Below are 98621 nucleotides of genomic sequence, written 5' to 3'. Positions count from 1 at the left end.
CGCCTCCTAGTCCTTCTGTCAGAACAAAATCACCGAAAAAGTCAAACCCGGACTTTTCCGGTGATTTCTTATCTGACTGCCAGGCCTGAACAGTCGGCTCCGCTTTTCGTGGTGTCCAGCTCCATCAGCCAACTCCTCTGCCAGAACAAAATCGCCCAAAAAGGCAAGCCCGGCCTTTGTGGTCGATTTCTTATCTGTCTATCGGAGCTAAACGGCTGATTCCGCTTTTCTGGCAGTCAAGAAAAAAACTTGACATCCCCCTTTTGAAAATGTAAACTAATGACTTGTAAAGGCAATTCCCTTAACAAAGGAGAGAAGCTTAGTGATGCTTGAAAAGACAACGAGAGTGAATTACTTGTTTGATTTTTATCAATCGTTGTTAACACCAAAGCAAAAGAGCTATATGTCGCTTTATTATCTGGATGATTACTCCTTGGGTGAAATTGCTGAAGAGTATGACATCAGCCGCCAGGCCGTCTATGATAACATTAAACGGACTGAGGCGATGCTCGAACAATATGAAGAAAAATTATTGCTTTTTGAAAAATTTCAAAAGCGGCAGCAGCTGATTGAACAGCTGAAAACAGCAGTGGTGAACATGGACGGAAACGAACACGTTTTATCGCTTGTTGAATCGCTTGAGAAATTAGATTAGGAGGCGGCATGTATGGCATTTGAAGGATTAGCCGACCGACTGCAGAATACAATCGCAAAAATCCGCGGCAAAGGCAAAGTGTCGGAGTCTGATGTTAAAGAAATGATGCGCGAAGTGCGTCTTGCATTGCTTGAAGCGGACGTTAACTTCAAAGTCGTAAAAGATTTTGTTAAAAAAGTAAGCGAACGGTCTGTCGGGCAGGAAGTCATGACAAGCCTTACGCCCGGCCAGCAGGTCATTAAAGTTGTTAAAGAAGAACTGACTGCATTAATGGGCGGTGAGCAGAGCAAAATTGCTGTTGCCAACCGGCCGCCGACTGTCATTATGATGGTAGGTCTGCAGGGGGCAGGTAAAACGACGACAACCGGAAAGCTTGCCAACCTTCTGCGCAAAAAGCATAACCGCAAGCCATTGCTTGTTGCAGCCGATATTTACCGTCCTGCAGCAATCAAGCAGCTTGAAACGCTTGGAAAACAGCTGAATATGCCTGTTTTCTCACTTGGGGATCAGGTAAGTCCTGTTGAGATTGCCAAACAGGCAATTGAACACGCCAAAAAAGAGCATCATGATTATGTTCTGATTGATACGGCGGGACGCCTGCACATTGACGAAACCTTAATGGACGAGCTTAAGCAGGTAAAAGAATTATCAAAACCTGATGAGATTTTCCTTGTGGTAGATGCCATGACAGGTCAGGATGCTGTCAATGTTGCCCAAAGCTTCAACGAGCAGCTTGGACTTACGGGTGTTGTTCTAACGAAGCTTGACGGCGATACGCGGGGCGGAGCGGCGCTTTCCATCCGTTCTGTCACTCAGACGCCAATCAAGTTTGTCGGTCTTGGAGAGAAGCTCGATGCCATTGAGGCATTTCATCCGGAGCGCATGGCTTCCCGGATTCTCGGAATGGGCGATGTGCTGACTCTTATCGAAAAGGCTCAGGCAAACGTAGATGAAACGAAAGCGAAAGAACTCGAGCAGAAAATGAGAACCGCTTCGTTTACATTTGACGATTTTCTTGAACAGCTTGGTCAGGTCCGCAGCATGGGACCGCTTGATGAGCTCCTCGGCATGCTTCCGGGAGCAAATAAAATCAAAGGCCTGAAAAATGCCCAAGTCGATGAAAAGCAGATCGGCTCTGTTGAGGCAATCATCCGTTCGATGACGAAGGAAGAAAAACAGCATCCTGAAATCATCAACTCAGGCAGACGCAAGCGTATTGCCAAAGGAAGCGGGACAACCGTGCCTGAAGTGAACCGCCTGCTTAAGCAGTTTGAGGACATGAAAAAGATGATGAAGCAGATGACAACCATGTCAAAAGGCAAGAAAAAAGGCGGAATGAAGTTTCCGTTCATGTAACAATTTTTAGGTGTTAAGAAAAAACACTTTACAAAGTGGTTTTTCACTGATATCATACTATCTTGTTGAAATATTTTCGGAGGTGCTATTTAAAATGGCAGTAAAAATTCGTTTAAAACGCATGGGAGCTAATAAATCTCCTTTCTATCGTATCGTAGTTGCAGACTCTCGTTCTCCTCGTGACGGACGTTTCATCGAAACAGTTGGAACGTACAACCCGGTTGCAAACCCTGCAATCGTTGAGATCAATGAAGAGCTTGCTCTTAAGTGGATGCAAAATGGTGCAAAACCATCTGACACAGTCCGCAACTTGTTCTCAAACCAAGGCATTATGGAAAAATTCCATAACGCTAAGCACAGCAAATAAGGGCTGCTTCAATGATAGAGTTAATCGAGTCGATCGTTAAGCCGCTTGTTGACCATCCTGAAGATGTGTCTGTTGTAGAAAATGAATGTGAACATCAAATTGTCTACGAATTAACCTTACATCAAGATGATATCGGCAAGGTAATCGGAAAGCACGGACGGATAGCGAAAGCGATTCGGACTGTTGTTTATGCAGCAGGATCCAGCTCTAAAAAGAGAGTTCAGCTTGAAATTAATGATTAAGAAAAAAAGGGAGGATCAGCCTTCCTTTTTTTTGTACAATAAAAGAGAAGAATGGCTGAACAAAAGCTGACGGAGGAATGAAGATGGAGATCTTCCAGACGGTAACGGTCAAACAGATCCTGACAGCAGCAAGCAAAGAGCAGCTTATGAAAACATTTAAACAAACGAAACAGCAGCTTGAAAGGGAAATTGATCAGCTTTCCTTTCAATTGAAGAAAAAAGAAAAAACCATTCAGACGGAAGAGATGAGAAAACAGTATCAGCGCGAGATCTCAAGAAGGATGGACAAAATAAAAATAGCTGACTTTCAGCTGCAGCAGCTTGAAACTCTCCCTCTCGGAAGCGAAATGAAAGAAAAAGAAATGAATGCACTTGTCGATATTAACATCGGCGACCGCTGGGATGAGCTTGTGAAAGAAAGAACCATCGTGATAAAAGACGGCATCGTCGTCGAAATACGCTAGAGGTGAACATATGGCAGAGAAATGGTTTAATGTAGGAAAAATCGTTAATACTCATGGAGTAAAGGGAGAGGTCAGAGTACTATCGACAACTGATTTCCCGGAAGAACGCTATAAGGCGGGAAACGTTCTCTACTTATTTAAAGAGGGACAAGCAACACCTGATGAGGTAACAGTCAAATCTCACCGGTTCCATAAAACGTTCAATTTGCTTACGTTTGTAGACCATCCTTCTATTAATGATGTCGAGAAATATAAAAACTCCGTGATCAAAGTGCCGGAAAGCCAGCTTGCAGATCTTGAAGAAGGCGAATATTATTTCCACGAGATTATCGGCTGCACCGTTGTAACGGATGAAGGCGCAGAAATCGGCACCGTCAAAGAAATTCTCGAAACGGGTGCAAATGATGTCTGGATCATCAAGCGGAAAGGGAAAAAGGATGCGCTGATCCCTTTTATTGATGATGTGGTAAAAGAAATCGATCCTGAAGAAAAGCGCATTGTGATTTCACTGATGGAAGGACTTATTGAAGAATGAGAATAGACTTTTTAACGCTTTTTCCTGAAATGTTCCACGGAGTCATCGGAAACTCCATTTTAAAAAAAGCGGAAGAAAAAGGCGCCGTCCAGTTTAATGTGACAAATTTCAGAGAGTTTTCAGATCACAAGCATGCAACCGTTGATGATTATCCGTATGGCGGAGGTGCGGGCATGGTTTTAAAGCCGCAGCCGATTTTTGATGCGGTTGAAGCGATTAAACAGGAAAGCTCTGCTCCTAAAGTAATCCTTGTGTGTCCGCAGGGAGAAACCTACACCCAGAAAAAAGCGGAAGAGCTTGCAAAGGAAGATCATCTTGTGTTCATTTGCGGACATTATGAAGGCTATGACGAGCGGATAAGAGAACACCTTGTGACAGATGAGATTTCAATTGGAGATTTTATTCTGACGGGCGGAGAACTTGCTTCCATGGTGATTGCTGACAGTGTCGTAAGGCTTCTTCCCGACGTGCTTGGGAATGAAGACTCTCCTGTCCTTGATTCGTTCAGCACAGGCCTGCTTGAGCATCCTCACTACACGAGGCCTTCTGACTTCAGGGGATTGAAGGTGCCTGATGTACTGATATCTGGCAATCATGCAAAAATTGAAGAATGGCGGGAAAAAGAATCCCTCCGAAGAACGTTTGAGAGAAGACCGGATCTTCTTGAATCATACACTTTGTCAGATAAGCAGAAAAAGTGGATTGATGAATTTAAAAAACAATAATTGAAGTATTGCATGCGTGCGGGCAATATGATATGATGTTTCTTGTGATTTGGTTGCCTATAAAGGTTTTTTCCTTGATAGGTGCCGCGCACTAAAACGGTGTTCCGCTGCATGAAATGTTTTGTAATGAACATCTGTTGGAAGGAGTTGAAAACGATGCAAAAACTAATTGAAGATATCACTAAAGAACAATTAAGATCTGATCTTCCTGCGTTCCGTCCTGGAGACACTGTCCGTGTACACGTGAAAGTTGTTGAGGGAACTCGCGAGCGTATTCAGATTTTTGAAGGTGTTGTCATTAAGCGTCGTGGTGGCGGAATCAGCGAAACGTTCACGGTTCGCAAGATTTCTTACGGAGTAGGCGTTGAGCGTACATTCCCTGTTCACACACCGAAAATCGCACAGTTAGAAGTAATCCGTCGCGGTAAAGTACGCCGTGCGAAACTTTACTACTTGCGCGAACTACGCGGTAAAGCGGCTCGTATTAAAGAAATTCGATAATTGCACCAGAAAGGGCTTGTTTACTATGAACAAGCCCTTTTTTCATCATTTAAAAAATAACATGACTGCAAATATAGCTGTCATCCTATACTATAAACAAACAAGCAGCCTACAATAAAGTGTATGAGAAGGTGAATTCAAAGCATGACTCGAAAAAAGAGCGAGTTGTTTGAATGGATTAAAGCACTTGCTGTCGCCGTAATACTCGCAGCCGTTATCCGTTATTTCCTTTTTGCCCCGATTGTCGTTGACGGACTTTCAATGATGCCGACCCTGCATGATCAGGACCGGATGATTGTCAACAAAATCGGCTACAAAATTGGTGATCCAGAGCGGTTTGACATCGTTGTCTTTCACGCAACGGAAGAGAAGGATTATATCAAGAGAGTCATAGGACTTCCCGGTGACCGGATTGAATACAAAGATGATACACTTTATATTAATGGAAAGGCCTACGCGGAGCCTTACCTTGAAGAATACAAGAACACACTGATAGACGGACCGCTTACAGAGCCATTTACAGTGGAAAAGGTCCCTGAAGGACAGCTATTTGTTATGGGCGATAACCGCCGCTACAGCAAAGACAGCCGCCATATCGGACCGGTTTCAAAAGACGAGGTAATGGGTCAGACAAGCCTGATTTACTGGCCTCTGAACGATATCCGTTTTGTCAAGTAAGGAATAAGAGCAGGTGGTAAGAATGACCATACAATGGTTTCCCGGCCATATGGCCAAAGCAAGAAGACAGGTTACCGAAAAATTAAAATTAATCGATATTGTGTTTGAACTTGTCGATGCTAGAATTCCGGTTTCATCAAGAAATCCGATGATTGATGAAATCATCTCGGCCAAACCGCGGATCGTTCTGTTGAATAAAGCAGATATGGCAGATCCGAAAGCAACACAGGAATGGCTTGCCTATTTTAAAGAGCAGGGCATTCACGCCCTCCCGATTGACGCCAAAACAGGGACAGGCATCAAGCAGATTGTCACGATGTCAAAAGAAGTGCTGAAAGAGAAGTTTGATAAACTCGCGGCAAAAGGCGTCAGACCAAGAGCCATAAGAGCACTGATCATCGGCATTCCGAATGTCGGAAAATCGACCCTGATCAACCGTCTGGCAAAAAAGAATATGGCGAAAACCGGAGACAGACCCGGTGTTACAACTGCACAGCAATGGGTGAAAGTCGGAAAAGAACTGGAACTTCTTGATACTCCGGGAATTCTCTGGCCAAAGTTTGAAGATCAGCTGGTGGGTTTAAAGCTTGCAACTACAGGTGCGATTAAAGATGCCATTCTAAACTTGCAGGAAGTAGCTTTGTTTGCCCTCGAGTTTTTAAGCAAGCATTATCCAAACCGCCTGAAGGAAAGATTCTCCCTTGACGAGGTACCCGAAGACCGGATCGAGCTGTTTGATGCCGTTGCAAAGAAACGCGGCTGCATGATGGCCGGGGGCTTTGTGGATTACGATAAAGCTGCAGAACTCATCGTCAGAGAAATACGTCATGAAAAGCTTGGCAGGCTGAGCTTTGAAACAACTGAAGACATGCACCAGGAAGACACGCTGCAATAGCGCGTCTTTATTTTTGTTTGTCTGTTTAATACTGCTTCAGAATACATGATGATAAGACACCAGTGGACTGAAGCGGAAGGCACTTGACTCCTGCGGGATGAAGAGAGCACGGGAGACCCCGCAAGCGAAGCGAGGAGGCTCCCGGGGATCCCCGCGGAAAGCAAGTGACTGGAGCGCAAGGGAACGGGTACGAGTCCAAAACTATGCAATAACAATCATTCAAATTAAGATTACATAGAGAAATGGCAGTGAAAATATGAAAAAGCTGACGACTGAAGAAATCCGTTTAAAGCTTGAAACAATCAGCAGCCCTGATGATCCGTTTTTGCTTCAATGCAAAAACGATGAGCGGAAAAGCGTGATAAAGCTTGCTGACAAGTGGACGAGAGACTATGAACAGCAGCTTGAAAAAAAGCAGCAGTTTGAAGATATGATGATTTTTGAGAAGAAAGCAAGGGGAGAGGGCTATCACCTTCTTTGCGGAATCGATGAAGTAGGCAGAGGACCTCTGGCAGGCCCGGTTGTCGCAGCTGCCGTGATCCTCCCGGAATCCTTTTACCTTCCCGGCCTGACAGATTCAAAAAAACTGACGGCTGCCAAAAGAGAATCCTTTTACGAATTCATCGTGAAGGAAGCGATTGCTTTCGGAGTCGGAATTGTATCACCGGCTGAAATCGACAGGCTGAATATCTATCAGGCAACAAAGGCGGCAATGGTGCAGGCCGTGAAAGAGCTCTCAGTGTCCCCTGAGTACCTTCTCATTGATGCGATGGAGCTTTCCCTTCCCATTCCCCAGGAATCTCTTATAAAGGGAGACGCACGCAGTGTGAGCATTGCAGCGGCATCTGTCCTTGCGAAAGTAACCAGGGACAGAATGATGATGCAGCTTGCTGCCGAGTATCCGCAATACGGATTTGAGCAGAATATGGGGTATGGAACAAAGCAGCACCTTGAAGCTCTGAATTTGTTCGGCGTGACAGAATGCCACAGAAGAAGTTTTTCTCCTGTGAAAGAGATGGCTGCAGAAGAAACGGTCAGCTGAAAGGACAAAGTCCGGCCTGCCCGCAGGGAATGAGGGGACGGACTTTGTCGATTGATCACAAAATTTTATATTACTAGAAAAATAATTTTAGAGAAAAAATCAGAAAAAAATGAAGGATTCGACGAATTTCTGCAGAATAGTAGACAAGGAATCAACTATTTTATAAAATGAAAGCGCAGTCTATTTTTTTCGTACATAAGTTAGGAGGATGGGAAATGAATATCCATGAGTATCAAGGAAAAGAAATCCTTAGAAAATATGGAGTAGCAGTACCAAACGGCAAAGTGGCCTTTACAGTTGAAGAAGCTGTGGAAGCAGCAAAAGAACTGGGTACAGACGTAACAGTAGTTAAAGCACAGATTCATGCAGGCGGCCGCGGAAAAGCAGGCGGGGTAAAAGTTGCAAAGAATATTGGCGAAGTAGAAACTTATGCGAAAGAAATTCTCGGTAAAACACTGGTGACACACCAGACAGGTCCTGAGGGCAAAGAAGTAAAACGCTTACTTATCGAAGAGGGCTGCGATATTAAGAAAGAATATTATATCGGCCTTGTTCTTGACCGCGCTACATCTCGCGTTGTCCTGATGGCATCTGAAGAAGGCGGCACAGAAATCGAGGAAGTGGCAGAAGCAACTCCTGAGAAAATTTTCAAAGAAGTGATTGATCCTGCTGTAGGACTGCAGGCATACCAGGCCCGCAGAATCGCTTTTAATATTAATATTCAAAAAGAATTAGTCGGACAGGCTGTTAAATTTATGATGAGCCTTTACAACGCATTTGTCGAAAAAGACTGCTCTATTGCTGAAATCAATCCGCTTGTTGTAACAGGGGACGGCAAAGTAATGGCGCTTGATGCAAAATTGAACTTTGACTCAAATGCTCTTTACCGCAGAAAAGATATCCTTGAATACCGCGATCTTGACGAAGAAGATGCAAAAGAAATCGAAGCATCCAAATATGACCTGAGCTATATTTCCCTTGATGGGAATATCGGCTGTATGGTAAACGGCGCCGGCCTTGCTATGGCAACAATGGATATTATTAAATATTACGGCGGCGAACCGGCGAACTTCCTGGATGTTGGGGGCGGCGCGACAGCTGAAAAAGTAACGGAAGCATTTAAAATCATCCTTTCTGATCAAAATGTAAAAGGAATTTTCGTCAACATTTTCGGCGGAATTATGAAATGCGACATTATTGCACAGGGTGTAGTTGAAGCGACGAAACAGGTCGGCCTGCAAATTCCACTAGTTGTCCGTTTGGAAGGAACAAATGTAGAGATCGGCAAGCAAATCTTGAACGAATCCGGTTTGAATATCACTTCTGCTGAATCTATGGCAGACGGCGCACAAAAAATCGTATCTTTAGTAGGGTAAGAAAGGCGGGGGACTGAAATGAGCGTATTTATTAACAAAGATACTAAGGTAATTGTACAGGGGATTACAGGATCTACGGCATTATTTCATACAAAGCAAATGCTTGAATACGGCACGAATATTGTAGGCGGGGTTACACCTGGAAAAGGCAATACGGAAGCTGAAGGAGTTCCTGTTTTTAACACAGTGGAAGATGCTGTAAAAGCAACAGGTGCAACAGCTTCTGTTATCTACGTGCCGGCACCGTTTGCTGCAGATGCCATCATGGAGGCGGTTGATGCTGAACTTGATCTTGCTATCTGCATCACTGAGCATATTCCGGTTCTTGACATGGTAAAAGTAAAACGTTACATGGAAGGAAAGAAAACCCGTCTTGTCGGCCCGAACTGCCCTGGCGTTATTACGCCTGATGAGTGTAAAATCGGTATTATGCCAGGCTACATTCATACGAAAGGCCACGTTGGTGTTGTATCCCGTTCAGGTACATTAACGTATGAAGCAGTACATCAGCTTACACAGGCAGGAATCGGCCAGTCTACAGCAGTAGGCATCGGCGGAGACCCGGTAAATGGCACAAACTTCATCGATGTTTTAAAGGCATTCAATGAAGATGAAGACACATATGCTGTGATTATGATCGGAGAAATCGGCGGAACAGCAGAAGAAGAAGCTGCCCTCTGGATCAAAGAAAACATGACAAAGCCTGTAGTGGGCTTTATCGGCGGACAAACTGCACCTCCCGGCAAACGCATGGGACATGCCGGAGCAATCATTTCAGGCGGAAAAGGTACAGCCGCTGAGAAAATCAAAACGATGAATGAGTGCGGCATCAAAGTTGCTGATACTCCATCCGTTATGGGTGAAACACTTATTGAAGCACTTAAAGAAAACAACCTGCTTGAAAAGTGCAAAACACATTAATAAATCTATCGGGAACGGCGTTCACGCTGTTCCCTTCTTTACCATGTACCCCCGTTGCTCCTCCCATTCCTCCATTCGTCAAATCATGACAAAAACACTCATAATTAAAACTATATATAATAGTAGAAAGGGAACTAAAATGCACATAAAAGAGAAAGAACTTCTCCATTTATCCCATTGCAGAGGCATCACCCATATGGCGCTGCTGAAGTGGCTGAAACTTGACCCTCCTATATCCGTCTACTCTCTAAACAGCAGCGAGCTGCAGCGGGCTTTCAGGCTGTCAGATGCCCTTATGCCCCACTTTCTCACTGACTTCTATTCTTTTGATGGGGATGCGGCCATCTCACGCTTAAAAGCGAGTGATATTAAAGTCATATCACTTTGCCATGAAAACTACCCGCACCTTCTGAAGGAAATCCACGATCCCCCTCCCGTTCTCTTCTGCAAAGGCAACACAGCCCTGCTTTCTTCCGGAAAAATGATCAGCATTGTCGGAACAAGAAACCCCACAAATTACGGCACCCATTCTTTAAATCGAGTGACAGATCCCCTTATATCTGCAGGCTGGACTGTTGTTAGCGGCCTGGCAAAAGGGATAGATGCTCTGGCCCACCAGAGAGCAATCGAAAGACAGGCTCCAACGATAGGTGTAATCGGAGGGGGACTTCATCATTTTTATCCGAAAGAAAATCTGCCTCTTTTCAACGAGATGACTGAACATCAATTAGTTCTCTCAGAACATCCTCCGGACACCAGACCGCAAAAATGGCACTTTCCGATGCGCAACCGCATTATCAGCGGGCTGAGTCTTGGAACCGTTGTGATTCAGGCGAAATCAAAAAGCGGATCACTCATTACAGCAAGCACCGCACTCGACCAGGGCAGGCAGGTGTTTGCTGTGCCGGGATCCATTTTTGATGCAGCATCTGCAGGCGCCAATCAGCTGATTAAGCAGGGAGCGTACCTGGCAGAAGACGGACTGGATGTCCTGAATGACCTCTCCGATCAGGTTGCATGCGCTGAAAATTAAGCCGGCAATCCAAATACTGTTTGACAAACCGCATCACTATATTTAATAATAGTGGAGATTTAACCTGTTTAAGCAAGATTTTGATTATTGCCGGTATAAGCGCAGGCTCTTTTGGGCAGAATCGTCCCTTGAACATATAAAATGACACTAGTGGAAAAGAACTTGATGATGAAACATGAAAATAAAGAGAGAGAATACCTCTTTTAGGAGGATGATGTATGTCGGATTTTTTAGTGATTGTTGAATCGCCTGCAAAAGCGAAGACAATCGAACGATATCTAGGGAAAAAATATAAGGTGAAGGCTTCAATGGGGCATGTCCGCGATCTGCCGAGAAGTCAGATTGGCGTTGACACTGAAGGGAATTTCGAACCGAAGTACATTACGATAAGGGGTAAAGGCCCGGTTTTAAAAGAACTTAAAACCGCAGCGAAAAAAGCAAAAAAAGTCTATCTCGCAGCTGACCCCGACCGTGAAGGGGAAGCCATTGCATGGCACCTCGCACACAGTCTGGATGTAGATGTTCTTTCAGACTGCAGGGTTGTCTTTAATGAAATTACAAAAGATGCCATCAAGGAATCTTTTAAGCATCCCCGTCCAATTAACATGGATCTCGTGGATGCACAGCAGGCAAGAAGGATACTTGACCGCCTTGTCGGCTATAAAATCAGCCCTATTCTTTGGAAGAAAGTGAAAAAAGGACTGAGCGCAGGAAGAGTTCAATCTGTTGCAGTCCGCCTGATCATAGACCGCGAAAAAGAAATCAAAGCATTTATTCCGGAAGAGTACTGGACAATCGGCAGCCATTTCCTCAAAGGGAAAGACGAGTTCGAGGGAGCTTTTTATGGAATTAACGGCAAAAAGACAGAGCTGAATACAGAAGATGATGTGAAAGAAATTCAGAAAAAATTAAACGGCAACGAATTCTCCGTCACAAATGTGACCAAGAAGGAAAGAAAGCGCAATCCTGCGGTACCATTCACAACTTCCACTCTTCAGCAGGAAGCAGCCCGCAAACTGAATTTCAGAGCAAAGAAGACGATGATGATCGCCCAGCAGCTTTATGAAGGAATGGACCTTGGAAAAGAAGGGACAGTCGGTCTGATTACATATATGCGTACAGATTCAGCCCGCATATCTGAAACAGCCCAGCAGGAAGCCATGTCGTATATTGAGCAGAAGTACGGTCCTGAGTACAACAATCCTGCCAAAAAAGCCGCTAAGAAAAAGGCAAACACACAGGATGCACATGAAGCGATTCGTCCGACTTCAACGCTTAAAGATCCTGCTTCACTTAAAGAATATTTAAGCCGCGATCAGCTCCGGTTATACAAACTCATTTGGGAGCGCTTTGTTTCAAGCCAGATGGCACCGGCTGTTCTTGATACGATGAGCGTGGACCTTACAAATAATGACGTCACGTTCAGAGCAAACGGAAGCAAAGTGAAGTTTCCCGGATTCATGAAGGTGTATGTTGAAGGAAATGATGACGGAGTCGAGGAGAAAGACCGCATGCTTCCTGATCTTCAGACAGGAGATACGGTTTATTCAAAAGATATCGAACCGGCTCAGCATTACACTCAGCCGCCTCCAAGGTACACAGAAGCACGGCTGGTTAAAACGCTTGAAGAACTGGGAATCGGACGCCCGTCAACCTATGCGCCGACACTTGATACCATTCAAAAGCGCGGATATGTAGCGCTGGATAACAAACGGTTTATACCGACAGAGCTCGGTGAAATTGTGCTTGAACTGATTATGGAGTTCTTCCCTGAAATCATTAATGTCGAGTTTACCGCCAAGATGGAAAACAGCTTGGATGAAATAGAAGACGGCCAGGTGCAATGGGTCAACATTATCGACGATTTTTATAAAGACTTTGCCAAACGGATTGAAGTGGCAGAAAATGAAATGGAAGAAATTGAAATTAAGGATGAGCCTGCAGGAATTGACTGTGAGGAATGCGGCAGTCCAATGGTCTTCAAAATGGGCCGGTATGGAAAGTTCATGGCGTGTTCAAATTTCCCGGATTGCCGGAACACAAAGCCGATTGTTAAAGAGATTGGTGTCCCGTGTCCGAAATGCGACAAAGGAAACATTGTGGAAAGAAAGTCGAAGAAACGCCGCATTTTCTACGGCTGCGACCAGTTTCCTGAATGTGATTTCCTTTCATGGGATAAACCGATTGCAAGATCGTGTCCAAAGTGTGATAATATGCTAGTTGAGAAAAAACTCAAAAAAGGCATACAGGTACAATGTGTGCATTGTGATTATAAAGAAGAGCAGCAAAAGTAAAGGTGAGTGATCCTGCTCACCTTCTTTATTTGCTTAAAGCTGGAGGGTTGAAAATGAATGAAAAAACAGTAAATGTCATTGGAGCAGGCCTTGCCGGAAGTGAAGCGGCCTGGCAGCTTGCGAGCCGCGGAATTTCCGTCAATCTTTACGAAATGAGACCTGTGAAGCAGACGCCTGCCCATCATACAGATAAATTCGCCGAGCTTGTCTGCAGCAACTCACTGCGGGCAAACGGATTGACAAATGCAGTCGGTGTACTGAAAGAAGAAATGAGAATGTTTGATTCTGTGATTATTAAATCTGCGGACGACTGCGCAGTGCCGGCAGGGGGCGCTCTTGCTGTAGACAGACATGAATTTGCCGGTCTTGTGACAGAGAGGGTTAAAGGACACCCGAACGTTACAGTCATTACGGATGAAGTAACGGAAATCCCTGAAGGTCCTACAATCATTGCAACAGGGCCGCTGACATCAAAAGCACTTTCTGAGCAGCTGAAGCAGCTGACAGGAGAAGAATACCTTTATTTCTACGATGCAGCAGCTCCAATTCTTGAAAAAGACAGCATCGATATGGACAAAGTCTACCTGAAATCACGATATGACAAAGGAGAGGCAGCCTACCTTAACTGTCCGATGACAGAGGAAGAGTTTGACCGTTTTTATGATGCATTGATTGAAGCGGAAACAGTTCCGCTGAAAGAATTTGAGAAAGAAATTTTCTTTGAAGGCTGCATGCCGATTGAGGTCATGGCAAAGCGCGGCAAAAAAACGATGCTTTTTGGACCAATGAAGCCGGTCGGCCTTGAAGATCCGAAAACAGGCAAGCGTCCATATGCTGTAGTTCAGCTGAGACAGGATGATGCTGCAGGGACACTTTACAATATTGTTGGTTTTCAGACACATTTAAAATGGGGCCCTCAAAAAGAAGTGCTTAAGTTGATCCCTGGACTTGAAAATGCAGAGATTGTCAGATACGGTGTTATGCACCGCAACACATTCATCAACTCCCCAAAAATGCTGAAACCGACGTATCAGTATAAAGAGCGGGAGGATCTGTTTTTTGCAGGGCAGATGACAGGTGTAGAAGGATATGTAGAATCCGCCGCATCAGGACTTTTAGCAGGCATCAACGCTGCTAAATACGTACTTGGAGAAGAACTCCTCGTGCTTCCTCATGAAACAGCAATGGGTAGCATGGCGCGCTATATTACAACAGCAAATCCGGATAATTTCCAGCCTATGAATGCAAACTTCGGCATTTTTGCAGAGCTTCCGGAACGCATGCGCAACAAGAAAGAGCGCTATGAAAAGTATGCAAACAGAGCGCTAGAAACAATTCAAAAAATTTCGAAAAAATAAGAGAAATAATTTGCAAGGGCTGCTGAATGTGTGATACCATTTAGTAGCCCTTGTGAGGTGTTATGGATGGAAAATGTTAAGAATTCTTTAAAGTTGTTCGTAGAATATTTACAGATTGAGAAAAACTATTCACAATATACAATTGTGAATTATGTTTCCGATATAGAAGATTTTTTTGTCTTTATGCAGGAGCAGTCGCTAACTGATCTCCGTCTCATTACATATTCCGATACACGATTGTACTTAACTCAGCTTCATCAAAAAAATTTTGCCAGAAAAACGATTTCACGGAAGATTTCTTCTCTCAGAAGCTTTTACAGATTTCTGAACCGCGAAAAGCTCACTGATGAAAATCCGTTTTCAAGCGTTTCTCTGCCTAAAAAAGAGCACAGGCTGCCGCAATATCTGTTTGAAGAAGAGCTTAAGCTTCTCTTTGAACATTCAGATCTTTCAGCTCCTGCAGGCCAAAGAAATCAGGCGCTTCTCGAAATGCTCTACGGAACGGGCATACGGGTAAGCGAGCTCTGCATGATAAAATTGTCTGACCTTGATCTCCATATCGGCACCGTGCTCGTAAATGGAAAAGGCGGGAAGCAGAGGTATGTTCCATTCGGAAGCTTTGCACAGGATGCCGTAGAATTGTACATAGGTTCAGGCAGGAAAACACTGATGGAAAAAAGAAAACAGTCAGAGCACCATGAGCTTCTGTTTGTCAACCAGCGGGGCGGGCCGCTTACGGCCACTGGCGTGAGGCATATTTTGAACGAGCTGATTCATAAAACCTCTCTGACGATGAAGATCACTCCTCATATGTTCAGGCATACGTTTGCCACTCATCTGTTAAATCAGGGAGCCGATATGCGGAGTGTCCAGGAGCTTTTGGGTCATGCGCATCTGTCCTCAACACAGGTTTATACGCATGTGTCGAAAGATCATCTGCGCAAGATCTACATGAATCATCATCCGCGCGCTTAAAGCTTGATGCCGGAAAGTGCAGTACATAAAAATGATGTTGGAGGTGGCAGGATGTCTCAATTTCACGCAACAACGATCTTTGCTGTTCAGCATAACGGCAAGTGTGCAATGGCAGGCGACGGCCAGGTGACGTTTGGAAATGCGGTCGTTATGAAGCATACAGCCAAAAAAGTAAGAAAGCTTTTTAACGGCAAGGTAATTGCCGGCTTTGCGGGATCTGTAGCAGATGCTTTTACCTTGTTTGAAATGTTTGAGGGAAAGCTTGAGGAATACAATGGAAATCTTCAGCGTGCAGCTGTTGAGCTTGCAAAAGAATGGAGAAGCGATAAAGTCCTCAGAAAGCTTGAAGCTATGCTGATTGTCATGAATGAGGAAGATCTGCTTCTCATTTCCGGTACAGGTGAGGTTATTGAGCCTGATGACGGCATTCTTGCCATCGGTTCCGGAGGGAATTATGCCCTCTCAGCAGGAAGAGCGCTCAAACGCTACTCCGGGGAAACACTTTCAGCAAAAGAAATCGCCCAGGCTGCCCTTCAAATGGCAGGCGAAATCTGTGTTTATACAAACCTGAATATCATAGTCGAAGAACTATAAAGAGGGGAGTCCTGATCAATGAAAGAATTAACGCCAAGACAAACGGTTGAAAAACTGGATCAGTATATCGTTGGACAAAAGGACGCTAAGAAAGCTGTAGCAGTCGCATTGAGAAACCGCTACCGCAGAAGCAGACTGTCTGAAAATCTCCGCGATGAAGTTGTTCCGAAAAATATTCTGATGATTGGGCCGACGGGTGTCGGAAAAACCGAGATCGCAAGAAGAATTGCCAAACTTACAGGTGCTCCGTTCATTAAAGTGGAAGCGACGAAATTCACAGAAGTCGGATATGTAGGGCGTGATGTCGAATCGATGGTCCGTGACCTCGCTGAAACATCTGTGAGACTCGTAAAAGAAGAGAAAATGAATGAAGTAAAAGCACTTGCAGAAGAAAATGCCAACAAACGGCTTGTCGAGCTTCTTGTTCCGGGAAAAAAGAAGCAGACTTCGTATAAGAACCCTCTTGAAATGCTTTTCGGCGGCGCTCAGGGACAGACTCAGGAGCAGGATGACTATTCTTCTGAAGAGCAGTCAACAGAAGAGAAAAGACGTAAAATGGCTCACCAGCTTGCACTTGGAGAGCTTGAAGATCATCACGTGACGGTTGAAGTTGAAGAGCAGAATGCGTCCATGTTTGATATGCTTCAGGGTTCGGGTATGGAACAAATGGGTATGAACATGCAGGATGCATTAAGCAGCTTTATGCCTAAAAAGAAGAAAAAACGCAGGCTGACTGTCCGGGAAGCAAGAAAAGTGCTGACGGGCGAAGAAGCACAGAAACTGATTGACATGGATGACGTTACGCAGGAAGCTGTGATGCGTGCCGAGCAGATGGGCATTATTTTCATTGATGAAATCGACAAAATTGCTAAAAAGAATCAGGGCGGAGGATCGGCAGATGTATCACGTGAAGGTGTACAGCGGGACATCCTTCCGATCGTTGAGGGCTCTACTGTTGTGACGAAGTACGGCTCTGTGAAAACAGATCATGTCCTATTCATTGCAGCAGGTGCATTTCATATAGCAAAACCGTCTGACCTTATACCTGAGCTTCAGGGCAGATTTCCGATCCGCGTCGAGCTGACAAAGCTGACCGTTGAAGATTTCGTCCGTATTCTGACAGAACCGGATAATGCGCTTCTTAAACAATACACAGCATTATTGGAAACGGAAGGTATACAACTTGAATTTTCTGACGATGCTATTCGTAAGATTGCAGAAGTGGCATTTCAGGTTAACCAGGACACAGACAACATTGGTGCGAGAAGGCTTCACACGATTCTTGAGAGACTGCTTGAAGATCTTTCATTTGAAGCACCGGATATCACAATGGACAAAATAACAATTACCCCTCAATACGTTGAGGATAAACTGAGCAAAATTGCTAAAAACAAAGATTTAAGTCAATTCATCTTATAATTACATATTTCCAGGAGGAACAAACTAATGGCTTTATTGCAAAAAACAAGAAAAATTAACGCGATGCTTCAAAAGGCAGCCGGTAAACCGGTTAACTTTAAAGAAATGTCGGAAACACTCAGCGATGTGATTGAAGCGAATATTTTCGTCGTCAGCCGCCGCGGAAAACTTTTAGGATTTGCCATTAATCAGCAGATTGAAAATGAGCGGATGATCCAAATGCTTGAGGACCGTCAGTTCCCTGAAGAATACACTAAAAATCTCTTCAACATCAGCGAAACATCATCAAACCTTGATGTTTTCAGTGAATACACAGCTTTCCCTGTTGAAAACCGTGAATTATTCAAGAATGGCTTAACTACTATTGTTCCGATTATTGGCGGAGGAGAGCGTCTTGGCACGCTTATTCTTGCGAGACTTCAGGAACAGTTTGAAGATGATGACCTGATTCTTGCCGAGTACGGCGCAACTGTTGTCGGTATGGAAATTCTTCGCGAGAAAGCGGAGGAAATTGAGGATGAAGCAAGAAGCAAAGCAGTTGTACAAATGGCAATCAGCTCGTTGTCATACAGTGAGCTTGAAGCAATCGAACATATTTTTGAAGAACTTAACGGAAACGAAGGGCTGCTTGTTGCAAGTAAAATTGCTGACAGAGTCGGCATCACCAGATCAGTTATCGTAAATGCACTGCGCAAACTTGAAAGTGCAGGTGTTATTGAATCCCGTTCCCTCGGAATGAAAGGAACATACATTAAAGTTCTTAATGACAAGTTCCTCTTAGAACTTGAAAAATTAAAAACGAATTAATAAATTCTTTACAAAAAAGCACTTCTCAGCGAAGTGCTTTTTTGTTTTGGAAAAATTTATGATCTTGCATGTGAACAAAATCCTATTACGAAGAACCTCTGCTGTTAAATAGTGTTAATTAACTAGGTATAATTAACCTATTTTAAAATAGATACAAAATCCGACCTTTTTTTACATAACCTTCATAGACTTTAAGCCTATTATTTCTTACAATTGCAGTATGCATTTAACAGAATTCGACAATATACCATTCGAAAGGTATGAGTCTTTTGTGAGGGGACAAAATGAATTTTTTTTCTGGAACGATTCATTCTCTGGAACAGGCAGTCAATCGGACAGCTCTCCAGCAAAAAATGATCAGTCACAATATAGCCAATACCGATACTCCCGGTTATAAAGCGAAGGGAATCAGCTTTAAGGAGTCACTTGATTCAGAACGGACAAAGTTTGAGGCAATAAGAACAGATGCACGCCATCTTTCTTTTGGCAGGGGTCATGAAGCCTATAATGTGATACAAAAAACCGGATCTGCCTATCAGGCAAACGGAAACAATGTCGACATAGATAGAGAAATGTCAGAACTTGCTGAAAATCAAATCTACTATAATGCGGTTATTGAACGTCTTGGAAGCAAGTTCAATTCTCTTAAAACCGTCATTAAAGGAGGCAACGGATAATGAGTATATTCAGTCAGCTCAATACAACAGCATCTGCCTTGACGGCGCAGAGACTCAGAATGGATGTGATTTCATCCAATATGGCTAATATAGACACAGCCAGGGCAGAACTGGTCGACGGAAAATGGCAGCCGTACCGCAGAAAAACCGTTGCTTTGCAGCAGGATGGAAGTTCTTTTCTCGCTCACCTTAATCAGGCGCAAGGGAAACCTGATTCATTGAACGGAGTTAAAGTTTCCGGAATCAGAGAAGATCAAAGCCCGTTTAAACTGGTTTTTGATCCGGAACATCCAGATGCAAACGATCAGGGCTATGTACAGATGCCAAATGTGGACCCGCTGAAGGAAATGGTTGATCTGATCAGCAGCACCCGGTCATATGAAGCAAACGTCACAGTCTTTAATGCATCCAAAGAGATGCTGATGAAAACACTCCAGCTAGGAAAGTAGGATAACAAATGATACAGGCAATTACGTCACTTCAGCCGCTTCAAACAGCTTCACCTGCAGCTCAGCTGCAGCAGTCTCAGGAAACCGGCTTTTCTGAAATGCTTAAGCAGTCAATCAATCAGGTGAATGCGATGCAGGTTAAATCAGACGGAATGACAGCAGCGCTTGCAGAGGGTAAAAATGTGCAGCTGCAGGATGTCATGATAACAGCCGAAAAAGCAAGCGTGGCCATGCTGACAGCCATTGAAATCAGAAATAAAGCTGTTGAAGCCTATCAGGAAGCAATGAGAATGCAAATCTAATCATACATAACCAGCAATGTAGCCGGTCTGCTGCACGCAAGCTGTCTTTATCGGGGGATTTCAACGAATGAATCAAAAAGTAACAGAATTCAGAATGAAAACCAGACAATTTTGGAATGAAAGGTCAAAAGCGCAAAAAGGTTTTATGATTGGCGGTGCGGCAGCTTTGCTGCTTTTTGCTGTGATTGCAGGCTATATGGCAGCAAATCCGAAGCTGGTGCCGCTGTACAGGGACTTATCACCCAATGAGACAGGCCAGATCAAAGAAACGCTTGACTCGCAGGGTATACAATCAAAAATTACGGACAATGGCTCGACCATCATGGTGCCTGCCGAAATGACCGACACGCTGAAAGTGGAGCTTGCAGCAGAGGGCATACCAAACAGCGGGGTCATTGATTATTCCTTTTTCGGACAGAACATTGGATTTGGGATGACCGATAATGAATTTGATGTTTTAAAACTGAAGGCGACTCAGACAGAGCTTTCGAACCTGATGAAGGGGATCGAGGGGGTTGATGATGCAAAGGTCATGATCAATCTACCGAAAGAATCAGTTTTTGTCAGTGAGGACAACGGTACAGCCACTGCATCTATTGTGCTCAACACAAAACCTGGAGTTCAGCTCGATCAGGCCAACGTGAATGCTTTGTACCATTTAGTATCAAAGAGTGTTCCGGGATTATCCACTGATAATATCGTCATCATGGATCAGAATTTTGAGTATTTTGATTTGAAAAGTGATGAAAATATGCCGCTTGCCGAAAACATCAGTTCCCAGCACGATTTGAAGTCGAAGATTGAAAAAGACATACAGCGGCAAGTTCAGAAAATGCTCGGAACGATGATGGGCCAGGATAAAGTTGTGGTTTCGGTCACTGCAGATCTTGATTTCACTCAGGAAAAGCGGGAAGAAAATCTTGTCGAAGCAGCTGATGAAGAAAACAATGAAGGTTTGGCCGTGAGCGTTGAACGGATTACAGAAACCTACAGCGGAGAGGGTGCCGGTGCAGGCGGAGTAACCGGGACGGGAGAAGATGATGTTCCCGGATATGAAGCCGTTCAGGGCGAAGGTTCAGGAGATTATGAAAAAGTAGAAGAACGAATCAATAATGAAGTCAATCGTGTGAAAAAAGAAATTACAGAAAGTCCATACAGAATCAGGGATCTGGGCATACAGGTCATGGTTGAACCGCCTACTGCAGATGACCCAGCCTCTCTGCCTGCACAAAGCGTCGCAGACATCCAGCAGCTTCTTGGATCAATTGTCCGGACTTCCATCGACAAAGATCCTCAGACTGAGCCATTAACTGCTGAACAAATAGAGGAAAAGATTTCTGTATCTGTTCAGCCGTTTGCCGGAAAACAGACAATGGATCCTGAAACGGCCCGTTCAATCCCGTTATGGCTATATATCGCAGGAGGCGTAATGCTCCTTGTCATTGCGATTCTTCTGGTTTTACTGTTTAAAAGAAATAGAAAAGAACCAGCTGAACCGGAAGAAGAGGAAATATTTTATCAGGAGAAAATGATTCTTCCTGATGTAAATGATGCACCTGAAAGCGAAGGGGATGTCAGGAGAAAGCAGCTTGAAAAAATGGCGCGGGATAAACCGGAGGACTTTGCCAAACTGCTCAGATCATGGCTGACGGAAGAATAGGAGGTTACTCATAAATGGTTAAACGAGCAAGCAAATTGACAGGCAAGCAAAAAGCCGCCCTCCTTCTGATTTCTCTAGGTCCTGACGCAGCCGCATCGGTTTACAAGCATCTTTCTGAAGAAGAAATTGAAAAGCTTACATTAGAGATCTCAAGTGTAAGAAATGTAGATTCTCAGAATAAAGAAGGAATTATTGAAGAGTTTCATCAAATCGCGATGGCTCAGGAATTCATTTCCCAGGGCGGCATTTCATATGCGAAACAAATTCTTGAAAAAGCGCTTGGAGAAGAGCGGGCTTCAAGCATTATCCACCGGCTTACATCTTCCTTGCAGGTAAAGCCGTTTGATTTTGCGAGAAAAGCTGACCCGGCCCAAATCTTTAATTTTATTCAGGGAGAGCACCCGCAAACGATTGCGCTCATTCTCTCCTACCTTGATCCGGTACAGTCAGGACAGATCCTGTCCGGTCTGCCGCATCAGCAGCAGGCGGATATTGCAATAAGGATTGCTAAAATGGACAGGACCTCACCGGAAATTATCAATGAAGTGGAACAGGTCCTTGAGAGAAAGCTCTCTTCTGCTGTCACACAGGATTATACGCAGACAGGCGGAGTGGAAGCGGTTGTTGAGGTGCTGAACGGTGTTGACCGCAGTACAGAAAAGACCATCCTTGATTCTCTTGAAATTCAGGATCCTGAGCTTGCAGAAGAAATCAAAAAACGGATGTTTGTTTTTGAGGATATTGTCACACTCGACAGCAGGGCCATTCAGCGCGTCATCAGGGATGTAGAAAACGAAGATCTGATGCTGTCGCTTAAAGTCGCAAGCGAAGAAGTGAAGGAAATTGTGTTCAAGAACATGTCCAAGAGAATGGCAGACACGTTTAAAGAAGAAATGGAGTTTATGGGTCCAGTCAGACTTCGGGATGTAGAAGAAGCACAATCACGCATTGTCTCTGTTATCCGCAGACTTGAGGATGCAGGAGAAATCGTCATTGCCCGCGGCGGGGGGGATGATGTCATTGTCTAATTTAATTAAATCAGACCGAGCCGCAGCAGAACAGGGCAAAAAAGCCATAATTCTAAGAACGGTCTTGTCCGCACCAGCTGAGAAAATAAATCCCGAGATGGTCATGCATCAGGCAAAAGCAGACGCTGATCAGCTGCTGGAACATGCCAGAGTTCAGGCAGACAGAATTCTAAAGCAGGCACAAGACGAGCAGGAAAAATGGATCAGTGAAAAAAAACAGCAAGAACTAGAGGCAAGAGAGGAAGGGTTTCAAGCCGGTTTTGAGGCGGGCAGACAGGAATCCCTGCAGCAATACAGCTCCTTTCTCTCAGAGGCAAAAACCATTGTGGATCAGGCAAAAGAGGATTACATAGAAAAAGTGTCCCAATCAGAAGATACCATTATTAATCTGGCTGTGAAGCTTTCTGAAAAAATCATGTTCATCAAGCTTGAAGAGCATCCTGCCTGCTTTGCCGAACTAGTTAAAAAAGCTTTGCATGAAGTCAGAGAACATCCGGAAATAAAAGTGTTCGTTAACCCGCTTTATTACAGCAGGCTTCTCAAGCAAAAAAGCGAGCTGGAAGATGTGTTGCTTTCCAGGGCCGATCTGTTCATTTATCCTGACGAAAGTCTTCAGGAAGGAAGCTGCGTGATTGAATCTCCTGCCGGCACAATGGATGCCGGCGTTGATGCCCAGCTGAATCAGCTGAAAAAAAGCATGCTTCAGCTGATTGGGGAGGATTGACGGTTTGAAAGCAGCAGACTTGCTTCTAAAGATAGATTCAATGGATTCATTTAAAATATATGGAAAAGTAAGCAAGGTAATCGGGCTGATGATTGAATCCAAAGGTCCGGAAAGCTCAATTGGCGACCTTTGCTACATTCATACGGGTACTTCTAAGGAAATGAAAATAGCTGCAGAAGTAGTAGGTTTCAGAGATGAATATGTTCTGTTGATGCCGTTTGAGCATGTGAATCAGATCTCACCCGGAAGTCTTGTTGAAGCAACAAACGAGCCTCTGAAGATCAAAGCGGGAATGGGGCTGATCGGCCAGACAGTTGATGCATTCGGTCTTCCCTTTAATCAATCACCGCTGCCAAAAGGCCTGACGCCAATATCAGCTGAACAAAATCCGCCAAACCCTATGAACCGTCCGCCAATCAATGAGACGATGGAAGTTGGGGTCAGAGTTATTGACAGTCTTTTGACAGTTGGAAAAGGACAGCGTGTCGGCATTTTTGCAGGAAGCGGTGTTGGAAAAAGCACGCTTCTCGGAATGATTGCAAGAAACACAAAAGCAGACCTGAATGTCATTGCCCTCATAGGTGAACGCGGGCGGGAAGTTCGTGAATTTATTGAAAAAGACCTTGGTGAAGAAGGACTCAAAAGGTCCATTATTGTGGCTGCTACATCTGATCAGCCTGCCCTGATGAGACTGAAGGCTTCTTATACAGCTACTGCAATCGCAGAATATTTCAGAGATAAAGGGTTAAATGTGATGCTGATGATGGATTCTGTCACCCGTGTTGCCATGGCGCAAAGGGAAATTGGCCTTGCAGCAGGAGAGCCTCCGACCACAAAAGGGTACACGCCTAGTGTCTTTGCCGTCCTCCCGAAGCTTCTTGAACGGACCGGAACAAATGAACATGGCTCCATTACCGCTTTTTATACAGTATTGGTTGACGGGGATGATCTGAATGAGCCGATTTCAGACACGGTAAGAGGAATTCTTGACGGCCACATCGTTCTTGACAGAAATCTTGCAAATAAAGGGCAATTTCCTGCAGTCAATGTGCTGAAAAGCATCAGCCGTGTGATGAGCCAGATTGTCCCTGCTGAACAAAAGAAAAACGCTTCAAAGCTAAGGGATCTGCTTGCTGTCTATTTAAACTCTGAGGACTTAATTAACATAGGCGCATACAAGCGCGGAACCAGCAGAGAAATTGACGAAGCGATCAGGTATTATCCGAAGATCCTTTCTTTTCTGAAGCAGGATGTGCACGAAAAAATCTCATTTGAACAAAGTGCGGAATACCTGCAATCACTGATTGAAATAGGAGATAACACGTGAAATACGCTTACAGGTTTCAAAAAATTCTTGAACTTAAAGAAATGGAAAAAGATCAGTCTCTTGAAGCTTATCAGTTATCGGTAGCAGACTTTGAGAAGGCTGCTGAAAAGCTGTATACATGCCTGAAGAAAAAAGAAGTGCTTGAAGAAAAAACGCTCTTTCAGCTGAATTCGGGCATGCCGGTTCAGGAAATCCGGCACTTTCAGCAGTTTGTATCAAATCTTGAAAAAACAATTTCACACTATCAGAATCTCACAGCAGCAGCAAGGGAGAGAATGAATGAAAAGCAGCAAGTTCTCACAGAAAAAAATATAGAAGTAAAAAAGTACGAAAAAATGAAAGAAAAACACCGCGAAGTCTATGTGCGCTGGGTGAAAGACACTGAAATCAAGAGTATGGACGATCTTTCTGTCCAGTCTTATGCCGTGCGGGGGAATTAGGTGAAAAGTGAAAGTGAAAAACGATGAAAAAGAAACTGGAAAATTCCAATGGCTGCTCTTTGTTGTCATCATCCCTTTCTTTTTTACGGTAACCTTCATTGCGGTCATTTTAACTGTTGCGGGAATTGACGTAACCGGAAAACTAAAAGAAACTGCCGCACTTCTGCCGGGAATCCCCGCAGAACAGAAAACATCCGGTCATGCAGAGTCTTCTGCAGAAAAGGAACTCAAGGAAGAAAATGAGCTTCAAAAATCGGAAATAAAACGACAGCAGCAGGATATAGCTGCCCTTGAAAATGACAGGGACTTAAAAGAGGAAGAGATTCAGCGGCTGAGCCAGGAAATTAGATCCATGGAAGAACAGCTGAAAGCGGCAGCAGCCGAAGAGGAAAACGGACGGGACATCGCCAAACTTTACAATAAAATGACAAGTAAAAAAGCCGCGGCGATCATTCCGCTGCTTTCTGATGAAGAAGCATTAAAGATTCTGAAAGCTATTGGTGATGAACAAGTTATTTCTGTTTTGGAAAAAATGAGTCCGGAAGACGCCGCTAAATATACAAATATGCTTTCAGATTCCTAGTTTGCAAGAGACAAGGGGGATGCAGGTTGAAAATTACGTTTTCGGCAGGCCCGGTTTCGGTCATGAACAATGACGGCAAGACGGGTTCAGGGGTACAGGTTTCCTTTTTATCTTTACTGCTCGGTTCTGCCGGGGCGGCAGGAAGTACTGAGACAGGCGGACAAGTTGACTCGTTTAATGAGAAAAATGAATACGCGGATCCCGAATTGGCAGATGCATTCAAAGAGCTTATCAAGCAACTGGCAGTAAATGAAGCCGTCATGCCTGAAGGAACTGTAAATGGCCTCCAGCCGCTTATGCCGGCTGCGGAACACACGATTTCTGAACAGACTAAAACCGGGTTAGGCAGGTTTTTGATAAAAGAAACAGAAACTGCGGCTGAGCAGGCTGATTATCCTGAAAAAACAGTAGTAAAGGTTCAAAACGGAGCTGGTGAATTCATTGGACCTGAAAGCAAGGAAGGTTTTGCAGGAGGGGATGCTCCAAAACATAAAGCTGAAGCAGGCGGAATTTCACATAATATGACCAATGCGCATGCCGCTCCCGAAGCACATTTTCAGCGGAAGAAAAAAACGGCAAATGAAGACTCCGGGATTACTGAAACGATGAGGATGAGTCAGCATTCAGCAGATATTGCTGCTTCTCCACATCCGGTTCGGGTCGGAGAACAAAGAGCAATAACTGGACAGAACATGCAACAGGCGGAAAACACCGACGAAGCAAACCTGCTTACTACAGCAGAAAAATACGCAGCGGCAGAAGTCAAGGCAGATCTTTTCACAGGCAAAACTAACACTCCTCCAGCTTTCGGATATGTCAGACAAACGGCAGGACAGGAATCATCTATAGTCCAGGAAAAGTCAGCTGAAAAGGCACAATTTTCTGCACAAGTTATGGGTGAAAATAGTGAGCCTCACGTTGCTATGTTGCAAAATCCTCAGCATGCAAATAGCATTAACCGCCATGGTGATTTAATGAACGCGTCAAGGGGACATGCACCACAAACATTTTCTGGCGGGGCAAGCACATTGTTCAGTAAATCTTCTGAGGCGGAAACCTTAGAAGGAAATATACTCGCTGCCATTAAGCAAGCAATAAAAGATGTATTGAAAGTAGGGCCTTCAGACAAAAACAGTAAGAACAATGAGGCCATGGACTTTGAAAATCAGCAGGACATAACGATTATTAATAAGAATGCGATTGATAAACTTACGTCCATTTTAAAGCCTCTGCATCGTATTTTTTCTGCAGGCGGAGAACAGGGTCTTGCCCGACTTATTGAAGAGATAAGTGCTGCAGTAAGGACAGACTCGGATAGAACGATATCTTCACTGAAAAATCTGCAGTCTCAACTCGAAGGGAATCAGCTCCTTCAAGTCCTTCATAAAGCCAGTTATACAGAACAGCCTGCCATTGGCCGTCTTCTGCTGAAAAAAGAAATAGATGCAGGCGGGGGAAAACAGGAGGCTGTCCATCAGCTTCTGAGTAAAGGCTATTTCAGACCGGCTGCAGTTGAATCCAGCAATGGGACCAGGCCGCAGACTCCTGATTCCATGGGTAATTTTCAGGCAGACCTCAAACAGTTGGAGGTAAATGTGACGGAGAATCACATGCGCAGTCCAGGCTTACCGGAAATGAAGAATGAATGGCAGCAATTGTTTAACAAGGACGGGAACAGTACTGTGCATCAGCCTTCACCGGGACTTACTGAGGTAAAGCTGAATGCTTCCCCTGAACTAAAAGAGCATCAGGGCGAGCCGGTTAAACGGGAATTTTCAGCCCAGATCACCGAGGTGTTCAAAAGAGCAAAACCTGCATTTGCAATAAACGGATTTTCCCAAATGACAATCAGACTTGCACCTGAGCATCTTGGCCTTCTGACAGTAAAGCTTCAAAGACTGAACGGGGAAACGACGGCAAAAATTATTACCTCAACCTCTTCTGCAAAAGAGCTTGTGGAACATAGCATTCAGCATCTCAAAGCCGCCCTTCCGGCGTTTCAAATTGCTGTAGACAGATTTGATGTATACGGGGAGCAGCCAGACTTGTTCCGCGAACGTGATCAAGACGAAGGGCAGCCGGAAAAAGAAAAGGGTGAGGAAAAAGACCGCGCTGAAGAGACTGATTCATTTAAAGATCATCTGAACATGCTGACATAAAAGGAGATAAACAATGGCTCAAAATACGATTGACTCGGGACTTTTCCTTTCTTCAACTGCAGCTGTCAGAACTGGAGGAAAATCAAGTCTCGGAAAAGATGATTTCCTGAAAATACTTATTGCACAGCTGCAAAACCAGGATCCTCTAAATCCAATGGAAGACAAAGAATTTATATCTCAAATGGCAAGCTTTTCATCACTGGAGCAGATGACCAACTTGAATACACAAATGAGCAGCTTCATACAGGTTCAGGTGAATGACGGCATCTTGAAATACTCTGAGATGATCGGAAAGCAGATTGACTGGAAAACAGAAGACGGTGAAGCAAAAACAGGAATTGTTAAATCCATTAAACAATCGGGACCGGATATTATTCTTGAGATGCAAAACGGAGACGAAGTGCCAAGTGCTTTCGTCACAAAAGTAACGGAAGCATCCGCTTCCTAAAGCGTGCAAATAGGTCAAAAAAGATAAAAAACCAGGGAGAGATTATATATGTTGCGTTCATTGTACTCAGGAGTAAGCGGAATGAAAAACTTTCAAACAAAGCTTGATGTTATCGGAAATAACATCGCAAACGTCAATACGTACGGATTCAAAAAAGGCCGTGTGACATACAAAGATCTTATGAGCCAGCAAATGGCAGGTGCAAGTGCTGCTACTGCCAACACAAGCGGCATGAACGCCAAGCAGGTTGGTCTTGGATCGGCACTTAGTTCAATTGATACGATCCACACCGGGGGAGCTAACCAATCAACAGGACGGACTCTTGACCTTGCGCTTGCGGGAGACGGATTTTTTGCGGTTGGGACAATTAAGGGAAGTGTTGATTTTACTACAAATAGGATTACCGGACCTATTGAAGATGCTGTTGATTTAAGTTACACAAGAGCAGGTAACTTTTACCTTGATGATCAGGGATACCTTGTTACTGCAGACGGCTACTACTTAATAGGTGAAGCTGGTCAAAAAACAAATACTGGCTTTGGAACAGGTACAAGTAATTCTGCAGGACTTATTCAAATTCCTCTGGATGCAAAGAGCTTCAATATTGGACCTGACGGAACGGTTTCTTTTGTTGATTCAGGTGGTCAATTACGAGTCAGCGGCCAAATACGCGTAGCGAATTTTGCGAACGATGGAGGGCTTGAAAAAGTTGGAGGAAATCTTTATAAAGAGTCAAGCAACTCAGGAACTATCGATAAAAACAACAATAATACATGGGAATTAGCTGAATTTGATATCCCTGGCCAAAACGGTTCAGCAACAATCATGACTGGATTTTTGGAAATGTCCAACGTAGATCTCGCAGAGGAATTCACAGACATGATCGTTGCACAGCGCGGTTTCCAGTCCAATACAAAAGTGATTACCACTTCAGATGAAATACTTCAGGAACTGATGAACTTAAAACGATAGGTTAGGGGGCAGGGGGCTGTACCCCGAATAAATTGATTTTACTGACTAGATTGAACGGCAAACCGTTTAGACTGAATGCCATTTATATGGAACAGATAGAATCCTTTCCCGATACAACCATCACACTGACAAATGGAAAGAAATTTGTAGTGAAGGAATCTGAAGCAGAGGTTGCAGAGAGAATCAAGAAGTTTTACCGGGAGATTCATATCATGCATGCAGCTGCTTCTGCGGAGGTGAAGGAAGATGAATAAAAAACTAATGACGATCATGCTTGTCATTATTACGTCGATCACGCTTGTAGGGGTGACAGCACTTGTTATCGTAACAAATTTCATGGGTACTGCTGAAGCAAAAGAAAAAGGACCATCCATTGATGATGTCATTGCTCAATCATATGATCTTCCCGAAATCACGACCAATCTCTCAAGCGATAATATTGTCCGGCTTTCCTTTAAGCTTGAAACGGACAGCAAAAAAGCGAAGGAAGAGCTTGAAAAAAGAGAATTTCAAGTAAGAGATATCATTATTTCTGAGCTTTCAAGCATAACAGCTGAAGAACTAGATGGAAAAGAAGGCATGAACGCATTTAAAAAGACGGTACAAAAACAAGTGAATGAATTACTGCAAAAGGGCGAAATCAAGAAGGTATACACAACCTCCTATATTATCCAGTAATCTTGCAAACATTCTGTGCAGAGGAGGTGTGAATGATGTCAAGCGAGATACTGTCCCAGAGTGAAATAGATGCCCTGCTGTCTGCAATCTCTTCTGGAGAGATGGATGCAGATGAACTGAAAAAGGAAGAAACGGAAAAGAAAGTAAAAGTTTACGATTTTAAAAGAGCGCTGCGCTTTTCAAAAGACCAAATCAGAAGCTTAACTAGAATTCATGAAAATTTTGCAAGGCTTTTGACAACGTATTTTTCAGCTCAGCTCCGCACGTACGTTCAAATTACCGCCGGAGCCGTTGACCAGCTGCCTTATGAAGAATTTATCCGTTCAATCCCAAAGATGACCGTTTTAAACGTATTTGAAGCAAGGCCTCTGAATGGCAGAGTCCTAATGGAAGTAAACCGGAACATCGCCTATGCCATGATGGACAGGCTGATGGGCGGCCATGGTACTGGAATAAGCCACTCGACTTCATTGACTGAAATTGAGACGAAAATTATGACAAACCTGTTTGAAAAATCTCTCGATAATTACAGAGAGGCCTGGGGCTCTGTGTATGATATTGAACCAGCGGATATGAAGCTTGAGGTGAATCCGCAGTTTCTCCAATTGGTATCCCCAAATGAAACTGTCGTTGTTATCTCATTAAACACGCAGATTGGCGATACCAGCGGGATGATAAATATTTGCATACCTCATGTCGTTCTTGAGCCGATCATGCCGAGGCTAAGCGTTCATTTTTGGATGCAATCCGAGCGGAAAGAGCCAAAAGCAGCTGAAGTGAACGCTCTTGAGAAGAAAATTCATGGTGCTGAACTTGAGGTAACAGCGGAGCTCGGACACTCAGAGATAACCGTACAGGAGTTTTTGGATATTTCGGCAGGAGATGTCATTCAGCTTGAAACGTCAATAGATCAGCCTTTAATCATTAAAATTGGAGACCAGCCAAAATTCATCGGACAGCCCGGAAAATTAAAGCGCAAATCGGCTGTGCAAGTATTGGGACAATACCAAGGGGGGCAAAAAGAAAGTGAGTAACGGGATGTTATCTCAGGATGAAATCGATGCCCTGCTGAATGGCAGCGGGAGCAGCGACTACGATTCTGACAATTTAATAGAAGATTACCTTACATTAATGGAGCAGGACACAATTGGCGAAATCGGAAATATTTCGTTTGGAAGTTCTGCAACAGCGCTGTCGACTCTTCTTCAGCAAAAAGTGGATATCACAACACCGACAGTGTCAGTCATTCAAAGACAAAAGCTTGCGGATGAATTTCCGCATCCATATGTCGCGATCGAAGTGAATTACACAGAAGGTTTTACAGGAAGCAACTTGCTTGTGATTAAACAGAGTGATGCCGCCATCATCGCGGATTTAATGATCGGCGGAAATGGTGAAATTACGGATACTGAGCTAAATGACATCATGATCAGCGCTGTGCAGGAAGCTATGAATCAAATGATGGGTTCTGCAGCTACATCTATGTCGACGATCTTCAATAAAAAAGTCGATATTTCTCCTCCATCTATTGAATTGCTGGATTTAAAAGGCGGAGAAGGGACTGAGGCGCTTCCACAGGATGATCCTTTTTTGAAGGTTGCATTCAGAATCAAAGTGGGAACTCTGATCGATTCCGAAATCATGCAGCTGCTTCCCCTCCATTTTGCTAAGGGGCTTGTAGATGAACTGATGAATCCCCCAGAACCGGCAGCAGCAATTGAGACGATGCCTAATACGGCATATCAGCAGCAGGCTCCGCCTCAAAAGCCTGTTCAGGAGGAACAAATCCAGTACAAACCTAGTCCGGTGGAAGTAAAACCGGCAGAATTTTCTTCATTTGACGGGGCGGCTGCTCCTAAAAACGACATGAAAAATCTTGATATGCTGCTTGATATTCCGCTTAAAGTAACGGTTGAACTTGGCAGAACGAAGCGTTCAGTGAAAGAGATTCTTGAACTGTCCGCAGGGTCCATTATTGAACTTGATAAACTTGCAGGAGAGCCTGTAGATATACTGATCAACAATAAAATTGTTGCACAGGGAGAAGTTGTAGTAATCGAGGAAAACTTCGGAGTGCGGGTGACAGATATCCTTAGCCAGTCCGAACGCTTGCACAGATTAAAGTAATTTTTAGGGAGAGACGAATATGGCACATAAAATTATGATTGTGGATGACGCAGCTTTTATGAGAATGATGATCAAAGATATTTTGACAAAGAACGGGTTTGATGTTGTTGCAGAGGCTTCTGACGGGGCGCAGGCAGTAGAAAAGTACAAAGAACACCATCCTGATCTTGTCACAATGGACATCACAATGCCCGAGATGGACGGAATAACGGCATTAAAAGAAATTAAAAAAATGAATCCTCATGCGCGGGTTATCATGTGTTCGGCCATGGGCCAGCAGGCGATGGTTATTGATGCGATTCAGGCGGGCGCGAAGGATTTTATCGTGAAGCCGTTCCAGGCAGACCGGGTGCTTGAAGCAATCAATAAAACATTAAGCTAAAGGGAGAATACCAGCACGTGAATACAAAATGGCTATGGTTTTTGCTGTTCTTCTGTCTCTGTCTGCTTGTTAATGAGCCCGTTCAAGTTTTCGCCGGACAGGAATCAGGAACCGTTTCTGACTGGGTGAAAAACGACCGGCCTTCAGGTCCTGAAGCCCAGAAGGAAGACACGGCTGCTCCCGGTGTATCAGCATGGGATTTTATAAAAATGATTCTTGCTACTGGTTTTGTTCTTTTCTTAATTTATATGCTTATAAAGTTTACAGCAGGAAAAAACAGGATTAACGCTTCATCCAAATACATAGAGAATCTCGGCGGAACAAATGTGGGGCAGAACCGGAGTGTACAGCTGGTGAAAGTCGGCGGCAGTATTCTTGTCGTCGGTGTTTCAGACAGTGTTCAGCTGCTGAAGGAAATAGATGATGAAGAAGAATGCAAAGAAATTGTCCGGCTCCATGAAGAGAAGTTTATGCAGCACAGGGTTCAGCCTGAGTGGGTTAAAAACCTGTCCGGATTGGCAGGGGCATCCAGCTCCCGGGAAGAAAAACCTTTGGCTTCATTTAAAGATCAGCTTCTTCAACTGAGAAAAGACCGGCAATCTGCACTGGAAGACATAAAGAGAAAGGACAGCAAAGAATGAACGAATTTATAGAAATATTCAGCTCAAGCGATGCTGCGAATGTAAGCACATCTGTCAAGCTGCTGCTTTTGCTGACTGTCCTTTCTCTCGCTCCAAGCATTCTGATTTTGATGACATGTTTCACAAGAATCATCATCGTGCTTTCATTTGTCAGAACGTCGCTTGCCACACAGCAGATGCCTCCTAATCAGATCCTGATTGGAATTGCTTTGTTTTTAACTTTTTTTATCATGGCCCCGGTTTTTTCTGATATTAATCAGCAGGCGCTGACACCTTTATTCAATGAAGAAATCGGTCTTGAAGAGGCATACGATAAAGCTTCACTTCCGCTTAAGGAATTTATGAGCAAACATACAAGGCAGAAAGACCTTGCGCTGTTTCTTCAATATGCCAATCTTGAAAAGCCCAAGTCAGTTGAAGATATCCCTTTGACTGCACTTGTTCCTGCATTTGCAATAAGTGAAATTAAGACAGCCTTTCAAATTGGATTTATGATTTTCATTCCTTTTTTGGTCATTGATATGGTTGTAGCTAGTATTTTGATGTCTATGGGGATGATGATGCTTCCTCCCGTGATGATTTCTCTGCCATTTAAAATCCTTCTTTTCGTTCTTGTGGATGGGTGGTACCTGGTTGTGAAATCATTGCTTCAAAGCTTTTGAACAGGAGATATAAGATGAGTTCTGAATTTGTTATTTCTATAGCAGAAAAAGCGATTTATACAACGCTGATTATTTGCGGGCCGCTGCTTGCCATTGCACTGATTATTGGACTTGCAGTAAGTATCTTTCAGGCCACAACTCAAATACAGGAACAAACGCTTGCGTTTGTTCCGAAAATTGTCGGGGTTCTTGTCGGGCTGATTTTTTTCGGTCCATGGATGCTGTCTACAATCATTTCGTACGCACAGGACATTTTCGGCAACCTTGACCGGTTTGTAGGATAAGAGAATGGATGTAATAGAGTATTTTCCGGCATTTTTGCTTATTTTTGCAAGAATGAGCGCTTTTTTTGTCACAATGCCGCTGTTTTCCTACAGAACGATTCCGCAGCAGCACAAAATTGGTTTTTCATTCTTTTTATCAGTCATTGTTTTTTCATCTGTTCAGCCGGAACCTGTAGAAATAGGCGGAGAATTTGTTCTGCTGGTGCTGAAAGAAGTGCTTATTGGCCTCTTGATCGGGTTTTCTGCTTACTTGATGCTCGCGGCTGTCCAAATCGCCGGAAGTTTAATTGATTTTCAGACGGGCTTTGCTATTGCAAACATTATTGATCCGCAAACAGGGTCTCAAAGTCCGCTGATCGGGCAGTTTCTGAATGTCATGGCGCTATTCTTCATGCTGAGCATAAATGCACATCATTTGCTTTTGGACGGCGTGTTTTACAGCTATCAATTTATTCCTCTTAGAGGAGAATTGTTTCCTCTCGGTGATGGAAGTGCTGCACTATTAATTACGAAAGCATTCAGCGCAATGTTTCTGATCGCATTCCAAATGTCCTTTCCGGTCGCTGCTTCTCTTTTTTTGGTGGACCTTGCCCTTGGGATTACTGCTCGGACTGTTCCGCAGCTGAATATTTTCGTCGTTGGCCTGCCTCTTAAAATCGGAGTCAGCTTTGTAATGCTTATTCTCGTTATGGGATCTATTTTTATGCTCATTCAGCATGTGATGGAAATGATGATTGAAACGATGAGAAATTTGATGCAACTTTTTGCCGGAGGCTGACATGGATTTTATAAAACTGGACCTGCAATTCTTTTCAGGAGAAAAAACAGAAAAAGCCACCCCGAGAAAACGCGAAGACGTCAGAAAAAAGGGGCAGGTTGCAAAGAGCGCAGATGTAAATACAGCCATCGGTCTCCTCGCTGTATTCCTTGCCTTTCTGTTTATTGGACCATATATGATGAAGCAGCTGCTCGCACTGATGAAATCTTCGCTGCAGGAGACCTTGCTGCTTCAATTGTCCGAGAAAAATGTACATGAATTAATGATCCAGATTGCTGTTCAGTCCGCGTATATGGCAGGACCGATTATGGCGGTTGCCCTGGTTGCGGGAGTTGCAGCGAATTACATGCAGGTCGGGTTTTTGTTTTCAACTGAAGCGGTGCAGATGAAACTGGAAAAAATCAATCCAATTCAAGGGTTTAAGCGGATCTACTCGCTCAGAGCTGTCGTTGAACTGCTGAAATCCATTTTGAAAATATCATTTGTCGGGGCTGTCACTTTTTCCGTCATTTGGTTTCAGATGGACGAGATTCTGTCCCTTTCAAAGCTGTCGGTTGAAAAAGCGTTTCTCTTTGTTTCGAAGCTTGCCTTTCAGATGGGGCTGTTCGCATCCATTGCTCTCCTTTTTCTCTCGCTTCTCGATTATTTTTATCAAAAATATGATTTCGAGAAAAATATCCGGATGTCAAAACAGGACTTAAAGGACGAGTTTAAAAAATCCGAGGGAGATCCGCTGATTAAGTCGAGAATTAAGCAAAAGCAAAGGGAAATGGCAACACGCAGAATGATGCAGGATGTACCTGGGGCAGATGTCGTGATTACAAATCCGACTCATTACGCAATTGCCCTTAAATATGACGAAGATAAAATGGATGCACCGTTCGTTGTTGCTAAAGGAGTCGATTTTGTCGCTCAGAAAATCAAAGAAACGGCGAAAACAAATAATGTGACGATGATTGAAAATCGTCCTTTAGCCAGAGCGTTATACGATCAGGTTGATATCGGCAGGGCTGTGCCGGAAGAATTTTTTAAAGCGATAGCTGAAATTCTGGCTTACGTGTATCAGCTGAAAAATAAGGGGTAAGAACCTGCAATGCCTGCGTTTTCATAGAAAGAGAGGTACCTGATGCAAGCAAAAGATCTGACTGTATTGCTTAGTGTTATTTTAATTGTTGCGATGCTCATTATTCCGTTCCCTACATGGCTGTTAAGCTTGCTGATCATGCTTAATATTACACTTGCTCTTCTTGTGCTGCTGACCTCCATGAACATGAGGGAGCCGCTGGATTTTGCCATTTTTCCATCCCTGCTGCTTCTCTTGACATTGTTCAGGCTCGGACTGAATGTATCGACAACCCGCGCGATTCTCTCTCATGGTGAAGCCGGGGGAGTTGTTGAAACATTCGGAACCTTCGTTGTAGGCGGAAATGTCATTGTTGGATTTGTTGTGTTTCTTATTCTTATTATCATTCAATTTGTCGTCATTACAAAGGGTTCTGAGCGTGTCTCAGAGGTTGCTGCCCGCTTTACGCTTGATGCGATGCCGGGAAAGCAGATGAGTATTGATGCAGATCTCAACGCCGGTGTCATTTCCGAACAGCAGGCAAGATCACGCCGCGAAAAAGTATCCAGAGAAGCAGATTTCTACGGAGCAATGGATGGTGCGAGCAAGTTCGTAAAGGGAGATGCGATTGCCGGCATTATCATTGTCATCATTAACATGATTTTCGGAATCATTATCGGCATGATGCAGCTTGGCATGGGTTTTGGCGACGCTGCATCCCACTTTACAATGCTCACAGTCGGAGACGGGATTGTCAGCCAGATTCCTGCGCTGCTTATCTCGACTGCAACCGGTATTGTCGTAACAAGAGCAGCTTCAGATGGAAATCTGGGATCGGATATTACAAGTCAGCTTTTCGCCTATCCGAAAATGATGTATGTAGCTGCAGGAACGATTTTGCTTCTTGGACTGTTTACGCCAATCGGATTATTTGTGACAGTCCCGATCGCTGCCGCTTTTGGCGCAGGCGGATACATTATTTCAAAATCAAAAGAGAAACTCCCTGAAACAGAAGAAGCTGCTGAGGAAGAGATCGAACTGGATGAAATGAAATCACCGGAAAGTGTCGTGCAGCTGCTGAATGTGGATCCAATTGAGTTTGAATTTGGCTATGGCCTTATTCCGCTTGCAGATGCAAATCAGGGCGGAGACCTGCTTGACCGGATTGTCATGATCAGAAGGCAGCTTGCCATTGAACTCGGGCTTGTTATTCCTGTTGTCCGCATCCGTGACAACATTCAGCTTCAGCCGAACGAATACAGACTTAAGCTGAAAGGGACCGAGGTCGCGAAGGGTGAAATTCTTCTCGATCATTTCCTCGCGATGGCCCCAGGTATTGAAGATGATTCAATTGAAGGGATCGATACGATTGAACCTTCATTCGGCCTGCCTGCAAAATGGATCACTGAAGAAAACAAAGATGCGGCGGAAATGTTCGGTTATACAGTTGTTGATCCTCCGTCCGTTGTATCGACTCATATGACAGAAACAATTAAAAGACATGCGCACGAGCTGCTTGGAAGACAGGAAACGAAACAGCTGCTGGATCATCTGCGGGAAACGTATCCTATCCTTGCTGAAGAGGTTACGCCTTCCCCGCTTTCCATTGGCGACATTCAGAAGGTGCTCTCCAAGCTTTTAAAAGAAAAAGTATCCATCCGCAATCTGCCGGTCATCTTTGAAGCACTTGCGGACTACGGGAAATTGACATCAGATCCTGATTTGCTCTGCGAGTATACGAGACAGGCACTTGCAAAGCAAATTACTGGTCAGTATACAGCCGGAGATACTTTAAAAGTAGTCACTCTGTCAGGAAAAGTGGAAAAAGCAGTCGCTGACGGTGTTCAGCAGACCGAGCACGGAAATTATCTGGCAATGGATCCGGATCTTTCCCAGGCCATTATTGAATCCATTGCTAAAGAGGTAGAGCAGCTTTCCCTGCAGGAGCAAACACCGATTCTGCTCTGTTCTCCTGCCGTAAGGATGTATGTAAGGCAGCTGATTGACCGTTACTTTCCTCAGCTTCCTGTGCTTTCCTACAATGAGCTTGAAGCAAATGTTGAAGTTCAGAGCGTTGGGTTGGTGAATATTGCATGAAGGTGAAAAAATTTCTTGCTGCAAATATGCAGGAAGCGATGCAGCAAATTAAAAACGATCTTGGCAAGGATGCTGTTATTTTAAGCTCCAAGCATGTTTATAAAGGAGGAATACTCGGTTTCTTTGCCAAAAAAAAGGTTGAAGTCATCGCAGGGCATGATCCGGATCCTGTCTTCAGGACAATGCCGGCACCAAAGAAGGAGCCGCCTCAGGAAGTCTTTTCAGAAACCTCTCTGCTGAGCGAAATGAGAGAAGTTAAGAGTCTTGTAAAATCGCTCCGTGAACAAGAAGAAGCGGTCAATCTGCCTCAAGAGCTGAAAGAGCTTGAACGGCTTCTGGCAGAAAAGGAAGTGCAGGGGAGAGCAGACATTCTCTCTGAACTCAGAGAAATGGAAGGGGAACGGTCCTTGCAGGACTGGGTGCAAAAAGCATCAGAAATCATGGCTGAGAAACTGGCCGCCTTCCCTTTTAATGGGATTTCTCATGAGAAAAAATATATTTTAGCCGCCGGTCCTACTGGTGTGGGGAAAACTACAACGCTCGCAAAGCTTGCAGCTGAAAGCATGTTAAAAGAAAAGAAAAAAATTGCCTTTATCACAACTGATACATACAGAATTGCAGCGATTGACCAGATCAGGACCTATGCAGGTATTTTAAATGCTCCGCTCAAAGTCTGCTATACCCCTGAAGATGTAAAGGAAGCAAAAGAAGCTTTTGCTGAAATGGATGCCGTATTTATTGATACAGCCGGAAGAAACTACAGGAACAAATTGTTCGTTCATGAATTAAAGGATCTGCTTGGAGCAAATGATGACACAGAAACCTATCTTGTGCTCTCCGCTGCTTCCAAGTACAGCGACATGCAGGAGATCTACATGAATTTCAGTGCAATGAATCCGGAAAAGCTGATCTTTACAAAGATTGATGAAACAGCTGCTAAAGGTTCACTTTATGATTTCGTTCAGTTTGCCGGGCTTGGCGTTTCATACTTTTCTAATGGCCAGAACGTTCCTGATGACATCATGCCGGCTTCCGCAAAAATGATGGCAGAGGAGATTATGAGGTAGAAAATGGATCAGGCAGAGCAGTTAAGAAGACAGATATTTAAGACAGAAAACAAAACCGCCAAAGCAATTGCCGTGCTGAGTGGAAAAGGAGGAGTCGGAAAATCGGGCTTCACCGTAAATCTTGCAGCACAGCTTTGCGGACGGGGAAAGCGGGCGCTCATTTTAGATCTTGATATCGGTTACGGGAACATCGATCTCTTGATTGGGGAATCCAGCAGACATTCCATGATTGATTTTTTTCAGGGAGAAAAGAAGCTGAGTGAGATCATCTGCAAAAGCAGTGCGGGTTTTGACTACATTTCAGGAGGTACAGGACTTTCGCATGTGGTTTCCCTTAATGACATGCAGCTTTCGGCCTTTTCACAAGAGCTTGACCAGGCATTTTGCACGTACGATTATCTGCTACTTGATCTTGGTGCAGGAATGACATCTGACAGTTTAAAGTTTGCCATGAGTGCTGATGAGCTGGCGGTTGTGACGACACCTGAGCCGACTGCGATAACAGATGCTTACTCAGCGATCAAGGTCATAAGTTTCCATGAAAAATCCATACCTGTTTCCATTGTTGTCAATAAAGCCGATGACGAAAAAACAGCCCAATTAACATTTGCCAGAATGCAGTCGGCTGTCACCCGTTTTCTTGACAGGGAGGTATCTTTTGCCGGCTGGATGCCCCAGGATGCACTCGTATCAGAAGCCGTAAAAAGGCAGGTGCCATTCAGCATCCTGTTTCCTAAATGCCCGGCTTCGCGCGGTATTTGCCGGATTGCTGACAGCATGGTCTCTGCACCCGCTTCAGAGGCACCGCCTCAAAAAACATCATTTTTTTCCAGAGTGTCACAGCTCTTCAGGGGAGGCGGAGATTAAATGAATAAAACGTCTGTTCTAGTTGTGGATGATTCTGCATTTATGCGGAAACTGATTGCCGGTTTCCTGAATGAAAGCGGTACGTGCTATGCTGCCGGCACAGCAAGAAACGGAGAGGATGCCCTCGAAAAAGTGAAGGCGCTGAATCCGGACGTGGTGACGCTGGATATAGAGATGCCCGGTATGGACGGGCTTCAGACACTGAAGCGAATCATGGAGGGCACGCCAAAGCCGGTTATCATGTTTTCAGGCATGACGCAGCGGGGAGCGGATCTCACGATTCAATCTCTTCAAATGGGAGCGGTTGATTTTATACCGAAGCCTTCCGGGGCAATCTCACTTGATCTGCATAAAGTAAAGGACGACCTGATCCGAAAGGTTGAGATGGCTGGCCAGCTGAAAATGGAAACCATCACTGTTGGCGGAAGGAACAGACCTTTTAACGAAAGGAAAACGTCCAGGCTGAACAGCAGCAGGAAAGTCATCTGCATTGGCACATCAACAGGAGGACCAAGAGCGCTGCAGCAGGTTCTGCCGAAGCTTCCGGGGGATTTGAACGCACCTGTTTTTGTTGTGCAGCATATGCCGGAGGGTTTTACCGCTTCGCTTGCAGCGCGGCTTGATACGTTATCGCATCTTACTGTCAAAGAGGCAGAAGACGGGGAACTTGTCAAAAAGGCCACAGCCTACCTCGCACCGGGAGGAACTCACATGAAAGTGGAAGAATCAATGTCCGGGCTTGTGATCAGGCTTACCAAGGAAAGCCTTAATACGGCTCACAGACCTTCTGTTGATGTATTGTTTGAATCGCTCAGCCGGATCAAAAATGTCCACAAAATAGCTGTGATCATGACAGGCATGGGTTCAGACGGATCCGAAGGACTGAAAAAATTAAAACAATCCGGATCCCTTCATGCCATATCAGAATCCGAAAAAACATCCGTTGTATTCGGAATGCCCAAAATGGCAGTTGAGACGAATGCAGTTGATGCAGTTGAACATCTGGAAGATATTGCTGATGCGATTCTTAAATCAGTTCAATCATAAGCCGGAAATATTTGCAGTCTAAGGGGAGTAAGTCAAAATGGATATGAATCAATATTTAGATGTCTTTATTGAAGAAAGCAAAGAGCATCTGCAGTCCTGCAGTCAAAAGCTCCTGGAACTTGAGAAAAACCCTGAAGATTCAGCGATTGTAAGTGAAATTTTCAGGTCAGCACACACGTTAAAAGGCATGAGTGCAACAATGGGTTATACGGACCTTGCAAACCTGACTCACCATATGGAAAATGTGCTTGATGCGATCCGTCACGGAAAACTGTCTGTTCAGCCTGCTGTTCTTGATGCCGCATTTGAAGCTGTTGACCTACTGGAAGAAATGGTTCTTTCCATTGCAGGCGGAGGAAACGGAAAAAAAGACGTGCTCCAAATGATTGAAACGTTTAAAAAGCTCGAAGGCGCTGAAGACCAGGCTGTGGTTCCTGTTCCGTCCGAAACGATGATCCTTGATGATTTTGAACGCACCGTTATCCAACAGGGGGCAGAGCAGGGGTATCAGCCTTACGAAATTACTGTTTTTCTTAGAGAGGACTGTCTTTTAAAAGCAGCAAGGGTTTTCATGATTTTTGAGCTTGGTGAAAAACTTGGCGAGATCATTAAATCTGTTCCGGCAGCGGACATGCTTGAGGAGGAAAAGTTCGATTCAACATTCCGTTTGATTTTCGTTTCAAAAGAGCAGCCGGAAGACATTCAGTCGCAGATGATGAAAGTTTCAGAGGTTGAGAGAGTCGAAATCAGCCCGCTTGCACTTGATCAGTCCGTCTTCATTGAAAAGGACGCCGAGATTGTAACGGAGTCCGAGGCAGAAGCTGAGACGGCTGCTGCAAAGGTTTCAGGAAGTTCAAAGACGATCCGTGTGAACATTGAGAGACTGGACAGCCTGATGAACCTGTTTGAAGAGCTTGTCATAGACAGGGGCCGCCTTGAACAGATTTCAAAAGAATTGAAAAACAGCGAACTCAATGAAACTGTGGAACATATGAGCCGCATTTCCGGAGATTTGCAGACCATTATTTTGAATATGAGAATGGTGCCAGTTGAAACAGTTTTTAATCGATTTCCGAGAATGGTTCGCCAGCTGGCGAAGGACCTGAACAAAAAAATTCATTTGTCCGTTACCGGCGCTGAAACAGAACTTGACAGAACAGTCATTGATGAAATCGGCGATCCACTCGTCCATTTATTAAGAAATGCGCTTGATCACGGGATTGAAACACCTGAACAGCGGAGGATGAACGGTAAACCTGAAGAAGGAAACGTCGCCTTAAAAGCCTATCACAGCGGTAATTATGTCTTTATTGATATAGAAGATGACGGGGCCGGCATAAGCAGGCAGAGGATCTTGAAAAAGGCAATAGAGCGCGGGCTTGTCACTGAAAGAGAGGGCGGAGACTTGTCTGATGAACAGGTTTATGACTTCATGTTTGCATCAGGATTTTCTACGGCCAGCACCATTTCAGATGTTTCAGGCAGAGGCGTGGGTCTTGATGTTGTCAAAAATACGATTGAATCACTTGGAGGCAGCATAACCATTCAGTCAAGGGAAGGCTTTGGCTCACTGTTTTCCATCCAGCTTCCGCTGACTTTATCCATTATCTCCGTGCTGCTTGTGAAGCTTGCAAACGAAACATTTGCGATTCCGATTTCCTCTATTATTGAAACAGCGGTAATCAGAAGAGATGAAATCTTGAACGCGCACAATCAGAAAGTCATCGATTACAGGGGGAAAATTGTTCCGCTTGTTTCACTGAAGGAAATCTTAGAGGTCCCATGCGACCCATTTGATGACTCGCACCTGGCGATTGTCATTGTCAAAAAAGGCGACCGGCTGGCGGCTCTGATGGTAGATTCTTTTATTGGCCAGCAGGAGATTGTGCTCAAACCCCTCGGAAACTACTTGAATTCTGTTTTTGCTGTATCAGGAGCTACGATTTTAGGAGACGGACAAGTAGCCCTTATTATCGACTGCAACGCCCTGATTAAATAGCCGGAAGGGAGAGAAGAAACGTGAATGATACGCTTGAGAAAATGATTGTTTTTCAGCTTAATAACAAAGAATACGGCATTGCTGTCGGAAAAGTGAGATCAATAGAAAAAATGCAGACGATCACGCGTGTGCCCGGAACAGATTCTTTTGTAAAAGGGGTCATGAACTTGAGGGGGATCGTCACTCCTGTGATCGATCTGAGAACGCGATTTGGGCTTGTGCAGGAAGAATTGTCTGAAAGCAGCCGGATTATTGTCGCGGCTCTTGATTCATATGAAGTAGGTTTTATCGTCGATTCAGCAAATGATGTCATTGATCTGTCTCCTGAAGAGCGTGAGCCTGCACCTGAAGTTGCAGGAGCAGAAGAGGCGGAATACATTGTCGGCGTTGCAAAATCCGGCAAACGCCTGATCATTCTTCTGGATCTGAATAAGGTTTTAGCAGACACATCACATTCCCCTGCCATTAACAAACGGAATGTTCAGCTTGCATAATCCGCGATGGAAGCCTTTGGAATGGACAAACAGGAGCGAATGATCAAGGTTGGAATTGCTGAAAAAAACATCGTTTCACAGCCATATTTGATAAGAACATCCGGACTTGGCTCATGTGTAGGGCTTGTGCTGTTCGACGAGGAACAAAAAACAGCCGGCCTCGTGCACATCATGCTGCCTGATTCCTCTTTGTCCCGCACAGGAGATTACAATCCTTCCAAATATGCGGATACAGCTGTAAAGGACCTGGCTGATAAACTGGCAGAAAGAGGGTGCAGAAAGGGTGCTTTGAAAGCAAAGCTTGCAGGCGGAGCGCAAATGTTCCCTTTTCAGCCTTCGAGGATGCTCAACATCGGAGCAAGGAATGTGGCCGCTGTTTTAAAGCAGCTGGATACAATGAAAATTCCTGTCATCAGCATGGATACTGGGGGAAGCAGCGGGAGAACGATCGAGTTTAATCCCGCAACAGGAAAGCTTTCTATTTCCACAGTCAATCAATCTGCAAAAACAATCTGACAGACACCGGAAATATCACAGCAGAAGGGGAGAAAAATGGAACAAGCTGCAAAACTCGAAGAACAAGAATATTGGAATAAATGGATTCATTACCGTGACCATGAAGCTTGCAATGCGCTGATTCACCGCTATTTGCCCCTTGTCAGCTATCATGTACAGCGCATTTCAGTCAGCCTGCCCAAATCAGTTAATAAAGAAGATTTAAAAAGCATAGGCATGGTCGGTCTCTACGATGCTCTTGAAAAATTTGACTACACACGCGACCTGAAATTTGAAACGTATGCTTCTTTCAGAATAAGAGGAGCGATCCTTGACGGACTGAGAAAAGAAGACTGGCTGCCCCGCAGCTCAAGAGAAAAAGCAAAAAAAGTGGATGCCGCCATTGAACGGCTTGAACAAAAATATTTGCGGAATGTTCAACCAAAAGAAGTGGCCGCAGATCTTGAAATGTCGGAAAACGAAGTCATTTCGATCATGAATGAAGGCTTCTTTGCCAATGTTCTCTCTATTGATGATCAAAATCATGAACATGACGAACAGGACCATCAGAAATTCGTCATCCGGGACGAAAAAGCAGAAATGCCTGAAGAGAAAATGGTAAAGGACGAACTGATCGGACAGCTTGCAGAAGTCATTGTCAATCTGACAGAAAAAGAGCAGCAGGTCATCAGCTTATTTTATAAAGAGGAACTGACGCTGACTGAAATCGGGCAGGTCTTAAGTCTATCTACATCACGTATTTCGCAGATTCATTCAAAAGCTCTGTTTAAGCTGAAGCATCTTCTTGAAAAAATTAATCCTTGACGGGCCGCTTTTGTAAACAGGCGATATAAAAAAAGGTCAGGTGAAACGGTATATGACAGCAGCACTCCTGGCATTAAGCCTTATTCTGCACGCTGCATCACTTTATTTGATTGCACTTTTATTTTTACGTTATAAAAATGTGCTGCAGGCTGAAGAGAGGCAGGCCTCCATGCTTGAAGAAACAGAACAGGCGCTTGCCGCCTGCATGCTTGAGATGAGAGAAGAGAATGAAAAGCTTCTGGCTGCGCTTGACCGTTCTTTTATAACGGGCGAAAGTTCCGCAGATTCTCATGACGGCGGAGGGGTTCAGCAGAAAGAGCTTTCTCATGAGGAAGCTCCTGAAACTCTTCATGAAAAAGACCAGTCGGATCAATTCCGTCTGTATGTATTAAATCTTTATCAAAATGGCTATACAATAGAAGAAATAGCAAAAAAGCTTGATAAAGGAAAAACAGAAATCTCCCTTATGCTGAAATTCCGCCAATTCTAGTCGAATTTTGCTTGCGAATGATTTTTCATTATGATATATTAATTTTTGGTGTTAATACACACGCCATAGATTCAGGCATTGGTGCTGTTTAGACAGTTTTGCCTGAAGATGATATGTGCGGAGGAGAAAAAACCATTAGGAGGAAATACCATGTCAGTCATTTCAATGAAACAACTACTTGAAGCAGGTGTTCATTTCGGCCATCAAACACGCCGCTGGAACCCTAAGATGAAGCGTTACATCTTCACTGAGCGTAACGGCATCTACATCATCGACCTTCAAAAAACAGTTAAGAAGGTTGAAGAAGCTTACCAGTTCACGAAAGAACTAGCTGCAAACGGCGGCACAATTCTTTTCGTAGGAACTAAAAAACAAGCTCAGGATTCAGTTAAAGAAGAAGCTGAGCGTTCAGGAATGTACTTCGTTAACCAACGTTGGTTGGGCGGAACGCTTACAAACTTTGAAACGATTCAAAAGCGCATCAAACGTCTGAAAGACATCGAAAAAATGCGTGAAGACGGCACTTTCGAAGTTCTTCCAAAGAAAGAAGTTGTTCAGCTTAACAAAGAGCTTGAGCGTCTTGAGAAATTCTTGGGCGGAATCAAAGACATGAAAGGTCTTCCTGATGCACTATTCATCATTGACCCTCGCAAAGAGCGCATTGCCGTTGCTGAAGCACGCAAATTGAACATTCCAATCGTTGGTATCGTTGATACAAACTGCGATCCGGATGAAATTGATTACGTAATTCCTGCAAATGATGATGCAATCCGTGCAGTTAAGCTTTTAACTTCTAAAATTGCTGATGCAATTCTTGAAACAAAACAAGGTGAAGAAACAACTGCTTAATCAAGTAAAGGTGATAAGAGGGGAATGCCTTTTATCACCTTTTTTAAAGAGGCTTTTTCCTGACGGGAAAAGCCCCCTTTAACAAAACGAAAAACATTCTAGTTCAGAATGAAACCAATACATAATGGCGGAACGGCCGAAAATTAAGGAGGAAAACTCTCATGGCAATTACAGCTCAAATGGTAAAAGAATTACGCGAAAAAACTGGTGCAGGTATGATGGACTGCAAAAAAGCACTTACAGCAACAGAAGGCGATATGGAAAAAGCGATTGATTTCCTTCGTGAAAAAGGAATCGCTTCTGCTTCTAAAAAAGCGGACCGCGTAGCTGCTGAAGGACTTGCTCTTGTTAAAGCTGAAGGAAACGAAGCCGTTATCCTTGAAGTGAACTCTGAAACTGATTTCGTAGCTAAAAACGAAGGATTCAAGGAGCTTCTTGATACACTTGCTTCACACCTTCTTGCTAAAAAGCCTGCTGACCTTGAAGCTGCTCTTGCATCTGAAATGGACAATGGCACAACTGTAAATGACTACATCAACTCTGCAATCGCTAAAATCGGTGAGAAAATCACTCTTCGCCGCTTTGATATCGTATCAAAAACAGACAGCGATGCATTCGGTTCTTACCTTCACATGGGCGGCCGCATTGCCGTTCTTGCTGTTCTTGAAGGAACAACTGACGAAGATACAGCTAAAGACGTTGCGATGCACGTAGCTGCTGTTAACCCTAAATACATCGGCCGTGACGCTGTAAGCGAAGAAGAAGTAACTCGCGAGCGCGAAGTTCTTTCTCAGCAGGCTCTAAACGAAGGCAAGCCTGCTAACATCGTTGAAAAAATGGTTGAAGGCCGTCTTGGCAAATTCTTCGAAGAGATCTGCCTTCTTGAGCAGAACTTCGTTAAAAACCCTGATCTTAAAGTAAAACAATTTGTTGAGTCTAAAGGCGCAACAGTAAAAAGCTTTACTCGCTTTGAAGTAGGCGAAGGCATTGAAAAACGCCAGGATAACTTTGCTGAAGAAGTTATGAACCAAGTCAAAAAATAATTCAGTCCGACATAAGAGAAAACAGCTGTTTTCCTTAATGAAGACGAGTAAATGAAAGACAGGGAACACACTTCTGTGTTCCCTCTTTTTGAAAAAGCCTGTTTCCCCGCGGGGTGAATACAGCTTGAATCATTTACATGCAACGATTTACCCGAAAAGACTTGGAGGTCATTATGAGCAAACCTAAATATAATCGTATCGTACTTAAATTGAGCGGAGAAGCGTTAGCAGGAACGGACAGCTTCGGCATTAAGCCTGCTGTCATTCAGTCCATTGCCAAGCAAGTGAAAGAAATTGCAGAGCTTGGTGTTGAAGTGGCTGTAGTTGTAGGCGGCGGCAACATCTGGCGCGGCAAAATCGGCAGTGAAATGGGCATGGACCGTGCAACTGCCGACTATATGGGAATGCTTGCTACGGTGATGAATTCACTTGCTCTGCAGGACAGCCTTGAAACGTTCGGCATCCAGACCCGCGTTCAGACTTCCATTGAAATGAGACAAGTTGCAGAGCCGTACATCAGAAGAAAAGCAATCAGACACCTTGAGAAAAAACGAGTTGTCATTTTTGCTGCAGGTACGGGAAATCCTTACTTCTCCACTGATACAACAGCGGCGCTCCGGGCAGCGGAAATTGAAGCAGATGTCATTCTGATGGCAAAAAACAACGTTGACGGCGTCTATACAGCAGATCCAAAGAAAGACGCAGCCGCTGTAAAATACGAAACACTGTCTTACCTTGACGTATTGAAAGAAGGTCTGGAAGTGATGGATTCTACTGCTTCATCACTTTGCATGGACAATGATATCCCGCTGATTGTCTTCTCTGTTATGGAAGAAGGCAACATTAAACGTGCAGTACTCGGCGAAAATATCGGAACAATTGTAAGGGGGAAATAATGATGGCTAAACAAGTTCTTGCACAAGCAAAAGATAAAATGGAAAAAGCGGTATCTGCCTATAACAGAGAGCTTTCAACCGTTCGCGCAGGCCGTGCAAATGCATCTCTTCTTGATAAAATTGTCGTAGATTACTACGGTGCGCCTACACCGGTCAACCAGCTTGCTTCTATTAACACACCTGAAGCAAGACTGCTTGTGATTCAGCCTTATGACAAAACGGTACTCGGCGAAATCGAAAAAGCGATCCTTAAATCAGATCTTGGATTAAATCCTACAAACGACGGATCTTTAATCCGGCTTGCTATTCCGGCCCTTACTGAAGAGCGCCGCAAAGAGCTTGCTAAACTTGTAAAGAAATATGCTGAAGAAGCAAAAGTTGCAGTCCGCAATGTGCGCCGTGACGCAAACGACGATTTGAAAAAGCTTGAGAAAAATGGCGAAATTACAGAAGATGAGCTTCGCACAAACAATGATCAAGTTCAAAAAACGACGGATGAGTTCATCAGCAAAATTGACGCTATTGCAAAAGATAAAGAAAAAGAAATCATGGAAGTTTAAGTTAAAAATCTGTACAATGGAATTGTGCTCAAAAGACCCTCTTATGTTTACAGGGGGTTTTTTTGTTAATACTGTTAACACCGCTGCAGTATATGAGACCGCAGAATGTTACGGGTGATGGAGGAATCACATGCTGGGCAAACTGAAAAATTGGAGAAATCCTAACCGGGAACTGTCTGTTACCTCAAAAGATGACTTGATCAAACGGGGAATACCTGAACATATTGCCATTATTATGGACGGAAATGGGAGATGGGCCAAAAAACGCGCACTTCCAAGGATTGCCGGACACCATGAAGGCATGAAGACAGTAAGAAAAATCACAAAGCTTTCCAATGAGCTCGGTGTAAAGGCTCTTACTCTATATGCTTTTTCAACTGAAAACTGGAAACGCCCAAAGTCTGAAGTCGATTACCTGATGAAGCTGCCTGAAGAGTTTCTAGGAACTTTTCTGCCTGAGCTGATCGAGGAAAATGTACAGGTCAGAATTATTGGCGACGAATCCAAAATACCGGCGCATACGCTTCGCGCTGTGCAAAAAGCAAAAGAGGAAACAGGATCCAATAACGGACTTATTTTAAATTTTGCCTTGAATTACGGAAGCCGGGCGGAGATGATTCATGCTGTCCGCGGCATTGTTGAAGATGCAGAAAACGGCGAATTAAAGATTGAAGACATAAGCGAAGAGCTGTTTTCAAGTTATTTAATGACAAGCGGAATGAAAGATCCTGATTTGCTGATCCGGACAAGCGGGGAAATCAGGCTGAGCAACTTCATGCTATGGCAGCTTGCCTACTCGGAATTCGTCTTTACGGATGTTCTCTGGCCGGATTTCAGCGAAGATCACCTTCTTTCAGCCATTGATGAATATCAGCACAGAGGAAGAAGGTTTGGAGGATTGTAAAGGCAATCTCCCTGGTTTATCATCCAGGGATTATACATAACTTGAGAGGTGCAGAGATTCGCACGTTATTTGCACAATCCAGATATACAGAGATCTGCAGCAGACGAATGGGGAGTGACATGGTGAAGAGAATCAGTTTATTGGGTGCAACAGGTTCAATCGGACAGCAGACACTTGATGTCATTAAGGCTCATCCGGAACAATTCCAGCTAGTTTCCATGTCATTTGGAAGCAACCTTACTTTAGGCAGAAAAGCAATTATTGAGTTTTCGCCCCGTTTAGTGGCAGTAAATGACTTTGATGCCTATTCACAGCTGAAAAGTGAATTTCCGGACGTGTCTTTTGCTTTTGGCGAAGAAGGCTTGATTGAAGCTGCCGTTTTGCCTGAAGCAGACATCCTGGTTAATGCTGTTATGGGGAGCGTCGGTCTTCTGCCGACATTAAAAGCAATTGAATGCAAAAAAACGATAGCCATTGCCAATAAAGAAACACTTGTAACGGCAGGACATCTTGTAACGGCTCATGCGAAAACATACAATGTGGAGCTCCTGCCTGTAGACAGCGAGCATTCAGCTATTTTTCAATGTCTTCAGGGTGAGAATCCCAAATCTTTGGAGCGGCTTATTATTACTGCTTCCGGAGGGAGCTTCCGTGACAGAAAGCGGGAGGACCTTGAAAATGTCACGGTGGAAGAAGCCCTTAACCATCCGAACTGGTCGATGGGAGCTAAAATCACGATTGACTCTGCAACAATGATGAACAAAGGTCTTGAAGTCATTGAAGCGCACTGGCTGTTTGACTTGCCGTATGAAAAGATCGATGTGCTGCTGCACAAAGAAAGCATTATCCATTCTATGGCTGAATTTCATGACCGCAGCGTCATTGCCCAGCTTGGAACACCTGATATGAGAGTGCCGATTCAATATGCCCTGTCTTATCCTGAACGGTTGCCGATGCCGGATACAAAACAGCTGAATTTATGGGAGGCGGGCAAGCTCCACTTTGAAAAAGCTGATTTTGAACGGTACCGCTGCTTACAATTTGCTTATGACTCAGGTAAAATTGGAGGAACGATGCCGACTGTCCTGAACGCTGCAAATGAAGAAGCTGTGGCCGCTTTTCTGAAAGGGAAAATTAAGTTTCTTCAAATCGAAAACCTGATTGAGAGGGCACTTTCAAAACATTGTGTGATAACAGACCCGAATCTGCATATCATTCAAGAAGTGGACAAAGAGACAAGAGAATTTGTTCAATCATTCTATTCATAAAGGTGGTCATGAAACGTGAATACCGTTTTGGCGTTTGTTGTTATTTTTGGGGCGCTCGTTTTCTTTCATGAGCTTGGACATCTCGTTTTAGCTAAACGTGCGGGTATTCTTTGCCGTGAGTTTGCGATTGGATTCGGCCCGAAAATCTTTTCTTTTACAAAAAATGAGACGGTCTATACGATCAGACTTCTTCCTTTGGGCGGATTTGTCCGGATGGCCGGCGAAGACCCTGAAATGATAGAGGTTAAGCCCGGATATAATGTCGGACTGCTCTTTAACAAACAGGATCAAGTTGAAAAAATTATTCTGAATAATAAAGAAAAATACCCCCGTGCAAGAGTCATAGAAGTCGAACAGGCAGACCTTGAGCACAAAATGTTCATCTCAGGGTATGAACAGGGCGAAGAAGATGAAGTGCTTAAGCATTTTGATGTCAGCGAGCGTTCATTCTTTATCGTAGATGGATCAGAAGTGCAAATTGCGCCTTTTAACCGCCAGTTCGGTTCAAAAACACTCGGCCAGAGAACGGCTGCGATTATTGCAGGCCCGCTGATGAACTTTATCCTTGCGTTTGTCCTGCTTTTCTCTCTTGGTTTTATTCAGGGAGCTCCAATAGACGAGCCTGTCCTTGGAAAATTGACAGAAGACGGCTCTGCCGCTGAATCAGGCTTAAAAGAGGGAGATGAGATCACGGCCATTGAGGGCAAAGTGATGTCTTCCTGGAAGCAGGTGGTATCTGTTATTCAGTCAAACCCTGAACAGGAGCTTACCTTCAGCGTGAATCGCGGCGGGCAGGATCTTGAAATCGAGGTCATCCCTGAAGCGAGCAAAGTCGGTGAGGAAACCATCGGCAGAATCGGAGCCTATAATCCGGTAGAGAAATCGTTTATCGGTTCATTAACTTACGGTGTCACAGAAACATTTAACTGGACAAAAGAAATTGTCCTCGGACTTGGCAAGCTGATCACAGGCCAGTTTTCCATTGATATGCTTTCAGGCCCTGTCGGCATTTATGATATGACAGATCAAGTAGCAAAAACGGGCGTCATTAATTTGATGAGCTGGGCTGCGATCCTGAGCATTAATCTCGGTATCGTCAACCTTCTTCCAATTCCGGCTCTTGACGGCGGAAGACTGCTCTTTTTCCTTGTTGAAGCGCTTAGAGGGAAACCGATTGACCGCCAGAAAGAGGGCGTTGTCCATTTTATCGGGTTTGCGCTGCTGATGCTCCTGATGCTTGTCGTAACGTGGAATGACATTCAGCGGTTCTTTTTATAAAATGCCTGCCGACAGCTGAAAATGCGAATTTTGAATACTTAAATAGAGGTGCTTTAGATGAAACAGAGTATGACGTTTATTCCTACTTTAAGAGAAGTGCCTGCAGATGCGGATATTAAAAGCCACCAGCTTTTGCTCCGGGCAGGCTACATGCGGCAAAATGCGAGCGGAATCTACAGTTATTTGCCGCTTGCCTCTATTGTTCTTAAAAAAATTGAGCAGATTGTACGAGAAGAGATGAACCGTGCAGGCTCAGCCGAACTGCTTATGCCTGCACTCCAGCAGTCAGAACTTTGGCAGGAATCCGGCAGATGGTACACATACGGCCCTGAGCTTATGAGAATGAAAGACAGGCACAGCCGTGAATTTGCACTTGGCGCCACACATGAAGAGGTTATTACATCTCTTGTGCGCGACGAAGTTAAGTCCTATAAGAGACTTCCTTTGAATCTGTATCAGATTCAGTCGAAATTCAGGGATGAAAAGCGTCCCCGATTTGGACTTCTGCGCGGCCGCGAGTTCATTATGAAAGATGCCTATTCTTTCCATGCTTCGTTTGAAAGTCTTGATGAAGTGTATGAAAAGATGTTTCAGGCATACAGCAATGTGTTTTCACGCTGCGGCCTGAACTACCGGGCAGTTATTGCTGATTCTGGTGCCATGGGCGGAAAAGACACCCATGAGTTCATGGTTTTGTCTGACGTCGGCGAAGATACAATTGCCTATTCAGACACATCGTCCTATGCTGCCAATGTAGAGATGGCTCCTGTTATTACTCAATATGAGAAAAGCAGTGAAGAACAGCAGGACCTTGTAAAAACAGAAACACCAAATCAAAGAACGATTGAAGAAGTAGCGGATTACCTGAACGTCGAAAAAGAGAAGCTGATTAAATCTCTTGTTTTTAAAGTGGACGAAAAATTTGTGATGGTGCTTGCACGCGGCGATCACGAAATCAACGATATAAAAATCAAAAACCTTTACGGGGCATCAGTTGTCGAACTTGCGACACCTGAAGAAACGAAGCAGGCGGCAGGAGTTCTGCCAGGTTTTGTCGGCCCTGTGGGAGCAGATTCTGCAATTGAGATTATTGCCGATCATGCGGTTCAGTCCGTTGTAAACGGCGTTTGCGGCGCAGGTGAAGAAAATTATCATTATACAGGCGTTAATCTAGATCGTGACGCAGCTGTCAGCCAGTATGCTGACCTTCGTTTCATTGAAGAGGGAGACGCTTCACCGGACGGAGAAGGAACGATTCAGTTTGCCAAAGGAATTGAAGTGGGACATGTATTCAAACTTGGAACACGCTACAGTGAAGCAATGAATGCGACGTTCCTTGATGAAAACGGCAGAGCGCAGCCGATGATTATGGGCTGTTACGGCATTGGCGTTTCAAGAACATTAGCTGCTATTGTTGAGCAGTATAATGACGATAAGGGTATTGTCTGGCCGGCTGCTGTTGCGCCGTTCCAAGTCCACCTGATCACAGCAAATGCAAAACAGGATGCGCAGTCTTCTCTTGGCGAAAAACTGTATACTGAGCTTTTAGAAGCTGGATTTGAAGTTCTTTATGATGACAGAATCGAACGCGCAGGGGTTAAATTTGCCGACTCTGATCTGATAGGCATTCCTGTCAGAATCGTAGTTGGAAAACAGGCCGAAGACGGCATCGTGGAAGTAAAAGAGCGGAAAACAGGAGAGAGTATGGACGTATCTCTCTCAGATCTGCATGAAACGATTTCAAGGCTGCTTCAGAAGTAAAAACCAGTGATGCCAAAAGTTCATCTATGGTATGATAGAGTAAGTGAATAACAAATTGACAAGGTACCCCGCTCAGTGCGAGGTACCTTCAATTATGATGGACAAAATTTCAAGGAGGGAAAAATCAGACATGCAAGAAGAGCGTCTCAAGGCTCAAAAAGAACGATTTCACCTTCTGCTTCAGCAAATCGGGCTGACAGAAGATACGGTTTATCCGTTTTTCTCTGAAGGTGCCATTACAAAACTGACTGTTTTAAAACAGCAGAAAAAATGGGAGTTTCAGTTTTCCTTTCAAAAAATCCTCCCATTTGATGCATACCGCCTTTTTCAGGCAAAGCTGACAAAAGCATTTTCTCATATTGCAGATGTAACCTTTCAGCTGACGGTCCAAGATCAGTCGTTCAATGATAAACTCGTTGCAGACTACTGGTCGGTTTGTGTTCAGGAGCTGGAGGGCATCTCTCCTCCCATGCTGTCCCTTTTAAATGAACAGACTCCTGAAGTGCAGGGGGTCAAACTGATCATTAAAACGAAAAATGAAACAGAAGCAATGGCCATTAAGAAAAAATATACGCCGCTGCTTCAGGACAGCTTTTCGCAGTACGGGTTTCCGTCCCTCCAATTCGATACAGTGACGACTATTTCGAAAGAAGAAATCGCACAGTTCCAGGAGAAGAAAAAACTCGAGGATCAGGAAAAAGTCATGCTCGCCATCACGGAAATGGAGAAGAAAGACAAAGAGCAGGATGAAGCTCCTCAAGGTCCGCTGATGATCGGATATGCCATAAAAAATGACGAAGAAATCAAGCAGATTGATACAATCGAAGATGAAGAGCGCCGCATCACCGTTCAAGGCTATGTGTTTGATGCAGAAACAAGAGAACTAAGAAGCGGCAGAACGCTCAGCACCTTTAAAATAACAGACTACACAAACTCCATTCTCGTGAAAATGTTTGCCCGTGATAAAGAGGATGCGGCACTGCTTCAAACATTGAAAAAGGGCATGTGGGTGAAAGTGCGCGGAAGCATCCAAAACGATACGTTTGTAAGAGATCTTGTCATGATTGCAAATGATATCAATGAGATCAAACCGGAAGTCAGACAGGATACTTCGGAAGAAAAGCGGATCGAACTTCATCTTCACAGTCCGATGAGCCAGATGGATGCCGTGTCATCAGTCGGCTCCCTTGTTGGACAGGCTAAAAAGTGGGGCCACCCGGCAATTGCAATTACAGATCATGCAGTGGCGCAGTCTTTTCCTGAAGCCTATTCGGCAGGAAAGAAAAACGGCATCAAGATTCTTTACGGTGTGGAAATCAATCTGGTGGATGACGGAGTTCCGATTGCCTACAACCCGCAGGACCGCTTTTTGCCTGAAGCGACCTATGTTGTATTTGACGTTGAGACGACAGGTCTTTCCGCTGTTTATGACACGATTATTGAACTGGCTGCCGTGAAAATCAGAGACGGTGAAATCATTGACCGGTTTGAGTCATTCGCCAATCCCCATCACCGGCTGTCGGCTACAACGATTGATTTGACGGGAATCACCGATGATATGGTGGCAAACGCCCCGGATGTGGATGAAGTGCTTCGCCGGTTTAAAGAGTGGACCGGGGACGACATACTCGTTGCGCACAATGCAAGCTTTGATATGGGCTTTTTGAATGTAGGCTACAAAAAGCTGCTTGGCAGCGGGAAGGCTGCAAACCCAGTCATAGATACGCTTGAACTTGGACGCTTCCTTTATCCCGAGATGAAAAGCCACAGGCTGAATACACTTGCCAAGAGATTCGACATTGAGCTTACCCAGCATCACCGCGCGATTTATGATGCTGAAGCAACCGGATATCTTCTTTTGCGCATGCTCAAGGATGCAGCTGAAAAGGGAATTGAAAATCACCTGCAGCTGAATGACAATATGGGCCAGGGCAATGCTTACCAGCGGGCTCGTCCGTATCATGCCATTCTTCTTGCCCAGAATGAAACGGGACTGAAAAACTTGTTTAAACTCGTTTCCATGTCCCATATAGATTATTTTTACAGAGTTGCGCGCATCCCGAGATCACAGCTTGTCAAACACCGGGAAGGGATCATTGTCGGATCGGCATGCGACCGCGGTGAAGTATTCGAAGGCATGATGCAAAAATCCCCTGAAGAAGTGGAAGACATTGCAGCATTTTATGACTACATCGAAGTTCAGCCGCCTGAGGTATACCGTCATTTAATCCAGATGGAATATATAAGGGATGAAATGGCGCTGAAAGAAATTATCTCAAATCTTGTCAGTCTTGGCGAAAAGCTTGAAAAGCCTGTTGTTGCAACCGGAAACGTGCATTATCTCCAGCCGGAGGACAAGATTTACCGGAAAATCCTCGTAAGTTCGCAGGGCGGGGCAAATCCGCTTAACCGCCATGAGCTTCCGAATGTGCATTTCCGTTCAACGAACGAGATGCTTGACTGCTTTGATTTTCTCGGAAAAGAAAAAGCCCGTGAAATTGTCATTGACAACACTCATAAAGTTTCGGCTATGATCGATGACATTAAACCGATCAAGGACGACCTGTATACGCCAAAAATCGAAGGTGCTGACCAGGAAATCCGCGATATGAGCTACGGGATGGCGAGAAGCATATACGGGGACAATCTCCCGGAAATTGTGGAAGCAAGACTTGAAAAAGAACTAAAGAGCATCATCGGCCATGGATTTGCGGTTATTTACCTCATTTCCCATAAGCTTGTTAAAAAGTCGCTTGATGACGGCTATCTAGTAGGATCCCGGGGTTCCGTCGGATCGTCGCTCGTTGCAACGATGACAGAGATTACCGAAGTGAATCCTCTGCCGCCGCATTATGTATGCCCCGACTGCAAGCACTCGGAATTTTTCAACGACGGATCTGTCGGATCGGGTTTTGACCTTCCGAACAAGGATTGCCCGGAATGCGGGGCAAAATACCATAAAGACGGCCATGACATCCCGTTTGAAACGTTCCTTGGATTTAAAGGAGATAAGGTTCCTGATATCGATTTGAACTTTTCGGGAGAATACCAGCCAAGAGCCCACAACTACACAAAAGAATTGTTCGGCGAAGATAATGTATACCGTGCAGGAACAATCGGCACCGTGGCAGAGAAAACGGCTTACGGCTATGTCAAGGGATATGCGGGAGATAACAACCTCATGCTCAGAAATGCAGAAGTTGACCGTCTCGTGCAGGGCTGCACAGGTGTAAAACGAAGCACGGGGCAGCATCCGGGCGGTATTATCGTCGTTCCTGACTATATGGACATTTATGATTTTTCGCCGATTCAGTTTCCGGCAGATGCCACCGGTGCGGAATGGAAAACAACTCACTTCGACTTCCATTCCATTCACGATAATCTTCTGAAGCTCGATATCCTCGGACACGATGATCCGACGGTCATCAGGATGCTTCAGGACCTGAGCGGAATAGATCCCAAAACGATTCCGACAGACGACAAAGAAGTTATGAAGATCTTCAGCGGGACAGAATCACTCGGCGTAACAGAAGAGCAGATCATGTGCAAAACCGGCACCCTCGGCATTCCCGAATTCGGAACGAGATTTGTCCGACAGATGCTTGAAGATACGAAACCGACAACCTTCTCAGAGCTTGTCCAGATATCCGGCCTTTCTCATGGAACAGATGTATGGCTCGGCAATGCGCAGGAGCTGATCCATGACAATACATGCACTCTGAGTGAGGTAATCGGATGCCGTGATGATATTATGGTTTATTTGATTTATCAGGGGCTTGAGCCATCATTCGCCTTTAAAATTATGGAATCTGTCCGTAAAGGAAAAGGCCTGACGCCTGATATGGTTGAAGAGATGAAAAAAAATAATGTGCCTGACTGGTACATTGGGTCCTGCCTGAAAATCAAATATATGTTCCCGAAGGCCCACGCAGCTGCCTATGTATTAATGGCAGTCCGCATCGCCTACTTTAAAGTCCATCATGCGCTTCTTTATTATTCTGCGTATTTTACCGTCCGCGCAGATGATTTTGACGTAGAAAGCATGGCAAAGGGTTCTGCTGCAATCAGGGCGCGAATTGAGGAGATTAACCAGAAAGGGCTTGAAGCATCTCCTAAGGAAAAAAGTTTGCTGACTGTCCTTGAACTGGCACTTGAAATGTGCGAGCGGGGGTACTCCTTCCAGAAGGTCGACCTTTACCGCTCAAGTGCAACAGATTTCCTGATCGACGGCAATTCGCTCATCCCGCCTTTTAATTCAATTCCGGGACTTGGGACAAATGCGGCCATCAACATTGTAAAAGCAAGAGAAGAAGGGGAGTTTCTTTCAAAAGAAGACCTTCAGCAGCGGGGAAAAGTATCCAAGACGATTATTGAATACCTGACGAACCAGGGATGTCTGGAGTCGCTCCCTGACCAGAATCAGCTTTCGCTGTTTTAATGACCGGCCTGAAACAGGAGAAAATTACCGGTGCCGTACCGGCGGTTTTTTCTTGCAATTTGGCTCAGAACCTTGAACAGTCTATGATTTTAATTTGCAATAAATGGCCGGTTATGTTATATTCTTTATGGAAATGCTAACGATAGTTAGAGGCAGAGAGTGGGGAAACCCACTCTTTCGTATTGAGTAGAGATATTTTGTGTCTCTTCATTCGGATCGCGTGTTTAGTACATACATTCCCTGCTCAATATGAAGCAGGGTTTTTCAGCAGCTAAAAGCTATATTTGCTTCTATTTCACAAGGAGGAACGGGATGAGCAAAAAAGTTACTGAAATCGTTGCCGAACTAGTGACGCCGATTTTAGATGAATTAACATTGGAATTAGTGGATATTGAATTTGTTAAAGAAGGAAAAGAATGGTTTCTTCGCGTATTCATAGACTCAAGCGATGGAATTGATATTGAGCATTGTGCGATTGTCAGCGAAAAGCTCAGCGAAAAGCTGGATGAAACAGATCCGATCGAACAAAATTATTTCCTCGAAGTTTCATCTCCCGGTGCTGAACGCCCGCTTAAAAAAGAAGCTGACTTCGAAAAATCGATTGGTAAAAATGTGTACATCAAAACATATGAACCTTTCGAAGGCTCAAAAGTTTTTGAAGGCGAGCTGACTGGATTTGACGGAGAACACGTCGTTGTAACAGTCACAATTAAGACCCGGAAAAAACAAATTCAGATTCCATACGAAAAAGTTGCCAGCGCAAGACTTGCTGTCACCTTCAATTAACTTGTTTTTATGAAATGAAAAGCAGGATGCAAGTATTTCTGCTATATGGATAAGGGGGAAACCGTTAAAATGAGTAATGAATTACTGGATGCCTTAACCATCCTTGAAAAAGAAAAGGGCATCAGCAAAGAAGTGATCATTGAAGCAATTGAAGCTGCTTTGATCTCGGCTTATAAACGAAATTTCAATCAGGCGCAGAATGTGCGCGTGGATCTTAACCGCGACACAGGATCAATGAGAGTCTTTGCAAGAAAAGATGTCGTGGATGAAGTATATGATCCAAGACTTGAAGTTTCTGTTGAAGAAGCCCAAAGCGTCAATCCGAGCTATCAGGTAAATGATGTGATGGAAATGGAAGTAACACCAAAGGATTTCGGCCGCATAGCAGCCCAAACGGCGAAGCAGGTTGTCACTCAGCGCGTGCGCGAAGCAGAACGCGGAGTCATTTACTCTGAATTCGTTGACCGCGAAGAAGATATTATGACAGGAATCGTGCAGCGCATCGATTCCAAGTTCATCTACGTCAGCCTGGGCAAAATCGAAGCGCTTCTTCCTGTAAGCGAACAAATGCCGAACGAAAAATACAAGCCCCATGACCGCATTAAAGTTTTTATCACGAAAGTGGAAAAAACTACAAAGGGTCCCCAAATTTTCGTTTCGCGCACTCATCCGGGCCTGCTGAAGCGTTTATTTGAAATTGAAGTTCCCGAGATCTATGACGGAACCGTTGAAATTAAATCTGTAGCCCGTGAAGCAGGCGACCGTTCGAAAATCTCTGTTTACTCGGAGAATTCAGAAGTTGATCCAGTCGGCTCATGTGTTGGACCTAAAGGCCAGCGTGTTCAGGCGATTGTAAACGAGCTGAAGGGTGAAAAAATCGACATCGTCAACTGGTCGAATGATCCGGTCGAATTTGTTGCCAATGCCTTAAGCCCTTCCAAAGTTCTTGACGTCAATGTAAACGAGGAAGAAAAGGCGACAACAGTTGTTGTGCCTGATTACCAGCTTTCCCTCGCAATTGGAAAAAGAGGCCAGAATGCCCGCCTTGCAGCCAAACTGACAAACTGGAAAATTGATATTAAGAGTGAATCAGATGCTGTTCAAATGGGTATCTACCCTCGTGCCGGAGCAAATGTCCCGCTTGAAGACAGCGAAGATGACGAGCCGCTTTTTTCCTTCAGTGATGACGAACTAGACAAGTAAGAGGTGAGGCAATGTGAACAATCAAAGAAAAGTTCCGCTCCGCAAATGCGTGGCAACTGGAGAAATGAAACCTAAAAAAGAACTTGTTCGTATTGTCCGTTCAAAAGAAGGCGAAGTCTCCGTCGATCCCACCGGGAAGAAAAACGGGCGGGGAGCATACCTCTCTCTTGATAAAGACGCTATTTTGCAGGCGAAGAAGAAAAATGTCCTCGCAAACCACCTGCAAGTGAAAATTGAAGACAGCATCTATGAAGAATTGCTTCAGCTGGCTGAAAAGGAGAACCATTAATGTCAAAACAGCAATGGATGTCCTTACTGGGCCTTGCAAATCGGGCAAGAAAAATTGTTTCGGGGGAAGAGCTTGTCATTAAAGAAGTGCGGCAGTCCCGCGCGAAACTCGTTCTTCTCTCTCTGGATGCATCAGATAATACGGCCAAAAAGGTACATGACAAATGCAGCTATTATCGTATTCCTGTTGTTTCGGTCCCGGACCGGCATATGCTTGGCCAGGCGATTGGCAAAGATGCCCGGGTCGTTGTGGCAATCGTCGATTCAGGCTTTGCCTCTAAAATGAAAACCTTGCTCGATTAATTTCCTGGGGGTGACCATGTGACGAAAATGAGAGTATACGAATATGCAAAAAAACAGAACATCTCTAGCAAGGATGTCATAACAGCCCTGCAGAGCATGAATGTAGAAGTCAGCAACCACATGTCAACGATTGACGATCATGTTATTGTTAAACTGGACGGAAAATACAAGGCAGATAAAAAAGAACCATCTAAATCAATTTCTGTCAAACAAAGGGAAGATCACAAAACGCCTATGCAAAAACAAGAGAATACTAACAACAAACCAGCTAATACAAATAAACCAGCTAATACAAATAAACCAGCAAACAAAGGCGGCAACAAGCCTTTCAATAAAGGAAAAACAAACAATCAAGCAAAAAAACCCGGCGGCGGCAATAAGCGCGGCGGCAATCAGCGCAGACCACAGGGAGCAGCTCCGGTTCAGCCTAAAAAAGAACTGCCGAGCAAAATTACGTTTACTGGCAGCCTGACAGTAGGCGAACTTGCATCAAAGCTTCATAAAGAGCCTTCAGAAATCATTAAAAAGCTCTTTATGCTTGGAGTAATGGCCACAATCAACCAGGATCTTGACAAAGATTCAATTGAGCTGATTGCGGGTGAATACGGTGTAGAAGTTGAAGAAATCATCGTTTTTGACGTGACAGAATTTGAAGGCTATGAAACTGCGGATCAGGAAGAACAGCTTCAAATCCGTCCTCCTGTTGTAACGATCATGGGTCACGTTGACCACGGTAAAACAACGCTTCTTGACTCGATCCGAAACACGAAGGTAACAGCAGGCGAGGCTGGCGGAATCACACAGCATATCGGTGCATACCAGGTTGTTGTCAACGATAAGAAAATTACCTTCCTTGATACACCGGGACATGCGGCGTTTACAACGATGCGTGCACGCGGAGCTCAAGTAACGGACATCACTATTCTTGTTGTTGCAGCTGACGACGGTGTTATGCCTCAGACAGTTGAAGCAATCAGCCATGCAAAAGCAGCTGAAGTGCCGATTATCGTAGCAGTCAACAAAATGGATAAAGAAGCAGCAAATCCTGACCGCGTGATGCAGGAGCTGACTGAATACGGTCTTGTTGCTGAAGCATGGGGCGGGGATACCATTTTTGTTCCGCTGTCAGCACTTTCCGGTGACGGTATTGAAGAACTGCTTGAGATGATTCTTCTTGTAAGTGAAGTAGAAGAGTGGAAAGCAAATCCAAACCGTTCTGCAACAGGTACGGTTATTGAAGCGCAGCTTGATAAAGGCCGCGGTTCTGTTGCCACTCTGCTTGTCCAAAACGGCACACTCCGCGTCGGGGATTCCATTGTAGTCGGCAACACATACGGACGCGTCCGTGCGATGGTCAATGATCTTGGAAGACGCGTGAAAGAAGTCGGCCCGTCAACTCCTGTAGAAATTACCGGATTGAACGATGTTCCTCAGGCAGGCGACCAGTTCATGGTATTTGCTGATGAGAAAAAAGCGCGCCAGGTCGGTGAAGCCCGTGCGAGCAAACAAATCGACGAACAGCGCAGAGAAGGCGCAAAACTAAGCCTTGACGACTTGTTCGAGCAAATCAAGCAGGGAGATATTAAAGATATCAACCTGATTGTTAAAGCTGACGTACAAGGTTCTGCCGAAGCACTTGCAGCATCTCTTAATAAAATTGATGTTGAAGGCGTAAAAGTGAAAATCATCATGACCGGAGTCGGTGCGATCACCGAATCTGATGTCATCCTTGCATCTGCATCAAATGCCATCATCATCGGATTTAATGTCCGCCCTGATGGAAATGCTAAGAGAACGGCTGATGCCGAAAATGTTGACATTCGCCTTCACCGCATCATTTATAAAGTCATCGAAGAAATTGAAGCTGCCATGAAGGGTATGCTTGATCCGGAATTCGAAGAAAAAGTAATCGGTCAGGTTGAAGTCCGCCAGACGATTAAAGTTTCTAAAATCGGCACCATCGCCGGTTCATATGTAACGGACGGCAAAATCACACGTGACAGCAGCATCCGCGTAATCCGCGACGGCATCGTCGTGTTTGAAGGCGAAGTGGATGCCCTGAAACGCTTCAAAGATGATGTGAAAGAAGTAGCACAGAACTACGAGTGCGGTATTACCATTAAAAACTTCAATGACATTAAAGAAGGAGACGTCATTGAAGCTTACGTAATGGAAGAGATCGAACGCAAGTGATTGGATATGCGGAGTGCGAATGCATCATTTATGACGCACGCTCGCTGAAAGACAAACGGGCCGTTTTACAGCGTGTTTTAATGAGACTGAAGCAGAGACTGAATGTCTCTGTTTCAGAAATTGATTTTCAGGATACATGGCAGAGGACAAAGATTGGTATAGCTGCCGTGACATCAAGTAAAGTTCAGACGGAAAAAGAAATTCACAAGGCTCTTGCCATGATTGATTCGTTTCCGGAAATTGAGCGCACTGTAACCTCGTTTGATTGGTTTTAACGGTGAGGTGAAAGAAAGCATGAGTTTAAGAGCAAACAGAGTCGGCGAGCAAATGAAAAAAGAACTTGGTGAGATCATCAGCCGCAAAATCAAGGACCCGCGCATCGGTTTCGTAACAGTAACTGATGTTAGAGTTTCGGGAGACCTTCAAATTGCAAAAGTCTATATTTCAGTTCTTGGCGACGCGGAAAAGAGAGAAAACACTCTAAAAGGCCTCGCAAAAGCCAAAGGGTTTATCCGTTCTGAAATCGGACAGCGCATCAGGCTCAGAAAGACACCTGAGATTCTTTTTGAATTTGATGAATCGGTTGACTACGGCAACCGGATCGAAACGCTGATTCACGAAATCAACCAGGAAAACAAGCAGGAAGACTGAAGAAAGGATAGACATCTGTCTATCCTTTTCGTTTAGCCTGCAGACAGAAAGGCGGAACATGTTCCATGGAAGGTGTTTTATTAATACATAAGCCTGCAGGAATGACATCCCACGACTGTGTCGCGAAAATGAGAAGAATTGCTAAAACGAAAAAGGTGGGTCACACCGGCACGCTTGACCCGGATGTAACGGGTGTTTTGCCTGTGTGTCTTGGCCGCGCAACAAAGATCGTCGAGTATTTAACGGCAGAGTCAAAAACCTATGAGGCAGAAGTGACCATCGGCATATCAACCGAAACAGAGGATGCGTCCGGTGAAATAGTTGAAAAAAAAGCCGTCAATGAAATGATTACAGATGAAATGGCCCTTGAGGCCCTCAGCAGCCTGACGGGTGAGATTGATCAAGTGCCGCCTATGTACTCTGCTGTCAAAATCGGAGGCAAAAAGCTGTATGAATACGCACGCGCAGGACAGACAATTGAGCGCCCTTCAAGAAAGATCACCGTTCATGAGATGACATTGCTGTCAAATGTGCAGTCCGGCGGAGAAACAGCCTCTTTCCGCTTCAGAGTTTCATGCTCTAAAGGAACGTATGTGAGAACGCTTGCTGTCATGATCGGCGAACACCTCGGCTATCCGGCCCACATGTCCCATCTCGTACGGACAGGCTCAGGCTCATTTACCATTGACCAATGCCATACCTTTGAAGATATTGAAAAGGCGGCAGATGAAAACCGTCTGCAGGAGCTTTTGATCCCGATTGGAACAGCTTTAAATCATTTGCCGAAACTTTCAATAAATGATACATTAGCAAAGAAAGTGAAAAACGGCGCACTGCTTGAGGTTCCGGCAGGTTTAGACCCCGGTGCGGAATCCATTGCTGTGTTCGGCGAAGACGGGACATGTCTTGCTATTTACAGGCAGCATCCTGAAAAACCTCACTTCCTAAAACCTTCCAAAGTCCTTGCAATTGACTGATGTGAAGAATGCTGATACAGAAAAGGTGAACCAGGCGTGAAGACGATTAAACTGACACATCCGCACTCTTTAAACAGTACTGAACTTCCACCGCTTGCAATGGCCCTTGGCTATTTCGACGGGGTGCACCGCGGGCATCAGGAAGTCATCACCGCTGCCAGAAAACTGGCTGATGAAAAAGGATTGAAAAGTGCGGTCATGACGTTTGATCCCCATCCTTCGGTGGTGCTTAGAAAAAATACGCAGCATGTAGAAGCCATTACGGCAGTTTCGGACAAAATCGAACTGATCGAGGATCTGCAGATCGACTATCTTTTTATCGTGAATTTTTCAGAAGCTTTTGCCGCTTTGCAGCCGCAGGAGTTTATTGACCAGTATATTATCAATCTGAACGTCAAACATGTGGTAGCCGGCTTTGATTACTCCTACGGGAGACTTGGAAAAGGCACAATGGAAACAATGCCGTTCCACTCGCGCAGCGCTTTTGACCAGACAGTGATCAGCAAGCAGACAGACCGCGACCGCAAAATCAGTTCCACCCTCATCAGGGAGGTTCTGAGAAACGGAGACGTTGAATATGCCTGCACGCTTCTGAACAGGCCGCACAGGGTAAAAGGAACGGTTATTCACGGGGATAAGCGCGGAAGAACAATCGGCTTTCCAACAGCCAATATCGAGCTTGACAATGCCTATATCATTCCCCCGACAGGTGTATACGCTGTTCAGTTTGAACTCGACGGGGAACGCTATAACGGAGTCTGCAACATTGGCTACAAGCCAACATTTTATGATGATAAAAAACTCAAGCCCAGCATAGAAGTTCATATTTTCGAGTTTAATAAATCGATATATGGGAAGAATGTAGCTATATTCTGGTATAAACGGATCAGGAGCGAGCAGAAATTCGGTTCGATTGACGAACTGATTACGCAAATCGGAAAAGATAAAGCTTCCGCTGAGCAATTTTTTCAGAAACTGCAAGATTAATGCTTGCCTTCTGGCCCGAATAATAGTATTCTAATACTTGTAACTTTTATAACCATTGCTTGGCAAAACGATTCACCAACGTTTGCTCGGTAATTGGGGTTTTTAAATGAAGGAGGTGAATAGGATGGCAATCACTCAAGAACGTAAGAATGAAATTATCGCTGAGTACAGAACGCATGATACGGACACTGGTTCTCCAGAGGTTCAAATCGCTATCCTAACTGAGGATATTAACAATCTTAACGGACATTTACGTGTTCACAAGAAAGACCACCATTCACGTCGCGGTCTTTTGAAAATGGTAGGTAAACGCCGTAATCTTTTGACGTACCTGCGCAATAATGACGTAACTCGTTATCGTGACCTGATCAACAAGCTTGGTCTACGCCGATAATCTTTTGAAAAAGCGGGAGAAATTCCCGCTTTTTTAGTGTACGAAAATAAAAATACCAGGATTTGCACGTGATCTATTTACATACCGGAATAACATTGATATGTTGAATTTAAATCGTTCATAATAATACATACCTGTATGTTGTGACATATGATGAGAGGAGTTCATTTTTATATGGGACAAGATAAACAAGTGTTCTCCATTGACTGGGCAGGCAGAGAACTGACTGTTGAAGTCGGCCAGCTTGCAAAGCAGGCAAATGGAGCGGCCATGATCCGCTACGGAGATACTGCCGTACTGAGCACGGCAACTGCATCAAAAGAACCTAAGACTGTCGACTTTTTCCCGCTGACTGTCAACTACGAGGAGCGTCTTTACGCTGTCGGTAAAATTCCGGGGGGCTTTATTAAAAGAGAAGGACGTCCGAGCGAGAAAGCGATTCTTGCAAGCCGCCTGATTGACCGTCCCCTTCGTCCTCTGTTTGCAGACGGATTCCGCAATGAAGTTCAGGTTGTCAGCATCGTCATGAGTGTGGATCAGGACTGCTCATCTGAAATGGCAGCCATGTTCGGATCTTCTCTGGCACTGACGGTTTCAGACATTCCGTTTGAAGGCCCGATTGCAGGCGTTGTAGTCGGCCGTGTAGACAGCCAGTTTGTGATTAATCCAACAGTAGAGCAAATGGATAAAAGCGATATCCACCTCGTTGTTGCCGGAACGAAGGATGCAATCAACATGGTTGAAGCAGGTGCAGATGAAGTGCCTGAAGAAATCATGCTTGAAGCGATCATGTTCGGCCATAATGAGATTAAGCGCCTCATTGCTTTCCAGGAAGAAATTGCTGCAGCTGTAGGAAAAGAAAAATCGGAAGTGAAGCTTTACACACTTGATGCAGAGCTTGAAAAAGGCATTCGCGAAATGGCTGAGAAAAATCTGCTTTCAGCAATTCAGGTGCAGGAGAAGCATGCCCGTGAAGAAGCAATCAATGAAGTCAAAAAAACAGTGGTTGCACATTTCGAAGAGCAGGAAGCTGAAGCTGACACTTTAAAGCAGGTAAAAGAGATTCTTTCTAAATTAGTGAAGCAGGAAGTCCGCCGCCTGATCACAGAAGACAAAGTGCGCCCGGATGGCCGTAAGGTTGATGAAATCCGTCCTCTTTCTTCTGAAGTCGGCATGCTTTCCCGCACACACGGTTCCGGCCTGTTTACACGCGGACAGACGCAGGCTCTGAGCATCTGTACATTAGGTGCACTTGGCGACGTTCAAATACTTGACGGCCTTGGCCTTGAAGAGACGAAGCGTTTTATGCACCATTACAACTTCCCTCTGTTCAGCGTAGGGGAAACCGGATTTATGCGCGGTCCCGGACGCCGGGAAATCGGACACGGGGCACTTGGAGAAAGAGCCCTTGAACCTGTGATTCCGTCAGAAAAGGACTTCCCTTATACAGTCCGTCTCGTATCAGAGGTTCTGGAATCAAATGGTTCTACTTCACAGGCAAGCATCTGTGCAAGCACGCTTGCCATGATGGATGCAGGTGTACCTCTTAAAGCGCCTGTAGCAGGTATTGCGATGGGTCTTGTCAAATCAGGAGATCATTATTCAGTTCTTACTGATATTCAGGGCATGGAAGATCACTTAGGCGACATGGACTTTAAAGTGGCTGGAACTGCAAAAGGTGTTACCGCACTTCAAATGGATATTAAAATCGACGGACTTTCCCGCGAAATTCTTGAAGAAGCGCTCCTGCAGGCGAAAAAAGGCCGCATGGAAATCCTTGAGTCAATGCTTGCAACGATAAAAGAGCCGCGTACAGAGCTTTCGCCATATGCACCAAAAATTCTGATGATGGCCATCAATCCTGATAAAATCCGTGATGTCATTGGACCAAGCGGAAAACAAATCAATAAAATCATCGAAGAAACTGGCGTGAAAATTGACATTGAACAAGACGGAACAGTCTTCATCTCTTCAACAAACGAAGAAATGAACCAAAAAGCGAAACAAATTATTGAAGACATTGTCCGCGAAGTAGTCGTAGGACAGCTGTACTTAGGTAAAGTAAAACGCGTTGAAAAATTTGGTGCGTTCGTTGAAATTTTCAATGGCAAAGACGGTTTAGTACACATTTCTGAACTTGCAGAAGAGCGCGTCGGAAAAGTTGAAGATGTTGTTAAAATCGGTGATGAGTTGCTTGTCAAAGTAACTGAAATTGATAAACAGGGTCGCGTCAACCTTTCAAGAAAAGCCGTTCTCCGTGAACAGAAAGAAAAAGAAAAGCAAAATTCTTAACGTGTAGAAGCCAGAATATCGAGTCTGGCTTCTTTTTGCTTTTTGGCTTAAAAGTGCCAAAAAGCGTGATTCCGCTTTTCGTATTGTCCAGCTCCATCGCTCAACTCCTCTGTCAGAACAAATCCGGCTAAAAAGTCAAACCCGGACTTTTCATCCGGATTCTTATCTGACTCCCGGAGCTAAACGAGCGATTCCGCTTTTCTGGTGTCCAGCTTCATCGCCTAGCTCCTCGGCCAGAACGGCTCCGATGTAAAAAGCAAAACCGGCTTTTTTCATCGGATCCTTTTCTGTCCTTCGGAGCTGAGCAAGGCGATTCCGCTTTTCTGGTCTACCTAGTCCCCCTCATACATACTTTCTAGTAAAAAGGGGGAAGACAAACATGAAGAGGTTCCGTTTGCTTGGGATAGTCATGCTGATGCTGCTGACAGCAGCTGTCATACAGAATCCGCTTACGTCTGCATATGTAGCGACGATGAAACAGGAAAACGTCGCTGCTGTTAAGCAGCAGGATGAATTGTATGAAACGATTGCAGCCAAAATAAAAGACTATGAAAAGCCTGCCCAGGATGCAGTCATACATACCGTCTGGAAAGCTACACCGGGCTATAACGGGCTGTCTGTAGATGCAGAAGCCTCGTACCGGAAAATGAAAAAAAATGGCGTCTTTGATGAAAAGCTTCTTGTTTATAAACAAGTCAGCCCCCGGGTTCACTTGAACGATCTGCCTCCAGCGCCTATTTACAGAGGCCATCCGGATAATCCGATGGTTGCTTTTCTAATTAACGTTGCATGGGGAAATGAATACTTGCCGGACATGCTGCGCGTTTTAAAAAAGCATGGGGTTAAAGCTTCTTTTTTTCTCGAAGGAAAATGGGCTGAACAGAATCCTGACCTGGTCGCACAAATTTCAGCCGGAGGCCATGACATCGGCAACCATTCCTATTCCCATCCTGATATGGCCAGACTTACTTCAGGCGAAATGAAGAGGCAGATAGCAAGGACTAATGAAATCATCAAAGGGCAGACAGGAAAACAGCCTGTCTGGTTTGCGCCTCCAAGCGGAAGCTTCAGGCAGGAAACCATTGCAGCCGCCGCAGAATATAACATGAAAACCGTCCTCTGGACCGTAGATACGATTGACTGGCAAAAGCCTGCGCCGAATGTTTTAGTTGAACGTGTCATGAAAAAAGTCCATAATGGGGCTATGATTCTCATGCACCCGACAGAATCTTCTTCAAACAGCCTGGAAACGCTGATCACATCCATTAAGCAAAAGGGCTACAGTTTTGGAAATGTAACGATGCTGATGGACGAAAAGCGGATGCCGGCACCGGAATGATGACAGAGGAGTGCATAATGCGGATCCTTGGAAGCATTGATAGGAGGAACAAGCTTGATAAAAAAATATACATGCCAAAACGGCGTAAGAGTTGTGCTCGAAAATATTCCCCATGTGAGATCAGTTGCAATAGGGGTTTGGATCGGCACGGGATCAAGAAATGAAAATGAAAAAAACAACGGCATTTCACACTTTCTGGAGCACATGTTCTTTAAAGGGACAAAAACAAGATCAGCACGGGAAATTGCTGAATCCTTTGACAGCATCGGCGGGCAGGTAAACGCTTTTACTTCTAAAGAATACACCTGTTATTACGCCAAAGTGCTTGATGAGCATTCTGATTTCGCGCTTGAAGTTCTTTCTGACATGTTTTTCAACTCCACTTTTGATGAGATTGAACTTAAAAAAGAGAAAAACGTCGTTTATGAAGAAATTAAAATGTATGAAGATACGCCTGATGATATCGTTCACGACCTTCTCAGCAGGGCTACCTACGGCAATCATCCCCTGGGATATCCGATTCTCGGAACGGAAGAAACCCTTGCAAAGTTTGAGAGCGACACATTAAGAGACTATATGGAGCAATACTATACTCCTGAAAATGTGGTCATTTCTGTTGCCGGAAATATTTCTGAGAGCTTCATTAAAGAAGTTGAAAAACAGTTCGGATCATTTGAAACATCGAAAAAAGGAACTGAAATATCAGCTCCTGCCTTTATGACCGAGAAACTAGCACGTAAAAAAGATACCGAGCAGGCTCACCTTTGCATCGGTTTTGACGGTCTTCAGGTCGGACATGAAAAGATTTATGACCTGATCGTGCTGAACAACGTGCTTGGAGGCAGCATGAGCTCGAGACTCTTCCAGGATGTAAGAGAGCAAAAAGGTCTCGCATACTCCGTGTTCTCATACCATTCATCCTATCAGGATAATGGAATGCTGACCATTTATGGAGGCACGGGCCGGGCGCAGCTTGACGTCCTGTTTGAAACCATTCAGGAAACGCTTGAGGTCCTTAAAAGAGACGGCATTACGCAAAAAGAGCTGACAAACAGCATAGAGCAGATGAAGGGCAACCTCATGCTCAGTCTTGAAAGCACAAACAGCCGCATGAGCCGAAACGGCAAAAACGAGCTCCTTCTCGGACGCCACAGAAGCTTGGATGAAATGATTGAAAAAATTAATGAAGTAACAGCTGATAACGTAAATGCTCTTGCAAAACAGCTGTTTACAGATGAGTATTCCGTTGCGCTCATAAGCCCTGACGGAAAGCTTCCGTCTTCTCTTCGTTAACTTCCCGGACCTGCCTTTAAAGCAGGTCTTTTTTTTGTGTGCGGGGATATATATGTTAAAAAGGGGGCTTCCTGAACATGAGACTGAGCGAGCTGAGCGGAAAAGAGATCGTCGATGTTAAGAGGGCGGAAAGACTCGGCATTCTGGGGCAGACCGATCTTGAAATCAATGAAAAAACCGGACAAATAACCGCCCTTGTGATTCCGTCTGTAAAATGGTTCGGATTCAGAAAACAAGGTGACGAAATAAGAGTTCCGTGGACCCACATTAAAAAGATTGGCTCAGATATGATCATTCTGGACATAGAAGATCATCAGATTAAGCTTCTTGAGTAAAAGCGATCGCTGCAGATCGCTTTTTTTTATGCGTTCAGGCCGCCAATTAATGCTCCTAAGACTATCACCCTGCATGGCGTTTTGACATAAGATGCTTAAGTAAGTTCACTATGAGTTTATTTATTTGAATATAGACATCGCGAAAAAGTAGGTGAAAGGGTCGTATGTTAACAGGACTTAATATAGCAGTCATTGGGGGAGATGCCCGGCAGCTTGAGGTGATCAGAAAGCTTACAGAACTGGATGCAAAACTGTTTTTAATCGGTTTTGATCAGCTGGACCATGGCTTTACCGGTGCCGCAAAGCTTAAGCTTGCCGAACTGCGGTTTGAAGAAATAGATGTGATCATTTTGCCTGTTCCCGGAACAAACCTTGAAGGCCATGTCGATACCATTTTCTCTAATGAAGAAGTCGTGCTGACGGAGGAGCTTATTGCAAGGACGCCTCCGCACTGCGTCATTTATTCCGGCATCAGCAATTCATACTTAAACGGAATAATTCAGGATACGAAAAGAGAGCTGGTTCAGCTGTTTGAACGGGATGATGTGGCCATTTATAATTCCATTCCTACCGTAGAAGGAACCATCATGATGGCCATACAGCACACGGATTTTACCATTCACGGTTCGAAAATAGCCGTTCTCGGACTCGGACGCGTAGGCATGAGTGTAGCACGGACATTTTCAGCTTTGGGGGCTAAAGTAAAAGTCGGAGCCAGAAAATCATCGCACATTGCACGAATTATTGAAATGGGGCTGCAGTCCTTTAAGCTTGAAGATCTGGAGAAGGAAGTAACAGATGCCGATATTTGCATCAATACGATTCCCCATCAGATCGTGACGGCAAAAGTAATTTCAAAGATGCCTCCTCACACACTGATCATCGACCTTGCTTCAAAGCCGGGCGGCACGGATTTTAAATATGCTGAGAAAAGAGGCATTAAAGCACTGCTTGCACCGGGACTTCCGGGGATTGTCGCCCCAAAAACAGCCGGTCAGATTGTTGCGAACGTCCTCGCATCATTGCTTTTAGAGGAGTTTTCTAAACGAAAGGGGCCATCATCATGAAAGTACAAGGCAAACGGATCGGATTCGGCCTGACTGGTTCACACTGTACCTATGACGCTGTTTTTCCGCAGATAAAACGGCTGATTGACGAGGGGGCGGATGTGATGCCGGTCGTTACTAACACGGTAAAAATGACAAATACAAGATTTGGCGAGGGAGCCGAGTGGATTAAAAAAATCGAGGAGCTTACAGGCCACAAAGCCATTGATTCCATTTTAGGAGCTGAGCCACTTGGCCCGAAGATTCCTCTGGACTGCATGGTTGTCGCGCCGATGACAGGCAATTCCATGAGCAAACTCGCAAATGCAATGACAGAATCTCCTGTCCTTATGGCGGCAAAAGCAACTCTCAGAAATCATAAACCGGTTGTTCTCGGCATTTCAACAAATGACGGTCTTGGACTGAACGGTGCAAATTTAATGAAGCTGATGGCTGCCAAAAATATTTTTTTTATACCGTTCGGCCAGGATGCACCATTTCAAAAGCCTAACTCGCTTGTTGCTAAAATGGATCTGCTTTTGGAAACAGTAGAGGCAGCACTTGAGCATACACAGTTTCAGCCGGTCATTATTGAAAAATTCCGGGATGACGAATAAGCCTCTTCCTGCTAGAATAGAAGGCAAGAAAAATCATGGTTGTATAATGCATACACCTGGTCTATGATAAACTAATACACAATATGATATGAAGTTATTCCGGAAACCGCCGGATATTCGCGGAAGGGGCTATGATTGATGAGTACAAATGGTTATCACGTTGCTGTCCTCGGTGCAACAGGCGCTGTAGGCCAGCAAATGCTAAAAACGCTTGAAGAACGGAACTTTCCGGTATCAAAGCTGACGCTGCTGTCGTCAGAACGGTCTGCAGGCAAAAAAGTCCTCTTTAGAGGAGAAGAACATATTGTTCAGGCTGCATCTCCCGAAAAGTTTAAAGGAGTTCAAATTGCTCTTTTCAGCGCTGGCGGAAGCATTTCCAAAATCTTTGCTCCTGAAGCTGTGAAGCATGGTGCAATCGTTGTGGACAATACGAGCGCATTCCGCATGGCTCAGGACGTTCCTCTTGTTGTGCCTGAAGTAAACGAAGAAGACTTAAAATCGCATAAAGGCATTATCGCTAATCCGAACTGCTCAACGATTCAAATGGTTGCTGCGCTTGAGCCGCTGAGAAAAGCTCACGGATTAAACAAAGTAATCGTATCCACTTACCAGGCAGTTTCAGGATCAGGCGCTGCTGCGATTGAAGAGCTGAAAACACAGTCAGAGGCGATTCTTTCCGGAAAAGATTTCACACCGGAAATCCTTCCTGTTAAAGGCGATAAAAAACATTTTCAAATTGCGTTTAATGCGATTCCGCAAATTGATAAATTCGAAGACAACGGATTTACGTTCGAAGAAATGAAAATGATGAACGAAACAAAAAAAATTATGCATATGCCGGAGCTTGAAATTGCCGCAACATGCGTAAGGATTCCGGTTGAAACCGGACACTCTGAATCTGTCTATATTGAACTTGATTCTGATAATGTTGGAGTGTCTGAAATCCGCGAGCTTTTAAAAGAAGCTCCTGGAGTAACGCTTCAGGATGACCCAAGTGCACAGCTGTATCCGATGCCTGCTGATTGTGTCGGCAAAAATGATGTGTTTGTAGGGCGTATCCGAAAAGATCCGGACCGTGCAAACGGCTTCCATTTATGGATTGTGTCTGATAATCTTTTAAAAGGCGCTGCATGGAATTCTGTGCAAATTGCAGAAAGCCTTGTTCAGCTGAAGTTAGTATAAGAAGGTTCAGGAGAGAGCAAGGGTACATAATGCCTGCTCTCTTCTCTTACGTATAGAGTCGGGGTGTTAGGATGAAATTGATCGTACAAAAATTCGGCGGGACGTCAGTAAAAGACGATCACGGCCGGAAAATGGCTTTGAATCATATAAGAGAAGCGTTAAAGGAGCAGTATAAAGTGGTCGTTGTCGTCTCGGCAATGGGCAGAAACGGTGATCCGTATGCAACAGATTCCCTTTTAAATCTGCTTTACGGAGGCAGTGCATCGATTTCAAAGCGCGAACAGGATATGCTCCTGTCATGCGGGGAAACGATATCTTCCGTGGTATTCACGAGCATGCTGAAGTCAGAAGGCATTGCAGCTGCCGCTTTAAGCGGGGCGCAGGCCGGCTTTTTAACAAATGAAGACTTTACAAATGCAAAAATTCTCGACATGAAATGCGAACGCCTGAGAAGAGAGCTTGACCGTCACGATGTGGTTGTCGTCGCAGGTTTTCAGGGAGCGGCAAAATCCGGTGACATCACAACAATCGGCAGAGGCGGAAGCGACACATCCGCAGCTGCACTTGGAGCAGCTCTGGATGCAGAATTCATCGATATTTTTACAGATGTAGAAGGGGTTATGACGGCTGATCCAAGAATTGTAGAATCCGCAAAGCCGCTGACCACGGTCACGTATACGGAAATCTGCAATCTTGCTTATCAGGGTGCTAAGGTCATCCATCCAAGAGCGGTGGAAATTGCCATGCAGGCGAAGGTTCCCATCAGAATCCGCTCCACGTACTCATCCGGTCCGGGGACACTCGTGACCTCCCATCATTCTGAAAAGCTCGGCAGCGACCTGCAGGAACGGCTGATTACCGGCATTGCCCACGTTCCGAATGTGACGCAGCTGAACGTTACGGCAAAAGAGGGACAGTACGAGGTGCAGACAGAAGTATTCAAAGCAATGGCGCGCGCCGGCATCAGCGTCGACTTCTTCAACATCACACCAAGCGCAGTTATTTATACGGTTTCTGAAGAAGTAACGGATGAAGCAGTAAGAATACTGAAAAGCATGGGATATGACCCTGCTGTTAAACGCCACTGTGCCAAAGTTTCCACAGTTGGCGCCGGCATCGCAGGAGTACCCGGAGTGACAGCGAAAATTGTGACGGCCCTGTCGGAAGAAGGCATTCAAATTCTCCAGTCGGCAGATAGTCATACAACGATTTGGGTATTAGTAAAAGAGGAAGATATGATCAGCGCCGTGAATGCTCTGCATAGCGCATTTGATCTGTCTGAATAAAAGACAGAAACTTAGAAAGAAGAAGAGGAGTGGCACAATGATTGACTTTGGCAGTATTTCAACAGCCATGGCAACACCATTTGACAAAAACGGCAACATTGATTTTCAGAAGACTACCCAGCTTGTTGATTACCTGATCAATAATGGGTCAGATTCACTTGTTGTGGCAGGAACGACAGGAGAATCTCCTACTCTTACATCTGAGGAAAAAATCGCACTGCTGAAGCATGTCGTTCAGGCTGCAGGGGGCAGAATTCCTATTATTGCGGGTACAGGAAGCAATAACACCAAGGACTCCATTGATCTGACAAAAAAAGCGGAAGCAGCAGGCGCCGATGCCATCATGCTTGTCGCGCCATATTATAATAAACCAAGCCAGGAAGGCATGTATCAGCATTTCAAAACGATTGCATCATCCACAAAACTTCCTGTTATGATCTACAACGTTCCCGGAAGAACGGTTGTCAGTATTTCTCCTGCTGTGATTGCAAGACTTGCTGAACTTCCAAATGTCGTTGCTGTAAAAGAAGCTAGCGGCGACCTTGAAGCGATGGCAGAAATCATTTCATCAACGCCTGATGATTTTGCTGTTTATTCAGGAGATGACGGATTAACTCTTCCAGCACTTGCAATTGGAGGCAGTGGGGTAGTCTCTGTAGCATCTCATATCATCGGAAATGAAATGCAGGAGATGATCTCCGCATTCAGAAGCGGTGAAACAGTGCGTTCAGGTGCTATTCACAGAAAACTGCTGCCGGTTATGCAGCAGCTGTTTAAAGCGCCAAGCCCTGCACCTGTGAAAACGGCTCTTCAGCTCAGAGGCCTTGACGTCGGACCCGTCAGACTACCGCTTTTGGCGCTCACTGAAAGTGAAAGAAACGAACTTATTGCCGTCCTGTCTAAAATAAAATAAGCATGATAAGATCGAGTCTGTAACCAGGACTCGATCTTTTTTGGTTCTTTTCGCAGAGTCTGCTGCTTTAATCATGAAGATTTCGTCTGCGCGTCAGATTATTTCCTTGTATTCCAATTCTTTCTTCAGTTATAATAGGCATTAGTTGTATTGGACGGGTTCAGGGAGGATTACCAATTGAATAAACAGACAGAAACCATCAAGATCATTGCCCTAGGCGGAGTTGGAGAAATAGGCAAGAACTTGTATGTCATTGAAATCGATCATAACATCTTCATCGTCGACGCTGGATTGATGTATCCAGAAGCCGGGATGCTGGGGATTGATATGGTCATTCCTGACATTACATACTTGCGGGAAAATGCAGATCGGGTAAAGGGCATCTTTTTAACCCACGGTCACGACGAGAATATTGGCGGAGTTTTCTATGTTCTCAGACATTTGTCCATACCGGTTTACGGAACGAAACTGACTCTTGCACTGGTTTCCCAGAAAGTAAAAGAACTTAACCCTAAGCAAAAAGCAGAATATGTCGAAGTTGATTCATCAACTGTTCTGGATTTTGAAGGAGTCAAGGTTTCTTTCTTCAGAACCATACACAGTATACCTGACTCTGTCGGTGTCTGCTTCCATACTTCACTTGGAGCGATCGTGCACACAGGTGATTTTAAATTTGATACAACTCCTGTTTTGAATGCACGCTCTGATTTAGGGAAAATGGCTATGATCGGCGAAGAAGGCGTTCTTTGTCTTCTTTCAGACAGCACAAATGCAGAAAGACCCGGGTTCACAGCCTCTGAAACAGGTGTCGGACAAGAGATATCGGACGCGATGTACAGCGCAAAAGGCAGAACGATTGTTGCCATATACGCATCAAATATCAACCGGATCGTTCAGGTCATTCACGCAGCCGCTGAAAATAACAGAAAGCTTGTCCTGCTTGGAAACTCAATTAAAAATGTTTATGAAATGGCAGAAAAATTAGGATACATCACCGAAAGTGAGAATATCATCATACCCGTCCAAGAGATCGATACCTATCCTAAGCATGAGGTTGCCGTCCTTACTACAGGTCATCAGGGAGAACCGTTAACAGTTCTTAACCGCATGGCAAAAGGCGCCCATAAACAATTAAAAATTGAAGCAGAAGATACAGTTATTATTTCTGCAACTCCAGTACCGGGAAATGAGCTCCATTTTTCAAAGACAGTCGATTTGCTGTACCGCGCAGGAGCAAGCGTAGTATTTGGCCAAAAACAGATTCATGTATCAGGACATGGAAGCCAGGAAGAGCTGAAACTTATGCTGAACATCATGAAGCCGAAGTACTTCATGCCTGTCAATGGCGAGTTTAAAATGCAGAAAGCTCATGCGAAGCTTGCCGTATCTGCAGGAATTGACGAGGATAACATCTTTCTTGTTGAAAAAGGCGATGTAGTAGAATTCAGCGAACATAAAGCGAAATCTGTTTCGAAGGTTCCTGCAGGAAACGTTCTGATTGACGGCCTTGGAGTCGGAGACATTGGAAACATCGTTCTCAGAGACCGGAGACTTCTTTCACAGGACGGCATCCTGATCGTCGTCGTTACATTGGACAGAAGCAAAAAAACGATGATATCAGGACCGGAGATCATCTCAAGAGGCTTCGTCTACGTAAGAGAGTCAGAAGAGCTGATCCAAAAAGCATCGGGCATGGTAACGGAAATCGTTGAAAAAAGCATGCAGGGCACAGGCATCGAATGGTCAGCCCTCAAGCTTAATATCCGCGAATCACTGAACCGCTTCCTCTTCGAACAGACAAAGCGCAGACCGATGATTCTCCCGATTATTATGGAAGTTTAATAAAAGTATATTTGAGCCATCTAATAATCCGAACTGGGTATAACTAGTTCGGATTTTTTCTGTGTTAAAGACTGTTTTATCTGTAAATATTCGGTTATTTAATGCTTTTTATCAGGCATCGACCTATTTGTGATGCAACTTCCCAGGTGGATCTTCATTTGCAGGGACGTTCCCATTAGTGCCTCTTTCTTCTAGTTGATGGAACTATTCTCCTGATAAGTGCCTTCAATCTGGTGATTATACTGTTTGATGGTTCTGATCTTCCCGATAAGTGCCCCCAACTTGATGATTCTTCTGTTTGAGGGTACTTATCTTCCCGATAAGTGCCATCAACCTGATGATTCTTCTGTTTGAGGGTACTTATCTTCCCGATAAGTGCCCTCAACCTGATGATTCTTCTGTTTGAGGGTTCTGATCTTCCTGATCAGTACCCTCAACCTGATGATTCTTCTGTTTGATGGAACTGTTCTTCCTGATAAGAGCCCCCAACCTGAGAATCCTTCTGTTTGATGGTACTGTTCATCATGATTAGTGCCTCCAACCTGAGAAAAACTCCAGTGGACTGCAGCGGATGGAACTTGACTCCTTGTCCAGCTGCAGCGCCCAACTCCTCTGTCAGAACAAAATCCCCCAAAAAGTCAAAACCGGACTTTTCGGGTGATTTCTTATCTGACTGCCGGAGCAAAACGGGCGCTTCCGCTTTTCTACGGGATGAAGAGGGAATGGGAGACCCCGCAGGCTGGCCGAGGAGGCTCCCATCCCTCCCCGCGGAAAGCAAGTTCCTGGAGCGAAAGGGAACGGGTATTAACGGTAAATCAACTTTCATATGGGAAAACTTTAAACAAGCATAACGCCGCTTCCGCTTAACAGAAGAATGTTTTTCCCTCTTCCTGCTCATAATAAAAGCATTCATACCAGGAAGGAAGAATGCAGATGAACCGCTACATACAGGAAAATTCCGAACAGAATCCGGATAAACAGGACGGAAAAGAACCAAGCCTTGTCGAAAAAATCCAGCAGCTCGGATCAACAAACGTTCCTCAGCTCTCACAGGATTCACGAATACACTGCCTGACCATTATCGGACAGATTGAAGGCCACATCCAGCTGCCGCCGCAAAACAAAACAACGAAATATGAACACGTTATTCCGCAAATCGTCGCAATCGAGCAAAACCCTAAAATTGAAGGACTCCTGATTGTGCTGAATACCGTTGGAGGGGATGTTGAAGCCGGCCTCGCAATCGCTGAGATGCTTGCTTCCCTATCAAAACCGACTGTATCCATTGTCCTTGGAGGAGGCCATTCCATCGGCGTGCCGATTGCCGTTTCCTGCGATTATTCTTTTATTGCCGAAACTGCAACGATGACCATCCATCCCGTGAGGCTGACAGGCCTTGTCATCGGTGTCCCGCAGACGTTTGAGTACCTTGATAAAATGCAGGACAGGGTCGTGAATTTTGTGACAAAGCACTCGAATATCTCTGAAGAGAAATTCAAAGAGCTGATGTTTTCTAAAGGAAATTTAACCCGTGACATCGGAACAAATGTAGTCGGAAACGACGCGGTTCAGTACGGGCTGATTGACGGAGTGGGCGGAGTCGGCCAGGCGATCATGAAGCTGAATGAACTGATAGGGAAGGATAAAGGCACTGAAGAGGAGAAGATGCTGCAATGATTCTATACACTTCTATGCCGGAGGAACTTATTTTCCCGGCAGAGGCAAAAGAGTACAGCGCATTTTCTTTTGTTGAATGCAACGGGGTGCAAATGCAGGTGAGACAGACAGAAGGAAATGAATATGAAGTTGTCCGTATCCTCAGCACCAATCCAGAAGACTATTTAAATGAACAGTACTCGCCGGGACAAAAAATTACGATGTCATTCTCGTTTTCTCCATAATATGCTATACTTAAGCTACACAAACATGTCCGCAGCCCTCAGTTGGCTGCTTTCTTTGTTTGCAAGAGGGCGAATGCCCTCAGCAAATTTTCTGCACAGGTGATAATGAAATGGCCAAACAAAAAAGAAGACAAAAGAAAAAGAATGACAACTGGCGCGAAACACTGAAATTTGAGCTGATTGGCCTTGGAATCCTTGCGATCGCGCTGATTGCGATATCAAGCCTTGGATTCGTAGGCAAGACGGTGGTTTACGTGTTCAGGTTTTTTATTGGCGAGTGGTTTATGGCCGCTCTAATCGGCATGCTGATCCTGGCGGGCTTTATCATGTGGAACAGAAGGTGGCCGCATTTGGTTTCAAGACAGATGGTCGGACTTTACTGTCTGCTTGCAGCCATTTTGCTGCTCAGTCATGTAACACTGTTTCAAATGCTCACCAAAAAGGGAGCACTTACTTCTCCAAGTGTCATAACAAACACATGGGAACTGTTTTTCATGGAAGTAAACGGACAAATCAGAACGCCGGACCTTGGAGGGGGCATGATTGGAGCCATCCTTTTTGCAGCTTCCTTTTATTTATTTGCGGCAGCAGGTTCAAAAATTATTTCGTTCATACTGATTCTTGTCGGAATTGTTCTGATCACAGGAAGATCGCTTGGAACTACACTCGGAAAATTAGCCGTGCCATTTTTCCGATTTATGAAAAATCAGGCCATTGCTTTTATGGAGGACATGAAGAATCTTCCTCAATCAATAAAAAATGCAAGACAGCACGAAGAAGCAAAACCGAAGAAAGTCAAAAAACAGCGCAGGCATGAGGAAGAAGACGATGCTGAGGAAGAAGAAGCAGACATTGTACATGTAGAACCCATCATCTCAAGTTTCGCAGATAAAGATGAACGCGAGCCTGAGCCGGCTGTAGATTTTCAGGAGGAAGCGAAGCCTGAACAGACGAGAACACCTAAAAAGAAGTCAGATGCAGATTCTTCAGAAGAATTGCCGGGACCTCCCATTACCTTTACAGAGGTAGAGAATAAATCGTATGTCCTTCCTTCACTTGACCTGCTTTCACAGCCGAAGGTGAACAGCCAGCAAACCGATAAGAAAAACATCTATGAAAATGCGCGTAAGCTGGAAAAAACCTTTCAAAGCTTCGGTGTCAAAGCTAAAGTAACACAGGTTCATCTTGGACCGGCAGTAACCAAGTACGAAGTCTATCCTGATGTTGGCGTAAAGGTAAGCAAAATTGTGAACCTAAGTGATGATCTTGCTTTGGCGCTTGCAGCGAAAGATATCCGGATAGAGGCGCCGATTCCAGGCAAATCAGCCATCGGGATAGAGGTGCCCAATTCTGAAATCGCCATGGTATCCCTGCGGGAGGTGCTTGAATCAAAAGCGAATGACCGCCCGGATGCCAAGCTTCTTATGGGTCTTGGCCGCGATATTTCAGGAGATGCTGTTCTTGCTGAAATGAATAAAATGCCTCATTTGCTCGTTGCCGGATCAACCGGAAGCGGAAAGAGTGTCTGCATAAATGGCATCATTACAAGCATTCTGATGAGAGCAAAACCGCATGAAGTAAAAATGATGATGATCGATCCAAAGATGGTCGAGCTTAACGTTTACAATGGCATTCCCCATTTGCTCGCACCTGTTGTGACAGACCCGAAAAAGGCATCACAGGCACTGAAAAAGGTTGTAAACGAAATGGAGAGAAGATATGAACTGTTCTCTCATACAGGCACGAGAAACATTGAAGGATACAACGAATTTATTCGCAGGTCAAACCTTGAAGAGGGAACGAAGAATCCGGAATTCCCGTATATTGTCGTCATCGTTGACGAGCTTGCGGATTTGATGATGGTTGCATCGTCTGATGTGGAGGACAGCATTACCCGACTGTCGCAAATGGCGCGTGCTGCAGGCATTCACCTGATTATCGCCACCCAGCGGCCGTCAGTGGATGTCATCACCGGTGTCATTAAAGCAAACATTCCATCAAGGATTGCCTTCAGCGTGTCTTCTCAGACTGATTCACGCACAATACTCGACATGGGAGGCGCTGAAAAGCTTCTCGGCAGGGGGGACATGCTTTTCCTTCCGGTTGGTGCATCCAAGCCTGTAAGGGTACAGGGAGCTTTTCTGTCCGATGAAGAAGTGGAAAAAGTCGTTTCGTACGTGATTTCCCAGCAGAGAGCGCAATACCAGGAAGAAATGATGCCGTCTGAAACAGCGGAAGTAAAAGAAGAAGTGAATGATGATTTGTATGATGATGCTGTTCAGCTCGTTCTTGAAATGCAGACGGCTTCTGTATCCATGCTGCAAAGACGGTTCCGTGTCGGCTACACCAGAGCGGCAAGACTGATTGATGCAATGGAAGACAGAGGCGTTGTCGGACCATACGAGGGCAGCAAGCCGAGAGAGGTCCTCATTTCAAAAGACCATTATGACGAAGTGAGTTCATAAAAGAAAGGCAGCCAATGCCTTTCTTTTTTTTGGCTCTTTTTGATATCAAAGAGAAACGGCAAACGGCAATCCAATCTAAAATAGGAAATAACGAATAGAAAATAGCGAATCTTTTTTGTGAGCATTTCTCTATAAATGACATACAGCTAGTGAGAAAGTGCTATCTCTTTTTCGACAAATTTATTAATTTTCTATTTATTTATTTTAAAATACATGGTATATTATTTTCGATTAGAGAAAGGGTATAACATCAGATGTCTGATCTCTTAATTGGAACGATTGGACGGAGGCTAAGTATGACTATTAAAACAGATAACCGTCATTTATATTTGCAGGTCATAGATCGAATTAAAGAAGATATTGAAAATGGAACATACGTAGAAAAAGAAAAGCTTCCTTCTGAATTTGAGCTTTCCAAAAAGCTTGGAGTAAGCCGCGCGACCCTCAGAGAAGCGCTCCGCATACTCGAAGAAGAAAACGTCATCATCCGCCGCCATGGTGTAGGGACGTTCATAAACTCCAAACCTCTCTTTACTTCAGGCATCGAACAATTGAACAGTGTGACTCAAATGATTGAACAGGCCAATATGCTGCCTGGCACCATTTTTCTTTCCTCACAAGTCAACAGTCCGACAGAAGAGGATGTTAAGCGGTTTAAATCCCGTGCAAGCGATGACATTTTTCTTCTTGAGCGGGTCAGAACAGCAAATGGAAAACCGGTCGTTTATTGTCTGGATAAAATTCCGAGGCATATTCTTCCGGCATCTTTTATCCATGAACAGGAATCATTGTTTGAACTGCTTGATGAAGAAGCAGGACGCTACATTTCTTATGCGGTCACACACATTGAACCAATCGGTTACCACGAAAAGATTTCCCCAATTCTGGAATGTGATCCTGAAACCGCGCTGCTTTGCCTGAAACAAATGCATTTCGATGAAAACGATCAGCCCGTGCTGTATTCACTTAATTATTTCCGCGCAGACCAATTCAGCTTTCACGTTGTAAGAAAGCGCTTGTAAAAACGTTTGCAGCTATAAGGAGGTGGTTCCAAGGTCGAAGGTGTTTCAAAGTTCTTATAGCAAATGATTTTAAATGAATAATAGGGGGAAGAAAACGTGAAAAAACGCTTTGGTTTAACAATGTCGCTTGTCCTTGCTGCAGGTACTCTTCTAAGTGCATGCGGATCATCTGGAGAAAAAAACAATGCAGGTGAAGACAAAAAAGAAGGTTTCTCGGTTGCGATGGTAACGGATACAGGCGGTGTTGATGATAAGTCATTCAACCAGTCGGCATGGGAAGGCATCCAGTCATACGGTGAGGATAACGGGCTTAAAAAGGGACAAGGCGGATTTGACTATGCACAGTCTCAGAGTGACGCAGATTATGAAACGAACTTAAACAAGCTTGTCAGACAAAAATTTGATCTTGTTTACGGAATCGGATATTTGATGACTGATGCGATTACTGTCATTGCCGATCAGCAAAAAGACGCTAAATTTGCAATCGTTGACAGTGTAGTGGACAAGCCAAACGTAGCAAGCATCACATTCAAAGAGCATGAAGGCTCATACCTTGTAGGTGTAGCTGCCGGACTTTCAACAAAATCAAACAAAGTCGGATTTGTCGGCGGAATGGAAGGCTCACTGATCAAGAAGTTTGAAGTTGGTTTTGTTGAAGGCGTAAAAGCAGCAAATCCTGATGCAGAAGTCATTGTACAGTACGCAGGAACATTCAGCGATGCGGCAAAAGGACAGCAGGTTGCTGAAATTATGTACGGCCAGGGCGCTGACGTAATCTACCATGCAGCAGGCGGAGCAGGAAACGGCGTCTTCACTGCAGCTGTTGACTTAAAAACGAAAAGCCCAGATAAAGATGTATGGGTAATCGGTGTTGACCGCGACCAGCATGAGCTTGGAGAAGGCGACGGCTTCAACGTAACACTTACATCAATGGTTAAAGGCGTAGACGTTGCTGTTAAAGACCTTGCTGAAAAAGCTAAAGGCGGAGACTTCCCAGGCGGAGAAATCATTGAATACGGCCTGAAAGAAAATGGCGTAGGAATTGCTCCGACACAGGACAACCTTTCTGAAGATGTCATTGCTAAAGTAGATGAGTACAAGCAAAAAATCATCGACGGTGAAATTACTGTACCATTCGAATAAGCAGGAACCTATAACTCTGATAAAAAGGCTAGTCATATTCTAGCCTTTTTATTAGCCTGTAAAGTCGCCTGACTAAAAGTCTATAAGCTTCATGAGAGATTTATAGATTTTTAGTTGGTGATTTTCTAAAGCAATAAAAGGAGTCAATGAATAGAGAGAAAACATAAATTCCTGACATTAATCATCACAATCATCAATGAGCTTCATGGGAAAAGGAGTGATCATGTTGGAATATGTCATTGAAATGCTCGGAATCCGCAAAGAATTTCCGGGAATCGTTGCGAACGATAACATTAATCTTCAAGTAAAAAAGGGCGAAATCCATGCGCTGCTTGGCGAAAACGGCGCTGGTAAATCTACATTGATGAACGTACTGTTCGGTTTGTATCAGCCTGAAAAAGGCGAAATTCGCGTAAAAGGCAAACCAGTCAGCATTACAAACCCAAATATCGCGAATGATCTGGGAATAGGTATGGTACACCAACATTTTATGCTTGTCAATAATTTTTCTGTTACAGAAAATATTATTCTTGGAAACGAGCCGACTCAATCAGGAAAAATTAATTTAAAAGATGCTGAGAAGCAAGTGAAAGACATTTCTGAGAAATACGGGCTCGCTGTTAACCCTTCTGCTAAAATCAGTGATATTTCTGTCGGCATGCAGCAGCGTGTTGAAATTCTGAAAACGCTTTACAGGGGTGCGGAAATTCTTATTTTTGATGAACCGACGGCCGTTTTGACGCCTCAGGAAATCAAAGAACTGATCAGCATTATGAAAACGCTGATAAAAGAAGGCAAATCCATCATTCTGATTACACACAAGCTGAAAGAAATTATGGAAGTCTGTGACCGTGTGACTGTCATAAGAAAAGGCGAAGGCATCGGCACTGTCAATGTAAGTGAGACAAACCCGAACGAGCTTGCATCTCTAATGGTCGGCCGCGAAGTTCTTTTTACGACTGAAAAGACGGAACCGAAACCTGCTGCAGAAGTTCTGAAAATAGAAAATCTGACAGTGAAAGACAGCCGGAATGTCACGGTTATTGACTCTCTGAATCTGTCTGTCAGAGCAGGGGAAATTGTCGGCATTGCCGGAGTCGACGGAAACGGCCAGTCTGAATTGATCGAATCCATCACCGGGCTAATGAATTCTGAATCAGGCTCCATTCTGCTTAATGGCAAGGAAATCCGTAATCAAAAACCGAGAAAAATTACTGAGTCAGGTGTGGGACACATTCCTCAGGACCGTCATAAACACGGACTTGTTCTGGATTTTCCTGTCGGTGAGAACATGGTGCTGCAAACGTATTATCAAAAGCCTTTCTCTAAAAGAGGTGTTCTGAATTTCAAGGCAATTTACGAAAAAGCTGAGAAGCTGATTAAGGAATTTGATGTAAGAACACCCGGCAGTTCAACGCTTGCCCGTTCGCTTTCTGGAGGTAATCAGCAAAAGGCGATTATCGGACGCGAAATTGACAGAGATCCGGATCTCCTGATCGCTGCACAGCCGACGAGGGGACTTGATGTCGGAGCGATTGAATTTATCCACAGACGCTTGATTGAGCAGCGGGATAAAGGAAAAGCGGTCCTTCTCCTTTCTTTTGAGCTTGAAGAAATTATGAACGTCAGTGATAAAATTGCCGTTATTTATGAAGGGAAAATCGTTGCGATTGTGAATCCGAAAGAGACAACTGAACAGGAACTTGGTTTGCTCATGGCAGGAAGCAGCCGCAGGGAAGCAGGTGCCACAACATGAATTTAACACGCTATTTCAACATCATTGTACCCGCCATTGCGGTTTTGCTCGGTCTAATTTGCGGTGCAGTCATTATGCTTATAACCGGATATGATCCGGTTGCAGGATACGCAGCTTTATGGAACGGTATATTCGGCGAAACGTATTACATCGGCGAAACAATCCGCCAGCTGACTCCTTATATTCTTGCAGGTCTTGCTGTTGCTTTTGCTTTCAGGACAGGCCTTTTCAATATCGGAGTAGAAGGACAGCTGATTGTTGGCTGGTTTGCAGCTGTATGGGTCGGGGTAGCATTTGAGCTGCCGAAGATCATCCATCTGCCGCTTGCGATACTCGCTGCAGCTCTTGCAGGGGCGCTTTGGGGATTCATTCCGGGTCTTTTAAAAGCCCGTTTCAAAGTGCATGAGGTTATTGTAACGATTATGATGAACTACATTGCGCTTTATTTAACGAACCATTTGATTCAGTATGTTCTTTCAGATAAAGGGGATAAGTCAGAAACCATCTTCGCGTCTGCTTCACTCAGCTCGCCTCTTTTTCAGGAACTAACGGATTATTCAAGAATGCATTACGGGATATTCCTTGCATTAATCGGTGCTCTTGTTATGTGGTTCCTGCTTGAGAAAACGACGAAGGGCTACGAGCTCAGATCTGTAGGCTTTAACCAGAATGCAGCACAGTATGCAGGAATGAACGTCAGCAGAAACATTATCCTGTCCATGGTTATTTCCGGAGCATTTGCAGGGATAGCTGGAGCAATGGAAGGCCTTGGGACGTTCCAGTATGTATCTGTGAAAAATGGATTTACCGGAGTAGGATTTGACGGAATCGCTGTTGCGCTTCTTGGAGGAAATACTGCGATCGGCATCATTTTCGCTGCAGCGCTTTTCGGCGGACTGAAAGTCGGGGCGCTGAATATGCCGTCTGAGGCAGGGGTTCCATATGAGCTTGTTGAGATCGTCATCGCTCTGATCATCCTGTTCGTTGCTTCAAGCTACTTTATCCGCTGGATACTGCTGCGTTTCAAAAAGGAGGGGAAATAAGTGAGCATACTTCACGTGTTAGAACTCATCATCCCAACGGCTTTATTTGTTGCTGCTCCGCTTATTTTCACGGCACTTGGAGGCATGTTCAGTGAACGTTCAGGCGTTGTTAACATCGGTCTTGAAGGATTAATGGTCATCGGAGCATTTGTCGCCATCGTATTCAATTTGACATTTGCCGATCAGTTCGGGGATGCAACACCGTGGCTTTCTATTCTTGCAGCGCTTGCAGCAGGTGCTTTGCTGTCTGTGCTTCATGCAGTAGCATCCATCACATTCCGGGCAGATCAAGTAGTAAGCGGGGTTGCCATAAACTTCCTTGCTATCGGCCTGGCGCTATTCTTAGTAAAGCTTTTTTATGATAAAGGGCAGACAGACCGGATTACAGAAAGCTTCAATAAAATCGACATCCCAGTATTAAGTGATATCCCGGTTATCGGACCTCTTTTCTTCTCAAATGGCTATATCACAACGTATATTGCCATCTTTACGGCTTTTGCTGTTTGGTTTGTTATGTACAAAACGCCGTTTGGACTGCGCCTCCGTGCTGTCGGTGAGCATCCGATGGCGGCAGACACGATGGGAATTAACGTTACGAAGATGCGCTATATTGGTGTCATTCTGAGCGGTGCGTTCGCAGGTGTGGGCGGAGCCGTTTACGCAACCATTATTGCCCGCGATTTCAGCCACGCGACAATCAGCGGCCAGGGCTTCATGGCGCTTGCTGCCCTGATCTTCGGAAAGTGGCATCCCCTTGGCGCCATGGGAGCGGCCATCTTCTTCGGACTTGCTCAAGGTCTGAGCGTTATCGGCGGACAGCTTCCTCTTCTTGAGGACATTCCGACTATGTATCTTCTGATCACACCTTATGTGCTCACTATTCTTGCGCTAACAGGATTTATCGGACGCGCAGATGCACCAAAAGCACTTGGAACACCTTATGAAAAAGGAAAAAGATAGGAACAAAAGTGCAAGCGCCCTGACTATCGGATCTAATAAGGTCGCTGGAGCTGGACGGGCATAACTTTGTCATGTCATCCACAGTCTTATACTTTTTAAAATTCCTAAACCGAACAACATTAGCGGTCCCGCCACACGGCGGGGCCGTTTTTGCATGAATGCAAATTCGGGACAGCGGCACACTAATGGCAGTGAGGCGGGATATCATTTCCTTAATTATCCTAAAGTTGATATAATTACTAGAATGGTTCCATACGCTAATGTAGAAAACAGGTAAAAATATAAGAGAAACTGCTTGTTAGGAGGGTCATTATGAGTTATTTAAATGAACAAATCGAAACAATCAACGGCTTGACGCTTCATACCGTTCAAACGGATAAATTTAAGACAAATTCACTTGTATTTAAAATGCTTGCCCCGCTTAATGAAGAAGACGTGACATTCCGCGCGCTCCTTCCTTATGTTCTTCAAAGGGGGACAAAAACGTTTCCGACAAGCACAGAACTCAGAAAGCACCTTGATGAACTTTACGGTGCAACACTTTTTGTGGACCTGTCGAAAAAAGGCGACCATCATATTATTTCCATCCGCATCGAAGTTGCCAATGAACGCTTTTTGTCAGATCAGACTCCGCTTCTTGAAAAAGCGATGAAGCTTCTGTCTGAGATTGTGCTTTCTCCTGTTGTAAAAGATTCCTCCTTTCCTGATGAGATCATTACTCAGGAAAAACGGACGCTTAAGCAGCGGATCCAGGCAGTCTATGACGATAAAATGAGATATTCCAATTTAAGGCTTGTACAGGAAATGTGCAAAGATGAGCCGTACCGCCTGCATGTGAACGGAGAGATTGACCATCTTGACCGCATTACATCCGAGAGCCTTTATGAGTACTATAAAAAAGCATTAAAAGAAGACAAAATGGACCTCTACGTTACCGGTGACGTCTCGAAGGAAGAGGTAAGCAAGTATACAAAGCAGTTTTTTGTGTTTGGTGAAAACGCCCACAAATCAGCTGAGAAATCCATCACCGAAAAAAGACAGTCTGAACCAAATGAAGTGATTGAAAAGCAGGACGTGAAGCAGGGCAAGCTGAATATCGGCTACCGCACCCATTGTACTTACGGGGATAAAGAGTACTATGCACTTCAGGTTTTCAACGGAATTTTTGGAGGGTTTTCCCACTCAAAACTGTTTATTAATGTCCGCGAAAAAGAAAGTCTCGCTTATTATGCCGCCTCAAGAGTCGAAAGCCACAAGGGACTTCTGATGGTCATGTCAGGCATTGAATTTGCAAACTTTGAACGGGCCGTAACCATCATTAAAGAACAAATGGAAGCGATGAAAAACGGTGATTTTGAAGAGAAGGAAATTGATCAGACAAAAGCGGTTATAAAAAATCAGCTTCTTGAAACAATTGATACGTCATACGGAGCTGTAGAAGTGCTGTATCACAACGTCATTTCGAACATTGACGAGCCTTTTGACAAGTACCTGGATGGAATCGAGCATGTAACAAAAGAAGATATTGTTGCAGCTGCGGGGAAAATTGAACTTGATACGGTGTACTTCTTAACGGGAAAGGAGGAGGCTTAAATGGCAAAATCCATAAAGTTTGATCAGCTGCAGGAAGAGCTGTTCTATGAAAAAATGCAGAATGGCCTGAACGTGTATGTTCTCCCTAAAAAAGGATTCAATAAAACCTATGCGACGTTCACTACGAAATATGGTTCGATTGACAATGAATTTGTACCCCTTGATCAAAAGGACATGATTTCTGTTCCGGACGGAATCGCTCATTTTCTTGAGCATAAACTTTTTGAAAAAGAAGATGGAGATGTTTTTCAGGATTTCAGCAAGCAGGGAGCCTCTTCAAATGCCTTTACATCTTTTACAAGGACAGCTTATTTATTTTCAAGTACTTCAAATGTTGAAAAAAACCTTGAAACCCTTGTTGATTTTGTTCAGGATCCCTACTTCACGGAAAAATCTGTCGAGAAAGAAAAAGGCATTATCGGCCAGGAGATCAACATGTATGACGATAATCCCGACTGGCGTCTGTATTTCGGGCTCATTCAGAACATGTTCCACAAGCATCCGGTCGGGATTGACATTGCCGGGACAGTAGAGTCAATTTCTAAAATAACGAAAGACCTTCTGTATGAGTGCTATCACACGTTTTATCATCCAAGCAATATGCTGTTGTTTGTCACAGGCCCTGTTGATCCGGAAAGCATTCTGTCGCAGATCCGGGATAATCAGGACAAAAAAGACTTTAAGCCGCCGGCTGAGATTAAACGGGCTGAAGTGAATGAGCCTGATACGGTCGCCAAAGCTTCGGAAAAGCTGAAAATGAATGTGCAGTCTTCAAAATGCCTTGTCGGACTGAAAGCAAAGCAGGCTGACCGCTCAGGGGAAGAGCTGATGAAGCACGAGCTGTCAATGAATCTCATTTTGGATATGGTGTTTGGAAAAAGCTCTGAGAAGTATACAGAACTGTATGAAAGTGGTCTGATCGATGATACATTCAGCTATGATTATACAGAAGAAAGCGGGTTTGGCTTTGCCATGATCGGCGGCGATACAGACCGTCCGGATGAGCTTGCAGACGAAATTAAGGAGACGCTGCTCAAGGCTAAGCGCGATGGTATACCTGCAGATCGTCTTGAAAATGCCAAAAAGAAAAAAATCGGCTCTTTTTTGAGAGCGATTAATTCACCTGAGTACATCGCAAACCAGTTCACACGCTATTCATTCAATGAAATGAATCTGTTTGATGTTGTGCCTGTTCTTGAGCAATTGACAAACGATGATATCCATTCTACGCTGAATGAAGTGGTTGAAGAAGAGCTGTTTTCTGTCTGCCAGGTTGTACCGAAATAAACATCCTTTTTGAGGGTGTTTTTTTCTCGGTCAAGATAAGAGGAAAGAGGAGAACGATGAAAAAAACGGCATTGATTACGGGAGCAAGCGGAGGAATCGGTCTCGCGACAGCAAGAAAGCTTGCTTCTGAAGGATATGATTTAATCTTGCATTATTACCGGAACAAAGAACCGCTGGAGAGGCTTAAGGATGATCTGCCTGTACAATGCCGGATTGTACAGGCAGATCTGTCGCACCCAACAGGACCTGACACGCTTATGGAACAGGGAAGCGCTGCAGACCTTCTTATATTGAACAGCGGAAAGAGCCGGTTTGGCCTGATGACTGATCTGAATGATGATGAAATTGATGAACTCGTTCAGCTTCATATCACAAGCCCCTATAAAATTGCACAGAAGGCAATCCCTTCAATGGTACTCAAAAAAAGCGGAAATATTGTAGTGATCACGTCGATATGGGGTGAGATTGGCGCCTCATGCGAAGTGCTCTACAGTATGGTGAAGGGCGGGCAAAACTCGTTTGTAAAAGCCCTGGCGAAAGAGCTTGCACCATCTGGAATCAGGGTAAATGGGGTATCTCCCGGCGCAGTTAAAACGAAGATGCTCGATGAATTTACAGAAGAAGAGCTGGATGATTTAAAAGAAGAAATACCTCTTGGACGGCTCGGGCGGCCGGAAGAAATTGCGGATGCTGTATCTTTTGCTGCATCAGAGCGGGCAAGCTACATAACCGGTCAGATTCTTTCGGTTAATGGAGGCTGGCACGTGTAAATTTTTCGTTCCGTTTCCGCATAAATTCATGAAGCAAAGACAAACTAACACTGTATTCCATTTAATTAGGAGGGGTTAGAATGTCTGTTTTAGATAACTGGGATCAGTGGAAAAATTTCCTCGGCGACCGTCTGCACCATGCTGAGGGCGACGGAATGAAACAAGAAGCTGTAGGCGACCTTGCTTATGAAATCGGAGATTACCTTGCAAAACAGGTAGACCCGAAAAATGATCAGGAAAAAGTTCTTGCAGATCTTTGGAGCGTTGCTTCTAAAGACGAGCAGCATGCCATTGCGAACATGATGGTAAAACTTGTCCAAAATAACGGCACAAGATAAGAGGGGACGCAGGTCCTCTCTTTTTTTTCTGCCTTTTCTTCAAAGATCAGACGCCTTTGTAGGTCTCAGTACCCTTTTTTTATTGTCAAGGAATTATTCTTTCCTCTTTTGGCAAAATGCTTTATGATATGGATATAGGTGCGACAGACCTTGTTTTGAAGGGGGTCCATAATTGGATATGCAGGAATGGTATTTAGAATATGAAATTCAGAAAAACCGTCCCGGGCTCCTCGGTGACATATCATCGCTTCTCGGGATGCTTTCCATTAATATCGTGACGATAAACGGTGTGGACGACAGCCGGAGGGGACTGCTGCTTAAATGCACGAATAACGAGCAGATTCAGCGGCTTGAATCCATTTTAAATACGATGGACCATATTAAAGTGACAAAATTAAGAAAACCGAAACTGAGGGATACACTTGCTGTCCGTCACGGAAGATACATACAAAGAGATGCGGATGACAAAAAAACGTTCAGGTTTGTCAGAGATGAACTTGGCCTGCTTGTTGATTTCCTTGCAGAGCTGTACAAGCAGGAAGGGCATAAGCTGATTGGAATCAGGGGCATGCCGAGAGTAGGGAAAACCGAATCTATTGTGGCATCAAGCGTGTGTGCGAATAAAAGATGGCTTTTTGTGTCGTCCACATTGCTCAAGCAAACGATCCGCAGCCAGCTGATTGCGGATGAATACAGTGTGGACAATGTGTTTATCATCGACGGGATCGTGTCGACACGCAGAGGCTCGGAGAAGCATTTGCAGCTAGTAAGGGAAATTATGCGGCTTTCAGCAACAAAAGTAGTGGAGCACCCTGATATGTTTGTGCAAAATACAGAGTATACACTAGATGATTTTGACTATATAATTGAACTTCGGAATGACCCGGATGAAAAGATTACATATGAGGAAGCAGCAGGGCCTCAAATGTTCGATGAATCGAGTTTTTCCGGGTTTGATTTTTAGAAGATATGGAAGGTGTTATGGTTGAGTGAATTAGGAAATCGACTGAAACAGGCGAGAGAAGAGCGGAAACTAAGTCTTGACGATCTCCAGGCAATAACAAAAATACAGAAGCGCTATCTGCTCGGCATAGAAGAGGGAAACTACGGCATGATGCCGGGAAACTTTTATGTGCGTGCCTTTATTAAGCAGTATGCAGAAGCGGTCGGTCTTGATCCGGAGAAAATTTTTGATGAATACAAAAATGAAATTCCCATTGTTCACACAGAGGAGACGATTGAGCTCTCCCGCGTGAAAACACATAAAGAGCTGCCGAAATCAGCATCAAAAGTTCTTGAATTCCTGCCGCGGATTCTGATTGTAGCGGTCGTCATTCTTGCAGCGGTCATCATCTGGATTACTGTTCAAAACAAGCCGGATTCAGCAGGACAGGCAGATCAGCCAAAGCAGACATCAAGCGGCGAAAATGAATACGATGCCATTGAAAGTCCTGAAGAGCCTAAGCCAAAAGAAACAGATACAGGCAGCGCTCCTGCCGAGGAAGAAAAGCCGGCTGAAGAAAAACCCGCCGAACCGGCTTCTGAAATCGTATTTAAAGAAACATCCGGCCGGAAAGCTGTTTATGAATTAACGAAAGCAGAGCAGTTCAAGCTTGATGTGACCTCATCCGGGACAACCTGGATTGAGATTCGCAACGCATCCGGCAAAAAGTTTTTCAGCGGCATGCTGAATAAAGGGAAAACCGAGTCTCATGACTTTACAAATGAAACGGAAGCTTTCATTGTCATCGGAAATGCATCCGCTGCCCAGATCAAAGTAAACGGCAAACCAGTTGAATACAAGATTGATCCGAAAAAAACAGTGAGACAAGATATGCAAATCGTATATACTAAGGAATAAAGTCATCTATAAGATGACTTTCTTTCATTCTTTTTGTCTTAGTGTACATACATTAACGTTTTGGAGGAAAACACATGAACTTGCCAAATAAGATAACCATTTCAAGAATTCTTTTAATCCCGGTATTTATGGTGATTATGCTTGCGCCATTTGACTGGGGAACCCTGTATGCAGGAGAGACCTCAATTCCTGTCACTCATTTAGCAGGCGCGATCCTGTTTATCATTGCTTCAACAACTGACTGGATTGACGGCTATTATGCCCGGAAGCTGAACATGGTCACAAACCTCGGCAAATTTCTTGATCCGCTCGCTGATAAGCTTCTTGTATCAGCCGCACTGATTATCTTAGTGGAGCTTGGTCTTGCCCCTTCCTGGATTGTCATTATTATTATCAGCCGTGAATTTGCAGTGACCGGTCTTCGTCTTGTACTTGCAGGAGAAGGAGAGGTCGTTGCTGCGAATATGCTCGGTAAAATTAAAACATGGGCACAGATTATCGCCATCTCCGCTTTGCTGCTGCACAATCTTCCGTTTTCCTATCTGTCTCTTCCTTTTGCAGATATAGCGTTATGGGTTGCATTATTTTTTACTGTTTATTCCGGTTGGGACTATTTCGCCAAAAACAAGGCTGCCCTTCTTTCTTCAAAGTAAAACACGCAGAGGAGAATGCACATGGCTACAAAAACAGAGATTATTGCGGTTGGATCTGAATTGCTGCTCGGGCAGATTGTCAATTCAAATGCCCAGTTCATCTCTCAGCAGCTTGCAGAGGACGGGATTAACGTCTATTACCATACAGTTGTGGGAGATAACCCGGGCAGGCTTGAGCAGGCAGTAAAAACAGCACAGGAACGTTCAAACATCATCGTGTTTACTGGAGGTCTCGGTCCGACCAAGGACGACCTCACAAAAGAAACCATCGCAAGCATGCTCGGGCGAAAACTCACAACAGACGAGGAAGCGCTGCGCAGCATCGAAGATTATTTTGTGAAAGTAAACCGCCCCATGTCAGAAAACAATAAAAAACAGGCCCTTGTCATTGAGGGCTCTGATATTCTGAGAAATGAACATGGCATGGCCCCGGGGATGGCCATTCAAACAGACGGCATCATCTATATGCTTCTTCCCGGGCCTCCAAGTGAAATGAAGCCGATGTTTCTGAAATTCGGACTTCCTTTTTTCAGAAAAGCACTTGGCAGAAACGATAAAATCATCTCAAGAGTTCTTCGTTATTTCGGAATTGGGGAATCCCAGCTTGAAACGGATATTCAGGATCTGATTGACGGACAATCAAACCCCACCATTGCACCTCTTGCAGGAGACGGGGAAGTGACCTTAAGACTGACAGCACGGCACCAGAATGAAGCTGAAGCTGTCAAACTGATAAATGATGCTGAAAAGGCGATAAACGAAAGAGTCGGCGCGTTTTTCTACGGATATGATCAGACGACGCTTGCAGAAGAGCTATTAAGGCATCTGAGGCAGCGGGGAATGACCATTTCTGCAGCCGAAAGTCTGACAGGAGGGCTGTTTTCAGATCAGCTTACAGCAGTTAAAGGCACATCAGACGTTTTTAAAGGAACGATTGTGTGCTATACAAATGAAGTGAAGGAATCCATGCTCGGAGTATCGAAAGAAACGCTTGAAGAGCATGGTGCCGTAAGCGGGCAATGCGCGCTTGAAATGGCAGAGCAGATCAGAAAGCTGACAGGGAGCGATATCGGGATAAGCTTTACAGGCATAGCGGGCGAAGAGCCTGTTGAAGGAAAAAAACCGGGCACTGTTTATATAGGTCTTGCCGTAAAGGGCAGGCAGACAGAGACGCATCAACTCCTGCTTGCAGGAAGCAGGAACGGCATACGCAAACGAACAGTAAAATACGGCTGCCATCTTGCGGTTAAAGCTTTAACAGAAAATACAGCAGAATAAGCTGTATTTTTCTTTTTGTCCATTTTCTAATTCGCATTGAGTGCATAAGAGGCTGCTCAAATCCCCCTTCAGAAATGCAAAATAGGATTTTACGTGTTTAAAAGAATCCAAATTTCTCTTTTCAATAAGGGGAAAATGAATTTTTCCATCCATTTCAATGTGCAAAAAAACGAATAAATGTTCGCTTTTTGCTTGTCAAACAGATAAAATAAAGGTATATTATTAATAGGTTAATAACTAAAGGAGGAAACTCAGTGAGCGATCGTCAGGCTGCCTTAGATATGGCACTTAAACAAATAGAAAAACAATTTGGTAAAGGTTCAATTATGAAACTCGGTGAACAGACCGACCGTAAAATCTCTACATCCCCAAGCGGTTCGCTTGCGCTGGATGCGGCTCTTGGAGTAGGCGGCTATCCGCGCGGAAGAATTGTTGAAATTTACGGACCAGAGAGCTCAGGTAAAACAACTGTTGCCCTTCATGCAATCGCTGAAGTTCAGGCTGCAGGGGGACAGGCTGCATTTATTGATGCTGAGCATGCCCTTGATCCTGTATATGCCCAGAAGCTTGGCGTCAACATTGATGAGCTTCTTCTTTCCCAGCCGGATACAGGCGAGCAGGCCCTTGAAATTGCCGAAGCGCTTGTCCGAAGCGGAGCTGTAGACATTCTGGTTGTCGATTCAGTGGCTGCCCTTGTTCCTAAAGCAGAAATTGAAGGAGAAATGGGAGATGCACACGTAGGTCTGCAGGCGCGTCTTATGTCACAGGCGCTCCGCAAACTCTCCGGTGCGATCAGCAAGTCGAAGACCATTGCCATTTTCATTAACCAGATCCGTGAAAAAGTCGGCGTCATGTTCGGAAATCCTGAAACGACGCCAGGCGGACGCGCTCTTAAATTCTACTCTTCTGTCCGTCTTGAAGTGCGCCGTGCAGAAACACTTAAACAGGGAAATGAAATGGTCGGAAACAAAACGAAAATTAAAGTCGTCAAGAACAAGGTTGCTCCTCCATTCCGTGTTGCAGAAGTTGACATCATGTACGGAGAAGGCATTTCCAAAGAGGGTGAGATCATCGACCTTGGAACGGAAAGCGATATTGTTCAAAAGAGCGGCTCATGGTATTCATATAATGATGAGCGCCTGGGACAGGGAAGAGAAAACGCAAAGATCTTCCTTAAGGAAAACCCGGCCATTCGCCTTGAGCTTCAGGAGAAAATCCGCAGCCACTACGGATTAGACGGCGACGCTGCTGTACCTGAAGAACAAGATGAACTGAATTTGCTCGAAGACTAAAAAAAGGGGCGTCCGCGCCTCTTTTTTGTATATTTTTGAATAAATGTTGGCAGAATGGTTGAAGTAAATGGGCGGAACTCCTGACTTTTCCTGTTTAAGAAATGTCAGGCAATGCCTGAAAATTCATAATTGCACTGAAAACGCCAGAATGACAGGCTTGACAAGAAAAATTCACACATTTACAATTGAGAAGTAATACTATTTTGTTAGAACTTTTTGCGAGGCACTATGAAAGCAGATGTTGACCTGCAGAACGGATTGCTGCAAGGTCTCCATGAAACCCTTAAGCTTTGTGCTGTATATTGAAGAATGTATGCAATGTACATGCCGACACTTAAATCTAGCAAGAAACAAGTTCATAGCAAGAGGAGGTGAAATGATGGATCCCATTACAATGATCATCTCCATTTTGCTTGGCCTAATCGTCGGTGCAGTTGTTGGCTATTTTGTTCGTAAATCCATTGCAGAAGCGAAGATTGCCGGTGCTAAAGGCACAGCTGAGCAGATTCTTGAAGATGCAAGGCGTGATGCAGAAGCAACGAAAAAAGAAGCGCTTCTTGAAGCAAAGGATGATATTCACAAGCTTCGCACAGAAGCCGAGCAGGAAATTCGTGAGCGACGAAATGAGCTGCAAAAACAAGAAAATCGCCTGTTACAAAAAGAAGAGAATCTAGACCGCAAGGATGAATCTTTGGACAAGCGCGAGAACATGCTTGAGAAAAAGGAAGATTCTCTGAATGAAAGACAACAGCATATTGAAGAGATGGAAAGCAAAGTGGACGAGATGGTGCGGAAACAGCAAGCTGAGCTTGAGCGCATTTCCAGCTTAACCCGTGAAGAGGCTAAGCAGATCATTCTTGAAAAGGTTGAAAATGAGCTTTCTCATGATATCGCCGTAACCGTTAAAGAAAGCGAAAATCGTGCGAAAGAAGAAGCGGATAAACGAGCGAAAGAAATCCTTTCCCTTGCTATCCAGCGTTGTGCAGCCGATCATGTGGCTGAAACAACGGTATCCGTCGTTAACCTGCCAAATGATGAAATGAAGGGACGCATCATTGGCCGTGAAGGACGAAATATTCGAACGCTTGAGACCCTGACAGGTATCGACCTGATTATTGATGATACTCCGGAAGCCGTTATTCTTTCCGGATTTGACCCAATTCGCAGGGAAACAGCAAGAATCGCATTGGACAAACTTGTGCAGGATGGACGCATTCATCCCGCGCGAATTGAAGAAATGGTTGAAAAATCCCGCCGTGAAGTGGATGAGTACATCCGCGAAGTTGGCGAACAGACAACCTTTGAAGTTGGCGTTCACGGACTTCACCCTGAC

At 44.6% G+C, this 98621-nt stretch carries 99 protein-coding genes (1 of these 99 only partly in view); all 99 read left to right on the top strand.

The window, feature by feature from the left end; translation table 11 throughout:
* Positions 1 to 219 (top strand): hypothetical protein (locus tag MHB63_20730; protein MEK3808961.1); only part of this gene is annotated, 219 nt, incomplete at its 5' end.
* Between the two features lie 103 nt (positions 220 to 322).
* Positions 323 to 655 carry a putative DNA-binding protein gene (locus MHB63_20725; protein MEK3808960.1) on the top strand — a complete coding sequence of 111 codons (333 nt, stop codon included), beginning with the start codon at positions 323 to 325 and terminating at the stop codon, positions 653 to 655.
* Between the two features lie 12 nt (positions 656 to 667).
* Positions 668 to 2011, top strand: a complete 1344-nt coding sequence (gene ffh / locus MHB63_20720) for a signal recognition particle protein (protein ID MEK3808959.1) — start codon at positions 668 to 670, stop codon at positions 2009 to 2011.
* A 94-nt stretch (positions 2012 to 2105) separates the two neighbouring features.
* Positions 2106 to 2378, top strand: coding sequence for a 30S ribosomal protein S16 (gene rpsP / locus MHB63_20715; GenBank protein MEK3808958.1), 273 nt, complete (start codon positions 2106 to 2108; stop codon positions 2376 to 2378).
* A gap of 11 nt (positions 2379 to 2389) precedes the next feature.
* Positions 2390 to 2620 carry a KH domain-containing protein gene (locus MHB63_20710; protein MEK3808957.1) on the top strand — a complete coding sequence of 77 codons (231 nt, stop codon included), beginning with the start codon at positions 2390 to 2392 and terminating at the stop codon, positions 2618 to 2620.
* A gap of 83 nt (positions 2621 to 2703) precedes the next feature.
* On the top strand, positions 2704 to 3084 hold the full coding sequence (locus MHB63_20705) for a YlqD family protein (GenBank protein ID MEK3808956.1): 381 nt from the start codon (positions 2704 to 2706) through the stop codon (positions 3082 to 3084).
* Between the two features lie 10 nt (positions 3085 to 3094).
* Positions 3095 to 3619 (top strand): ribosome maturation factor RimM, encoded by a 525-nt coding sequence (gene rimM / locus MHB63_20700; protein ID MEK3808955.1) that lies wholly within the window; start codon positions 3095 to 3097, stop codon positions 3617 to 3619.
* Complete coding sequence (gene trmD, locus MHB63_20695; GenBank protein MEK3808954.1) at positions 3616 to 4344, top strand: tRNA (guanosine(37)-N1)-methyltransferase TrmD; 729 nt, start codon at positions 3616 to 3618, stop codon at positions 4342 to 4344. The genes rimM and trmD overlap by 4 nt, the downstream gene beginning before the upstream one ends.
* A gap of 156 nt (positions 4345 to 4500) precedes the next feature.
* A complete protein-coding gene (gene rplS / locus MHB63_20690) occupies positions 4501 to 4845 on the top strand; it encodes a 50S ribosomal protein L19 (protein ID MEK3808953.1) in 345 nt (114 codons plus the stop codon).
* Between the two features lie 144 nt (positions 4846 to 4989).
* The gene (gene lepB, locus MHB63_20685; protein ID MEK3808952.1) at positions 4990 to 5523 is read left to right on the top strand and encodes a signal peptidase I; all 534 of its coding nucleotides are present in this window, start codon (positions 4990 to 4992) and stop codon (positions 5521 to 5523) included.
* Positions 5524 to 5545: 22 nt separating this feature from the next.
* Positions 5546 to 6418, top strand: a complete 873-nt coding sequence (ylqF, locus tag MHB63_20680) for a ribosome biogenesis GTPase YlqF (protein ID MEK3808951.1) — start codon at positions 5546 to 5548, stop codon at positions 6416 to 6418.
* Positions 6419 to 6674: 256 nt separating this feature from the next.
* A complete protein-coding gene (locus MHB63_20675) occupies positions 6675 to 7460 on the top strand; it encodes a ribonuclease HII (GenBank protein MEK3808950.1) in 786 nt (261 codons plus the stop codon).
* 215 nt (positions 7461 to 7675) lie between these two features.
* Positions 7676 to 8836, top strand: coding sequence for an ADP-forming succinate--CoA ligase subunit beta (gene sucC, locus MHB63_20670; GenBank protein ID MEK3808949.1), 1161 nt, complete (start codon positions 7676 to 7678; stop codon positions 8834 to 8836).
* A gap of 18 nt (positions 8837 to 8854) precedes the next feature.
* The gene (gene sucD, locus MHB63_20665; protein MEK3808948.1) at positions 8855 to 9757 is read left to right on the top strand and encodes a succinate--CoA ligase subunit alpha; all 903 of its coding nucleotides are present in this window, start codon (positions 8855 to 8857) and stop codon (positions 9755 to 9757) included.
* A 139-nt stretch (positions 9758 to 9896) separates the two neighbouring features.
* Positions 9897 to 10790, top strand: coding sequence for a DNA-processing protein DprA (gene dprA, locus MHB63_20660; protein ID MEK3808947.1), 894 nt, complete (start codon positions 9897 to 9899; stop codon positions 10788 to 10790).
* Positions 10791 to 11008: 218 nt separating this feature from the next.
* Positions 11009 to 13084 carry a type I DNA topoisomerase gene (gene topA / locus MHB63_20655; GenBank protein ID MEK3808946.1) on the top strand — a complete coding sequence of 692 codons (2076 nt, stop codon included), beginning with the start codon at positions 11009 to 11011 and terminating at the stop codon, positions 13082 to 13084.
* Positions 13085 to 13137: 53 nt separating this feature from the next.
* Entirely contained in the window at positions 13138 to 14442 is a 1305-nt protein-coding gene (gene trmFO, locus MHB63_20650) for an FADH(2)-oxidizing methylenetetrahydrofolate--tRNA-(uracil(54)-C(5))-methyltransferase TrmFO (GenBank protein ID MEK3808945.1), read from the top strand.
* Between the two features lie 66 nt (positions 14443 to 14508).
* The gene (gene xerC / locus MHB63_20645; protein ID MEK3808944.1) at positions 14509 to 15417 is read left to right on the top strand and encodes a tyrosine recombinase XerC; all 909 of its coding nucleotides are present in this window, start codon (positions 14509 to 14511) and stop codon (positions 15415 to 15417) included.
* Positions 15418 to 15468: 51 nt separating this feature from the next.
* Positions 15469 to 16011: an ATP-dependent protease subunit HslV gene (hslV, locus tag MHB63_20640; protein MEK3808943.1), complete on the top strand. Its 543-nt coding sequence runs from the start codon at positions 15469 to 15471 to the stop codon at positions 16009 to 16011.
* Positions 16012 to 16029: 18 nt separating this feature from the next.
* Positions 16030 to 17430 carry an HslU--HslV peptidase ATPase subunit gene (hslU, locus tag MHB63_20635; protein MEK3808942.1) on the top strand — a complete coding sequence of 467 codons (1401 nt, stop codon included), beginning with the start codon at positions 16030 to 16032 and terminating at the stop codon, positions 17428 to 17430.
* Between the two features lie 27 nt (positions 17431 to 17457).
* Positions 17458 to 18237 carry a GTP-sensing pleiotropic transcriptional regulator CodY gene (gene codY, locus MHB63_20630; protein MEK3808941.1) on the top strand — a complete coding sequence of 260 codons (780 nt, stop codon included), beginning with the start codon at positions 17458 to 17460 and terminating at the stop codon, positions 18235 to 18237.
* A gap of 284 nt (positions 18238 to 18521) precedes the next feature.
* A complete protein-coding gene (gene flgB / locus MHB63_20625; protein MEK3808940.1) occupies positions 18522 to 18914 on the top strand; it encodes a flagellar basal body rod protein FlgB in 393 nt (130 codons plus the stop codon).
* Positions 18914 to 19363, top strand: a complete 450-nt coding sequence (flgC, locus tag MHB63_20620; protein ID MEK3808939.1) for a flagellar basal body rod protein FlgC — start codon at positions 18914 to 18916, stop codon at positions 19361 to 19363. The genes flgB and flgC overlap by 1 nt, the downstream gene beginning before the upstream one ends.
* Before the next feature lie 8 nt (positions 19364 to 19371).
* Positions 19372 to 19665, top strand: a complete 294-nt coding sequence (gene fliE / locus MHB63_20615) for a flagellar hook-basal body complex protein FliE (GenBank protein ID MEK3808938.1) — start codon at positions 19372 to 19374, stop codon at positions 19663 to 19665.
* Positions 19666 to 19732: 67 nt separating this feature from the next.
* A complete protein-coding gene (fliF, locus tag MHB63_20610) occupies positions 19733 to 21325 on the top strand; it encodes a flagellar basal-body MS-ring/collar protein FliF (GenBank protein MEK3808937.1) in 1593 nt (530 codons plus the stop codon).
* A 14-nt stretch (positions 21326 to 21339) separates the two neighbouring features.
* On the top strand, positions 21340 to 22353 hold the full coding sequence (gene fliG, locus MHB63_20605) for a flagellar motor switch protein FliG (protein MEK3808936.1): 1014 nt from the start codon (positions 21340 to 21342) through the stop codon (positions 22351 to 22353).
* The gene (gene fliH, locus MHB63_20600; GenBank protein ID MEK3808935.1) at positions 22346 to 23077 is read left to right on the top strand and encodes a flagellar assembly protein FliH; all 732 of its coding nucleotides are present in this window, start codon (positions 22346 to 22348) and stop codon (positions 23075 to 23077) included. Before fliG ends, fliH begins: the two co-directional genes overlap by 8 nt.
* A gap of 4 nt (positions 23078 to 23081) precedes the next feature.
* Positions 23082 to 24404 carry a flagellar protein export ATPase FliI gene (gene fliI / locus MHB63_20595; protein ID MEK3808934.1) on the top strand — a complete coding sequence of 441 codons (1323 nt, stop codon included), beginning with the start codon at positions 23082 to 23084 and terminating at the stop codon, positions 24402 to 24404.
* Positions 24401 to 24844 carry a flagellar export protein FliJ gene (gene fliJ / locus MHB63_20590; GenBank protein MEK3808933.1) on the top strand — a complete coding sequence of 148 codons (444 nt, stop codon included), beginning with the start codon at positions 24401 to 24403 and terminating at the stop codon, positions 24842 to 24844. Before fliI ends, fliJ begins: the two co-directional genes overlap by 4 nt.
* A 13-nt stretch (positions 24845 to 24857) precedes the next feature.
* Positions 24858 to 25427 carry a hypothetical protein gene (locus MHB63_20585; GenBank protein ID MEK3808932.1) on the top strand — a complete coding sequence of 190 codons (570 nt, stop codon included), beginning with the start codon at positions 24858 to 24860 and terminating at the stop codon, positions 25425 to 25427.
* A 26-nt stretch (positions 25428 to 25453) separates the two neighbouring features.
* A complete protein-coding gene (locus MHB63_20580; GenBank protein MEK3808931.1) occupies positions 25454 to 27586 on the top strand; it encodes a flagellar hook-length control protein FliK in 2133 nt (710 codons plus the stop codon).
* A 13-nt stretch (positions 27587 to 27599) separates the two neighbouring features.
* Positions 27600 to 28034 (top strand): flagellar hook assembly protein FlgD, encoded by a 435-nt coding sequence (flgD, locus tag MHB63_20575; GenBank protein MEK3808930.1) that lies wholly within the window; start codon positions 27600 to 27602, stop codon positions 28032 to 28034.
* A 48-nt stretch (positions 28035 to 28082) separates the two neighbouring features.
* On the top strand, positions 28083 to 29006 hold the full coding sequence (gene flgG / locus MHB63_20570) for a flagellar basal body rod protein FlgG (GenBank protein MEK3808929.1): 924 nt from the start codon (positions 28083 to 28085) through the stop codon (positions 29004 to 29006).
* A gap of 32 nt (positions 29007 to 29038) precedes the next feature.
* Positions 29039 to 29260 (top strand): flagellar FlbD family protein, encoded by a 222-nt coding sequence (locus MHB63_20565; protein ID MEK3808928.1) that lies wholly within the window; start codon positions 29039 to 29041, stop codon positions 29258 to 29260.
* Positions 29253 to 29684, top strand: coding sequence for a flagellar basal body-associated protein FliL (gene fliL / locus MHB63_20560; GenBank protein MEK3808927.1), 432 nt, complete (start codon positions 29253 to 29255; stop codon positions 29682 to 29684). The genes MHB63_20565 and fliL overlap by 8 nt, the downstream gene beginning before the upstream one ends.
* Positions 29685 to 29719: 35 nt before the next feature.
* The gene (fliM, locus tag MHB63_20555; GenBank protein MEK3808926.1) at positions 29720 to 30718 is read left to right on the top strand and encodes a flagellar motor switch protein FliM; all 999 of its coding nucleotides are present in this window, start codon (positions 29720 to 29722) and stop codon (positions 30716 to 30718) included.
* Positions 30711 to 31811, top strand: coding sequence for a flagellar motor switch phosphatase FliY (gene fliY / locus MHB63_20550; GenBank protein ID MEK3808925.1), 1101 nt, complete (start codon positions 30711 to 30713; stop codon positions 31809 to 31811). Before fliM ends, fliY begins: the two co-directional genes overlap by 8 nt.
* Before the next feature lie 19 nt (positions 31812 to 31830).
* Positions 31831 to 32193, top strand: a complete 363-nt coding sequence (locus MHB63_20545) for a response regulator (protein ID MEK3808924.1) — start codon at positions 31831 to 31833, stop codon at positions 32191 to 32193.
* A 17-nt stretch (positions 32194 to 32210) separates the two neighbouring features.
* Positions 32211 to 32834, top strand: coding sequence for a flagellar biosynthetic protein FliO (locus tag MHB63_20540; GenBank protein MEK3808923.1), 624 nt, complete (start codon positions 32211 to 32213; stop codon positions 32832 to 32834).
* Positions 32831 to 33496 (top strand): flagellar type III secretion system pore protein FliP, encoded by a 666-nt coding sequence (gene fliP, locus MHB63_20535; protein MEK3808922.1) that lies wholly within the window; start codon positions 32831 to 32833, stop codon positions 33494 to 33496. Before MHB63_20540 ends, fliP begins: the two co-directional genes overlap by 4 nt.
* Positions 33497 to 33510: 14 nt before the next feature.
* Positions 33511 to 33780: a flagellar biosynthesis protein FliQ gene (fliQ, locus tag MHB63_20530; GenBank protein MEK3808921.1), complete on the top strand. Its 270-nt coding sequence runs from the start codon at positions 33511 to 33513 to the stop codon at positions 33778 to 33780.
* 4 nt (positions 33781 to 33784) lie between these two features.
* The gene (gene fliR, locus MHB63_20525) at positions 33785 to 34558 is read left to right on the top strand and encodes a flagellar biosynthetic protein FliR (GenBank protein MEK3808920.1); all 774 of its coding nucleotides are present in this window, start codon (positions 33785 to 33787) and stop codon (positions 34556 to 34558) included.
* A gap of 1 nt (position 34559) precedes the next feature.
* Entirely contained in the window at positions 34560 to 35642 is a 1083-nt protein-coding gene (gene flhB, locus MHB63_20520; GenBank protein ID MEK3808919.1) for a flagellar biosynthesis protein FlhB, read from the top strand.
* Positions 35643 to 35684: 42 nt separating this feature from the next.
* Positions 35685 to 37718: a flagellar biosynthesis protein FlhA gene (gene flhA / locus MHB63_20515; protein ID MEK3808918.1), complete on the top strand. Its 2034-nt coding sequence runs from the start codon at positions 35685 to 35687 to the stop codon at positions 37716 to 37718.
* The gene (locus tag MHB63_20510) at positions 37715 to 38785 is read left to right on the top strand and encodes a flagellar biosynthesis protein FlhF (GenBank protein ID MEK3808917.1); all 1071 of its coding nucleotides are present in this window, start codon (positions 37715 to 37717) and stop codon (positions 38783 to 38785) included. Before flhA ends, MHB63_20510 begins: the two co-directional genes overlap by 4 nt.
* 3 nt (positions 38786 to 38788) lie before the next feature.
* Positions 38789 to 39652: a MinD/ParA family protein gene (locus MHB63_20505; protein MEK3808916.1), complete on the top strand. Its 864-nt coding sequence runs from the start codon at positions 38789 to 38791 to the stop codon at positions 39650 to 39652.
* A complete protein-coding gene (locus MHB63_20500; GenBank protein ID MEK3808915.1) occupies positions 39653 to 40699 on the top strand; it encodes a chemotaxis response regulator protein-glutamate methylesterase in 1047 nt (348 codons plus the stop codon).
* A gap of 37 nt (positions 40700 to 40736) precedes the next feature.
* Positions 40737 to 42698 carry a chemotaxis protein CheA gene (locus MHB63_20495; protein MEK3808914.1) on the top strand — a complete coding sequence of 654 codons (1962 nt, stop codon included), beginning with the start codon at positions 40737 to 40739 and terminating at the stop codon, positions 42696 to 42698.
* A gap of 41 nt (positions 42699 to 42739) precedes the next feature.
* The gene (locus MHB63_20490) at positions 42740 to 43192 is read left to right on the top strand and encodes a chemotaxis protein CheW (protein MEK3808913.1); all 453 of its coding nucleotides are present in this window, start codon (positions 42740 to 42742) and stop codon (positions 43190 to 43192) included.
* Between the two features lie 6 nt (positions 43193 to 43198).
* On the top strand, positions 43199 to 43708 hold the full coding sequence (locus tag MHB63_20485) for a chemotaxis protein CheD (protein MEK3808912.1): 510 nt from the start codon (positions 43199 to 43201) through the stop codon (positions 43706 to 43708).
* Positions 43709 to 43744: 36 nt separating this feature from the next.
* Entirely contained in the window at positions 43745 to 44512 is a 768-nt protein-coding gene (locus MHB63_20480) for a FliA/WhiG family RNA polymerase sigma factor (protein MEK3808911.1), read from the top strand.
* Between the two features lie 52 nt (positions 44513 to 44564).
* On the top strand, positions 44565 to 45002 hold the full coding sequence (locus MHB63_20475; protein ID MEK3808910.1) for a hypothetical protein: 438 nt from the start codon (positions 44565 to 44567) through the stop codon (positions 45000 to 45002).
* 150 nt (positions 45003 to 45152) lie between these two features.
* On the top strand, positions 45153 to 45851 hold the full coding sequence (gene rpsB / locus MHB63_20470; GenBank protein MEK3808909.1) for a 30S ribosomal protein S2: 699 nt from the start codon (positions 45153 to 45155) through the stop codon (positions 45849 to 45851).
* A gap of 161 nt (positions 45852 to 46012) precedes the next feature.
* Entirely contained in the window at positions 46013 to 46894 is an 882-nt protein-coding gene (gene tsf / locus MHB63_20465) for a translation elongation factor Ts (GenBank protein MEK3808908.1), read from the top strand.
* 173 nt (positions 46895 to 47067) lie between these two features.
* Positions 47068 to 47790: a UMP kinase gene (gene pyrH, locus MHB63_20460; protein ID MEK3808907.1), complete on the top strand. Its 723-nt coding sequence runs from the start codon at positions 47068 to 47070 to the stop codon at positions 47788 to 47790.
* Positions 47791 to 47792: 2 nt separating this feature from the next.
* Positions 47793 to 48350, top strand: coding sequence for a ribosome recycling factor (gene frr, locus MHB63_20455; protein MEK3808906.1), 558 nt, complete (start codon positions 47793 to 47795; stop codon positions 48348 to 48350).
* Between the two features lie 130 nt (positions 48351 to 48480).
* Positions 48481 to 49254 (top strand): isoprenyl transferase, encoded by a 774-nt coding sequence (locus MHB63_20450; protein MEK3808905.1) that lies wholly within the window; start codon positions 48481 to 48483, stop codon positions 49252 to 49254.
* Positions 49255 to 49376: 122 nt separating this feature from the next.
* On the top strand, positions 49377 to 50522 hold the full coding sequence (dxr, locus tag MHB63_20445; protein ID MEK3808904.1) for a 1-deoxy-D-xylulose-5-phosphate reductoisomerase: 1146 nt from the start codon (positions 49377 to 49379) through the stop codon (positions 50520 to 50522).
* Positions 50523 to 50537: 15 nt separating this feature from the next.
* Entirely contained in the window at positions 50538 to 51800 is a 1263-nt protein-coding gene (rseP, locus tag MHB63_20440; protein MEK3808903.1) for an RIP metalloprotease RseP, read from the top strand.
* A gap of 57 nt (positions 51801 to 51857) precedes the next feature.
* Entirely contained in the window at positions 51858 to 53561 is a 1704-nt protein-coding gene (locus MHB63_20435; GenBank protein MEK3808902.1) for a proline--tRNA ligase, read from the top strand.
* A 130-nt stretch (positions 53562 to 53691) separates the two neighbouring features.
* Complete coding sequence (locus tag MHB63_20430) at positions 53692 to 57999, top strand: PolC-type DNA polymerase III (GenBank protein MEK3808901.1); 4308 nt, start codon at positions 53692 to 53694, stop codon at positions 57997 to 57999.
* Positions 58000 to 58311: 312 nt separating this feature from the next.
* Positions 58312 to 58785 (top strand): ribosome maturation factor RimP, encoded by a 474-nt coding sequence (gene rimP / locus MHB63_20425; protein MEK3808900.1) that lies wholly within the window; start codon positions 58312 to 58314, stop codon positions 58783 to 58785.
* Positions 58786 to 58854: 69 nt separating this feature from the next.
* The gene (gene nusA / locus MHB63_20420; protein ID MEK3808899.1) at positions 58855 to 59988 is read left to right on the top strand and encodes a transcription termination factor NusA; all 1134 of its coding nucleotides are present in this window, start codon (positions 58855 to 58857) and stop codon (positions 59986 to 59988) included.
* A gap of 13 nt (positions 59989 to 60001) precedes the next feature.
* Entirely contained in the window at positions 60002 to 60277 is a 276-nt protein-coding gene (locus MHB63_20415) for a YlxR family protein (GenBank protein MEK3808898.1), read from the top strand.
* Positions 60277 to 60579, top strand: coding sequence for a YlxQ family RNA-binding protein (locus tag MHB63_20410; GenBank protein MEK3808897.1), 303 nt, complete (start codon positions 60277 to 60279; stop codon positions 60577 to 60579). The genes MHB63_20415 and MHB63_20410 overlap by 1 nt, the downstream gene beginning before the upstream one ends.
* An 18-nt stretch (positions 60580 to 60597) precedes the next feature.
* Positions 60598 to 62772, top strand: a complete 2175-nt coding sequence (gene infB / locus MHB63_20405) for a translation initiation factor IF-2 (GenBank protein MEK3808896.1) — start codon at positions 60598 to 60600, stop codon at positions 62770 to 62772.
* Entirely contained in the window at positions 62769 to 63047 is a 279-nt protein-coding gene (locus tag MHB63_20400) for a DUF503 family protein (protein ID MEK3808895.1), read from the top strand. Before infB ends, MHB63_20400 begins: the two co-directional genes overlap by 4 nt.
* Positions 63048 to 63066: 19 nt before the next feature.
* Positions 63067 to 63423: a 30S ribosome-binding factor RbfA gene (rbfA, locus tag MHB63_20395; protein ID MEK3808894.1), complete on the top strand. Its 357-nt coding sequence runs from the start codon at positions 63067 to 63069 to the stop codon at positions 63421 to 63423.
* Between the two features lie 65 nt (positions 63424 to 63488).
* On the top strand, positions 63489 to 64400 hold the full coding sequence (gene truB / locus MHB63_20390; GenBank protein MEK3808893.1) for a tRNA pseudouridine(55) synthase TruB: 912 nt from the start codon (positions 63489 to 63491) through the stop codon (positions 64398 to 64400).
* A gap of 36 nt (positions 64401 to 64436) precedes the next feature.
* Positions 64437 to 65387, top strand: a complete 951-nt coding sequence (ribF, locus tag MHB63_20385; GenBank protein MEK3808892.1) for a bifunctional riboflavin kinase/FAD synthetase — start codon at positions 64437 to 64439, stop codon at positions 65385 to 65387.
* A 124-nt stretch (positions 65388 to 65511) separates the two neighbouring features.
* Positions 65512 to 65781: a 30S ribosomal protein S15 gene (rpsO, locus tag MHB63_20380; protein MEK3808891.1), complete on the top strand. Its 270-nt coding sequence runs from the start codon at positions 65512 to 65514 to the stop codon at positions 65779 to 65781.
* Between the two features lie 174 nt (positions 65782 to 65955).
* Entirely contained in the window at positions 65956 to 68073 is a 2118-nt protein-coding gene (pnp, locus tag MHB63_20375) for a polyribonucleotide nucleotidyltransferase (protein MEK3808890.1), read from the top strand.
* Positions 68074 to 68452: 379 nt separating this feature from the next.
* Positions 68453 to 69412, top strand: coding sequence for a polysaccharide deacetylase family protein (locus tag MHB63_20370; GenBank protein ID MEK3808889.1), 960 nt, complete (start codon positions 68453 to 68455; stop codon positions 69410 to 69412).
* 54 nt (positions 69413 to 69466) lie between these two features.
* Positions 69467 to 70705 (top strand): pitrilysin family protein, encoded by a 1239-nt coding sequence (locus MHB63_20365; GenBank protein ID MEK3808888.1) that lies wholly within the window; start codon positions 69467 to 69469, stop codon positions 70703 to 70705.
* Between the two features lie 77 nt (positions 70706 to 70782).
* Positions 70783 to 71040 carry a YlmC/YmxH family sporulation protein gene (locus MHB63_20360; protein ID MEK3808887.1) on the top strand — a complete coding sequence of 86 codons (258 nt, stop codon included), beginning with the start codon at positions 70783 to 70785 and terminating at the stop codon, positions 71038 to 71040.
* Positions 71041 to 71204: 164 nt separating this feature from the next.
* Positions 71205 to 72107: a dipicolinic acid synthetase subunit A gene (gene dpaA / locus MHB63_20355; protein ID MEK3808886.1), complete on the top strand. Its 903-nt coding sequence runs from the start codon at positions 71205 to 71207 to the stop codon at positions 72105 to 72107.
* Entirely contained in the window at positions 72101 to 72703 is a 603-nt protein-coding gene (gene dpaB / locus MHB63_20350; GenBank protein MEK3808885.1) for a dipicolinate synthase subunit B, read from the top strand. The genes dpaA and dpaB overlap by 7 nt, the downstream gene beginning before the upstream one ends.
* Positions 72704 to 72841: 138 nt before the next feature.
* Complete coding sequence (gene asd / locus MHB63_20345; GenBank protein MEK3808884.1) at positions 72842 to 73885, top strand: aspartate-semialdehyde dehydrogenase; 1044 nt, start codon at positions 72842 to 72844, stop codon at positions 73883 to 73885.
* 71 nt (positions 73886 to 73956) lie between these two features.
* Positions 73957 to 75171 carry an aspartate kinase gene (dapG, locus tag MHB63_20340; GenBank protein ID MEK3808883.1) on the top strand — a complete coding sequence of 405 codons (1215 nt, stop codon included), beginning with the start codon at positions 73957 to 73959 and terminating at the stop codon, positions 75169 to 75171.
* Positions 75172 to 75208: 37 nt separating this feature from the next.
* Positions 75209 to 76084, top strand: a complete 876-nt coding sequence (gene dapA, locus MHB63_20335; GenBank protein ID MEK3808882.1) for a 4-hydroxy-tetrahydrodipicolinate synthase — start codon at positions 75209 to 75211, stop codon at positions 76082 to 76084.
* Between the two features lie 177 nt (positions 76085 to 76261).
* Positions 76262 to 77926: a ribonuclease J gene (locus MHB63_20330; protein MEK3808881.1), complete on the top strand. Its 1665-nt coding sequence runs from the start codon at positions 76262 to 76264 to the stop codon at positions 77924 to 77926.
* Positions 77927 to 78859: 933 nt separating this feature from the next.
* Entirely contained in the window at positions 78860 to 79603 is a 744-nt protein-coding gene (locus tag MHB63_20325; protein ID MEK3808880.1) for a ClpP family protease, read from the top strand.
* Complete coding sequence (locus MHB63_20320; GenBank protein ID MEK3808879.1) at positions 79600 to 79827, top strand: YlzJ-like family protein; 228 nt, start codon at positions 79600 to 79602, stop codon at positions 79825 to 79827. Before MHB63_20325 ends, MHB63_20320 begins: the two co-directional genes overlap by 4 nt.
* 110 nt (positions 79828 to 79937) lie before the next feature.
* Entirely contained in the window at positions 79938 to 82292 is a 2355-nt protein-coding gene (locus MHB63_20315) for a DNA translocase FtsK (GenBank protein ID MEK3808878.1), read from the top strand.
* Between the two features lie 296 nt (positions 82293 to 82588).
* Positions 82589 to 83314, top strand: coding sequence for a GntR family transcriptional regulator (locus tag MHB63_20310; GenBank protein ID MEK3808877.1), 726 nt, complete (start codon positions 82589 to 82591; stop codon positions 83312 to 83314).
* A gap of 96 nt (positions 83315 to 83410) precedes the next feature.
* Complete coding sequence (locus MHB63_20305) at positions 83411 to 84457, top strand: BMP family protein (GenBank protein ID MEK3808876.1); 1047 nt, start codon at positions 83411 to 83413, stop codon at positions 84455 to 84457.
* Between the two features lie 226 nt (positions 84458 to 84683).
* The gene (locus tag MHB63_20300) at positions 84684 to 86213 is read left to right on the top strand and encodes an ABC transporter ATP-binding protein (GenBank protein MEK3808875.1); all 1530 of its coding nucleotides are present in this window, start codon (positions 84684 to 84686) and stop codon (positions 86211 to 86213) included.
* Entirely contained in the window at positions 86210 to 87256 is a 1047-nt protein-coding gene (locus MHB63_20295) for an ABC transporter permease (GenBank protein MEK3808874.1), read from the top strand. The genes MHB63_20300 and MHB63_20295 overlap by 4 nt, the downstream gene beginning before the upstream one ends.
* Positions 87257 to 88216: an ABC transporter permease gene (locus tag MHB63_20290; protein MEK3808873.1), complete on the top strand. Its 960-nt coding sequence runs from the start codon at positions 87257 to 87259 to the stop codon at positions 88214 to 88216.
* A gap of 312 nt (positions 88217 to 88528) precedes the next feature.
* Entirely contained in the window at positions 88529 to 89809 is a 1281-nt protein-coding gene (locus MHB63_20285) for a pitrilysin family protein (protein MEK3808872.1), read from the top strand.
* Positions 89810 to 91096, top strand: coding sequence for a pitrilysin family protein (locus tag MHB63_20280; protein ID MEK3808871.1), 1287 nt, complete (start codon positions 89810 to 89812; stop codon positions 91094 to 91096).
* A 56-nt stretch (positions 91097 to 91152) separates the two neighbouring features.
* Positions 91153 to 91866, top strand: a complete 714-nt coding sequence (locus MHB63_20275) for an SDR family oxidoreductase (GenBank protein MEK3808870.1) — start codon at positions 91153 to 91155, stop codon at positions 91864 to 91866.
* Positions 91867 to 91946: 80 nt separating this feature from the next.
* The gene (locus MHB63_20270) at positions 91947 to 92204 is read left to right on the top strand and encodes a DUF3243 domain-containing protein (protein MEK3808869.1); all 258 of its coding nucleotides are present in this window, start codon (positions 91947 to 91949) and stop codon (positions 92202 to 92204) included.
* Between the two features lie 172 nt (positions 92205 to 92376).
* Positions 92377 to 93168 carry a YmfK family protein gene (locus MHB63_20265; protein MEK3808868.1) on the top strand — a complete coding sequence of 264 codons (792 nt, stop codon included), beginning with the start codon at positions 92377 to 92379 and terminating at the stop codon, positions 93166 to 93168.
* A 21-nt stretch (positions 93169 to 93189) separates the two neighbouring features.
* Positions 93190 to 94065, top strand: coding sequence for a RodZ family helix-turn-helix domain-containing protein (locus tag MHB63_20260; protein ID MEK3808867.1), 876 nt, complete (start codon positions 93190 to 93192; stop codon positions 94063 to 94065).
* A 74-nt stretch (positions 94066 to 94139) separates the two neighbouring features.
* On the top strand, positions 94140 to 94718 hold the full coding sequence (gene pgsA, locus MHB63_20255) for a CDP-diacylglycerol--glycerol-3-phosphate 3-phosphatidyltransferase (GenBank protein ID MEK3808866.1): 579 nt from the start codon (positions 94140 to 94142) through the stop codon (positions 94716 to 94718).
* A 15-nt stretch (positions 94719 to 94733) separates the two neighbouring features.
* Positions 94734 to 95996, top strand: a complete 1263-nt coding sequence (locus tag MHB63_20250) for a competence/damage-inducible protein A (GenBank protein ID MEK3808865.1) — start codon at positions 94734 to 94736, stop codon at positions 95994 to 95996.
* A 254-nt stretch (positions 95997 to 96250) separates the two neighbouring features.
* Entirely contained in the window at positions 96251 to 97288 is a 1038-nt protein-coding gene (recA, locus tag MHB63_20245; protein ID MEK3808864.1) for a recombinase RecA, read from the top strand.
* Positions 97289 to 97667: 379 nt separating this feature from the next.
* Positions 97668 to 98621: the 5' portion of a ribonuclease Y gene (gene rny / locus MHB63_20240; GenBank protein MEK3808863.1), read on the top strand. 609 nt of this gene lie beyond the right edge of the window; 954 of the gene's 1563 nt are visible here — the first part of the coding sequence; the start codon lies at positions 97668 to 97670; its stop codon lies beyond the right edge, outside the window.

It is taken from the genome of Bacillus sp. FSL H8-0547 (assembly GCA_038002745.1).
Lineage (GTDB): Bacteria > Bacillota > Bacilli > Bacillales > Bacillaceae > Bacillus_P.
The sequence above is the reverse complement of the archived record's forward strand: the minus strand, read 5'-3'. Positions and strand labels throughout refer to the sequence as shown.

Coding starts and splice junctions, on each gene's coding strand:
- ffh (MEK3808959.1), top strand. CDS start 668: ATGGCATTTGAAGGATTAGCCGACCGACTGCAGAATACAATCGCAAAA.
- rpsP (MEK3808958.1), top strand. CDS start 2,106: ATGGCAGTAAAAATTCGTTTAAAACGCATGGGAGCTAATAAATCTCCT.
- MHB63_20710 (MEK3808957.1), top strand. CDS start 2,390: ATGATAGAGTTAATCGAGTCGATCGTTAAGCCGCTTGTTGACCATCCT.
- MHB63_20705 (MEK3808956.1), top strand. CDS start 2,704: ATGGAGATCTTCCAGACGGTAACGGTCAAACAGATCCTGACAGCAGCA.
- rimM (MEK3808955.1), top strand. CDS start 3,095: ATGGCAGAGAAATGGTTTAATGTAGGAAAAATCGTTAATACTCATGGA.
- trmD (MEK3808954.1), top strand. CDS start 3,616: ATGAGAATAGACTTTTTAACGCTTTTTCCTGAAATGTTCCACGGAGTC.
- rplS (MEK3808953.1), top strand. CDS start 4,501: ATGCAAAAACTAATTGAAGATATCACTAAAGAACAATTAAGATCTGAT.
- lepB (MEK3808952.1), top strand. CDS start 4,990: ATGACTCGAAAAAAGAGCGAGTTGTTTGAATGGATTAAAGCACTTGCT.
- ylqF (MEK3808951.1), top strand. CDS start 5,546: ATGACCATACAATGGTTTCCCGGCCATATGGCCAAAGCAAGAAGACAG.
- MHB63_20675 (MEK3808950.1), top strand. CDS start 6,675: ATGAAAAAGCTGACGACTGAAGAAATCCGTTTAAAGCTTGAAACAATC.
- sucC (MEK3808949.1), top strand. CDS start 7,676: ATGAATATCCATGAGTATCAAGGAAAAGAAATCCTTAGAAAATATGGA.
- sucD (MEK3808948.1), top strand. CDS start 8,855: ATGAGCGTATTTATTAACAAAGATACTAAGGTAATTGTACAGGGGATT.
- dprA (MEK3808947.1), top strand. CDS start 9,897: ATGCACATAAAAGAGAAAGAACTTCTCCATTTATCCCATTGCAGAGGC.
- topA (MEK3808946.1), top strand. CDS start 11,009: ATGTCGGATTTTTTAGTGATTGTTGAATCGCCTGCAAAAGCGAAGACA.
- trmFO (MEK3808945.1), top strand. CDS start 13,138: ATGAATGAAAAAACAGTAAATGTCATTGGAGCAGGCCTTGCCGGAAGT.
- xerC (MEK3808944.1), top strand. CDS start 14,509: ATGGAAAATGTTAAGAATTCTTTAAAGTTGTTCGTAGAATATTTACAG.
- hslV (MEK3808943.1), top strand. CDS start 15,469: ATGTCTCAATTTCACGCAACAACGATCTTTGCTGTTCAGCATAACGGC.
- hslU (MEK3808942.1), top strand. CDS start 16,030: ATGAAAGAATTAACGCCAAGACAAACGGTTGAAAAACTGGATCAGTAT.
- codY (MEK3808941.1), top strand. CDS start 17,458: ATGGCTTTATTGCAAAAAACAAGAAAAATTAACGCGATGCTTCAAAAG.
- flgB (MEK3808940.1), top strand. CDS start 18,522: ATGAATTTTTTTTCTGGAACGATTCATTCTCTGGAACAGGCAGTCAAT.
- flgC (MEK3808939.1), top strand. CDS start 18,914: ATGAGTATATTCAGTCAGCTCAATACAACAGCATCTGCCTTGACGGCG.
- fliE (MEK3808938.1), top strand. CDS start 19,372: ATGATACAGGCAATTACGTCACTTCAGCCGCTTCAAACAGCTTCACCT.
- fliF (MEK3808937.1), top strand. CDS start 19,733: ATGAATCAAAAAGTAACAGAATTCAGAATGAAAACCAGACAATTTTGG.
- fliG (MEK3808936.1), top strand. CDS start 21,340: ATGGTTAAACGAGCAAGCAAATTGACAGGCAAGCAAAAAGCCGCCCTC.
- flgD (MEK3808930.1), top strand. CDS start 27,600: ATGGCTCAAAATACGATTGACTCGGGACTTTTCCTTTCTTCAACTGCA.
- flgG (MEK3808929.1), top strand. CDS start 28,083: ATGTTGCGTTCATTGTACTCAGGAGTAAGCGGAATGAAAAACTTTCAA.
- fliL (MEK3808927.1), top strand. CDS start 29,253: ATGAATAAAAAACTAATGACGATCATGCTTGTCATTATTACGTCGATC.
- fliM (MEK3808926.1), top strand. CDS start 29,720: ATGTCAAGCGAGATACTGTCCCAGAGTGAAATAGATGCCCTGCTGTCT.
- MHB63_20545 (MEK3808924.1), top strand. CDS start 31,831: ATGGCACATAAAATTATGATTGTGGATGACGCAGCTTTTATGAGAATG.
- fliP (MEK3808922.1), top strand. CDS start 32,831: ATGAACGAATTTATAGAAATATTCAGCTCAAGCGATGCTGCGAATGTA.
- fliQ (MEK3808921.1), top strand. CDS start 33,511: ATGAGTTCTGAATTTGTTATTTCTATAGCAGAAAAAGCGATTTATACA.
- fliR (MEK3808920.1), top strand. CDS start 33,785: ATGGATGTAATAGAGTATTTTCCGGCATTTTTGCTTATTTTTGCAAGA.
- flhB (MEK3808919.1), top strand. CDS start 34,560: ATGGATTTTATAAAACTGGACCTGCAATTCTTTTCAGGAGAAAAAACA.
- flhA (MEK3808918.1), top strand. CDS start 35,685: ATGCAAGCAAAAGATCTGACTGTATTGCTTAGTGTTATTTTAATTGTT.
- MHB63_20510 (MEK3808917.1), top strand. CDS start 37,715: ATGAAGGTGAAAAAATTTCTTGCTGCAAATATGCAGGAAGCGATGCAG.
- MHB63_20505 (MEK3808916.1), top strand. CDS start 38,789: ATGGATCAGGCAGAGCAGTTAAGAAGACAGATATTTAAGACAGAAAAC.
- MHB63_20500 (MEK3808915.1), top strand. CDS start 39,653: ATGAATAAAACGTCTGTTCTAGTTGTGGATGATTCTGCATTTATGCGG.
- MHB63_20495 (MEK3808914.1), top strand. CDS start 40,737: ATGGATATGAATCAATATTTAGATGTCTTTATTGAAGAAAGCAAAGAG.
- MHB63_20490 (MEK3808913.1), top strand. CDS start 42,740: ATGATTGTTTTTCAGCTTAATAACAAAGAATACGGCATTGCTGTCGGA.
- MHB63_20485 (MEK3808912.1), top strand. CDS start 43,199: ATGGAAGCCTTTGGAATGGACAAACAGGAGCGAATGATCAAGGTTGGA.
- MHB63_20480 (MEK3808911.1), top strand. CDS start 43,745: ATGGAACAAGCTGCAAAACTCGAAGAACAAGAATATTGGAATAAATGG.
- MHB63_20475 (MEK3808910.1), top strand. CDS start 44,565: ATGACAGCAGCACTCCTGGCATTAAGCCTTATTCTGCACGCTGCATCA.
- rpsB (MEK3808909.1), top strand. CDS start 45,153: ATGTCAGTCATTTCAATGAAACAACTACTTGAAGCAGGTGTTCATTTC.
- tsf (MEK3808908.1), top strand. CDS start 46,013: ATGGCAATTACAGCTCAAATGGTAAAAGAATTACGCGAAAAAACTGGT.
- pyrH (MEK3808907.1), top strand. CDS start 47,068: ATGAGCAAACCTAAATATAATCGTATCGTACTTAAATTGAGCGGAGAA.
- frr (MEK3808906.1), top strand. CDS start 47,793: ATGGCTAAACAAGTTCTTGCACAAGCAAAAGATAAAATGGAAAAAGCG.
- MHB63_20450 (MEK3808905.1), top strand. CDS start 48,481: ATGCTGGGCAAACTGAAAAATTGGAGAAATCCTAACCGGGAACTGTCT.
- MHB63_20435 (MEK3808902.1), top strand. CDS start 51,858: ATGAAACAGAGTATGACGTTTATTCCTACTTTAAGAGAAGTGCCTGCA.
- MHB63_20430 (MEK3808901.1), top strand. CDS start 53,692: ATGCAAGAAGAGCGTCTCAAGGCTCAAAAAGAACGATTTCACCTTCTG.
- rimP (MEK3808900.1), top strand. CDS start 58,312: ATGAGCAAAAAAGTTACTGAAATCGTTGCCGAACTAGTGACGCCGATT.
- nusA (MEK3808899.1), top strand. CDS start 58,855: ATGAGTAATGAATTACTGGATGCCTTAACCATCCTTGAAAAAGAAAAG.
- MHB63_20410 (MEK3808897.1), top strand. CDS start 60,277: ATGTCAAAACAGCAATGGATGTCCTTACTGGGCCTTGCAAATCGGGCA.
- rbfA (MEK3808894.1), top strand. CDS start 63,067: ATGAGTTTAAGAGCAAACAGAGTCGGCGAGCAAATGAAAAAAGAACTT.
- truB (MEK3808893.1), top strand. CDS start 63,489: ATGGAAGGTGTTTTATTAATACATAAGCCTGCAGGAATGACATCCCAC.
- rpsO (MEK3808891.1), top strand. CDS start 65,512: ATGGCAATCACTCAAGAACGTAAGAATGAAATTATCGCTGAGTACAGA.
- pnp (MEK3808890.1), top strand. CDS start 65,956: ATGGGACAAGATAAACAAGTGTTCTCCATTGACTGGGCAGGCAGAGAA.
- MHB63_20370 (MEK3808889.1), top strand. CDS start 68,453: ATGAAGAGGTTCCGTTTGCTTGGGATAGTCATGCTGATGCTGCTGACA.
- MHB63_20360 (MEK3808887.1), top strand. CDS start 70,783: ATGAGACTGAGCGAGCTGAGCGGAAAAGAGATCGTCGATGTTAAGAGG.
- dpaA (MEK3808886.1), top strand. CDS start 71,205: ATGTTAACAGGACTTAATATAGCAGTCATTGGGGGAGATGCCCGGCAG.
- asd (MEK3808884.1), top strand. CDS start 72,842: ATGAGTACAAATGGTTATCACGTTGCTGTCCTCGGTGCAACAGGCGCT.
- dapG (MEK3808883.1), top strand. CDS start 73,957: ATGAAATTGATCGTACAAAAATTCGGCGGGACGTCAGTAAAAGACGAT.
- dapA (MEK3808882.1), top strand. CDS start 75,209: ATGATTGACTTTGGCAGTATTTCAACAGCCATGGCAACACCATTTGAC.
- MHB63_20325 (MEK3808880.1), top strand. CDS start 78,860: ATGAACCGCTACATACAGGAAAATTCCGAACAGAATCCGGATAAACAG.
- MHB63_20320 (MEK3808879.1), top strand. CDS start 79,600: ATGATTCTATACACTTCTATGCCGGAGGAACTTATTTTCCCGGCAGAG.
- MHB63_20315 (MEK3808878.1), top strand. CDS start 79,938: ATGGCCAAACAAAAAAGAAGACAAAAGAAAAAGAATGACAACTGGCGC.
- MHB63_20310 (MEK3808877.1), top strand. CDS start 82,589: ATGACTATTAAAACAGATAACCGTCATTTATATTTGCAGGTCATAGAT.
- MHB63_20295 (MEK3808874.1), top strand. CDS start 86,210: ATGAATTTAACACGCTATTTCAACATCATTGTACCCGCCATTGCGGTT.
- MHB63_20285 (MEK3808872.1), top strand. CDS start 88,529: ATGAGTTATTTAAATGAACAAATCGAAACAATCAACGGCTTGACGCTT.
- MHB63_20280 (MEK3808871.1), top strand. CDS start 89,810: ATGGCAAAATCCATAAAGTTTGATCAGCTGCAGGAAGAGCTGTTCTAT.
- MHB63_20275 (MEK3808870.1), top strand. CDS start 91,153: ATGAAAAAAACGGCATTGATTACGGGAGCAAGCGGAGGAATCGGTCTC.
- MHB63_20270 (MEK3808869.1), top strand. CDS start 91,947: ATGTCTGTTTTAGATAACTGGGATCAGTGGAAAAATTTCCTCGGCGAC.
- pgsA (MEK3808866.1), top strand. CDS start 94,140: ATGAACTTGCCAAATAAGATAACCATTTCAAGAATTCTTTTAATCCCG.
- MHB63_20250 (MEK3808865.1), top strand. CDS start 94,734: ATGCACATGGCTACAAAAACAGAGATTATTGCGGTTGGATCTGAATTG.